Here is a 115,343-nt window from a genome sequence, read left to right on the forward strand (position 1 = left end):
TCACCCCAATCGGCTTATCGTGATAAAAAGCTAAATAAGGACTGCTTAATGGCAAATGATCCTCAATAGTTGGTGCGGAGGATTGAATCTGCCATGATTGATTTTCCACTTTGGCCACGATTCCTTTACCAGCATGTTGCACCACGCCCTTCATATTCCACAACATTCCAACTTCAATCACCAGGTGATGTTTGTACTGAGGTGTCCTTACAGGAGTTACAAGTATCACCATCCCATTCCCATCATGGGCCGTTTCCACTTTTGATTCTGCTCCTTCCCATAAAACAGTGCATTCTGTATAACTGCCATCATATGCATGATGACCGGGTACAATCTGTTCAGGTCTTGGATCTTTTTCTGAAATATAAGATTCCTGCAGGTATCTGTTACCCGATATTACATTGTTCTTAAATCCAATGTTAACAGCTAATCCCTCAGGCAACTTCACATGACTCAGGACACTTTTAGTATTCCAGGTATTCCATCCGGAAGCTAGTTGTGTCTGCAGTTGGCGATAGGGATGCAGAGAGTTTTGCTGCGCAAAAGCATCAGCGTAATCAATAAGGAATAATATCACCAGAATGCTAACAAATCTTGACAAAAAAAAGTGTTTACTTGTGATCTCATTCATAATTTGAACTTTGAAATGAAAGGAAAGGAAAGCCCTCCAGGAATGGAAGGCTCGGTAAGTATTAACTACTGCTCGCTAAATCAAATTTCTACTATTTAACAAGTTCTGAATTCCTGTATTTGAGCATCCTATTATACTATTCTGGCATTGCCATTGCTTTCGAAAACGCGATTAGTTTTTTTTATTTTTAAACAGTACAAGTGAGCTAAAAGGGTCAATAACCACTTTTTCCTGCAATGGCTCACCTTTAATAGAATAATGTTCCCCGGTAAGTAAAAATGATTTCGGATATCCCGAATCATTAACAAGAATTTTGGGTGCCATCCCTTTTGACCACTCTGTTCCAAAAGTAATTGCAGTACTTCCCTTATCGTTATCCATAATTGACTGCCACTGTTCGAATGAAAGATCTAGTCGTGTGGGTGCAGGAAATTGTTTAGTTGTGTAATAAAAACCCTGGGTGGATGTAAGGTTAACATATTGATTATTGCTGAATATTCCAGGCTTTAAATAAGGACCGATCCAGTTAGTTAAACTGAATAATTTCTGCTGAGGCGATAACCCCACTACCAGGTTATTATCTACCACCATACCATAGATCTTACCGAGGTTCGCCCACTCGGCCATTCCTAGTCCCTCCTTGCAATCGAATATGGTATTGTTGCGTATGGTATTATTGAAGGAAGCATCATTGTTAACGATACCGGAAGCGCCTGTTGCTATAACGGTATTGCCTTCCACCAGCATTTCAGATGAGTTGTTATCGAGGTAGATCCCAAATGCCAGGTTGGGATTATCAGGTGTAGCCTGGCTGTCACCAACACTGTACCGTACAATATTGTTCCTGAAAATACTATTATGGGTTACCCCCGGCCCTGCGGCAAAACAATAGAGGTTCGCTCCATCATTTAGGGTCAGGCTACAATGGTCTATGACATTGTATTCAACCAGGTTGTGGTGACCATCCACCCTTACCCCATTATAGCCACAACTATCTACACGATTATACCTTACTGTATTATGATGGGCAAAACTGGTATCGGTCTGGATCCTCCTCTCCACATTGTGAATGAGAATACCCGAAGCACCATTCACGCCAGTCCAGCCATGCCCCCGCGATAAACCGATCCTCGACAAGGTATTCCCTTCCACCTGAAGACCCATCGGTTCCAGCGCGGATATTCCCCGGCCAAGGATATCAACAAACTGATTCCTGCTGACTGAACAATTGGAAGAAGCACTATCCATCAATACCCCAACACCATGGATCTGATGAAAGCGATTGTCCTTTATTGTAACATGGGAAAGTTTCCAGGCCCCGCCAACGCCCGCTTTCTCATATTGCCTGAAATGGATCCCTTCTACTACCACATGCTTTACACCTTCATTTAACCATACACCGTAGGGATGTACCACTGCCTGAATATCCATACCAGCCGCAGTTAGACCCTCAGGGAACTGCACCAAAAGCTTTCCATCCTGCCAGCTCCATTCAAAAGCAGTATCCACCATGGAAGGTAATCCTTCGAGGAAGAAACCATACCCCTTCTGGAAATTATAGAGCGGTAACCGACCACCTTTCGTTCTATCCTGGAAACTCTTTTCGATCTGGTACCTGTTCTGCGGTCCTTGTATCAGCAAGCCTTTCTCATAGCGGGCAACCATCCTTGTCTCATATACCCAATCTATGGTTCTAATCCGAAGCAGCGCCCCATCCCAATACCCATCAGGCTCCTGAAGGGCAGCCGAAGCGATGGAGTCCTTACCATAACCTTTGTCAACTTTCAGGAATCCGCTATTGGGATAACGCGCATGGGTATACCTCAAGCCATTCACGAACAGGTCGAACACTTCCCTATCAAGCTTTGTTTCATAACGGTTATTACCAACCGTATTCAGGTTGGTTGCAGGTACCGACCCAGTAAAGACCGGGGCCTCACCGGTGCCATAAGCTGTGATGACGATTGGTTTTCCCATTTCTCCGGATTGATGCAGGTTAATGCCTCCTTCGAATACCGATCCCCTTTCAAAGAATAGGGTATCACCGGATTGCAGTCGTAAGCCTGTGAGCCGCTGCAAGCTTCGCCAGGCTGACCGGGGACTTTTTCCATTGGACCGGTCATTACCCGTTTCAGAAAAGTAAAAATTGCGAGCTAAAACAAAATGGTTGACCATTAATAGAAAAAACAAACAAGAAAATATTTTTCTCATATAAAACTTTTATTTGGAAGTAAGTAGATAAGTTTATCACCTCCTGCTAGAATGCCTTGATTATTCAGTGAACACTACTAAACAATCAATACATCGTTTACCATCAATTTTTTCTTTAGCATTCACGGAAAAACTGAAGTTTTCTAATACTCCATCACTATGCCAACATGCATGGAGAATGGAGACAGTTTTACCCTAATCAAATCTCCACTCCTCGAAAAAGATAATGGCTTATTATCTGGTATACTAAATACCTTCCGTATTTTCTCAGGAACCCTCACTTCAATAACAACATCACTGATCTTCGGAAAATCTTCAATAACGATCACTTCACCACGCTGTAATGGGGGACTATACAGCAAATGAGCTACATATCTATCCTGAATTGACTGCTTAAGGAAACTTACCCTTCCGGCACTTGGCAGATTCTTTATACTCAATGCAGGATGTTGATAGAGCAAGTCCAGAGCATTCTGGAAAAGTTGCCTGTGCACCCTGGCAGCATGGGAATAATACAACAGGTCAAGATCGTGGGAAAAATAGACCACATTTCCATGCCTTACCACCGCCGGATGATCAGACTCCACTAACCTATAGGGCGTTTCCCTATGACTGCTATAATGCGAATAGGTCCTACCGAAATAAGGTTCTACCACTCCTGCAAGCACATCAGCCTTTTCAGCCTTTATTTTTAACCCGGACTTATACGCCAAAAATGGAGAGCTTACCAAATGTTTGTTTACTCCCTTTTTTACTTTTATATAATCAAAAGAATAAGTCCCATCACTTACATATCTCACACCTGCATCAATAAGAAAAGAAGTCCGTGTAGAATCCATCAAACCCTTTCCGAAGGAAATCAATTTGCCGCCCTTGTTTACCCATTCATTGATCCTTTTTGCCTGATCATTCCCAAGCCTGGTTTGGCTCGGAATGACCAGCACTTCCAGGTCATCCAGATTTCCAGTATCGGCTACCACAAAATCATAATGCATCTCAAGCAACATATTCACAATTCCGCGATCAGCCTGTTCATTCATACTCAGCCAAAGGCCAAGCCTGGAATAGGGTTTCCCATTCAACCCATACTGTTCTATTTTCTCCACATACTTATACGCTTCACCAATATTGCGATAGGTATCCATATCCATTTTTCCTGAGGGATGCAGCTGGTCACCAAAATTGCAGGAAGCACCATTAGCGATCATTGCGGCGGCCTCGTACTTTATAGCATCCGGATGCTTAAATCCCCCGAACTCACCCCATGCCTTATGAAACTTCCCGCTCATAGCTACAACACTACTACCCTTTCCCAAGTGAAATTTCGCCTCCAATGGTAATTTATCGTAACCACCCCATGTGGTTGGGAGATCTTCTAACTCTTGTTGTGTATTCAGTTCATATAGCCTATTCGTGAATACCGCAGAGTTGTTCACATGAGGGGTTGCATTAAAAAAAACTGATGCATCAGGATGGTACTTTGCCACCAGGGACCTGATTTCAGCCATATGTTGCTTTGAAGCCCTGGCAACGCTTTGCTCAACAGCAGCGTGATTATTCATATCCACTCCTTCCATACTATACCTGTGTACACAGCTGTAGCAATAACAGCGAGGGAGGATATGATACATATCAAACCAGAATCCATCAACTTTATACCGTTGGCATAACTCTTCAACCTGCTTCAAGATGTGCTTATGATAATCGCCACCGGGCAACCAACACAAAGTGCGCCAGGAGTTAAATGGCTTGGAAGCCGAACCCGGGGCATTCATATCATAATTCTCCCCAATGAAGGAGCCATCCCTTTTTCGGGCGCACCATTCAGGGTGATCATTGGCATCATTGGTAGACCACCCTACAATGTAATAGATCGGTGCCTTTACACCTATCTCCTTACAAGCCTCCAACTGAGCCCCTAACAAATCAAATGATAGATTAGGATGCATTTTGCCAACCCTGGTCGGGTAATAGCTCCAACTATGGCAACACTTGGCAAATACATTGACCTGATTGACATTGGCCATCCTTAGAGCCTCCTGGAATTGTTTTTTATCAAATTGCTGACCTATGGCCGGGATATGTTCCGATGTATGAAAATCTAGATGTACCTGCCGGGATGGCGGATACGCATTACGCTCTTGAACAACTTGTGCGCCGACCATAGTCCAATCAAGAATAAGAAGGATGATCAGGTATCCCAATAACCTATTTCTCATTTTATCAATTGTTGGTTTTGCCCTGTAGATTGAATAATTCCAATGCAAACTGCCGGGCTACGGGGTTGTACTTTACCCTTCCATCCAACTGAACATGGTTGATCCTGAAAACGCCATTGCCAAGTTTCTTCTCGGCTGCAGCATTTGCATAATCATTGGCGCCGACCCACCCGGTTTGGCCAGTTGCAGCAAGGCTGGTCCAGCCCTTTATTACTGACATCTCACCCAGTATCGGGCTGAACACGCCCTTATTCCCATTGTACCAGAATTTGAAATCATCCGGCCTGAATCCTTTCATGGCAGCATGTTCAAGTGAAGGAGCAACAAAATAGTATTGCCCCATAGTAGTTTTGGAAACAGTAACACTATCACCGGCTATTTGAAAGCTGCCCGCCCCGGGCTGCAGCACCACGGCAGTCTTACCCTGTTTCACCAGGGAATCGATCTGGCCTTGAAGGTCATGATAAGCTGGAAGGTGATCAATCAACAACACGGATGCTTCCATCATATCTTCAGTTATGGATAGTTCCAGTTGTTCTGCAATGGAATGTGCCACCCCTTTCGCATTACCGGCGATCCATGCCTTTCCGGTCGGCTTTGAAGGTGCAGGAAAAACCTCTGCATCAAAATCTGTTTCATGAACGGGTAGTCCTTTATCGTACACCAACTGAAGCCTCAGCAATAGCGGCATGCGTTTACTGGTCTTTGGGGCAACCAACTGGATATAACCCTGGAAGCGGCTACGGTTAGCTAATATATTGGCAGGCGCCTGGCCAACGGACAGCACCTTTCCATTTTGCTCCCATTGGTAACGAAGGGTTGCCTGCTGCGGCACAGTATTCCTGTCGTTGGCGATCCAGGCTTCCACTGCAATGGTATCGCCACTGAAGAACTGGCGACGATCAGACCTGAGGCTAACAGCCAGCGGAGCTAACGCATGGGCATACTCGAAATAGGCAGGTTTTGGTTGCCGCTTCACATCCATGATGCTTTTCATCCATCCTGCAGGCCAGGCATCAATAAAAAGATGGATTGCAAAACTTACCAGGTCATTGTTCCGGCGAAAGGATTCGGTTGTCAGCCTGGTGATCTTTGCCTGGTGATCCTGGCTTACTCTAATCCAATCCTTAACACTATGCTGCCGGTTGAACCACATGTAATGGAACCTGTAGGATTGTGCCATACTGATCACATTGGGCGTCCAGTTTTTCTCCGCTTCCGCATTTTCAGGCAACCATTTTTTTGGGTAATACTCCCGCATAGTATTGTAAAAGTCAAGCCCTTCCGAACCAAACTCCCCACATGCATATAACCATCCTGGTTTCACCGGGAGCCAGTACCCTTTATACATTTCCCCCAATCCCAACCCATGGCCATTATACCATCCATTGTACACATGGTTATCCGGAAGTCCTGGCGATGGCGGATCATAATCACCATCCCCAGCCTTGATCACCCTGTCGGGATTAGCCAGTCGAACTGCCTCATCGGCAGCACGGAAGAATCCAGCGAACTCCTCGTATTCCGAAAAATGACGGTGGGGGTTACCTTCCCCATTTGGAAATCGTTCATTGATATAACTCACCATGATATTGGCCGGATGACTTCTTACCAGTCTTTCCAGTTCCTCCACCTGCCGGATACATTCAGCCCATTTATTTCTACGTAGCATACCAAACAAAGGCAGGTCCGACTGGGTCATCATGCCCAGCATATCACAGTAATCATACACTTCAGGCTGTACCGGGAACTGGGTCATCCTGATATAATTCATGTTGGCTATCTTGGCCAGCAGGATATCATCAACAAGTTGATCCCAGTCCTTTCTAATGACGCTCTGCATAAATGCACCCATGGTATTGGCTCCCCTGAGCCTGGTGAAAGCACCGTTGAGGTACATGGCACCCTTGGGATAGGAAACCGTATCCATGCGGAAGGAGCGAATTCCGAAATGCTGTTTCATGGCATCCACCACCCTGCCATTTAAATCAAGCAATTCTATCTGCAACTGATAGAGCCAGGGATGATCTGGATGCCATCGCTTACTACCGGGAATTATTATGCGAAATTTCAGGAAATTCATTCCCTTACCCATCTTCAATTCCTTTTTTTCCCAATCGGTAGGTTTCACAAGGTCACCTACACCCGGCACATGAACAGTAGCCGGTTTGTATAATGCCCCTGTGTAAATCGTGGCGGGAAAATTCTGGCCATAAAGGGAATGTCGGACAGTTAGTTCTTTGTTATCCAGCAATGTGTTGTTTATTTCCAGCCATATTTCCGCGGTATCAGAATCCGCAATGGGCCGAACAAAAATATCGTGTACATGGAGGGTAGCCCTTGCTTCAACTGCCACCTCCTGCCAAATGCCCATACCGGGCGGGCAATGGTGCCAACCCAGTTCAGGATCATCATAACCCAGGCCTGTTGCCGCATACACTTTGTCGCCATCCAGCTTACGCCCATCCTCACCAACATGCCCTAACATGGGATAATCATTTTCCACTTTCACCAGCAATGCATTCCTTCCAGCTTTGATATAGGCTGTCACCTCAAATTCAAAGGGCGCAAATGCACCTTCATGCGAACCAATATAGGCTCCATTCACAAAAACATGGGCCTTGTAATCCACCGCTTTAAAGGAAAGGAAAACGGCCCCTTTTTCAATCATGGAAGGGCTGACCACAAAATCAGTTTGGTAGTAGGTAGTGGCTTTACCCAAAGGTGGGCCATAATGGGGCACCTGAACCTTTTTCCACTCCCCTTTTCCTGACAGGACAGATGGAAAATCTTTTTGATCAGCAGGAGTCTCCTCCCGCCAGTTGAAATTTGTCAAAATAATTCTTTCCCTTTTCTCTTCCATAACAGGAGCTAGTTGGCGCAGGAAAGGTTCATATTGCTTACGAAAACTTTTCAACACCAATTTGAGTTCTTCAGGTGTATCCAACCGGTCCATTGGTGAAAATCCCTTTGCCCAGGCTTCTAAAATTGGCAGATGTATATCGGGTAATGGGCCAGGAATCCGTTCTTTTAATAACTGTGTTCGGGTTGCCGGAATCTTATTTCCAATTTCTGCAAAACGATCTGGTGATTGCGCATATAAACTAATGCCACTGAAAAAAGCAACTGCCAGTAACCAGCAATACTTTACCATTTCTATGAACTTGAATTAGAAAGGAGTTGTCTCAGAAAACATCCAAAGAGGTGAAATAAAGCCTTTCAATGGTTGAAAGGCTTTATAAGGAATTAGTTAACAATCAATATGTCCACCGGTTGGCGTGATAGCTCAGCTGCAACTGATGATTCGCCAATGTAGAGCCTGGTGCAGGAATTGTTCTGAGTCCTCGAGCCCAAACTGTGTAAACACTATTGGCATCAATGATTAGATCCCTTGCCGCACGGAGTACCGTACTGGTACCTGCTGCATTGATCTGGTAACGGTAATTACCAGGGTTTACTTCAACATAACCTCTTCTGTCTTTATACGAAATATTAGCAGCCACAACTTCGCCGGTTACCGCATTCACAATATCAATCGGACCCGCATCAATACTCAGATTCAGAAATAAAATCTTTGCTTTGCCGGAAGAAGGAAATGACAGATCATCCCTGATAAAGAAAGTATCTACCGCATAAATCGTTCCTACGGAAAACAAAGAGTAATAACTGTCCGCTTCAACTTGAAGGGACAAGTCTTTCACAGTTGCCCGGTCCAGCGATGGAGGGTTTGTTCCAGGTGAAAAACAGGTATCCAGTTTTAAATTCAATGTACCCGGATCAAAGGCCTTGTATCCATTCGTCCAGGGATATTGTATGGGGTGGTTATTAAAATTCAGTCCATTATAAACGGGATATATGCCCACTTCTCTTAGCGCTTCACCCGGAACAGTTGAGTTATTGACAGTTGCGTTGATAAAGACCAGCTTTGCCTTATCCCTCATCTCATCCATTCCAGCCGGATCATCTTTGGTGCAGGCGATAAAAAGCAACGAGAAAGACAATACCAATGACAATATTTTCAATGACTTTTTCATTCTTCTGATTTTTTGGATTAATACCCGGGGTTTTGTTCCAGTAGCGGATTATTGATCAGTTCGATCTGAGGGAAAGGGAACAACATTTTGCTTTGATTGAACTTTGTTCTCTTCTGATTGGTATTCAAAGCCTGGTTAGCGAAATCAAAACCATAGCGGCAAAGATCAAACCAGCGCTTGTTTTCCATAGCCAGTTCTTTTCTTCTTTCTGAACGAATGATTTCCCGGAAACTGTCCTGTGTCTGAACCGGGCTTATATCCTTGTCTGAAATCTCACTGAGTGGTAGTCCAAATGCTCTTCTCCTTAGCTGATTAATCAGTTCAACAGACAATGCATCAGGCCCTCCCAGTTCATTAGTAGCTTCAGCATAAATCAGGTATGCATCTGCCATTCTGTAGAGTACCACATTACCTGTAGAAGAGGAGGCTCTTCCAACCTCATAATACTTTCGCGTTAACCATCTTGAAACACCTCCATCACCAAGTACAAAATGAAAATTGTTAACTTTTCTGAGATCGCCTTCTTCATACATCTGGATAAGGCCTCCCGTAAATCCAGGTTCGTTGTCAGGTGATTCATTATCAGTTGGCCTGTACCTTCCCAGATTCACATTTCCACCCACTGCTTCTGAAAGTGGTCCCATGATATAACTGAGATTATGTCCCTGAGGAGCTGTTGAGTTGGCAGCAATGCCAGCATTACTGAATTGAATTTCAAAAAGAGATTCCGGGGTATTTTCATTTCCTCCGTTTATAGCGGGAAAACTCGCTGCATAACCGTTGTTGAGTCTAAACCCACCCGTATTTTGCAGCACCTGTTGTGCAGTTGCCTTCGCTTCTGTATATTTTTTCTGCGTGAGATATGCTTCCGCCAAAACTACCAGAGCTGTCCACCTGGTTACCCTGCCACGTTCATTTCCTGCACCACTTCCGTTATAGGATACAGGAAGTTTCTCCGCTGCTTCAAGCAGATCTGCCTCAATTTGCTGATATACTGCTTCTCTTGATGATCTGGGTAGATTAACTGCATCCGGACCTGTGATCGCTGTAATATGCAAAGGCACTCCTCCAAAAATCCTGACCAGGTTATAATAGGCAAATGCACGCATAAACAACGCCTCTCCAACAAATTGATCATTAAAGGAACTTCCCGTACCATTCCTTTGGAAAGCCAATGGAAAGTTGATTTCTGGTACCCGCTCAATGACCAGGTTAGAGCGATAGATAATCCGATAGAAATCATCCATGATCTGGAATGTAGTGGCATTATCAGGTACCAATTCAAAATAATCTATGAAATCATACAAACCTGCAGGTGCACTTACACTCATCACATCATCACTGGCCTGGTCAATACTCAACCAGGAATTGGAATTACGGATCAGGTTACCATTGCTCCATTGTGCATAGATACCATTCACCGCATTCATGGCACCATTAAAATCTGTAAATGTTGCATCAACGGTTTGCTGTCCGTAAGGTATGGGATTCAAAACTTTTTTGCACCCTGCAATCCCCATTGCTGTTACCAGAAAAAGGAAATATCCTATATTAGAAAACGTAGTTCTTTTCATGTCTCAATTTTTGGTATGATTAAAATGCAATGTTTGCACCGAAGATCACTGACCTTGCTTGTGGATAAGCGCCAACATCAAGACCATTGGTGGTAACATTTGAACCAAAACTGTTTACCTCAGGATCCCATCCTTTGTATTTTGTGAACACAAAGAAATTATTTGCCTGTGCGTACAATTTCATCCTGCTAAGCTTAACAAACTTGATTCTGCCAACAGGCAGCTCATAGCCAAGCGAGATGGTTCGGATTCGTAAAAAAGAACCATCCTGCAGATAAAACGGAATTGCCATAATGGGATTGTTATTCCTGGGAATTGGAACAGAAGTCTCCACGCCCGGATTGCTGGGCTGCCAGCGGTTATCATACACTTCTCTCCAAACATTACCCTCAAACGTAGTAGCATTCAGGAAAGGCTGGTTCCAGATTTTATTACCCACCTGGAATGGAGCAAATATTGCCATTGACCAGTTCCTGTAAGTAAAGGTATTGGTGATTCCGCCAAAATAATCCGGGAAAGGAGATCCTGACCAAACCCTGTCCTGGTCATCAATAACGCCATCCTTATTCTGATCAACCGGTATGAAATCACCAGGTCCAAACCAGGGTTGGTTGCTTATCCGGTAAGTCGGAGCAGTAGCAGCCTCTTGCCAGGTCTGGTATTGTCCTGCTGTTTGAACCAGGTAGAATGCACCAATTGGCTGACCAACTTCTGTGCGGTTGATGAATGAGTTGATACGCCATACAGAAACACCATTGATAAAGGGCTGACTACCCAGGCTGATCACTTCATTCTTATTCGTGGCGATATTGAAATCAAGGTTCCATGTAAAATTCTTTTTCTCAATGATATTAGTGTTCAATGCAAATTCAAATCCACTATTGCGGATCTCGCCAATATTCGTTATCAGAGAATTACCAACACCTGATATAACTGACATGGGAGCTGATGCCAATAAACCTTTTGTACGCTTATCGTAATAATCCATTGTAATATTGACTCTGCCATTGTACAGGCTCAGGTCTAAACCGATATCGAACTGGTTGTTACGTTCCCATTGGATGTCTTCATTCTGAAAACGGGTAGGAGCCAAACCAGGAGTATAAGAATTTCCAAATACAGCTGTAGTACCACCCATCAATGCGGCATAGAGGAAATTTCCAATTTCCTGATTACCGGTTGAACCATAACTTGCACGCAACTTCAGATCACTGATCACTTTACTATCCATCAGGAAATTTTCCTGAGATAATCTCCAGCCTAATGAGAAAGAGGGGAAGATTCCATACTGATTATTTGCACCAAATCTCGATGATCCATCTCTTCTGATGGTACCGGTGAACAGGTATTTTCCTTTATAAGCATAGTTAGTACGTACAAATTGGGAAACCAATCCCTGGTCCGACTGACCACCAGAAATCATTGAGAAAGTTGGGTTATTACTCAACTGGTCGAGAGAATTACTTACTGATCCGTTTGCAGCAGCTGCAAAAGTTTTCACCCGGATATTCTGAACAGAGAAACCTGCCACTGCATTTATGGTATGATCTCCCAGTCGCTTATCATAAGTAAGGGTTTGTTCAGTGATCCAGTTAAAAGTTTTAGGACTGCTTTCCAGTACCCTTAGGGGGGAATTGATATCAACACCTCTTACCCAGTAGGGATCAACCTGCCGAAGTTGCGTAAACAGGTAATCTACACCGAGTGATGTTCTGAATTTTAAACCACCGCCAAAATTATATTCACCAAACAGATTGGAGATGATGCGGTAGCGATCGGCTCTCCGGGTACGTTCTTTCAGGTTGGCAACAATGTTGGAGTTGCCAAAAAAACCGGCATTGATTACATTATTAGGACGACCGGCAAAATTACCCTGTGCATCATACACAGGCAGTAAAGGAGAGTTAACTGTCAGATAATTCAATTCACCCTGGAAGAACTCATCGGTTGCAACACCATTCTCCCACTGGTAACTCAGGTTGGTCCGGGTACCAAACTTTAATCTTTCGGTTGCCTTTACATCCAGGTTCACCCGCATGCCAGCCCTTTTGGAATAGGTATTCAGTACAATACCCTGCTGATCCATATAATCACCACCGATTGAATAGGTAATCTTATCGCTACCACCTGTTACACTAAGGTTGTAGTTAGCGATGGGAGCATTCCTGAATACTTCATCCTGCCAGTCGGTACCTTTTGGATACAGGTAGGGATTCACTGACCAGACATCAAATACTTCATTTCCCGCAGAACCCCGATTGCGACGATGCTCATAGAGGATTGCCGCCCTTTCTCTTGCATTGAGTACTGGTATCTTTTCGCGGAGCGATTGAATGCCATAGGAAACATTGAGACCTACTTGTGGCTTTCCTGACTTTCCTGACTTAGTAGTAATCAGTACCACCCCATTAGCAGCCCTTGAACCATAAATGGCAGTAGCTGATGCATCTTTCAGTACTTCAATAGATTCAATATCATTTGGACTGATTGTATTCAGGGGACTGGCACCATTGGAAGCAGCACCACCGCTTGAACCTTCATTTCCAACACTCAAACTGTTAATACCTTCTACAAAAAGCAAGGGCACTCCATCAACTACATACAGTGGCTGGTTCGCTCCACCACCTGCTGTAGAGTTTACACCACGTACACGAACCTGAACCGCTCCACCAGGGGCACCACTGGTTTGCATAACCTGAACACCGGCTACCCGTCCCTGAATCGCCTGGTCTGGACTATTTACAGGCGTGGAACGGATGGCTTCTCCACCGATTCTGCTTACTGAACCAGTTACATCCCGCTTGCGCTGGGTACCATAACCTACTACAAGCACATCCTGAAGGTCTCGTACATCAGCCTTTAGCACTACACTGACCACTGAGTTATTGGATGGAACAGACAGTTCATACAATTTGTATCCTACGGAAGTGATCAACAATACCACAGATTCTGATCCTGCATTAATACTGAAATTTCCATTTCCATCGGTAGCAACCGAAATACTTTCACCCTTTACTGTTACAGTTGCTCCGGATACCGGCTCACCTTTATCATTTATAACCCTTCCTGTAATGATTCTTTTGATCGTTTCCACCCCGCCAAATGCATCCGGGGATATTGCTGAATTAAATAAATTGATTGAAATCTCTTTCAATGGAAAAAGGATCACTTGCTCATTTACTATTTTGTAACCGATGCCATAACCGGAAAGGAATTCATTCAGGAATTCACCCACTTTTTTCTCAATGGCAGTATAACTAACCAAACGGTTACTTTTTATAGCACTGGAACTGTACGAAAATTTAATAGTGGTTTGCCTGCTCACAGAGCGAAGCAGATCTTCAATTTGTATTTTAGATGCCTTAACCGTAAACTTTTTATCCAACAGGCCCTGACTATTGGCTTCTTTTGCATAAAGCCCGCCAACAAACAATATTGTCAAAGCCATTTGGGCTATCGTTAGTCTCATAGCAATCGTTAAAAGCAATACAACGTGTTGCTTATATTTCATAACTTTAATTGATTTTGTTCTGAAATTGGAAGGACAAAAATTGCAGCTTCTTACCGGAAGCTGTTCCTGAGCCGGATAGTGCACCACCACTTACCGGCTCTTTTTTTATTTTATGGAGGTTTTAAGTACTTTCTCATATAGCAGCGTTTTTAATTATTGGTTTGATTGATACATCCATTCCCTTTGACCAGTACCCTTGTCCCAATTACCTCATAAGAGGCATTAATTGTCAGACAGATAATTTTCAAGCTGGTAAAAAAATCCTGATTGTTCAAATCCCCGGTAAACAGGCAATTGTTGAGGTTTTCATTTTCCACCAACACTTCAATGCCAAAAGTTTCAGCCAGTTTTACAAGTACCTGATCAATGCTACTCTGCTCAAATTGTAAACTGCCGGCTGCGATTTCCTTAAAATTTCCAGGTGCTACATGCTCTTTCAGTGCCAGGGGCAACTCAACCAGCGAAGTCTCAAATCGTCTTGAATTTTCCGAGTAAACTGCCTTTTGGTTGGGTGTTACTATAACCACGGCCAGTTTTGAGGAATCCATCGTAATAGAGGCATTTTCCATTACCTGAACCTTTCCGGTTTTCACAATCACTGAAACATTATTTTGATTGGGGTCTGAAATAATATCGAATGAAGTGCCCAGTACCTTTGTCACTACCTGCCTGTTATAGACGTAAAATGGTAGCAAAGGATTTTTAGTCACATCAAAGGAAGCATTACCTGTCAAATGGGTTTTTCTTCCTGATTTTCCAAAGGACTGATCATAACGGATGATTGCCCCCGGTTGTAAGGTAACAATTGAACCATCCGGCAAGGAAAGAGTCAATGGCTGCTGGCCGGTATTTTTCTTTGCCAGGTAATTTTGATTAAGTACACTGGAAATTGATTCCCCATCCGAATTTTTATTTATCAGACGGGTGAGAACGGGAACCATACCAATCAGTAAAATTATGGCTGCGGCGGCCACCCAAACCCAACGCTTCTGGTAAGATTTCTTGCCTGGCAGCAACTCAACTACTTTCTTTTCGGACTGAAGGATATTACGCATGATATCCTGTGCAATATGAGGAGGAAGATCTGTTCCTTTAAGCGGCTCAGCCTGCAAATCGGCCATAACTTTTGCAGCGAGTAAGGACTGTTCATCCTGTCCCGCCAGGTAATTCAGGAATTCGTCCAATTCCAAATCAGTTATCCTGTTGGACTTGTAGCGTTCCAATAAGAAAGCAAGTCGTTCGTTATTCATTCGTGATGAGTGTAAAGCAGGAAATAGAAATCCTACTATTATTTACACAATCGAACAACCAGAAAGGAGTACATCAGGGTTAAAAAAATAGAAAAAAAACTGAAATGCCTTTTGACTGCAGAGAAATCCTGATTTGGCGAAGTGCTCTTCCCATATGGGTTTTTATGGTTAAGGGTGAAATCCCAAGCTGCTCACCCGCTTGCGCATAAGATAAGCGCTGTACCCTAACTAACTGATAAACCTGCCGTTGTGTATCAGACAATTCATTCAGTACCTCTTGAAATACCTGCTGATAATACGATTTATCCAAATCCTGAAATACCTGGGGTTCAATTTCTTCTACCTCTTCTCCAGCTTTTCGCTGCAATGCTTTCCAATGGTTCGCTACCTTTTTCAACTGGTTGATAATCTGGTTACGGGCCACTGTAAACAACCAACCCTCCAAAGGCTGATTGTTTTTAATATTCTCCCGCTCAAACCAAAGTTTCATAAAAACATCCTGCACCACATCTTGTGCCAGTGCGGGACTCTTGAGGTATTCAATACCAACTCTGTATATCCTGCCCCGATACCGGTCAAACAATAATTGGAAAGCATATTCACTGCCTCCGTTGAGCAGGGCTATCAATTGATAGTCCTGGTATTTTTCAGCATCAAACAGCAAGCGTTCCATCGTTGGCGAGATTCAATTATGGTCAATTCAACAGTTTTCTAAGTATAAAGTTGAGATGATAAATGTATTCAACGTTTGCCAAACTAAGCATATCATTACACTATTTTGTCAAGCAATCAGGCATTAGCCATCGCCCTATCAAGGTGTACATAGCCCCCATCCACATGTATTAACTGGCCAGTGGTATGGCTGGATAAGGAAGATAACAGGAATACAACCATATTGGCTATCTCTTCAGCCGTAGTAAACCGGTGTTCAAAAGGAATCTTTGAAGTGATCTCCTTCAGTTTCTCTTCGGGATTGGGGAGGGCCCTGATCCAGTTCTCATACAACGGGGTATAACATTCTGCCACCACCACAGCATTTACCCGGATAGCATATTTAGCCAGTTCCACTGCCCATTCCCGCGTAAGCGCATTTCTTCCGCCATTGGAAGCCGCATATGCAGATGTGTTACCCTGACCGGTCTCTGCAGTTTTCGAAGTTATATTTACGATACTGCCTTTTGATTTTTTCAATTCCGGAAGCACATGATGAGCCATCAGGTAATAATGTACCAGATTTTTATGAAGGCTTTCTATAAAACGATTGTAATCACCTGATTCCAACCCCACTCCATCATTCACACCGGCATTATTTACCAGGCCATCAATTCGTCCGAATTGCCGGATAATCTTTTGTACAGCTACAGCGCAGGCCTCAGGCTCCGATAGCTCGGCTACCACTTGCCCAACTTTGCCCCCTTTTGCTACAATGATTTCTACTGCCTTCTGATTATCAACTTCATTTCGTCCGATAATAACGGGAATTGCACCTTCTTTTGCCAATACCTCCACAATCCCAAAGCCAATACCTTTTGCACCACCGGTTACAATAATAATTTTATCCTGTAAGTGAAAATTCATAACTGACTGTATTTATGACTGATTTTCGATTACAATGAAACACCCCGCTTCCAGGGAATGAAATCATCCTGGTTGAGCAGTACTGCTTTCGGCAGCACTTCACCACTGGCTGCCTTAATCACATATTCGAGAATCTCTTCGCCCACTTCTTCAATACTTTTTTCACCTTCAATGATAGAACCGGCATCAATGTCGATTATATCTGCCATTTTTCTAGCCAATTTGGTGTTGGTAGAAATTTTAATGATCGGGCAAACCGGATTACCAGTTGGTGTTCCTAGGCCTGTAGTAAATAAAATTAAGGTAGCCCCACTGGCGGCTTTTCCGGTAGTGGCCTCAACATCGTTACCAGGTGTGCATACCAGGCTGAGTCCGGGCCTGGTTGCAGGCTCCGTATAATCCAGTACATTCACGACGGGAGAAGTACCCCCTTTTTTACAGGCACCGGCACTCTTGATGGCATCGGTAATTAAGCCATCTTTAATATTTCCGGGGGAAGGATTCATGTGAAACCCCGAACCTGCACGTTGAGCCAGCTTGCTATAATCAGTCATTAAACTGATAAACTTATTTGCGGTAGGTTCATCTACAGATCGGTCGATCAGTTCCTGTTCGGCTCCGCACAACTCGGGAAACTCCGCGAGTAAAACACTGCCACCCAATGCCACCAGCAGATCCGAACAATGTCCCACTGCCGGGTTTGCAGAAATTCCACTGAAACCATCACTACCACCACATTTTACGCCTATACACAAGGCACTCAAAGGGGCCTCTTGCCGTTCGGTTTTATTGGCTTCTATCAAGTGCAGAAAAGTCTTTCTGATAGCTTCCCTAACCAGTTCCGGCTCACTTTTACTTTCCTGCTGTTCAAATATCAGTAATGGTTTGTCAAAGCCGGGGTTACGCTCATTCAGGTATTGTAGCATATCAGATACCTGCAAATTCTGGCAACCCAGGCTAAGAACAGTAATTCCGGCTACATTGGGATGATCACAATAGGCAGCCAGCAGCCTTCCCAGGGTTTCAGCATCCTGCCGTGTACCACCGCAACCTCCTGCATGATTCAGGAACTTAATCCCATCAATATTACTAAATAACCGGCTGCTTTTTGATGGTCCAAGATCAATAAAGTCCTCCCTTGAATCCAGCTCTTTTCCGCTCCGATAGGCATTTACAAGATGTCGTGTGAATGATTTATATTGTTCCGTTACTGAGTATCCCAACTCGTTGTGCAGCGCTTCACGAATTACATCAAGGTTACGGTTTTCGCAAAAAACTGTTGGAATAAATAACCAGTAATTAGCTGTTCCATATCGTCCGTCACTTCGCCTGTAACCTTTAAATGTTCTTCCCCTGTATTTGCTGACATCGGGCGGTGTCCATTGAAATTTTCTGTTTCGATACAGATAGGGATCAGCCGCATGTCTTGTATTTGATACAGTCATCAGGCTTCCAGCTGATAGATCCAATTGAACAGTTCCTACGGTAACACCATACATGATTACCTTTTCACCAATCTTCATAGATTTGGTAAATACTTTATGTTTGGCAGGAATAGTATCCAAAAGTTCTATTCGCTCGCCATCACAATGAATAGATTCGCCTTTATTTAAATTAACTAATGCAACTAAAACATTATCCGATTTATGAATTTTTATGACTTTCTGATGCATGATTAAGAAGCTGTTTTTTGTATATTTTATATCATGTTCAGTCAAAATTAAAATAGCTACTATCGAGATGTTTTTGTTTTTTTAGCCCATTGTTAAACTATTCTGGCAAATAATTATCAATCCCAGGTCACCTTAAACAACAGGTCAGATGAACCCCAAATTGCTGAAAGTAGTACCCAAAATCAATCATTCATTCAGTGTTAGAAGAGATGTAGTTCCCTACTTTTATAATCACTGGCATTTTCATCCTGAATTGGAATTGCTATTGGTCGAGAAAGGGTCTGGCATTCAATTTATTGGCGACAGTATACTTTCCTTTAAAAAAGGCGATCTGATTTTAGTTGGAAGTAATCTGCCGCACTACTGGCGTTGCGATGATGCACATTTCGAAGCCGGATCCAAATTAAAAGCTATTGCACTGGTTGCACATTTCAGGGAAGAGTTTTGGGGTCAGGATTTCCTGGAACTTCCGGAAAATAAAAAAATAAAAGATCTATTTCTAAGAGCCAAAAGAGGCCTACAGATAACCGGTAAAACAAAAACCAGCGTTTCATTCCTATTGAAAGAATTGCTGGATTCGGAAGGCTCTGAAAGAATTGTCCTATTGCTTCAGGTACTAAACGAAATCGCTAAATCGAAATCCGTTAAATTACTTTCGACCCAAGGCTTTCAACCTGCTCACCTTGAGGGAAAGGAAACAGAAAAAATCAATCAGATATTTAAATATTCACTTGATCACTTTAAAAACAAAATCACTTTAAATGATGTGGCCGCTAACGCGAATATTAGTCCCAATTCGTTTTGCCGCTATTTTAAGCAACACACAAGAAAGACTTATAACCGATTTTTGCAGGAATTAAGAGTTGGTCATGCCAGCAAACTATTGATTGAAAATAAATTGAATATTACCCAGATCTGCTACGAAAGTGGATTCAACAATATCACTAATTTTTACAAGGCATTCAAAAAGATAACAGGAAAAACACCCTTAAGTTTCCAAAAAGCATTCATTAGTTTTGATGAGCAAGAATGAAAAAAACTTATTCCTATTTTTATAATGGTTTAAATATTCCGTCCGGTTGAACAGAAATAAAGTACGCCTGTTTTTCAACATTGAAAGAATAGCACTGGAACAAGAATATCTTTCTAATAGCCTCCAGCCTTTCCATTGGAAATATTTTAGCTTCTATTCGCTTTATCTCCTCCTCTACCAGATAATCCTTCATGGTCTGCTTTATAGTAATCTTATAACCAAGGAATGGATTCTTATCTATCCACTGATTTACAATAGCTGTATTAATAACCTTCTTTAAGTTCTTGAGATATTTAGCGGTTGTATTGTGATTACAATTCCTGACAGTTTTCAGATAATGTTCAAAATCCTGTAAGAACTTAACAGACAGTTCAGATAATAAAAAATCTGTTCTCTGGTAATTATCAGAAAGAAACACAGTAAGAAGATTGGTAAGAGTTTGATAGCGGATTACAGTAGCTGGAGCATAATCTTTTCCTACCAGTGATTTCAGGTATTTGTTGTGGGAAACGATAGCTTCCATTAGTGTCCTTTGAGAAGCTTCTTGTTCACCCTGCATTCTTTTCTTGAAAGTTTCAGCAGTGTAGGATACTCTGGATTTTAAAAGGTCTCTATAAGTTTCATTGAATTTATCCCGGAGAATTTCTAGTGTTTCATTATAAATCTCAGAATCTGGATGTTTGGAAAGGACTTTTTGAGCCTGAGAGTTCCAAAACTTTTCAGGAATTTTTACTCCAGTATTAATTTCTGATCTGGAGTCTCCGACCTGAATTCTCATGAAAATTGGGGAGTTCCCTTTTTTGTCTGTCTTGGATCGGCAAATCCAAAGTAGGTAGGTGGTTTTCAGTACCATCTTTTTTAAGTTTTTGAGTTAAAAAATTTGGTCACCTGAAAGCGAAATTTGGTCACCTGATTTGGTCACCAAAAAAGAAAAAGGTAACCGTTTTGGTCACCTATTTTCTTGCATAAAACATTGATAATCAATTACTTAAGTGGAGCTGGGGGGAGTCGAACCCCCGTCCAAACATATTCGCCGAAAGCTTTCTACATGTTTAGTTGCTTATTAATTGTCGGGAAAGAGCAGGAAAACAACAAACCAATTCTCTCCTTAGCTGGATGGTCTTAAGTTCAACGCACAGCCTGGTTGAACAGCAACCTGTATTTAGTTTTGAGTCGGCGGCGGAGCTTGGTAACAGATCAACCTGCTCAACGCGGCCCTAATGACTACTTAATCACTGATTAGGCAGCCATGGCATACTGTGTATTGCCATTTGAAGTTCGGGTATTCAGATTTACGTGCTAATTATCCAACGCACGACATGCTTACACTCTCAAAGAACTACGCTGTCGAAACCAGTACAGCCCCAATGGAATTGAGAAGTATGAATTTTGAATTATGAATTGAGGAACTCCTACTTCTAACTTCTTACTTCTAACTTCACAATTTCAAAGATACAGATTTATCCTAGTTTCACGGTTATGTTACAGGATCCCAATAGTTTCTATTCCAGCTTTTACCAACAGCTTAACACGGAAAAACAGGCGCTTTCACAAAAAAGAAACCGCATCGCTGTTGCCAGGGTTCTCACCATTGGACTGACCGCCTTCCTGCTTTACCAGATCCGATCCGAATCGCTGCTGATGCTCGTCCTCGTATTTTCTGTGGCACTGGCTGTCTTTCTTTTCCTCGTGAAATTCAGCCTGCAACTAACCGATCGCATCAATCTGCTTTCCGAAATGATCCGGCTTACCGATGAAGAAAACCGCATCGCACAACACCAGTTCTTTCACCGGTTCCAGGGGGATGAACTGGCTCCATCCAAGCATCCTTATGCAGGCGATCTGGATCTCTTTGGCAAAGCATCCCTGTTTCAATTCCTGCACCGTACAACCAGCGAAGCAGGCCATCAAAAACTGGCCCAATGGTTACTGGAACCTGCTTCTACTGCTACCATTTTAGCCCGACAGGAAGCCACCAAAAACCTCGCATCCCTTCCAGCATGGAGCCTGCAATTCGAAGCGTACGGTCACCAACAACCGATCCCGAATGCAACCCGAAACCAGGTGCTGAATTGGTCTGCTACCCCTTCCGGCTATTTCCCAAAAGCAGCGTGGAAATTGCTCCGCTTCGCCTGGCCAACCCTTGCCATTGGATTGTTAGTCTTACATCTTTTAGATCAACTTCCCTCCGCTTCCTTTTACGGATTGATCCTTCTCCTGATGGCAATTGCTTTTTATATTTCAAAAAGCATTGTCCCCATTTATCGTAAACTTGATGCTGTTCTTCCCTCCCTTACTTCTCTTTCCAATTCGCTTCATTGGGTGGAAACTGCAAAATTTGAATCGGATCATTTGAAAACTTTGCAGTCAACGATCTTACATTTCTCAGGTACCATTAGCCCCGCAGTTCGTACTCATTCCGCTTCCCGGGCAATAAAAAGTCTCCACCAGATTCTCGACCGCTTCGACTACCGGCATAATCCACTGGTCTATATTCCGCTCAACACCTTCCTGCTTTGGGATATCCAACAGGTATGGGCCCTTGAAAAATGGAAACGCGATCACCAGTCGGCCCTGAATGCCTGGTTTCAATCCATCGCAGAATTGGAAGCGCTCAACAGCCTGGGCCGATTTGCATTTAATCATCCGAATTATTCCTTTCCTGAAGTGAGTGAAATCCCCGGCCATTGGACTGCCACCGGTCTCGGTCACCCACTGATCCCAGCAGGCAAATGTGTTACCAATGATTTCAGCACCAGCGGTCGCCCCGCCATCGCGCTCATCACCGGTTCCAATATGGCAGGAAAAAGCACTTTCCTGCGCTCTATCGGTGTTAACCAGGTACTCGCTATGTCCGGTGCACCGGTTTTTGCCGGCCATCTAACGACTAGCAATATGCGCATCATGAGCAGTATGCGCATCGCCGATAATCTCGAAGAAAACACCTCTACCTTTTACGCCGAACTCAGCAAACTCAAAGCCATCATCGATGCTGTGAATGCCGGGGAGCCCGTTTTTTTATTACTCGATGAAATCCTGCGCGGCACCAATTCACAGGATCGACAAACCGGTTCCAAGGCGCTGATCCGCCAACTGGTAAAACAAAATGCAACTGCCCTGCTTGCTACACACGACCTGGCCCTAACAGAGCTTGAAAAAGAATATCCAAACGCCCTCAGCAATTATCACTTTGATGTTAGTGTAGAGAAGGAGGAGCTTTTCTTCGACTATAAACTGAAAACAGGGATCTGCACCAGCATGAACGCCAGCATCCTCATGAAAAAAATAGGTATCGAGATTACTTAAACAATCGGAATATATCGAGCCCCAGCGCGTAGGCCATCAGACCCAGTAGCAGGATCATGCCCACCATCTGCGCGTACTCCATGAACTTGTCACTTGGCTTTCGGCCGGAGATGATTTCATAGATGGTAAATAAAGCATGACCTCCATCTAACCCTGGAATTGGCAGGATATTCATCAATGCCAGTACCAGGCTGAAAAAGGCCGTTAACGCCCAGAATTGCTGCCAGTCCCATACAGGTGCAAACATCTTTCCAATACTGATTACACTGCCAAGGGATTCATTCGTATTCACTTTTCCACTGAAGATGAGTTTCAACTGCAACCAGTAGGATGTAAGGGTTTCAATACTTTTCTTAAAGCCCGCCGGAATCGCTTCTAAAAATCCATATTTCACTTCCTTCACTTCAAACTTATCCGCCCAGGAGATCGGATACACCCCAAGCGTTCCGGTCTTGGGTATCGCTGCATTCAGTTGCAGAGTATCGGTACCCCGAAGCACCTGCATCGCGATGGTTTTTTCTTTGCTCTTTTGAATCAATTGCCGGAACGTGTGATAATAGGGTACCGGCTGATTGTTCACCGTCAATATCTGGTCTCCTTTGCGCAACCCGGCCTTCATCGCGGCACTGGTATCAGCTATTGAATCCAGGCCCAGGAAAGGCACGCGCATATCAATAAAAGAAATCGCTTTATAGTGTATCAGATCCGCCGCAAAACTTTCCGGAATTGTGATAGTTACAGGTTTTCCATCACGCTCAACTTCAAAAGTTTTCGCTCCGTTCAGAATAACACGAAGGGGAATTTTATTGAACCGGTCAATGTATTCACCGTCCACCGATACAATTTTATCACCATCCCGCAGGCCAATACTTTGTGCCAGGGAATCTGTTGCGATACCATACGTGAATTTATTGGTCGGAACATAGGATTCGCCCCAGTACCATAAAGTCATGGCATAGATCAGGAATCCAAGAATCAGGTTCACGACCACTCCTCCGACCATGATGATCAGTCGCTGCCAGGCCGGCTTGCTTCTGAATTCATAGGGCTTGGGCGGCTGATTCAACTGCTCCTTGTCCATGCTCTCATCAATCATGCCACTGATCTTGACATATCCACCAAAAGGAACCCAACCCAATCCATATTCTGTTTCTCCTATCTTCTTTTTGAATAAGGAAAACCATGGATTAAAAAACAGGTAAAACTTCTCCACCCGGCATTTAAACCAGCGTGCCGGCAAAAAATGCCCCAGCTCATGGAGAATGACAATGATGGAAAAAGAAAGAATAAACTGCCCGGCTTTAACTCCAACTTCCGCCCAATTAATTGCTAAAAATATCATATACTTCAGTCAGGTACAATGTATGAATGTTGACAAATATCAGGGAAAAAACCCTATTGGAACCATAAATTTTTTGTTCGTACAACGCTTGCAATCACAACTTTGTCATGATCCCTAAACATCGATACATGAAGAAATTAGTTTTTTCCGCTGCCGTGGTGCTGAGCCTGAGCGCCTGTTTGAAAACCAAAGACTTACCACCAGATCAGCGGGTCCTGGTTACGATTTCATTTGCCAATGTAAATACGCCCGATACTGCTAAAGTGGGTGATACGGTTAAAACCCAGCTGCGCGTAACTGCCCCTGACCAATGCTATAAATTTGAAGGGGTGGATGCGCGGAATTCAGGCCCCAACCAGTTTGATCTGCAGGCCATCGGCTCCAAGCCCAATCCTGCCTTGCCTCAGCCTTCCTGTTTGCCAAACTTATACGTGAAGGATACGATTTTCACGTTCCGTTTGATGACTCCGGGAAAATATGTAATGCGTTATTATAACGGCACCACTTTATTGCAGGCAGACACCCTGCACATTGTGACTAATTAAAAGATTACAAATGAATAAGCGTTGCGGCAAACTCACGGGCCGCCGCATCGGTTTCAAAATATTGTTCCAGGGTGGGTTCCGCAATAAACTCCAGTTTATTCATGGTCCGTTCGATCACATCGGTCATGTCCAGGAATCCCACCCTGTTTCTTAAAAAGGCATATACCGCAATTTCATTCGCGGCATTTAAGATACAGGGCAGATTACCTCCCTTATACAAGGCCTCTGTTGCCAGTGCCAGGTTTCTGAAGGTTTTTACATCCGGCTCTTCAAATGTTAGTGTATTCGGTTTACGGAAATCATAGCGCGGAAACTGGTTCACGATCCGCTGCGGAAAAGCCATCGCATATTGAATCGGTAATTTCATATCCGGCAACCCCATCTGCGCTTTGATTGATCCATCCTCAAACTGCACCATACTATGTATGATACTTTGCGGATGCACCATTACCTGCACCTGCTCCGGCTTCAGGTTGAATAACCATTTTGCTTCAATCATTTCCAGCCCCTTATTCATCAAAGTGGCCGAATCAATGGTGATCTTGGCTCCCATACTCCAGTTGGGATGCTGCAACGCATGATCCCGCTTCACATTAACCAGGAAATTAGGCTTCTTTCCAAGGAAAGGCCCTCCGGATGCCGTTAATATGATTTTATCAATGGGGTTCAGGTTCTCTCCCACCAGGCACTGAAAGATGGCGCTGTGTTCGCTGTCTACCGGGATGATGGGCACCCGCTTTTCAATCGCTTTCTGCATCACGATATCACCCGCCACCACCAGCGTTTCCTTGTTGGCCAGGGCTACCGGTTTTCCCTGCTCAACCGCCTGCAACGTAGGTTTTAATCCGGCAAATCCAACTATACCCGCCAGCATCAGGTCATAACAATCCAATGCCGCTACTTCCTCCAATGCCTTCTCCCCGGCAAACACCTTGATATCGGTGCCGGCCAGGGCCTGCTTCACTTTCTGGTAGCGGGATTCATCCCCGATCACCACAGTATTGGGCTGGAATTGAAGCGCCTGTTTGATCAGTAATTCATCGTTTTGCTGGGCAGTCAGAATTTCTGCCGTAAACAACTGAGGATTGGCCTCAATTACTGCCAATGCCTGGGTTCCAATGGAGCCGGTGGATCCGAATAAAGCGATACGTTTTTGCATGTATTGGTTCAATTAAGCACCTTTCCGGCGCAACGAATGGGCAAGTTAACGTAATAATTGCTCCACAGCGGCATTTACTGTGCTAAAATTGAACCGGCTCAGTACAGCTTCCATGGATTCTTTTATCTGATCCGTACATAGGTTGCCGATACTGCCTTCATGGGTATGCCGCAGCTCGGTTTGGTATTGATAATTGCCGCTTTCGATGGCCAGTCCTACCTGCCTGTAAGCATCCCGGAAAGGCACTCCCTCCAATACCAGCCTGTTTACTTCTTCCACACTGAACAAATATTTATATTTTTCATCATGTAAAAGATTGGGGCGGATTTCGATCTGCGAAAGCATCAGTCCCGCCATATTGAAACAGTCTTTCAGCGTACTGAATGCCGGAAACAGGTGTTCTTTCAGCAATTGAAGATCCCGGTGATACCCCGACGGCAGATTAGTGGTCATCAGCATTATCTCATTCGGCAGCGCCTTGATTCGGTTGCCGTGTGAGCGGATCAGCTCAAACACATCGGGATTCTTTTTATGCGGCATGATGCTGCTGCCCGTTGTCAGCTCCGGCGGGAAACTGATGAACCCGAAATTCTGGTTCAGGTAGAGGCATGCATCCATGGATAATTTCGCCAGGGTATCGGCCAGGTTGGCCAATGCCATAGCTACAATACGTTCCGCCTTACCTCTTCCCATTTGCGCATATACAACATTGTGATTCAATTGCGCAAATCCGAGCAGTTCGGTTGTCCGTTGACGCTTGATTGGAAATGATGATCCGTATCCCGCGGCGGATCCTAATGGATTTTTATTTACTACTTCATAGGCCGCCTGCAGCGTGGTCAGATCATCCACCATGCTTTCCGCATAGGCGCCGAACCAGAGCCCGAAAGAGGAAGGCATGGCCAGCTGTAGATGGGTATATCCAGGTAATAAATGATCCTTGTATTTTTCGCTCTGAGCCTGAAGTAATTCAAAAAACGGTTGTACTACTTCCACCAGCGCCTGAATTTCATCACGCAGAAACAATTTCAGGTCTACCAACACCTGGTCGTTCCTGCTTCGGGCACTGTGAATCTTTTTACCGGTATCGCCCAATGCCTGAGTGAGCAGGAACTCCACCTGGGAGTGAATATCTTCAATGCCTTCGCCGATGAGCAACTCGCCATTCGCGGCCACCGCATAAATTTGTTTCAACTCCGCCAGCAATTGCTCTTTTTCATCGGTTGTAAGCAAACCGATTTCCTCCAGCATGATGGCATGCGCCATATTTCCAAGCACATCCTGGCGAGCCATTTGCTGATCAAACTCACGATCACGGCCAACCGTAAATTGTTCTACTTCCTTCAGCGATGCTGTATTTTTTTGCCAGAGTTTCATGTTACAGTTTTAACTATTTGATGCTTCAAAAAAAGGAAACGCGGTTTCAATCAGTTCAATATAGGTTTTGATGCCATCACGAATTTCATCCAGGTAAATGAATTCATCCGCAGTGTGACTTCTCCCGCTAAAACCCGGACCGCATTTCAATGCCGGAAAAGGCAGCAAGGCTTTATCCGAACAGGTGGGAGAACCATAGGATTTCTTACCCAATTTGCTACCGGCCATCACCAGCGGGTGTGCATCACCAATAGCCGTAGCCCGCATCCGCATACTGCGCGGTTTAATTTCGGCGTCCACAGCATCCTGTACAATCTCCACAATTTCTTCGTGTGTATAAGCGTCCGTCACCCGGATATCCACCGTAAACTGGCAGGTTCCGGGAACCACATTATGTGCTTTATTTTCAGTTTGTATAACGGTCACGTTCATGTGCACCGGTCCGAGTGTTGGCGATACCCTGGGAAACTGATAGTTTCTGAACCAGTTGATCGCATCTACTGCTTTATACAACGCATTAATTCCTTCCTGCCTGGCTGCATGTCCGGTTTTTCCGGTTACCGTGCAATCCAGCACCAGTAAACCTTTCTCCGATACCGCCAGTTCCATTTCGGTCGGTTCTCCTACAATAGCCGACCAGTTCCGGAAAGCCGTTTCACCGGATTGTTTTATAGCAGTTAAGAAGCTGGCATCTTTCAATAAGGCCTCCACTCCATTTACACCAGACACTTCTTCCTCTGCCGTGGCCGCTAAAACCAGGTTGACCGGCAAATCGGTTTGTTCATAAAAATGAAGAAAACAGGCGATCAGAGATACCAGCGCCCCTCCCGCATCATTGCTGCCAAGGCCGTAAATTTTACCATCTTCAATGGCTGGCTCAAACGGGTCTCTTGTATACTGCGGATTCGGTTTCACTGTATCATGATGTGAGTTCAGCACTACCGTAGGTTTTCCTGGCTGGAAATAGCGGTTCAATGCCCATACATTATTCAATTGCTGCTGCACTTCCACTCCCCGGGTTTCAAGGAATGCACGAATCAGCTTCGCAGTACCCTGCTCCTCCCGGCTCAGGGACGGCGTTCTGATCAGCTGCTTCAACAGCTCCACTGCCTCCTCATATAATTGCTCCATACTTTTTCTTTTCCTATCCGCCAAAGGCAGAATACCATTCACCGCGGCGGATGAATCAAGCTGAAATTAACGTCCCTGTTGTTTCTGTGCCCGTATTCTGCACCAGATCGGCAGCATGTCCGATCAGTACCTGCTGCACCCCCTTTCCAATCGCATCAAAGGCATTGTCCAGTTTGGGTAAAATACCCGCAAATAATTTCTGCTCCGCTTTCAGTTGCGCATACAAATCCGGATTGATAAACCGGATCACGGATGATTCGTCCTCCACCTGCTCAAGAATCCCCTTCTTCTCAAAACAATAGATCAACCGCACGGGGTATTGTGCTGATAATGCAATTGCAATTGTTGCCGCCATGGTATCCGCGTTGGTATTCAGCATATGGCCAGCTCCATCATGTGTCAGTGGCGCCAGCACCGGAACCAGGCCATTATCCAGCAACAATTGCCAGCGATCCACTGGTAAGGTAGCTGCTTTCACATCCCCCACCCAGCCATAATCGATTGTTTTAACCGGACGTTTCACGGCCGGAAGCAGGTTTCCATCTGCTCCTGTTATCCCGATGGCATTACAACCCAGGGATTGCAATTGTGCCACCAGCTGTTTGTTTACGAGGCCACCATACACCATGGTTACCAGGTCAATGGTAGCATCATCTGTAATACGTCTGCCATCCACATACTTCGATTCAATCCCTAATTGATCTCCCAACCGTGTAGCAATCTTGCCACCTCCATGCACCAGGATCTTGGGTCCATTGATCAATGCGAAATCTTGCAGAAACTGTTGCAATGCCGCCGGATCATCCAGCACATTCCCACCTATCTTGATAACAAAAACCATATCTCTTATTTAGCACGAAGGATCGATGCCAGTACTGCCTGGGCCGCCCACACCCGGTTACCCGCCTGAGTGGTTACCAGGCTATTCGGTCCATCCAATATCTCATCACTTAATTCCACATTCCGACGCACCGGCAGGCAATGCATCACCCTGGCTTCATTGGTCAGCGCAAGTTTTTCGTTGGTGAGCATCCACTCCGGGTCGTTGTTATAAATCTTACCATAATCAGTAAACGTACTCCAGTTTTTCACATACACGAAATCAGCATCTTTCAATGCTTCTTCCTGGTTGTATTCGATACGTGCCCCTTTAGTGAATGCCTCCGATAATTCATAATCTTCGGGATGGGTGATTACAAAATCCGCTTCGCCCCAGGCATTCACCCATTGCGCGAAACTATTTGCTACACATTGAGGAAGTGGTTTCACGTGCGGTGCCCAGGTCAATACCACCTTGGGTTTTCGTCCTGAAAAGGCTGCCGCCTTCGAAGGCTGCCGCATGTATTCCTGCATAGTGATGATATCGGTCAGGCTCTGCAAGGGATGCAGGGTAGCACTCTCCAGGCTCACGATCGGAATGCCTGCATACTTCATAAACTGCCGGATATACAATTCGGAGTAATCATCCTCCTTGTTCTTTAACGAAGGAAACGTGCGAATGCAAAGAATATCAAAATACTTTCCCATAATCGGAGCTGCGTCTTTCACATGCTCCACTGTTGTTCCGCTCATGATGGCTTCTTCTTCAAATTCAAGCGCCCATCCCTCACTGCCCACATTGAATACCACCGCTTCCATTCCAAGTTGCTGGGCCGCCACCTGGGTACTCAAACGGGTACGCATACTCGGATTCAGGAATAACATCCCGATCCGTTTCCGTTTTCCAAGATTTTCATCCTTATAGGGATCCGCTTTATAGGCTAAAGCTGCATCCACGAGTTGCTGAAGATCCGGAACATCCTGAACAGAAGTAAAATGCATCATGAATTGTCAAAATTTATAGAGTTAACCCACGGGTACTGAAATCTCCTTGCGAACGGCCTCCAGGAACTCATCTGCTTCTTCTCTGGTTAAGGCCAGGGAAGGCAGCAGGCGAATCACATTCGGTTTGGCTTCGCCGGTGAAAATAAAATGATCAGTTAAGAGTTTCTTACGGAGATCTGTATGCGAATCAGGCATATCAAAGCCGATCATCAATCCTCGCCCCCGCACATTTTTCAATTCCGGAATTTCCCGAAGTGATTGCATTAGATAATCGCCGATGGTTGCCGCATTTGCGATCAGCCCCTCCTTTTCGATTACTTCCAGCACTGCAATTGCAGCTGCACAGGCCAGTTGATTGCCACCAAAGGTTGTTCCCAGCATACCGTGTTTGGGATGCAGGTGGGGCGCTATGGAAATCGCTCCAATTGGAAACCCATTGCCCATTCCTTTGGCCATAGAATAAATATCTGCGTTTACTCCCGCGAAATCGTGAGAATAAAACTTGCCTGATCTGCCATAGCCACACTGTACGGAATCCGCGATATAAACAGCTCCATAGGCATCACAGCATTCACGGATGGTTTGCAAAAACTCGTTCGTTGCCACATTAATTCCACCAACACCCTGAATGCCTTCTACAATTACTGCTGCGATGTCGTTACCCTGTGCGGTAAAAACTGCCTTGAGTGCATCCACATCATTGAAAGGAAGAAAAATCACAGCATCCGTTTGATTCACCGGCGATATAATAGCCGGATTATCCGTTGCTGCAACTGCCAGGGAAGTACGGCCATGAAACGCTTTTTTAAATGCGATAATTTTTCTGCGTCCTGTATGGAAAGAAGCCAGTTTCAATGCATTCTCGTTGGCTTCTGCACCTGAATTACAAAGGAACAACTGGTAATTCTCTTTGCCTGAAATACGACCCAGCAATTCCGCCAGCGCCTTCTGCTGCGGGATCACCACCGAATTGGAATAGAAGGCTATCATTTCCAATTGCTCTTCAATTCGCTCTACCCAATGCGGGTGGGTATGACCTATTGAAATAACGGCATGACCTCCATACATATCGAGATAAGACTTCCCCTGTTCATCCCATACCCGTGCACCCTTTGCCCGAGTTATAGTGATGTTGTTTAATGGATATACGTCAAATAGTTTCATGTTCGTTGTTTTGTTTTTTGTAGCTCGCCTCCTCCTTTCCTCCTTTCCTCCTTTCCTCCCTGCTTCAAAACCCCACTCCCTTCAGCTTCAGCCCCATACATTCATCCAATCCAAACACCAGGTTCATATTCTGAACTGCCTGTCCGCTTGCACCTTTCAGGAGGTTATCAATCGCACTGTGGATGACAAGTTTGCTGCCCACTTTCTCGATTTGCACGATTGCTTTGTTGGTATTTACAATTTGTTTCAGGTAGATTGGCTCGGTACTTACTACTGTAAAGGGATGATCAGCATAAAATACTTCGTAAAGCGCCAGCAGGTCTTCATAGGGCAATTCCATATGAATAGTTGAACTGATGAAGATGCCCCGGGTAAAATCGCCCCTCCACGGTACAAAACTCAGGTCGATATCACTATCCGGTTGTAACTGCAATAAGGACTCGCCGATCTCTCCCAGGTGCTGATGCGTCAGGGTTTTATAGGCCTGGATATTATTCGCTCTCCAACTGAAATGAGAAGTGGAACTCAACCCTTGACCGGCTCCGGTAGATCCCGTAATTCCGGTAGTATAAATTTCATCCAGCAATCCAGCCTTGGCAAGTGGCAATAACCCTACCTGAATAGCTGTTGCAAAACAACCCGGATTGGCAATGGCATTTGCCTTACGGATGGCTTCCCGGTTCAATTCCGGTAATCCATAAACGAAGTTCCAGTTGCCAAACGTGGATTGCTCCTTCAATCGGAAATCATTCGACAGATCAATGATTTTTGTTCCTGCTGCAGGCGGATGTGCTTCCAGGAATTTCCGCGCTTCACCATGCCCCGTGCACAAAAACAGGCAATCCACTTTTGTTTCCAGCGAATCCGTGAAAAGTAGTTCGGTATCTCCAATCAAATCAGCATGTACAGAATAGAGCGGTTTTCCTGCGCTACTCTTGCTGTGTACAAAACTCAGCTCCACACCCGGGTGATTGATCAGCAACCGGATCAATTCACCACCCGTATACCCCGCCCCACCGATAATGCCTGCTGTTATTTTTGCCATGTTCTTTTTTTTGATTTGTCTTCCTTCCCCTCTCCTCCATTCCTCCCTCTTCCCTTCTCACGTTTCACGTCTGACGTCTGACGTTTCACTCTCCGTGTACCGCTTTCCAAATCGCCGTCTGGTTTCCGAAAATCTTACTAAAGCCTCTCACATCCTGTCCGGTCCAGCCGCTGTTCATCTCACCATATCTTCCAAACTTGCTCGACATCAGATCGTATTTTGATTCAATTCCGATGATCTGGAACCGATACGGATGCAACTGCACAAATACATCACCTGTCACCGTCTCCTGTGAATGCTGCAAAAAGGCCTCAATATCCCGCATTACCGGATCCAGAATTTGTCCCTCATGCATCCAGTTCCCGTAAAACTGCGCCAGCTGGTCTTTCCAGCTCAACTGCCACTTGGTAAGCACGTGCTTCTCCAGTGCATGATGACTTTTTAATATTACCATCGGGGCGGCAGCTTCAAAGCCAACCCGTCCTTTGATACCGATGATGGTATCACCCACATGGATATCTCTTCCAATTCCAAACGGACCTGCAATCGCCTGCAATGCCTGGATGGCTTCCACCGGATGATCATAACTGCGGCCATTGATTCCCGTTAGGTGACCTTTTTCAAAATGCAGCACCACTTCTTCCGGCTGGGTTTTGCTTACTTGTGTAGGCCAGGCTTCTTCCGGCAACATGCCTTTGCTGTGCAGGGTTTCCTTTCCTCCCACACTGGTACCCCATAAACCCTTATTGATCGAGTATTGTGCCTTTTCAAAATTCATTTCTACATCACGTGCTTTGAGGTATTCGATTTCAGCCTCGCGACTCAGTTGCAGATCTCTAATCGGTGTCAGGATGGGCAAATCAGGAATCATGATATGAAATACCATATCAAACCGTACCTGGTCGTTACCCGCACCGGTACTTCCATGCGCCACCGCATCCGCTCCGATCTTTTTTGCATGTTCTGCAATATGAATCGCCTGGATCAGTCGCTCTGCTGATACACTCAGCGGATAGGTATTATTCTTCAATACATTTCCAAACACTAGATATTGAATGATCCGATCGTAATAGTTTTTTACTGCGTTCACACTGGTGTGTGATTTCACTCCCAAACGGTTGGCATGTGCTTCAATCTTTGACAGTTCTTCTTCTGTAAATCCGCCTGTATTTACAATAATGGAATGCACTTCGTATCCCAGATCTTCAAATAGGTACTTTGCGCAATAAGTAGTGTCCAGTCCGCCGCTAAATCCGAGTACAACTTTTTTCGATGTCATCTTCGTAGAATAGTTTAGAAATGAAAGAATGAAAAGAACCTTTTTTTGGCCGTTCCGCCTCCGCCGCCACCTTCCGGTTTGGATTCGGTTCCGGTGATTTTGCGGAATGCTTTCAGAAAACGGGATTTCTTCAACCGCAACAACCGCTCATACCCTTTGGAATGTTGTTTGAAATCCGCAGCTGTTTCCTCCGGTTTGTAATGATCTTTGGGGTCATAGAGCATCGCAGTACAGAAACAGTTCTTGCGATCCTTGCTCATCAATATATCGTAGTTCACGCAGCTCTTACAACCGGCCCAGAATGCCTCATCCTGCGTTAATTCCGAGTAAGTTACTGGTTCATACCCTAAATCGGAATTAATTTTCATTACAGCAAGGCCGGTAGTCAATCCAAAAATTTTGGCAGTGGGGTATAATTTACGGGATAGCTCAAAGATTTTTTCCTTGATACGTTTGGCTACACCACTCTTGCGAAACTCAGGAGATACGATCAATCCGGAATTCGCCACATATTCACCATGACTCCAGGTTTCGATATAACAAAAACCTACCCAGGTACCAGTTTCAGTAACTGCAATCACCGACTTTCCCTCTTTCATCTTTTGCTCGATATATTCAGGAGATCGTTTAGCGATACCCGTTCCTCTTGCCTTGGCAGAGGACTCCATTTCATCAGTGATGGTAACGGCGTAATGAATATCGTCGGGATTGGCTACCCTTACGATAATGGCGGAATTTTCCACTTGCAATAAATTAAAGGATCAGTAAACGTGCTGCGTACAACTCTGTTGTAAATAATAATACATTGGGGCTTTTTTCACTGATAGGGGCCGGTGCAAAGGGCTCGTCCTATCAGCATCCACGTCGCGGTCGGGGAAGAAAACAAAAGGCATGTAAAAGTACATCAACCTGGCTGTCCAGCTGAAGGGGAGCGCTATATGGTTGGAAACTATTCATTTTTCGTTTGATTGCCTATGTTTAAAATGCGAGCCAAAATTATACGTTTTTGATTGAATTTCCCCAAAATATTCTTTAAAATATTGTTAGGCTATCAAATAAAAAGCAGGATTTTGGAATGGTTTCCAAATATCCTGCTTCAATATTGAAAATTATCGAACGGTTGTTAGCTTTCAAGCCAGGGCTGTAATGCCTCTGCCAATTTGCGATCATTACTCAACCTGGGGACTTTATTTTGGCCACCTAACTTGCCAATACTCTTCATGTAATCAATGAATCCATTCTTTTTTACAGGAGTAATTTTTAGTGGCAATAAAATATTGCCGGTTATCAGGTCATCGTAGTAAATGTTTTTGGTTCGCAGGTTTTCATTTACCTGCTGCGCAAAGGCAGTCATATCTGCCGGGGCATTATCAAATTCGATGAACCATTCGTGATAGGACTTTCCTTTATCCTGCGAGATCATCGGCGCAACGGTAAACTCTGTGATATGCACTCCATTTTCGGTGGCTGCTTTCATCAGGCTGTATTCCACTTCCTCTCCAATTACGTGTTCACCAAATGCAGAGATAAAATGTTTGATTCGTCCGGATACAATCAACCGGTATGGCTCAGTTGAAACAAATTTTACGGTATCCCCTATATTATAACTCCACAAACCCGCATTGCTGTTGATGATGAGTGCATAGTTTTCTCCCACTTTCACATCTTTTAAACTCAGTCGCGTAGGGTTCTCATTAAACACTTCATTTACAGGAACAAATTCAAACCAGATCCCACTGTCGGTGTTCAGTAACAGTCCTTCTGCATGCTGACTGTCCTGGAAGGCAAAAAAGCCTTCCGATGCCGGGAAAGTTTCAATGGCTGCAACTTTTCTTCCGATGCTGTCAAACAGCTTTGATTTATAGGGCTCGAAATTCACCCCACCATGCACCAGCACTGAAAATTCCGGGAACAACTCTCCCACTTTCTTACCGCTTTTTTCCATCAACCGGTCGAAATACATCTGCATCCAGGGTGGAATCCCACTGATCAGAGTCATGTTTTTTCGGATGGTTTCCTCCACGATTTTATCCAGTTTGCTTTCCCATTCCTCAATACAATTGGTTTCATAAGAAGGTAACTGATTCTTTCTGAGATAACTGGGTATATGGTGATTGACGATTCCGCTGAGGCGACCTGTTGGGATGTCTGCGATCCGTTCCAATACCGGGGAGCCGGATAAAAAAATCATATTCCCATCTGCAAACCGGGAATTTCCCGACTCTGCCATATAACAGAGCAACGCATTTCGGGCAGTATTGATATGGTTAGGGATGGAATCCTTCGTAATTGGGATGTATTTCACCCCGCTGGTGGTGCCTGAGGTTTTGGCAAAATAGATGGGCTTGCCTTTCCATAATATATTATGCTTGCCTTCTTTGATTAATTCAATATAAGGTTTGAGCTGTTCGTAGTCGCGAATAGGTACCGCCTGGCGGAATTCCTCCATCGTTTTAACCTCCCCCAGGTGGTGATCCTTCCCAAACTGGGTTCCGGCTCCTGTCTTCAGCAGTTCCCGGAAGATCGCCTCCTGGTCTGGGACAGCCTGGTGCATAGACCGCTTTACCTGCTTATAAACGTAGGAAGCAAAGGGTTTGGCAAGAAAAGACTTGAATTTCATAGCGCTATGATGGATGAACGGCGACAAATTTAGGCTCTACACCCCAGTAAACTCCTTAAATTTGCGCTAATTATTTTGGAAAATCTATTTGGAGGTAAGGAAATTCCCCTTACCTTTGCACTCCTAATTTTGGTAAGTTATGTTAGCAGTTGTTAAAATAGCCGGTCAGCAATTCAAGGTTTCTAAAGACCAGACATTGTACGTTCCCCAGATTGCGGGCAACGCAGGCGACAAAGTAGAATTTGCAGATGTTCTGATGTTTGATAATAATGGCAGCCTGTCTGTAGGTGATGCTGTTAAAGCTGTGGTTAAAGCAGAAATCATCGACCACCTGCAGGGAGATAAAGTGATCGCCTTCAAAATGAAAAGAAGAAAAGGTTTCCGCAAGAAACTCGGTCACAGAACTCACTATACCAAAATCAGAATCAACGATATCGCATAATCTGGTAACGTAACAACTGTTATCATTTAAAATTCATACGTCATGGCACACAAAAAAGGTGAAGGTAGTGTTAAGAACGGTCGCGACTCTCAAAGCAAACGCCTGGGTGTAAAGATCTACGGTGGTCAGCCTGCTATTGCTGGTAACATCATCGTTCGTCAGCGTGGTACACAGTATCATCCTGGAAAGAATGTAAGTGTAGGAAGAGATTACACACTGTTTGCAACAGCTGATGGAGTGGTTGAATTCCGTAAAACCAGAGAGAACAAAACCATCGTTTCTGTATCTCCGGTAGAGGTAAGCGCTTAATCAATTCTGATTAAACAGCAAAAAAAATTTTGCAGTTTCGGATTAGTTTATATTTTTACTTCCGAAAACCCATTTTACTAATCATTAAATTCTAAAAAAATGGCAACTGCAAAAAAAGCTGCTCCTAAAAAAGCTGCTGCAAAGAAAGCCGCTCCGAAAAAAGCCGCTAAGAAAGCTGCTCCAAAGAAAGCCGCTAAAAAAGTAGCTAAGAAAGCTGCTCCTAAAAAAGCTGCAAAAAAAGCTGCTCCTAAAAAAGCCGCTAAGAAAGTAGCAAAGAAAGCCGCTCCGAAGAAAGCTGCTAAAAAAGCTGCTCCTAAAAAGGCCGCTAAGAAAGCTGCGAAATAAGTTTCGACTTTTTACAGCAAAAAATACAATCCCCGGTTTTCCGGGGATTTTTTTTTGACGTGAGATGTGAGACGTGAGACGTGAGATGTGAGACGTGAGACGTGAGACGTGAGACGTGAGACGTGAGACGTGAGATGTGAGACGTGAAAAGTGAAAGTTGTCAAAGGAAATTAGGTCAAAGAGATGATGCCCCTTCATTCCTCCCTCCCCCATCTTCCTTTCCCCCATCTCCCATTCCTCCCATCTTCCATTCCTCCCTCTTCCTTTCCTCCTTTCTTCCCTCTTCCATTCTTCCGTACCTTCGCTCCATGCTCGACAATTACGCTATCGCCGATCAGTTCAGCCTGCTGGCTAAACTCATGGATATCCACGGAGAAAATTCTTTCAAGGCCAAATCATATTCAAGCGCTGCCTTCTCAATTGAAAAATTACCTGTTCAACTCAGCGATACCCCAAGGGAAAAAATAGCCGGCCTAAAAGGAATCGGCGATAGTACCTCCAAAAAAATATCGGAGTTGCTCGACACTGGTAAACTCACCGTATTGGATGAACTCATTTCAAAAACGCCGCAGGGCATTTTGGAAATGATGCAAATCAAAGGATTGGGCCCCAAAAAGATTGCAACCATCTGGAAAGAAATGGGCATCGAATCGCTGGGTGAATTATTATACGCCTGCAACGAAAACAGACTCCTGATGTACAAAGGTTTTGGAGAAAAAACGCAGGAGAGCGTCAAACAATCCATCCAGTTCTACAATGCCAATAAGGGACAATTTTTGTATGCAGAAATTGAACCCTTTGCACAACAACTCGAAAACTTTTTCATCAACCGCTTTCCCGATCAACAAACCAGTTTATATGGTGATACACGCCGGCAGGCAATCATCATCACCAAAGTGGAACTGCTCACTACTACCAGTATGCCTGATATTCAATCGGCACTCGAAGCGCTTCAATTCCAATCCATACAAACTGAAAACGAATCTATCCATGCGCAGGCACCAGACGGTACCCAGGTAATTGTTCACCAATGCCTGCCGAATGAGTTTATTCAACAATTGTTTACCAGCAGTTGCAGCCAGCTTTTCCTGGATAGATTCCAACAACTTGCCATAACTGCGAAAGCAGGCAGTAGTGAAAGTAGTGCAACCGAAAGCAGCAATCGATTTAAAACGGAAGCAGCTCTTTTCCAATCTGCCGGCATACATTACCTTCCACCCAATCAACGCGAACTTCCGGAAGCCATTCAACCGCTCAGCAATTCCGAACCAGCCCCAGTTATCACTACAGCCGACATAAAGTCTGTCATCCACTCCCACAGCAACTGGAGCGATGGCCTCCACACGATTGAAACCATGGCCAAAGCCTGCATCGAAAAAGGATATGAATACCTGGTCATCAGTGATCACAGCAAATCTGCATTTTATGCCAACGGTCTTTCCGTGGATCGCATCCGTGAACAACACCAGTATATAGATGAACTAAACGCCAGCCTCAGCCCTTTCCATATTTTCAAAAGCATCGAATGCGATATCCTGAGTGATGGCTCACTTGACTACGATAACGATACACTTAACAGCTTTGACCTGGTAATTGCTTCTGTACACAGCAATCTGAAAATGACGCAAGAAAAAGCCATGCAGCGTTTACTTACAGCGATTCAACATCCGGCAACTGCCATACTCGGACATATGACCGGTCGTCTTCTGCTTAGCCGTCCGGGATACCCGATAGATCATAAAGCCATTATTGATGCCTGTGCCGACAATAACGTAGTTATCGAAATCAACGCGCACCCTCGCAGACTTGATCTCGACTGGAGCTGGATCCCCTATGCACTGGAAAAAAACTGCCTCCTCTCGATTGATCCGGACGCCCACAGCGTGGAAGGATTTGAAGATATCCGGTATGGTGTAATCGCTGCGCAAAAAGGCGGACTAACAGCCAGGCACAACCTAAGCAGTTTTACACTCGACCAATTCAGGAACTGGCTGACGGCAAGGAAACAAAGAAAGTAGTACCATCCGTTTCACTGGTCTCAAACCAGATCCTGCCACGAGCCTGTTCCACTATACCCTTGCTCATAGCCAATCCCAGGCCTGTGCCTGATGTTTTGGTAGTGAAATTCGGCGTAAAGATCCTGGACTGTGTAGCAGCCGGAATTCCCTGCCCGTTGTCGTGAACTGAAATAATGATCGTATCCTCACCCCATTCTTCCTTCACTTCCACGAGGCGCAACTCCCGGTTTTCGGTAGCCTCCATAGCATTCTGCAACAGATTGGTGAACAGGCGGTTCATTTGCGTTTTATCAGCAAATACCCAAACGGGGCCGTCCACCGGCTTCCAGGTAAACACTACCAGGTCGTTGGAATCATACAGGGAGGAGAGCGATTGTAAAATCTCATGCAGGTCGAACAACTCATTATGCGCATTGCTGATATTTGCGAACTGTGAAAATTCGGATGCGATCTTTGACAGGTGATCAATCTGCTCTACCAGGGTATTCGCCACATTGAAGGTAAGCTGCTTTACATCTCCATTATTACCCTGAATCGCTTTCTGCAGATACTGAATGCTAAGTTTCATCGGAGTTAGCGGATTCTTGATCTCATGCGCCACCTGACGGGCCATCTCTCTCCAGGCTCCTTCCCGCTCACTCTTAGCCAGGGCTGCCGCACTTTCTTCGAGTTTTAAGACCATCTTGTTGTACTCCTTCACCAACTCACCAATTTCATCGTTCCGGTTCCACTGTATCTCATCATTGTGCTGACCCAGGTTCACGGCCCGCATTTTCTCACTAATCAGGGAGAAGGATGCTGTAATCCGGTTGGTAATAAAGAGCGCAATCACACCTGCAATCAGGAAAATAAAGGCATTCAGGTTGATGATCGTTACAAGAAAATTTGAGATCTCCCGCTTCAACTCTTCCTGGGAGTCGAAGGAAGGCATGTTCAGATACGCATAAGGATTACCATTTTCATCTCGCACTGGAGAATATATACTTTGGTAACTGATTCCTCCTATTTGTTCTGTAGTAGTAAACTGCACCAACTTCTGCCGGTGGATCCGGTAATAAGCTTCGGGATTCATACGCGAGCTCAGTATCCCCTTATCATAAATGAAAGGGTTCGAAGACAAACGTAACTCGCCCTGGGTATCATAAATATTGATATCGGTTCCGTGAATTTCTGACACCTCCCGCACCAGTACTTCCAGGTACTCGTTGTATCCACTGTCGTACAGACGCAGCATATAATCAAAAAATGTCTGGCTGTCAATCTTATTCTCCACCTCATTGCTCATAATTTGGATAGCCCGGCTTAGCTGGTCCTGCTTATTTCGGTTGTACCGGTTAATAAAGAAAAAGATCGTGGCCGCCCCAATCACCAGGAAAGAAAAAAGGCTGATAAAAATGATCGTACCATGCACCTGTGTACGGAGGTTCAATTGCATTTCTTTTCGCAGGTTCGATAAGCGCAACCTGGATCGAACCAGGAGGGAGATTAATTGAAAAATTCCCAATAGAAGCAGAAAAGTGGAAAACAGGTAAGCGACGAGTGTTATGGATTCAAGCCAGAGATTATTCAGTTTGGCGATAATCACCACCTTATTGTTATCGCGGTACCACAATTCATCATATCCCTCATTTTTCCGGAAGGTGAAATTGTTGGGCGGCAACTGTTTATCGCTCAACCTGGTGGGAAAGGCGTAATCATTGAAATAATCTATCAGCTCCCGGTTATTGTAAATCGCATAACTGTAAATCGGAGAATACTCATCCGGTAAAAAATCCTTTCTACCCCGAAACAGTTCCGGAACCAGTGCGTCGTTCTTATATTTCTTCGGCTCAGATAAAATAAATACATAACCAATGGCTGTACCGGAGGTATCGGTTACCATCTTACGACTTATATACGCATACTTATCAAATGCCTTTTCGAAATAGCGCATATCCGGCACATTGGTCGGTTTGCCTTCCATCCGGTAAATGATATCGAGCGTATCGTAGGAAACCGGCGCATCATTGTAAAGCGGCCTTTCCTGCGAATCAAAGGTGTAAATCCGGGTATCGTATTTGTTCAGATAGGCACTGAAGTTCTTGTTGATCAGGCTGTCTTTCAGGTACTGATTGGAAGAAGCCAGCCGAAAGCGATTGAAATTCGCGTACAGGAAATCATTATCAAAATATGTAAGTGCAATACTCAGCAGTCGCTCGGATGTTGGATCCGCCTGTGTTGCTAACTTCTCGGCTGTTCGTTTCCGCTGCTCCAGTTCAATCCGGCTATTCTCGGCAATAATGATCAGCGAAATCGATCCGGAATAAAGGAAAATCCAAAGCAATAACACCGAAACCGACCAACGATGATCCTTTGTGATCAACAACGGCTGACGTAACAGCCAGGTATAACCGATCAGCCAGACCAGCACAAACAGGTTCAGCTCTACAATATTTCCACTCTGAATAAAAGTGATCAACAACAAACCAAAAGCGGCCAGGAAAGCGTACAGATAATATGCATTGGTACGCAGCAAAGGAGCCAGCACCCGTAGGATTACGGACGATGCCAGGAAATAACTCAGGGCCAGCGTTGCCAATACCACAAAGCCCCAGAAACTATACACATCCAGGCTAAAGAAGTTGGTCACATTAAAGGAAATTCTGGCTGCATCGGCGATCAGGCTACGAATGATAATGGCAAAAGAAAAGGTAATACTTACCAATAAAAAAGCACCAACAGCAACCAGAGGCCATTTCAGCCAATGTTGTTGAAATGCCTGCAGATTCATTCCCACGCTCTTCCGGTAGATAAATAACAGTATCCAGCAGAACAACAGGGAGTTGATAAGCAAATCCCCCAGCGATGGCAGGAGTAAACTTGAACTATAAATCCCCGGATCAAATAATTCAAACTCTGACCATGCAAGGGTGTCGGAAAACATATAAGTCAGCAGTCTTAATCCGATCACCGTACCAGCCAGGAATATCAGTCCCCGCACAAAACCATATGTTTCTGCAATACTGTTCGCAGCACTGTGTACAGCGATCAGTAATAATACAATGCCAATAATATCCAGTACGATCGCCCACTCATTGGCCGAAGAATCCGCAGACACTTTACGTGGCTGCAGATAAAATAACAGCTTACCACTTAAACTCCGAACCGGGTAGGCTGTTTCTGTATCGGTTATGGCCACCGAAGATTCCGCACTTGGAAATCCAGCAAACTGGGACGAGAGGTTGCTGTTTTGCACAAAATACTCTTTCCTGACCTCAATCATCGCAATTAGTAATAATTGCTCCCTGGCCAGTGGAATCAGCTTTCGGATGCATTCATATTGCCCGTTCTGCAAACCTACCAGTTGAATACTATCCTCACTGTAAATAATATCGGCTGCTGGTTCCGTTTGCTGATAACTCCAGAACTGCAGTTTCCAGTTATTGTATTGATCCGGACGATACAGAAATACCCCCAGGTTATTCCTGCTCAGTTTTTCCAGGTGATCCACATCATAAGTTCCTTCCGCCAGCACTTTTAACAAGGCAGTATCCCCAGACAATATTTCCACCTGCCGCTCCTGCACCTGGATCCTGTCTTCAATCGCTTTGCGCAGGTAAGGGGCCGATGAAGCTCCAACAAAATAATTATTGATGATAAATGCTATGGTGAACAACCAGGCGGCCGCCAGCAGGAAATAGGCATTCTTTTTTAATATTCCGATGACAAACTGGATCAACTGCTTGATTTTTTCGCTTTGATTTCATTCCACAAGGCATCCATCTCTTCCAGATTCATATCCTTGAGCTCCAGCCCCTTTTCACGGGCCAGTTCTTCCATCTGCGTAAAGCGGTTGATAAACTTCTGATTGGTCCGGGCCAGGGCATGTTCAGCATCCACCTGCAAAAACCGTGCATAATTAATCAGTGAAAAAACCACATCCCCAAACTCGTCTTCCACCTGGTCCTGGTTCCCGCCTGCTACCGCATCTTTTAATTCCTGCATTTCCTCTTCCACTTTCTCCCAAACCTGTTCCCGGTTATCCCATTCAAATCCAACCTGCTTCGCTTTTTCCTGCAGGCGCATAGCCTTAACCGTTGCAGGCAAAGACTTCGGCACTCCGCTCAATACCGACTTCTTCCCTTCCTGCAGTTTGATCTGCTCCCAATTGCGTTTGACGTCTTCCGCATTCTCCAGTTTTACTTCGCCATATACATGCGGGTGCCGGCGGATCAGCTTCTCATTGATCCCCTTTAAAACTTCATCAAGGCTGAATTGTCCCTGCTCCTGCCCGATTTTTGCATAGAATAACAGGTGCAGAAACAGATCACCCAATTCCTCTTTTATGCCTTTCCAGTCTTCATCCGAGATCGCATCCGCCAATTCATACAATTCCTCTATGGATTGCTGCCGTAAACTTTGAATGGTCTGCTTTTTATCCCAGGGGCATTTCTCCCTCAGGTCGTTCATAATATCGATCAATTGCCCAAATGCTTCCTGTGCTGCTGCTTTCATGGTGGTAGTTTTAATGGCCCGGATTAATGGCTTGTGCCGCACTGATGGCGGTAAAGATCACCAATAGCACCATCATCATAAAGAAAGAGAGGATATTTAACAGTATAAATTTAAGCAGGGTCTTTTTGCGGCTCTCACCGTAAAACCTCCGCATTCCCTTATACAGGTATAAATAAACTGCTATAGTAATGATTACCTGTAACAGGTTAATAATTCCCCACTCGGTATAATCCTGCAAGGCTCCCAATGCAAAACTGCCGAGCAGAAAGATAAAAGTGGCGCAATAGGTATGAATGGTAAATATGGCATGATCCGAGTAAAACAGATCCTTTCTGCGCCCATACAACAGTTGCAGGAACCAGGCAAACAGGGGAAGAGAGGCAAACAACATCTTGGGGAAGCTGTGAAACAGGTTGTTTAGAAAACTCTGTAAATAAGCCCGTTCCCCCTTGAGTTTTCCGGTTTCAGATGCTGCTATGATCTTGGTTACAAATATTTTTTTAATCCAGCTGTCTTTCTTGTCTTTTGGTAAAGCCTCCTGCATTCGACGATAAGCCTCCAGCGATTCATAATTGGATGAACTGAAGGCATCATTGCTGCTATCCGTGGACATATTGATATTTAATCCCTGATCCTCCTGATCAATCTTCAAATCACCCGGCACTTTGATACCTTCTTTTTCCAGGGTATCCAGAATCTCCTGGCCTTTTTCGGAGCGGATGGAGTCTGCTATTTTCTTATCGCTGATTTCTTTTTCAATGGTTTGAATGTCTTTTTCAAGTCCGGCCAATACACGCTGCGCCGTTTCCCTTTCTACTTCATTTGCAGACAGTAACGGTTTCTCCTGAACCACATCCCTTGCCAGCTTCAGGCTCTCCAGTTTTTCCTTTTTCTTGTCAGAATCCGATTTTCCAATATTTTCCGCGTTGTACATCGTGAAAAAAATGATGAAGAAAAAGGCGGAAGTGAACACATACATCCGGATGGGATTCAACTGGCTGTTTCTTTTTCCCTGAATGTATTCAAGGGATAATTTCCCCGGCTTCGTCAGCAACTGGCTCATTGTGCCAAAAAACTTGCTGTCGAAATGCGTTATATCATAAACAAAATGCGTAAGCAAACTCCAGAAGGATTCCCTGGCAATAATATTCTCCTGTCCACATTGCTGGCAATAATGGCCAGCTACTTCCGTTCCACAGTTCAGGCAATTCTTTTCCGTTCTTTCCTTATAATGCGACACTTGTTAAAATTTGAATAAAAATAAATACAATTAGTTAAGTTGCACTCATTCGCCAGTGTATAAACAATAGTCCAGATGAAAAACATCGCTTTTATTCTCATTTTAACCCTTAGTTCCTCCCCGCTTTGGTCACAATTCTATTATAACGACCTGTTGGCCAATCGCCAGACCAATCAACGTTACCAGCAATTGCTTGAAAAAGGAATCAAAAAAGTGACTATTACCAGTTACGACGGAAATACTCCTGAATCAGCTGGCTTCACCGCAGAACAAACCCTGGATTCGAAAAAAGGGCTGTTGGTTACCCGCACACAAACCAGTCAAACAGGTGATACGCGTATCGAAGCCCGCTACAATGAAAAGGGATGGCTGATCAGCAGCAAGGATACCGCCCAGAACGCTTCCAGCCAGTCTTCCTATTCCTATAACCCCAATGGCCAGTTGATCCGCCTGGAAAGCAGCAGCAGTTCTGATAATATCACCACAACAGAAATTCATAACTGGACTTACAACGAAGCCGGATTACCCCAATCCATGCAACGGATACGCAACCAGGTGGACACTACCACCGTTAGTTTTGTATATGACGAAAAAGGAAACCTCGTAGAAGAAAAGGCAATCCGTGCGAACCTGCCTGCGATCACCTATTATTATTACTACGATGCCAAAAACAGGCTGACCGATATCGTACGGTTCAATGTTAAAGCACAGCGGCTCCTGCCTGATTATATCTTCGAGTACAATGAAAATGACCAGCTAAAAAAAATGACCATGGTACCCGAAGGCACCAATGCCTACGAGCAATGGTTCTATCAATACCTGCCCAATGGCCTGCGCAGAATGGAGCTGGTTTACAACAAACAACAACAACTCATGGGTAAAGTGGAATACGAATATGAATAAACATCTCAGTTTGCTTTTATTATGCGTGGTTTTCAGTTCCTTTAGCAGCATTGTTTCCGCCCAGTCGCAGGAAAAACTAAAGGTGCTGGTTGTTGGCATGACACACGATCATGTGCATGGAATCCTTCAATTTCATAAACAGGGAAGAGTTATCATCACAGGAATTGTGGAAAGCAATCCCGAACTCATTGAACGCTATAAAAAGTCTTACCAACTGCCTGATGCTTTATTCTTCAATACCATCAGCTCGGCGTTAAAAGCGACCAAACCACAGGCTGCATTGGCTTTCAATGCCATCAATGAACACCTGGCCGTTGTAGAAGCCTGTCTTCCGCAGGGCATTCCCGTTATGGTGGAAAAACCACTTGCCACTACCCTGGAAGACGCAAAAAAGATAGAAGCGCTCTCGAAAAAATACAATACGGCCGTACTTACGAACTACGAAACAACCTGGTATAACAGTAACCACTATGCGAAAGACCAGGTTGATCAGGGCAACCTGGGCAAGATCCATAAAATAGTAGTGCATTCCGGTCATGAAGGTCCGAAGGAAATTGGCTGCAGTAAAGAATTCCTCGACTGGCTTACCGATCCGGTTAAAAACGGGGGTGGTGCATCCCGTGATTTCGGCTGTTATGGCGCCAACCTGATGACCTGGCTGATGCATGGGAAGGCCCCCAAATCCGTTACGGCCATCATCCAGCAATACAAGCCGGCCGTATATCCAAAAGTGGATGATGTGGCTACTATTTTGCTGGAATACGAAAATGCAACCGGGGTTATTGAAGCATCCTGGAACTGGCCCTACTCTATCAAGGATATGGAAATTTTTGGTTCTTCCGCTTACTTCCATGCGGTTGATGCACAAACTATTGTTCAGAAAAAGCAGCAATCCAAACCCATCAGCGGAATGGCACCTGCAGCTGTGTATGGCGATTTTATCAGTTACCTGGAAGCTTTTCTGACAGGAAAAATTACTGATACGAATGACCTTTCCTCGTTATCCAACAACCTGCTGGTGGTAAAAATCCTGGAAGCTGCTACCCGTTCTGCCAAAGAAGGCAAAAAAATCATGCTGGATTAAATAGTTACTTACGGGGAAGATGTTTTTTCCTGTATTCACTCGGCGAGCAGCCATGGATCTGCTTGAATTGCCGGGCTACATTGTTCGTCAGATTCAATCCGGCTTCGTGCGCAATCTCTGAAATCCGTTTATCCGTTTCCAGGAGCCGCTCAGAAAACTTCTGCATTCGCACCTTGCTGATGTATTTATAAACACTGGTGCCCGTTACCTCCTGGAATTTCTTTTCCAATGAGCGCCTGGAGATCGTTAATTGTCCCAATACATCCGACACATTTATATCATGATCCAGGTTTTTATGAATAAACTTCAGCGCTTTCGCAATATAGGCATCATCTACTGCAGCAATATCGGTTGACTGCCGGGTTACAATATAGGTAGGCATTACCATTACATTCCGCGGCTTTTTAACCTTACCCTGGATCATCAGATCCATTAGCCGGCCTGCTTCATATCCTCCTCTCTCCGTATCAAGGTTAATACTCGACAAGGGCGGATCTGATAAGTTACAGGTTAATTCATCGTTATCAACTCCCAGCACAATAACATCTTCCGGTATGCGAATATTTGCATGCTTGCAGGCTTCAGCAATGTGAAGGCCCCTGGCATCGTCGCAGGCCATGATTGCAATTGGCTTAGGCAGTTGCTGTAGCCATTCACTCAGATCAGAAGGTTTGTAATACCAAAGTTCCGAGTTACCAGTATCTTCTTTCTGGTTAAAATAATAAACATCAAATCCGCGTTCATTCAGATAATCTTCATATCCCATTGAACGTTCGCGCGACCAAACAATATTTTTAAACCCGTAAAAGGCGAAATTCTTAAACCCTTTCTTGACAAAATATTCTGCCCCCATCTGACCGGCTTCATAATATCCTCCGGTAATATTGGGAAACTCTTCAAAGCGCTCTTTATAATCCTCTACAATCAGGTGTATTCCTGATTCGGCAATCTTCCGTACATCTCTGGTATTATTCAGTTGTGCAATGATCCCCTGTGCACCCCACTCTTTGGCAAATTTCAGAATTCCTCTGATACCCAATGTTTCCCTGTAATAAATTGGCATATTACAAAACAGGGCATTGCTGTTTTCCTTAAAATACCGAACAATACCCATCATCAGACTCTGCCCGTATTTTTCAGAAATATCAAATAGTAAGATGATCTTATTCATTCAGAAAAGAGTTGCAACAGGTAAATTAAAGCAGTTTGAAGATTTTACAAAATCATACCAGCGCTTTGACAGGAACAAGTGCCGCTGCTCCCAATAACGCAATGTTCTCTGTTTTGGAATGAATCACTTTTACCTGTTTGAGCAGGGATGGATACATAAAGTCATCCATACTCAGATACATACTTTCTTCAAAGTATTTGTAGGCATTGGAAATCGAACCTCCAAGCAATACAGCCTGAGGAGCATATGCATACAAAACCACCTTTAAAACATTGCCCAGGTGATGACCGTATTCCTGCCAAACCTGAAGGGCTTTGGGTTTCCCTTCCTGTGCGTCATAAAAAAGTTCTTCCGCAGTTGTATCATGTATGTCAAAAAAACTGCTGCTGGAATAATATTCCAGATTTTTATCGAGATAAGGAAAATAGCCGATTTCTCCTGCCCCGCAATTCACTCCAAGATATAACTCCCGGTTAATTACAATAGCAGTTCCAAGTCCCGTCCCCACTGAAATTGCTACAAAGGAATCAAATGGCTGTGCAGCACCAAATTGGTGTTCCCCCAGAGCAAAACAATTCACATCATTATTTACAAACACCGGTTTATGAAACTGTTCTTCGAGTATTTTCTTCAACTCAACTTTCTTCCAGGAAGGAATATTCACCACATCAAACACCACTCCATTGTCCACATCCACAATGGAAGGAACTCCGATCCCTATGCCTTCAACCTCTTCACTTACCAATGGTTCTATAACTGCTATTATTTGCTCCAGCGTTGCATCCAGTGAATGTTTATTGGTTAGCTTATGACTGATCGATTGCAACACCTCACCTCCCTGAATTAATCCGGCCCTAATATTCGTCCCGCCTAAATCAACGCCTATGATCATAATAAATTAATTAAATGATAATACAGGAGTAATACCTGCCAACGGATGGTAACAAAACTACCCGCTGTATATCAGAATACTACCTATATATGCGTATCTATCACATCAAATTGCGTAGCATAGATCGTATTTTGATGATTACGCATTTTGATGATTAATATTCGCTTCATGTCCCAATGCAACTGAATAGCTAATCTAATTTTATAGAGCCTTTGTTTTAAACTGAATAACCAACTAGATTATGAAATTAAACTTACTGCTAAAGAGGCTTTTTGCTTTCATAGCAGCGATTGCACTCCATCAACTTGCATTCGCGCAAACATCGGTTACCGGGAAGGTAACAGATCAAAGCACCGGTGCTCCTCTCTCCAATGTAAATGTGACAATTAAAGGAACCAGCAGGGGTACCACTACCAACGACAACGGTGTTTTTTCCATCAACCTGCAGCAGGGTGATGCAGTACTTGTTTTTTCAAGCACTGGTTTTGCTGAAACAGAAATTGACATCAACGGACGCAGCACTATCGATGTTACACTCTCAACTTCCAGCACCAAACTTTCTGAAGTGGTGGTGGTAGGTTATGGTACCCAATCGCGCCGGGATCTTACCGGAGCTGTTGCTTCTGTAAAAGGCGATGCCATTCAAAACCTGCCGGTCTCCAGTGCCTCACAGGCGCTCCAGGGACGTGCAGCCGGTGTAAATGTGGTGCGCAGTGGCGGTAACCCCGGTAACCCCGGCAGTATTCGCATACGCGGTACAGGCACCATCAACAACGCAGACCCGCTGATCATCATTGATGGTATTCCCGCAGGTGATCTGAACGCTGTTAATCCCAATGACATTGCCTCCATCGAAGTACTTAAGGACGCTTCGGCTTCCGCTATCTATGGTACACGTGCTGCTAATGGGGTGGTAATCGTTACAACCAAACGCGGTGGTTTCGAACAACCAATGCGAATGAATGTGAACGCCTACACCGGTATGTCAAATGCTATTAAAACGCTTGACATGCTGGATGCAGCCACCCTGGTTGAATTGAAAAGAGAACGTTTTACCAATGACGGCCTCACAATTAACCCCGTATGGAATGATCCCTCCAACTCTACTCAAAGAACCAACTGGCAAGATGAATTATTCAGAACAGGTACTGTAAACAACATAGATGTGGCGCTTAGTGGCGGTTCTGCCAAATCCTCCTATATGTTATCAGCAGGCATGTACGATGAAAAGGGAATCATTACCAATTCCTTTTTCAAACGTTACAGCATGCGCTTAAATTCAGATCATCGTATCGGAAAGCGCCTGAAAGTGGGACAAAGCATTCAGCTCACCCGCTCCAATGACAACAGCCTTAATACCTTGTCTGCACAGGACGGTCTGATCTGGAGTGCCATCCGTTTCATGCCTTTTATTCCGGTTAAAAATGATGACGGATCCTGGGGTACCTCCAAAGCCTCCAATGAATTCGGCGATATTAACAACCCTATATTTACTGCCAATACAATTGATGCAGACAATATTAACACCCGACTCCTGGCGAATATCAATGCAGAATATGAAATCCTGAAAGGCCTCAAGTTCAAAGTGAACCTGGGTGTGGATGGAAACCATTATACAGGTCGTAATTTCAACATCATCATCAGTGATCAAACCCGCACGAGAAACAACAACTCACTCGGAAGATCATTCAGTGAATCTTATTCTCTGTTGGGTGAATACTTCCTTTCCTACAGCAATATTTTCGCCGGCAAACACAAACTGGATGCCGTGGCAGGTTATACTTCACAAACCTTTGACGGAGATAATTTCTCAGCGGCCAAACGCGATTTCCTCAATGAAGATCCCAACCAGCGCTTTCTTGATGTAGGTCAAACCTTACAAGGTATCGGTGGTAATCGCTATTACGATGCCCTTCAATCAGTTTTCGGAAGGATTAACTACGACTACGATCAACGTTATCTTTTCACGGCTACTTTCCGTGCGGATGGTTCTTCCAAATTCGCAGACGGAAATAAATGGGGATATTTCCCGGCCTTCTCTGCAGGCTGGAGAATTTCCAATGAAAAATTCTTCAATGTTTCATTTATTGATGAATTGAAACTTACCGCAGGCTGGGGACAACTGGGCAACCAAAATGTAAACCGTTTGCAGTACCTCGCATTGATTGGAAATGGCGGTCGCTATTCCTTCAACAACAACACCACGGTAGGCAATACGCAAACCAGACTTCCCAACCCGAATATTTCCTGGGAAACAGCAGAAATGTCCAACATTGGACTAAGTGCAGAGTTGTTCAATCGTAAACTGGCTGTGAACCTGAACTACTTTGATAAAAAGACACGCGATATGCTGCTGTCTCCTCCTACCATCGGAACAGTGGGCACACTCAGTATTCCTGATCAGAACGTAGGCGTATTGAAGAACAGCGGTTTTGAAATGGATCTTTCCTATTCGAATCGCGCCGGAGAATTTTCCTATCGGTTAGGTGCCAATGCCGCTTTCATCAAAAACAAAGTGATTGAATTGTATGATGGTAACTTCATCGGCTCCCGTACCTACGGTCGCCCTAATGAAGAGATCTCCCGTACCTACGAAGGATTACCTATAGGTATCTTCTACGGATGGAGAACCGACGGACTTTACCAGACTACAGACGATATCAGCAAGGATCCTAATATCGCAAATGATCCTCGCCGTACTGCAGGTTTAATTGAACCCGGAGATGTACGCTTCCTTGATATTAATGGTGACGGACTGATTGATGACCGAGATCGCGTTAACCTGGGCAGCCCACACCCGAAAATGGTATATGGTTTCAATGCTGATTTCAATTACAAAGGTTTTGACCTCGGCTTGTTCTTCCTTGGTAATGCAGGTGTGAAAATCTTTAATGCAGACCGCATGCAGGGCCTTGATCCTACTTATTCATTCAACATGTATGAAGAAGTTAAAGATCGCTGGACAGGCCCGGGTACCAGCAACAGCATTCCCCGTATGACCACGCGCAGGAACAATCGAAATTATCGCACATCCGATATGTTTATCGAGAAAGGAGATTTCCTTCGACTGAAGAATCTCAGCATCGGATATACGCTGAACGACAAACTGACGAACCGCCTTGGTATTGGCAAAACCAGGTTCTATATCACTGGTCAAAACGTATTCACCGTTACGGGTTATTCAGGCCTTGATCCTGAATTGGGATATACAGATGGTAACAGGCAGATCAATGTGGATTACGCACAGTATCCGCAATCCCGGACCTGGATTTTTGGACTCAATGTTACCTTTTAACTGAAAAAAGAATTGACTATGAAACATACGATAGTATACAAAGGATTTCTGTTGCTGCTGGCCGTTGGCGCAGTGAGCTGCAATAAAGACCTGCTGGATTCGCCTCCTTATGGGCAGTCCACCTCCGCGGATTTCTGGAGAAATGCCGATGACGCCGTCTCTGCATCCAATGCACTGTATTCTTTCCTGGGCGACGAATATACGTTTGCTCATACGGAACAAACCTGGGACATCTGTTCAGACGACCAATGGAGAGCCGGTGACCACCCGGAAGACCAGGCCATTGAAGATTTCACGGTTGAACCTTCCAACCCCCAATTGAACGACAGTTGGGCCAGGAAATATGAAATTGTATCTCGAGCCAATGCTGTCCTGATCAATGTACCAGAAATCAATATGGATAATGCCCTGAAAAATCGCATCCTGGGCGAAGCGCATTTTATTCGCGGACTCATCTACTGGCAGTTCTACAAGATCTACGGCGAAGTGCCTTTGATTCTGGAAGCCAATGTTCGGGAAAACAATTACAATGTTCCCAAAGCAAGCATGGCTGAAATGGAAGCGCAGATTGAATCCGATTTTCTTGCTGCCGCAGACCTACTGCTTACAACCAATGACAATGCGAATCTGGGTCGCGCTACCAAAGGTGCAGCCTGGGGTTACCTTGCCAAATTCTATATGTATAAAGAGAATTTCCCCAAGGTGATTGAATTCGGCAACAAAGTAATTACCGGCCCGTATGCGCTGGCTCCAAGTTTTGGCGACAACTTCACACCCGCTACCAAAAACAACCCGGAAGTTCTTTTCTCTATTCAGTGTACAGAAGGCTGGACAGAAAACGTAGCTTCAATTTATTACGGTCCTCGTCCCTGGGGCGGATGGGGCTTCCAGGAACCAATTGATGATCTGGCAGATGAATTTGAACCAGGCGATGAGCGCATGGGCTACACCATGGCAAAAGTGGGTGACATGATTGATGCTGGTGCCTCCAATGGCGGATTACAACCTGTTCCGGCCGGACTCACCAACACCGGTTATTTCTTCCGCAAATATGTAAGCTGGAGACCGGATGGCGGCCTGGACAACAATATGAACATTGTAATGCTCCGCGCTTCTGATATTTACCTGCTGGTTGCTGAAGCAAAGATTCGTTCCGGACAAAACGGAGACAACGAGATCAATGCCGTGCGCCGTCGCAATAATATACCAGATGTAAGCAATGCAACCATGCAGGATCTTATTCATGAAAGAAGAGTGGAACTGGCTGGTGAAAACGAACGTCATCTCGACCTGATGCGTTGGGATCGCGCCAATATCATCGATTTGCGCGCCCATTATGCAATCAACCGTGGTCAGTGGAAACCTGCCCGCACGTTCACTCGCCCTAAAAATTATAAATTCCCGATTCCCCAGCGCCAGATTGATCTGAGCAATGGAGTACTGATACAGAACCCAGACTACCAATAATTGGTTACGGCTTTTTGAGCAATCCCAAACCGGCTCCTATACTTTTGCAGTTTTGTATAGGGCCGGTTTTTTTATTTTTACATCTCCGCAGTTATATATGTTATGAATCAGAACGATTTAAAGGCTTCGCATAAAAATTTTAGTAGCGCAATTGCAGTACTGGTAATTGCCTGTAGCCTGAATGCCTGTACCACTGATTATGCTCCCAAACTGGTAGGCACCTGGGAGATTGATTCGGTATTTGATTACCATAACGGATTTACTTTTACAAATACGAACCCAAGTCCCAGGGAGACACATACCTATAATCCGGATGGCACCATGTTACGAGAAGGAATGGGAGAAAAAAAACAATACTATTATGAATTGAATGATAAACAGCTCATCATTCGAGATTTGCCCAATGCCAGTGTAGGAAATGAAATGGAAATTATTAATCTGGATAACACCCAACTGGTACTCAAAAAAAATAAACGCCCGCTCTTCGAAGGCAAAAAGGAAGTCCGTTATGAACTTCGATATTTCAGCCGAAAGCAATAATCACTTCTGACGTCTCACTTCTCACGTCTCACTTCTCACGTCTCACTTCTCACGTCTCACTTCCAAACAAATCACTGCTCCATTACTGATTCCTGCCAACACCAGATTAGTTCTCCCCGGCCGATCTAATTTAATCAGTGACCTTCCCTCTCCGGTTACACGAAAATTATCCCGCTTCTTGGTGAATTGACCATCGCCCATTCCATGCAGAGAGAGTCCATTTAAGGCATCCACTGGCCCATTGATCACTTCATAACTATAGTCGTTTCCGGTCAACAACAGATCCTGATTCCCATCCCCGTCCCAATCATTCACAAGGATAGCATGAACAGGAGCAAACTGTGCCTCCATAGGCAAAGGCTGAAATTTCCAGGCACTGTCACCACCAGTTAACAACACACCTGAACGCCATTCATTTAATTGCCTGAATTCGGCAGCATTCAAATCAACCTGGGGAAAGAGGTCCTGCATTCTTGCCTTTGCATAATCGTTATACAGCGGAAATTTCTTTCGTAAAAAAGGCAATTGCATCATCAGATCGTCTCTTGGATGAATAGGATATGCCTCTCCGTTAGTAGTATAACTTATCACGCCATGGCGGGTACCTGTTTTACTAAAATCATACCAGTAAACTCCCAGCGACTGATAATCAGACCTGGCATATCGACTGTTCAACCCATGGTTACCCAATACCAGGTCTGGTTGCCCATCCTTGTTACAATCTGCCACTTGCACCGTATTCCACCAGCCTACGGTTTTAGCTAATCCTAATTTTTCCGTGGTGTTTTCAAAACGGCCCTGCCGGTTCATAAATACTGTCACCGGTATCCATTCTCCAACTACCACCAGGTCCATCCAGCCATCCTTGTTCAGATCAACCCAAACAGCTCCGTTCACCATACCAATTGCTTCTAATCCGGGTGCTTTTTCAGCAGCTACCTGAATAAAACGTCCATTCCGGTTTTCCAATAATTGAGAAGTTCCTCCTTCCGGATAATGCTGTGGCCGGATTCTACCGCCAACGAACAGATCCATATCTCCATCCCGATCAAAATCCATTGCAACTGCAACAGATCCACTGGCTGGTATTGCAGGCAATAGATCCTTCGATAGCGTAAATCCTCCCCTGCCATTGTTGATATACAACCGATCCTGGTAATGAACCGATCCCTCAGGAAACTCATTACCACCACTTACTACGTAGAGGTCCTGGTCTCCATCTCCATCAGCATCCAAAAACGCAGCTCCCATATCCTCCGGCATTTTTTTCCCTTCATTAAGTAGCTGACTACGAAAAGCACCATTCGGTTGTTGCAGGTAGATTAAACCCGATTGATTATAGGCGCCACCTATGAAAAAATCATCCCGTTGGTCTCCATTCAGATCAGCTACAGCCATTGGCGGACCACCGGTTGAAAATTTATGTGGTATGAGTGGCTGAATATTAAAATCAGTATAAGGCGTTTCATGGTGGAAAAAATTGATACCCAACTGTTCTTTTTCCAGCTCAAAAAATCCATTTTGTAACATCGTATACGGAAAATAATAAGCCTCCCGGCTATCCTTATACGAAATAACCAGTTCCCTGTTTAAAGGAGGTGATTTGAGTGTCTGCTGCCGACCATCGGGCCAGTTGATAACAAGTGAATCCAGCTGGTTGATGGCACCCAAACCAATCAGCATCCTATTATCAACGGAAGACTGGTAACCTCTAACTACCTGTTGCTCTGAAAACCACATTTCAGTTCCTGCATACAGACGACAACTGGCTCCTATCCCATCCCGGTTTCCTGGTTTCCCTTCCAGCCGTATCCGTAAAAAACTATGTTTTGTTTTTTCAGCAGCAGTATTCCTGTACACAGAAGCCGGTTTTCCCGTATTCACTACAACCAGGTCCAGGTCGCCATCATTATCCAAATCAGCATAGGCAGCACCGGTAGAATACGCATCTGTACTGAATCCCCAATACTTTGACTGATCTGAAAATCGATAATCACCCTCATTACGAAACATGAAATTGTGCAGATAGGCACCCTCCAGTTTTTGCAGTACTGCAAACTGGTCCCTGGTAAGCGGTGCTTTCGGATCAGTTCGCGACAACCCCTGCGCCTGGTAGGTGATAAAATCCCGGTTCGTAATATCTCTTGGATAGCCATTGCTAATAAAAAGATCACGACGACCATCAAGGTCAAAATCAGCAAGGAGCGGGCTCCAGCTCCAGTCGGTAGCGGAGATACCTGCCAGTTGGCCAATTTCACTGAATTCGGGTACATCTCCTTTTATCAATCCTGTATTCAGGTGTAATGAATTCCGCATGAACTGAGGAGCATAACCCACCTGCAACTCGGAACGATAGCGGTCGTGATTGGTAAATCCCAGCATCAGTTTCTGCCGGTAATTATCCGGAGGCAACATATCCACTTCTACCAGATCAGGGAAACCATCGTTGTTGATATCACCTGCATCATTACCCATGGCAGAATAACTGGTATGCTTAAACGCAGAAGTAGCCTGGTCGGTAAATGTTCCATCCCGGTTGTTGATATACAACAAGTCGTTGGAGAGATAATCATTGGAAACGAAAATATCCGGCCAGCCATCCCGGTTTAAATCCGAAACAGCAACACCAAGGCCATATCCTTCCTTTAAAATTCCGGCTTCCCTCGATACATCTCTGAATTTTCCATTTCCCTCGTTCTTGTAAAGTCGGTCAGTATTGATCATTTCCCCATTCACCCGCTTGGGACGAATAATATTCGGCCCCATTTCATCTGTGATATTGGTCAGCAGGTAACAATCCAGGTCATCATCCAGGTCATAGTCAAAAAAAACAGCTTGTACAGTATGGCCGGTATCTGCTAATCCATAGGCTGCCGCCTGATCTGTAAAGCGTCCTTTTCCGTCGTTTACATAAAGCGCATTTGCCCGCTTGTCCGCGGCATGCGGACCAGCAAAACAGAGATAAATATCCGGGTAACCATCCTGGTTGATATCTACAATGGATACACCTGTAGCCCACTTCCCACGGGTATCAATACCCGAAGATTCCGTTTTGTCTTCAAATTGAAAATTACCCTTATTTACATAGAGTTTAGAAGCACCCATATTGGAAGAAAAGAAGAGATCCGGCAGAGAGTCCTGGTTAAAATCTGCTACCCCCACTCCCGCTCCATTATAGAAATACTCAAAACTCAGGATATTCAGTTGCTCATCTTCCCGGATTTCATTGGTGAAATCAATACCTGTTTGCTGCAACGACAGTTCCTCGAACAGAAAATTTTCAGGCGCTTCCGGTTTGCAGGACCAGCAATAAAAAAGAATAATACACAACCAGCTAATTCGTATCATAAAAATCAGATATACACTCAAGCTACAAGTTACAATTCCTGGCCGGCTAAGAGGGAGTACTACGTATTTTGAAGACTATTATTCGCAAAAAGTGAAATAGTTGACTAATAGCAAAGTTAACTTTAGCTTTACTCAAAACTGGTAGCATGGATTCGAGAAGAAAATTTTTACGCAACTCCTTTTTACTGGCTGGGTCTGCTGCATTACCGGCACCATCCCTGTTAGCAGGTGAAGGCCCCTCCTCTGCTCCCGATCAGGATATTGAACTGCAAAACGATTTCAAAAACACATACGTAAAAAACGTATTTGTAACAGAGAATGAATTTCGCAATGCGCAGCCCAACCTGGTACCGGCTCCTTCTTTCGCGCAAGCCAAAGAAATGTTACCCCTCCCCAACTGGAAAGGTAACCAGGCTGCCATCGACATGTACTGGAAAGCCTGGGAAATTGCGTTTAAAAATATCAAGGATCCTGCTCCGAAATCCGGCTTTATTGCTTCCTACATAGATACTGCCTACAATGGCAATATTTTCATGTGGGATTCAACCTTTATCACCATGTTTGCGCGATATGGCACACGGGCCTATCCTTTTCAGCAAACGTTGGATAATTTCTATGGAAAACAACATCCGGATGGATTTATTTGTCGCGAAATATGGGGGCTAACCGGCAAAGACTGTTTCCATCGCTACGATCCTACCAGCACAGGCCCCAATCTGATCCCCTGGAGTGAGTTGGAATATTACCGCCAATTCGGAGATATTCAGCGACTGCATAAAATCTTCCCGGTATTGTGCGCTTATTATCAATGGCTCCGGCTTAACCGCACCTGGAAAGATGGATCCTACTGGTCCAGTGGATGGGGTACCGGTATGGATAATCAACCCCGCGTGCATAAAGAATACAACCCGATCTTTTCACACGGCCATATGACCTGGCTGGATACCTGCCTGCAACAATTGTACATTGGAAAAATCCTGGTTGAATTTGGCTTTTATGTAGAACGCTGGCAGGAAATTGAAGACATTGAATCAGAAACCAAATTCCTGAAGAAATGGATCCGCGAAAATCTCTGGGATTCCAAAACTTCGTTTTTCTATGACCGTTATGCCGACGGTTCAATTGGCAATTTCAAATCAGTCGGTGCCTACTGGGCACTCTGGGCGGATATCCTGGAACCGGATGAATTAAAAAAATTTACTGCACATTTAACGGATACGCAAACTTTTGCACGCAAACATCCAATTCCATCCATGCCGGCCAACCATGAAAAATACCAGCCGGATGGGCGCTACTGGCAGGGAGGTGTATGGGCTCCGACTAATTATATGGTAATTGCCGGACTGAGACAAAACAACCTTCACACCCTGGCATTTGATCTCGCTAAAAAACACCACCAGCAGGTATTACAGGTGTTCAAAGACACAGGCACTTTCTGGGAATATTATGCTCCTGAAACAACTAGTCCCGGACTACTGGCAAGACCTGATTTTATTGGCTGGACCGGCCTCGTTCCCATCTCCATTTTATTTGAAGGAATTTTTGGAATTCGATCCAGCATTCAAACCAATACCATCAATTGGGATGTACGACTGACAGAAGAACATGGAATTGATCGGTATCCGATTGGAAAGGAAGGCATCTTATCATTACAGGCTGCTGCAAGAACCAGTGAAAAACAAAAGCCTTCCCTTACCATTCAATCAAACCTTCCACTCAAATTAAAACTTAGTTGGGCAGGTGGTTCGGATACAATTGATATTAAACCCGGAATGAATAAGATTTAATTAGTTTACTAAAAACTAACAATAAATTAAACTGTGTATCATGTAGAAGATACACAGTTTTTTTATGCGTTTATTGATTGCCGTTAGCTAGTTGATATCCGTCAAATTAAAATTTCATTTCTACGCATTTTGAAGTTTATTATACGCATATGCGTAGGATGCAGTACAACCAGGCCCATATCTTTATGTTTACTACTGCTAAACATTTGTTCATAAACCAAAATTTCTACTCCTCTACAATCAGCATTATTTAACCCTACATATTAATCAACGAAAGCCACTGGTATGAAAAAAATCACAGGTATTTTAGTATTCCTGTTCGGGCTTGCTATTTCCGCAAGCGCCCAACAAAAAATATCCGGAACGGTCAGTTCCGGTAAAGACGGTACGCCCATCGCAGGTGCCTCTGTGATGATTAAAGGCAGTTCGACAGGAACCGTAACAGAAAATGATGGCACTTACACCATCAATATCCCTGCAGGCACGAAAACACTTGTATTCTCTGCCGTTGGCATGAAAACAATCGAACGTTCGGTTGGAAATTCAATCACGGTTGATGTGGTATTGGAGCCAACAGGATCCAGTTTCGATGAAGTGGTTGTGATTGGTTATGCCAATGCCCGCAAACAGGATTTGCAGGGCGCTGTTTCTACAGTAAAAGTGACTGATAATTTTAAAGGACGGCCGGCATCACTGGGTAATATCATACAGGGACAAATGCCCGGTGTGAATGTTACTCAAAGTGGCGATCCTACTTCCTCTGGCTCCATCAGTATCAGAGGTAAAGGCAACAAAAATGGTGATGCCGTACTGATCGTTGTAGATGGTGTTCCAGGCGCTCCTTATAACCCTGCCGATATTGAAACCATCACGGTTTTAAAAGACGCATCCTCTGCTGCCATTTACGGAGCCTTCGCCGGATCAGGTGGTGTGGTACTCATTACCACCAAACAGGCAAAAGCCGGAAAAATGACTATCGAAGCCAATGTTTGGAATGGTACGCAGCAGGCCTGGCGCACGCCCAAAGTGCTCACTGCAGAACAGTTCAACATGGTTTGGAAAGACGCTTCCACTGCTGCCGGCAGAACTGTTCCGAAAACCTACGACCCCATCACCTTCCCTTACGGAAATGTTACCCGTACCGACTGGGTGGATGAGATTTTCCGTACAGGCCGCATGCAACACTATGACCTGACCATCCGTGGTGGTACCAATACGATCAAAGCGCTTGCTTCGGTTAGTTATGATGACGTACAGGGCACCCTGATTAATACCTACAATAAAAAACTGACCACCCGTTTGAATGTTGATTTCAACCTGGCAAAATGGATTGAAATCGGTCAGCATGTATTATATGATTTCAACAAGGGGCAAAGTGCTATCGGTGATGGGCACACGGGAACAATCTTCGGTGCAATGGCTTATCCCCGTTTCAGCACTGTTCGCGAATTCGGTCCGGATGGCGAACTGCTCTACGGCGGTACCGTTCCCCGTTGGGCGCTTGCTGAAGGTTTCAGTGTAGAAGCCGACTTACGTAACCCTGTTGCCATGCTGGAAAAAGTGAAGCATAACAATCCAGCCAATAAGATTTTCTCCAAAACCTCCTTACGTTTGAAACCCTTACCTGGCTTACAGTTCCGCTCTGAATTTTCTGCTGACGTAACCAGCTTCCGCAATGAATCTTTCCAGATGCGCTTCCTGGAACCTGGTCGTACGATCAACCAGAATTACCGTTCAATCTCTAACACCCTCGCGTCGGGATGGAACTGGGATAATATCCTCTCTTACAACAAGACCTTCAACAACGTGCACGATGTAGCCGCCATGGGAGGTTTCCTGATGAACAAACGCACATCCCGCTATAACTGGGCGGAAGTTCGGGGTTACGCGTTCGAAGATCCTTACCAGACTATCTTCAACAACGGTACCGACTGGTCAATCCGTCCGAGTGAAGATATTTGGGAAGAAACCTTCGTTTCTGTTCTGGGAAGAGTGTCCTACTCTTTTGACAACCGCTATTTTGTTTCAGGTAGCGTTCGCCGGGATGCCTCCTCCAAATTGAGCCCAACCAATAACTCGGATGTTTTCCCGGCGGTTTCTGCTTCCTGGAAAATTTCTTCCGAAAACTTCATGCAGCGCTTTCAACAAATCAACCTGTTGAAGATTCGTGCCAGCTGGGGACAGGTTGGAAATATCGCATCCGTGCGCCGATTCATTTATGCACCTCCCTACCAGGTTACTTCCTGGCCGCTTTTCCTCGGACCTAACGGTGAGGGACAGGCTTTTGGAATTTTCCAGCCCACTATTCCCAACCCTAACCTGAAATGGGAAAGAACTGAGCAGATCAATATTGGTCTTGACCTCAGCCTGTTTGACAATTCCCTAACTGCCACTGTCGATTATTTCTCTAAGAAGACCAAGGATCTGATAGAATCCATGCCCACTCCTTCTGTTGCAGGGGTAGCATCTCCTCCTGAATTCAACATTGGACAGGTGGAAAACAAAGGATGGGAATTCACACTGAACTATAACCGAAAAATCGGATCCGTTGATTTTAACATCGGCGGCAACCTGGGTACCTTCGATAACAAGGTGATCAGCATAGGTCAAACCGCGTTCATCGCACATGGCAACGGTGTAAACTCCATGAACCCGCTTCGCTCAACAGCAGGTATGCCCTGGCATTCTTTCTTCCTGATCGATGCTGTAGGTATCTTCCGCAACCAGAAAGATATTGATGATTATACCTGGACCGATCCTGTTAGTGGTACTACCAAAAAAATCCAGCCCAATGCACGTCCCGGTGATCTGCAGTTCCGAGATGTTAACAATGACGGAACCATCAACGACGGAGACCGCGTTTATATGGGCGCGTATGATATGCCGGATTTCAGCTATGGTTTTAACCTGGGAGCCAACTGGAAAGGATTCAGTCTCTCTCTGTTCATGCAGGGTATTTCCGGAGTGAATGTATTCAACGGTGTGAAAGCCATGACCTATACCGGTTCCAAAGGATGGAATATGAGCACCGATGTATTGAATTCCTATAACTACAATCCAAACTCAGATATTCCCAACCTGGCCGTAGTTGAAGATCCGAACGGAAACTTCAGCAAAGTATCTGACTATTTCCTGGATAAAGCAGATTACCTGCGGTTGAAAAACCTGCACCTCGCTTATACACTGCCAAGCAGTTTGATGCAGCAGGTATTAGCATTAAAAGACGCACGGGTACGTGTATACGCAAACGCAGAAAACCTGATCACCATCACCAAGTACAAAGGATTTGATCCGGAAGTAGGCAACCTGGGTATTGATGGCGGAAGATTTCCTGTGTCCCGGATGTTTAGTGTAGGTATGAATGTTTCATTTTAAAAAGTTCCATCATGAAGACGAAACTAATAGCAATCGCTTTAATTATAGCTGCAGGCAGTTTGAGCTCCTGCAAAAAATTCCTCGAATTACAGCCTTATGGGCAGCCATCTGAACTTAATAACCTGACGGATGCCCAGGCAATGCAGGCAGTATATTCCCTGTTTTACTGGCAATACCGGGAAGGCACACTGGGCCGTGGTTTCATGTGGTTTGAAAACTGCAGCGACAACTTCGTTACCGGTCGTACACAGGCCGAAGCACAGAACATTAAAAACTTTCTGGATGAAGGTTCCAGCAGCAGGGATGTGCGTGATAACTGGCCTCAAATGTACCAGACGATCAACTATTCCAACAACCTGATCCGTTCGGCACCCAATGCCACCAAACTTTCCAACCGGGTGCGCAACAGTGTATTGGCACATGCTTATTTCATGCGGGGGTTCTCCTATCTCTGGCTCGCGCCCTGGTATGGCGATAACGGCCCGAATGGCGGTATTCCCATCGTTACAGAAAACACACCAATCGATGAAATCGATGTGCCTCGTCCGACTTCTGTCCTGGAGAATTATGATATGATCATCGAAGACCTGCAAAAAGCAGCTGACCTGCTTCCCTGGTTTGATGAATTGCCGCAGGCAGAATGGGGACTAATGCACAAAACCGCTGCATGGTCGCTCATGGCAAGAGCTGCCCTATACGCTGCACAATACGATCCTTCTTATTACGAGAAAGTAATTGAGTATACTGATCGTGTGATCAGCAGTGGCAAACACGGATTGGTGCCACGTTATGCCGATGTATTTGAAATCGAAAACAACTGGAGTCCGGAATACATCATGAGTGCCACCAGCACGGAGATTGACGGATCCAAATTACCAGGTGTAATCTTCCAGAACGGCGGCTTTGGTATATACAATACCTGGGGCTATTTCCAGCCAACCGTTGAGCTTTGGAAAGCATTCGAAGAAGGTGATACCCGCAGGAAAGCAACCATTGGTTTCCCTGGAGACACCCTGCAATTTGTAGGCAATCAACTTATCTGGGCAGTGAATCCATCTTCGGTTTCCAGTCCAACCGCTATGACCATTGTTAAATACCTCGCACCTTTCCGTCCGGCTGAAGCCGTTGGAAATACGGTTAACCCTAACAGTGATAATGGTACCACAGATTTAAATATACCTATCGTACGCTATTCAGATGTATTATTAATGAAAGCAGAAGCGCTGATCTGGCTGGGCAGGAACGGGGATGAGCCACTGAATAAAGTAAGGGTGCGTGCCGGACTGGACCCCATCACCAACGCAACTAAGGAAGATCTTAAAAGAGAGCGTCGTTGCGAATTCGTGCTGGAATTTGGTGTATTCCGTCACCTCGACCTGGTACGCTGGGGTGATGCACAGGCAGCTTATGCAAAACCATTGCATGGTTATAAAGTGAATTTGTCGGGCAGTACCGTATCCTCGCTGGAAGAGATCGTAGTATGGCCAGCCAGAAACTTCAACCCATCTGTTCACCATGTGTTCCCGATCCCGAACAACGAGATCTCTAAAAGTGTGAACCTGAAACAAAATCTTGGTTACTAAAACCGAACGAACATGAAACAACTTATAACAAACCTGCTGCTGGGCATACTGGTATTCACTACCGGATGTACAAAAGAAGAAGCAGCAAAAGCAGATGGCCGCCTGCTTGGACTCGAATTGAGCTTTCAGCATAAGGATCCCAAAAGCGGTGAAACGCTTACAAATGTGTTCAGCAATTATTACCGCAAAACCGACCAGGTTGAAGTGAACCTGGAGTCTTCACTGGAAATTGAAAAAATTGACATTGTAAATTCAGTAACACAGAGCAAACTCACCACACTGGATGTAAATGGCACCACTGCTTCTTATTCCGTACCGGTGAATGATCTGGCAATTCCATTTGGTCAGCGTGCTTCCCTGTTTTTCCATGTCTATTTCAAGGATGCAGGCAAAGATGGATTCAGCTATCCTTCCATGAAATCCTACACATTCAATGTGATCAGTGAAATTCCTTCCATTGTGAATTTTAAAAGAGCGGATGGCAGCACCACTGAATTAAAGACTACTGATTTTAACATTCAGGGATTTTCGGAAGACCCCAAAAGAGGTGTAGTTGCCACTTTCAAACCAGGCACACCCTCTTACCTTTCTATTGAGGATTCCCCTCTCCTGCAATTTGGAGCGAATAGAAACTTCAGCGTAAGCTTTTGGATCCAATCCAACCACAATATCAGCGATCCGGCAATTCTGGGTACTATGGACTGGAACAGCTCCAATAACAAAGGTTGGGTTGTAGCCTGGCTGAATGGTCGCCTTCGTTTTGTTACAAGTGATGGTGCCGGTTTGAAAAACGATATCCGTCTACCCGAAGGAGAAACAATTCTCGGCGATGAATGGCATTTTGCAACCATCGTGTGCAATCGGAATTCCAGCCTTTCCATTTACGTAGATGGTGTTGAAAGAGTGTCCGGCGCTGCAGTTCCCATGGATATCAACAACGGAACTACGGTTAAAATAAATCAGGATGGAACCGGAAGTTATGGAGATCGTCTTGGTAGTAAATTCGGCAGTGTCGTATTTTATGATCAGGCACTTACAGCTGCTGAAATTCTGGACATTTACAACAGCACCAAATAAGCGGTTCAACTCAGATGATAAAACGTGTTTTAGTAGCAGCAGTCAGTTTATATCTTCCTGTCTTCGGGCTTGGTCAGACAGGACAGCAACCGATCAGGGACAACCTGCAGTACACACTGCAGGTCCCCTACCCGGTTGAAAAAATTCCCGCTCCTAAAAAAGGGAAAATCAAAAATGTGATATTGCTGATTGGTGATGGTATGGGCCTGACCCAGGTTTCAGCCGGATGGGTGGCCAACCGGGGACAACTTTACCTGGAACAATGCACACATACAGGTATGTCAAAAACCACTGCTGCCAATAAACTGATCACCGACTCCGGAGCTGGAGCTACAGCGATGGCAAGCGGACAAAAGACGATTTATCATGCCGTGGGTGTTGATACAGCAGGAACTGACCTCCATACACTAACGGATATTGCTAAACGAAACGGCCTGGCAACAGGTATCGCAGTAGCCTGCTCTATTACCGATGCCACACCAGCATCCTTCGCAGCAAATAATATAGACCGGGAGGAAGAAGAGGAAATCGCTACAGACTTTTTGAACAGTAATGTAGATGTACTCTTTGGTGGTGGTCGCAGGTACTTTAACAATCGTAAGGACCAACGTGATCTGTTACAGGAAATGAATGCCAAAGGTTACCAGGTCATCAACAGCACTGCCGAATTTCTTTCGACTCGCCAGGCGAAGGTGTTGGCCCTTGTAGAAGATGGTCAGTTGGATACTGCCCCCAAAAGAGGCACCGCATTTCAAAAGGCTGCCATCCATACCCTTGATCTGCTGAAGACGAATCGTACAGGATTTTTTGCCTTACTGGAAGGATCCCGCATCGATGATATGGGACACATGAACAATCTACCAGGTGTAGTTGAAGAAGTGCTGGATTTTGACCAGACCATCGGTAAGGTATTGCAATGGGCTGCGAAAGAGGGACAGACCCTGGTAATTATAACTGCTGACCATGAAACCGGTGGACTCACCCTACTCGACGGAGATAAAGGAACCGGTTATGTTAGCGGGAAATTTTCAACAGGCGGTCATTCAGGCGTAATGGTACCAGTTTATGCCTGGGGACCAGGCGCAGAACATTTCACCGGAATTTATGAGAACACGGAACTTTTCAGGAAGATACAGTCTTTACTTCGGCTTCGACAAAGGAACTAAGGATATACCCCATTTTATGCACAATCCATAACGGCAATAAAATCGATATCGATGGCTGCCTGCAGATGAATCTTCTCACCACCACTGGCACGCACCCGAACCAGTGCCTTTCTGAGTTCATTCTGGATATCCTTGATCCGACGCTCCGAATGTAAAACCTCTTCAACAGTAGGCTCTTTGGCAGCCAGCCTTTCCTCATGAAAAGCAACTTTTGCCTTAACTATTGCATTTAATAATTTTTCAGCCTCCGCTACAGTAAAATGCCCGTCGATTAAATGAATCTGCATGAACTAAATTTGAGCAAAAATCTGTCCGGCAATCCATATATTTTCATTTATATTTTAAATGGATTCTATAAATATTGTTCATACCAGTTAAATCGCTGCTCAATGATCTCTTTTTTTGTTTTCCTGACATATTCAAGATAGGCTTTTGCAATGGGCGAGAACATCTTTCCTTTTAGCCAAATCATACTCCATTTGGTAGAAATGGGTAGCCCTTTTACCGGAATGATTCGCAACACACCAGCGTTCAGTTCATTTTTAATACCAATCAATGGCATAATGGAATAGCCCAATCCTGCTATAACAGCCTGTTTGACGGCCTCATTGGAAGTGAGCTCCACCTTTTTTACTGCTGCAATCCGGTTGCGTTCAATGAATCGTTCCATGGTCATTCGTGTACCGGAGCCTTCCTCCCTGTAAATGAGCGGAAGCTCTTCAAATATGTTTTTGTCGTATGATTTTTTTTGAAACTGCGATACTGAGCTACCCACCAGGAATAATTTGTTCTGCATCAGCTCCAGCTTATCTACATTCAGGCTAGGTGGCAGGATCGATACCAGAGAAAAATCCACCTCATTATCCTGTAAGGATTCAATCACCCTGGATTTATTTGTCACGTCCATTTGCAACTGAACCCCAGGATGTTCCTTCATAAAGCCGGATAAAAAATAAGGCATCACGTATTTACCCGTTGATACAATGGAGATTTTGAGTCGCCCTACCAATTGCCCCTTGAATTCCATCGTTTTCATATTGATGGCCTGCACCTGGTTAAGTATCTCCTCGGCTGCAAGAGCGATTTCCTTGCCAAAATCCGTAATATAAATTTTTCGTCCAACGATCTCCGTAAGTGGAATATCAAACTGCTGCTGGAAATTCCGGAGCTGAATCGATACCGCCGGCTGTGTAAGATGCAATTCTTCCGCCGCCTGAGTAATGCTTTTGGTTTGCGTGATCTTCAAAAAGATCTGTAGCTGATGAAGTGTATAGTTCATAAACAGTATTTATGCTCCAAATAATTAATATAAATATCGTTTAAGTATAAAACTACTGAATTTTGCGACCGAAAAAAGCAAACCACCATCATGAATTTAACAGCAAGTCTGCTCTCCCCCATGGTTCTCGCCTTTTTGCTTGGTGTTATAGCTACCCGGCTGAAAAGCGACCTTAAATTTCCGGAGTCGTTGCACCAGTCGCTCACCATCTACCTGATGATTGCCATCGGGATGAAAGGTGGTTATAAATTATCCTCTGTCAACTTCAGTGAGATGATTGTACCCTTGCTGGCGGCTGTTTTGCTGAGCTGTTGCATTCCGGTCTGGACCTATTGGATCATGCGCAAATCAGGCAAATTTGATGTGTACAATGCAGGAGCCCTGGCAGCTCATTATGGATCGGTATCAGTAGCCACCTTCAGTGCAGCCATCGCTTTTCATGAAAGCAGCAGGATCGAATACGAAGGCTTTATGCCGGGCTTACTGGCCATTATGGAAATACCCGGTATCCTGATCGCGATCGCACTCGTTAGACTGTATACCCCCAACCGGCAGGATACAAAACCGGCATCCATAGACCAGATAGCCCGGGAGCTATTGGCAGGTAAAAGCACACTCTTATTGATTGGGTTTCTGATAATCGGCTGGCTGGTAGGTCAAACAGGCTGGGAACAGGTGGCACCCTTGCTGGATGTACCTTTCAAAGGATTGCTGACACTGTTTCTGCTGGAAGCGGGACTTGCAGCAGGCAAACGTTTGTCGGATTTTAAAAAGGGAGGCTGGGTGCTCACTTTTTTTGGAATTGTCTTCCCGGTACTGCATGCAATAGCAGGCATTGTGATTGGCCATTTGGCCGGACTTAGTGTAGGCGGCTCCACCATCCTGGGGATACTTGCAGCAAGCGCCTCCTATATTGCTGCTCCGGCAGCCTGCAGGGTGGCGTTGCCAGAAGCAAATCCTTCCTATTACCTCACAGCAGCTTTGGCCATTACCTTTCCCTTTAATATCATCATCGGGATACCTCTTTACCGCCAACTGGCACTCTATCTTTGCGGGTAAGAACAAGGCAGGCCAAATGCTGCAATCAATGTCTAAAAACGGTACTGAACAATGCTTCCACTGCTCTTACCGCCCCTTCCATATAACCACCAAACGCTGTAGCTGTTTCGGTGTTGCAGAAGAACAAGCGATCTTTCATATAACCTGCTTGTAATAAAGGATGACCGTTGTTTTGATGGGGCCTTTGCGCGATGGGATTACCGGAAACGAGCAGGTCATCCATCCAGATTTTATCCTGGTAACTCAACGCATCTCCAGCTTTTTCTCCGAGCAGGAGGACAAGTTGTTGCAAAACCAGTTCTTTTCGAACAACTGCAGAGTAATTAGCCGCTCCACCGTTTAGAAATCCGGTAAATCCGAATTTGGTTGCTTCGAAATTGGTATGATCATACATTTCCATCACGATACCGGCATGTGAGTAGAGCATGCCTGAGTACCCGGCCTCGCGCCAGAAGGGTGCTGCATATTCAATGGTGAATTTGATAGCGCCAGCCATCCAGGTTTGTACCGATGGCAATACAGCTGCGGGCGGCTCCGGTAAAGCTGGACTAAATTGAATGCTAACACCCGCTAACTGTGGAGGAATACAAAGGATTACTTTATCTGCTGAATAATGGTCACCTGTTCCGGTTACGATTTCCAATCCCTTTTCAGTTTCCTGAATTTCCTGCACCCGCTGTTTCAGTCGAATGACTTTTGCTGGTAATTGCGAAGCCAGCTTTGTGATAAGTGCACCGGTTCCACCGGCTATCCGGTACGAGGGCGCTTCAGATTCCGGAATATAAAATTTCTGCGGAGGTTCAAACGATTTTGTCTGAAACAGGGAAATGCCGGCAGAAAACTGTGGAAATTTATCCAGGTTCAATTTTCCGAGAAGGGCCAGCAAACGGGGATGCATATCCGAAAACCAGGTTGCCCCGAGTTCCATCGGGGTAGCTTCAACTCCCTGAATCGTATGGATCCTACCACCCAACCGGTCTGCGGCCTCCAGTACTACTACCTCTTTGCCGGCCTCCTGCAATAAATTCGCGAGATAGAGCCCGCTTAACCCCGCTCCAACAATTACTATTTTCTCCATCTTGAATATTTTCCAAAAACAATAAAAAAAGCCGACTCATTACTGAATCGGCTTTTTGTGCCCGGGACGGGAATCGAACCCGTACTCGCTTTTTCGGCGAACAGGATTTTAAGTCCTGCGTGTCTACCAGTTCCACCACCCGGGCAAAACATCCACCAAAAAAAAATTCCAAACGGTAGGTTTGGAATCTTTTGGAGCGGAAGACCGGGCTCGAACCGGCCACCCCAACCTTGGCAAGGTTGTGCTCTACCAAATGAGCTACTTCCGCAAAAAACTATCTGACCGGCTTCCAATTGAACCTAAAAAATAGTACCAGATAGTGTATCTAAAGAGCTGTTTTTCAATTGGGATGGCAAAGATAAGAACTCCGATCTTTCTGCCAAATTTTTCTCGAAAATTATTTGTACTTCGGCGTGTACATAGTGCTTTCAGGCACAGAAACTTTACCCTTACCCTTGTAACGGTTCGCATACAAACCAAAACATCCGCCTAAAACAAATGCCAGGATGCAAAACACCTGCAAATAAAACAGGAAACTGGAAGAATTCACCCAATTGTGTTTAAAGTCTTTCTCCAGCGGATTTTCTATTTCATGTGCCTGATTATGAGCCATATCTTTTATTTAAATGCTGTGCAAAAATAACGGTTCAGGCCAAAAAATCATTTTTTAAGTCGCACTATTTCTGAAAAATATCGACGACCCCGCACAAAATGATCCCACACCACACATCCCCTGTACCATCCCCGCAATTTTCCCTTTTTACTGATTGGAAAAACCGAGCGACGATGCCGGAATACAACCCATCCCATAAACCCTAAATGCGCTTCCAGGATTGCCTTGAAGTAGATGCCCTGGCCTTCAAACAAACTTTTCCAGGCTGAAATAGCATCCAGCAAGAAGCGGAATGGAATTTTCCACAACACCTGGTACCAGGGCAGGTTCTTCGCCAGCATGATCAGGTTATTGCGAAAATTCAAAAATACTTTCCACTCATTGCCCTTGGGCAGGGTTCCGCCACCTACATGGAATACCACGCTGGCCGGACAAACCATCACTTTATAGCCAGCCAGCTGCAGCCTCCAGCAAAAATCAATTTCCTCCTGGTGTGCAAAAAAGAATTCATCCAAGCCACCTAACCGGTGATATAAATCGGCCCGCACCAAAAGAGCAGCCCCACTTGCCCAGAAAACTTCCGCTGTATCATCATATTGGCCCAGGTCCTGCTCGCAAAAATCAAAAATACGTCCGCGTGCAAAGGGATAACCCAACGAATCCAGCCATCCCCCTGCGGCTCCCGCATACTCAAAGGAGGTCTTATCGTGATACATCTTAATCTTAGGCTGACAGGCACCGATACGTTCATCCGATTCAAGGAGTTTCAGCATCGGCTCCAGCCATCCAGCCGTAACTTCCACATCACTGTTCAGGAGAACGTAATAGTTCGCCTGCACCTGCTTCAGCGCTTCATTATACCCTTTTGCGAAACCGTAATTCTTCTCCAGCTGAATGATCCGTACATCCGGATGGTGCTCTCGCAGCCAACCTACTGAATCATCCGAGGAAGCATTATCAGCCACCACGAGTTCCATACCCGCACAGGCATGCGCCTTTACAGAGGGCAGAAAATTAGACAGGTGCTGTTGCCCGTTCCAATTTAAAATCACAACAGAAACCAGTGGTTGCAAGGGGAGCATCTTTGATTAGGGGGCAAAAATACAGGTATAAAACTATTCAGCTTATTTAGTTAGCTTTCAAGTATGCAAAGAAGAAATTTCCTACGCGATCTGTCCTGCTCGGCCCTCCTGTTGCTGGCCAATGGCGGGATCAAACCCCTTCAGGCAGCCGGACTCCTTTCAGCCCAGGCACCTGACAGGTTCCGCTTTGCCATTACTTCGGATGGGCACTATGGACAACCGAAAACTTCCTATGATGATTTTTACAGGGAAATCTGCAAGGCGATTAATGCTTTTCATCAGCGATCACCCCTGCAATTTACGGTAGCCAATGGGGATCTGTTCCATGACCAGCCGGCATTTCTCGAAGCAGCCGCCAATGCGCTGAAACCCATCGCTACACCACTATATGTTACCAAGGGCAATCATGACATGGTCAGTGATACACGCTGGAAAGAAGTCTGGAAACAGGATGTCAACCAGGCCGTGGAACTCGGAGACAATATCCTGCTGCTCGGCACCACTTCTGATGAAAAAGGAACTTATCTTTCACCCAATACCGACTGGTTTGCGGAGCAATTCAAAAAATACAGCAGCGCAAAAAACATATTCCTTTTCTTTCATATCACACCGATCAAATGGACCCAACATGCAGTGGATGCAACTGCCTTTCAAAAACTGCTGAAAGAACAAAAAAATGTCCGCGCTGCTTTCAACGGCCATGATCACCAGGAAGATGGCGTAAAGATGTTTGGATCCATCCCCTTTTTATTTGACGGACATTTTGGGGGCAGTTGGGGCGTGAACTATCGCGGCTTTCGGGTGGTGGAAATACTGCCTGATAACAGTCTGCTTACTTATATGATGAGCCCGGTTGAAAAAATGGCTGAACTTTCCATTTACAATTCGCTTTAATTCATGGTATCCATTCTTACAAACTGGCGCAGCTGGCTGGCTTTACTCGCACTCTCCATTGTAATCGGTACGATTTTTTATTCGCGGTATCTCGCCACTAAAATTGCCCAGGAAGAACGCGATAAAGTGGAACTCTGGGTAAATGCCAGCAAGGCAATTTTTGACAACCCGGACATGCCCCTTACGCTGCCGAATATGATCCGGAATGAACAGACCAATATTCCGATTATCGAAACCAATGAAAAAGACAGCATTGTCAATTATATCAACCTCGATAGTACCGAAGCAGCACTTGATCCAACCTATCTTCCGGATAAGCTGAGGGAGTTCAAACGCAATAATGAACCCTTTATCCTGGTGCTGAGTCAGCAGCCTTATATCGCGAACAAATATTATTATGGCAATACCCGATTATTAAGGGAAGTAAAATATTACCCCCTCATTCAACTGGTAATTGTGGGCTTGCTGATCACTTTATTGCTCCTGTTGCTGACAACCCAGCATCGGTCCAGCCAGAACCAGCTCTGGGCAGGCATGGCAAAGGAAACGGCGCACCAGTTGGGAACTCCTTTATCTTCCCTACAGGGCTGGGTTGAAATGTTGAAGGAATCCGGCGGGCAGGAAGCAATCACGCGGGAGCTGGAAAAAGATGTAAACCGATTGAAACTGGTAAGTGATCGTTTCAGCAAAATTGGCAGCATTCCCAACCTGGAACCCACAGATATTGTAGGACAGGTTGACGCCATGTTGGATTATATCAAACGCCGTGCATCCGGAAAGATCAGGTTTGAGTTTATGGCGCCACCAACCGGCAGCCTGATCATTCCCCTTTCCGCCACCTTGTTCGATTGGGTAATAGAAAATCTTCTGAAAAACGCGCTGGATGCCATGGAAGGCCAGGGACAAATAACGGTACAGATCCAGGAAAACGAGCGCGAAGTGCTTATTGATGTAACTGATACAGGTAAAGGCATACCTGCCACACATATCGGGCGGGTATTTGACCCCGGATTTACTACTAAAAAAAGGGGCTGGGGACTGGGACTTTCGCTTTCCAAACGGATAATTGAACAGTTTCACCGGGGGGAGCTGAATGTGAAGCAATCTGAGCCAGGCAAGGGTACCACCTTCCGGATTGTATTGCCGAAGCAGACCGGTCTTTCCAAATAAATTCAGCCGAATACTTGGCGGCAATTCGTTGAAATCCTTACATTTGCCACCGCTTTAAAGCGAGCCCAGGTGTTGAAACTGGTAGACAAGCCACCTTGAGGTGGTGGTGCTGGAAACGGCGTGCTGGTTCGAATCCAGTCCTGGGCACGGAATAAAAAGGGAAACCCTTGATAGCAGTAGCTTTCAAGGGTTTTTTATTTTTCAGGGGACAATTTAGGTTTACCTCCCTCCTTCAACCCCTTCTCCTTCATTTTCTTAAGGCCATAATTCCGGATTGCTTCAATTACCGGAATCACCTCCTTACCTTTTTTGGTAATTGAGTACTCCACCCGGGGAGGTACTTCAGCATACACTTTTCTTGTTATCAATTCATGCTTTTCCAGTTCCTTTAATTGGCTGGATAACATTTTATCCGTGATATGCGGCAGTGCTTTACGGATCTCCCCATACCGCATGGTGCGGTGGTTAAGCCGCCATAAGATGGGCATCTTCCAGGTACCACCAATAAAATGCATCGCAAATTCAACCGGATTATAATACACTTTGTGTTCGTAAATAAAGTCAGGCATAATCATTACTATCCAATTAGATAGTGACTATCAAATTAGATATAATATTCCGAATCACCGGTAAATGAACCAATTTTAAAACAAAAAAGCAGTATGAAAATTTCAATTATCGGAACCGGAAATGTAGGAGGAGCACTGGCAACCAAATGGGCAAAGGCCGGACATGAAATTTTTCTTGGAGTTCAGGACCTTAATACATTCAAAGGTCAGGACTTACTGAAGAATCCGAATACCTTGGCAATGCCCGTTCAGGAAGCAGTTGCAGCTGCGGAATGCATACTGCTTGCCACTCCAGCGCCTGCAGCGATAGATGTTGCCAAAAGCCTTGGCGATACCAACGGGAAAATAATCATTGATGCGATGAACATCATTATGAAAAAAGGTCCAGCCGGTTTTACCACTACCGCCGATGCAATTTTGGCCCATACATCCACTCGCGATATCGTAAAATGTTTTAACACTACAGGTTACAACAATATGGTCAATTCAATGTATGGTGATACAGCACTGGACCTCTTTGTTGCCGGAGATAGTACCAAAGGAAAGGAAGCTGCCAAACAGTTGGCAAAAGATGCTGGTTTTGCCAACTGCTATGATATTGGTGGAAACGACAAATTCGAATTGATGGAACAATTCGCCTGGTTCTGGATCAACCTGGCAATGTTCCAGGGACAGGGAAGGGAAATTGGTTTTAAATTATTGAAGCGATGAATGTTTACTAAAAAAACTCATCCAGCAATGTGTAAAAACGAAGTTTGTTTTCGTCCAGGTATGTTAACCCATAATTGTGTAAAAAAAGAGGAATTAGTTCTTCAAGACTTTCATGTTTTAGACTCCTTATCGCAAGCGATAAATCCTGGTAACGATCCGCTACCCCAGCCCTGCCCATATCAATAAAAGCAGCTACTACTCCATCGCGTACAATCAGATTATCCGGACAATAATCGCCGTGTGTAAATACGAGGTCTGCCATTATTGGTTTGTATCTAGTCAGCTCATCCCACAATTGCTCCGCTGTATAATTCCGGAACTCCTTTTCAAAATCTGTTGTATCCACGCAGCCATTCTCTATCCGAATCCGGACTTCCTTCAATCTGGTATCGATAGAATACACGGGTGCATCAGAGTCAAGAGTTACTTCATGTAGTGTTCTTAATGCCTTCGCATAAATCCGAACCCATTGTTCAGTTGCAGGAAGTTCAGCCAATGTATTACCATTTATCCATTCGACACAAAGCCATTCGGTAGTGTCATCCTCCTGGAAAAAATGAACAGCAGGTACAGGAACCTTTCCAGCCAACCATTCATACACAAGAAAATTATGCTGAAGCGTGTTAGCAGATTCTGTTTTAGCTGCCCCCTTAAGCACATACATTTCCTCCTGTTCATCTTTAACAAGAAATATACTGGCAGTACTACCTCCCTCCAACTGCTTAACCAGTTTCAATCCAGCAGGTAATCTGTTTGAATTCATACCATCAATATAAATATAACACTGCACAAAAATCAAATCTGCCAGTGGAGAGATCTGTATCAATTATAACCGATTAATTCCACACACAAAAAAAACAACTCAAAACTGTTTAAGTAAAATCAAAAAAAACAACAGTAAATATAATATTTTAAAAACCTTCAAACTATTTGAAACTACAATATGTTCAATAATGGTAGTTCAATAGTTCAACAGCTTTTCCGGATTAGCCCGTTACTACTTCCAACAAATTTTAAACTTATAACAAATGAATCCATTATTACTGGAGATCATGCCGATCGCCAACAACAATTATGTTGCCTTTACTTTCTTTATTGGTTGCATGGCTATGCTTGGGGCATCTGTCTTTTTCTTTTTTGAAATGTGGAATGTTGATAAGAAATGGAGAACTTCCATTCTTATATCCGGATTGATCACTTTCATTGCTGCCGTACATTATTATTACATGCGGGATTATAACCTCGCAACCGGTCAATCGCCTACATTTTTCCGTTATGTAGATTGGCTACTAACAGTACCGCTCATGTGCGTTGAGTTCTATCTCATTACCAAAAAATCAGGGGCAACTACCAGCCTTTTAACCAAACTCATTGCCGCATCTGTATTCATGCTGGTTACCGGATATATAGGCGAAGCCATTTATCCAACTGAAACTCAAAGCTGGATTTGGGGTTTTATCAGCAGTCTCGGTTATTTCTATATTGTATACCTGATCTGGTTTGGAGATGTTGCAAAATTAGCCAACAATACCAGCCCGGCTGTTGCAGCCGCCAATCGCACCCTGGCTTGGTTTGTATTGGTTGGATGGGCTATTTATCCTATTGGATATATTGCAGGGACTGAAGGTGGATTATTCGGCATGAAAGTGCTGGAAGGAGTTTCACTGGATGTCGTTTATAATATTGGTGATGCTATCAATAAAATTGGTTTTGGATTAACCATTTATGCACTCGCGCAACGTGAAATGGCAATGACCAGTAAATCAGTTTAACGCGTTTTTTTTTGTTTTTACAGGTAAAATACCTGGTAGGGTACAGTTTTACTGACTGTACCTTGCCGGGTTTAATTCTACTTAATGAAAAATAGTTTTATTGTATTGGGACTCCTGTTGTGTATGTTTCACCATTGGTGGATACCCATTCCCTTCCAGATACAGGCAGGAATGCTTCTTACCGGATTTATTTTGCTAGGCATTCCGCATGGCGCTGCAGATATTCTCGTAGCGAAATATCAATCATCCGCAACAAGAACCAACTTTTCCCTCAGAAATTTCCTGTTGCAATACCTGCTGCAAATTCTGCTATTTGGAATCCTGCTATGGCTGTTTCCTATTCCGGCGTTAGTTGTTTTCCTTTGCATAGCAGCCTACCATTTTGGCGAAACGGATCTTAAAAATATACCTGCGGATAACTGGATTGGAAAATTATTCATCAGCAGTTATGGATTATTGATTTTATTTTTTCTTCTGCTTACTCACACAGACGAAGTGGCCCCAATCGTTTCACTAATAGATGATACTGCAGTTATTAATAATTCGATTCCTGCTCTACAACAATATCAGCAACTACTACTAGGCATACTATTTATCTTTTTTCTAATAATCAGTTTTGTATTTTTTTTCCAACAAGCGAAAAAAAAGCAATACGGTTCTGGAAATTTTTTATTGCGGCTCTCTTTACTTTTACTAATCCTACACCAGCTTCCGCTTTTATTGGGATTCAGCTTCTATTTTATTATTTGGCATTCCAGTCTTTCACTTCAATCTATTATAACAGGTCTTAAGAATACCGGACACTTTTATCCCAAACTATTATTTAAACATCTATTGATTTGCAGTGGCATTGCACTTTCAGGAACAGCAATCTTTCTCTTAACCCTTGGTGATGTTAAAAACAACCACCAGGTTTTATGGTATTGTTTTGCTACCCTGGCACTACTTACCGCACCTCATATGCTGGTAATGCATCGACTGTACAAATGGATGAGATCGAATTAATTATCCCTAAGGTTTGGCATAAGGCAGCCGTATCACGCTGGTGGTAGCATGATAACTATCCAGTCCGCTACAGGTGAGTGTACCGGCTGATTCAAGGTCAATAAAACCATCCGGACCCACTAATGCATCCGGAACCATCATGTGAGTAATCTTTCCTATGATAAAATGTGTCTGGTTGAGTTCAATTGGGATATGCTGTACCAGTTCGCAAGCAAATTTAATAATGCTTTCTTTTACGAAAGGTGCAGCAACTCCTTCCACATAATCAGGAGTTAACCCAACTGCTTCGAATTCACTAACTCCTTCCGGGTATTTGGCACTGGTTTGGTGCGCTTTTTCTATAAATTCAGCATGCACCTGATTAATTGTGTACACACCGGTTCGCAGGATGTTCCCCAACGTATTCTGGCCTTCCGTATTCGGGCGGACAATCAATCCACATAAAGCAGGATCAGCACCAATATGCACCAGGCTGCTGAATAAGGATAAATTCTCCTTCCCTTCCCTGCTTTTTGTACCTACCAGCACCAGGCTCTTGAAGCCCCCAATAGAATTTATGAGATTGGCGCGGTATCTCCTTTCCAAACCTGATAATTCCCCCTTTGTCAATACCATTTCGGTCTGATTTTGAAAAGGATAACAGTTGAGTACTGAAATGGTTAACGACCCAATCTGTTCAAAACCTCAACCAGATTATCCGGCATCGAGAAAAATGGAGAATGACTGGCAGGCAATTCAATAATCTCCCTGCAGCTTACATTTTTCGACAAAGTGGATTTATCCATATCTTTTGCCTTCGTACAAAGAATATAATACTTAGGGATACTACCATAGTTTTGTTGGGTCAGGCGCACCGGTGTTGCCAGCACGGATAATGGCCCTGGACGCAATCTTGCAAGGGCATATTGAAGATCTTCCTCTGTGCAATCATTATAGAGCAGTTCCCGAACCATTGCAGGATTAAGTGAGATCGTTTTCTGATCCGTTGAAACGATTAGTGCTTTTTGTAAAGGCGGACCAGCGGGGCCTGCAAATTTCTCTGACAAACTGAAAACGGACTCGCCATCCCTGGGCAAAAAAGCATCCAGAAAAACCAATCCTTCTACCTTTTCCTTTCCTAAACGCTCAGCGGCCTGTGCGATCACGAGTCCGCTACTGGAATGACCAACCAGCCATACCATACCAGGTTGGGCCTGTACTTCTTTCACTACTTTTTCAACACACTCTTCGAAAGATACCTGCTCCGTAGGTGTTTGGTCTTGACCAAATCCTGGTATATCAAAGGAAATAGCCTGATGTCCGCCCCCCTGAAGTAAAGGGACAACCTTGTTCCAACACCAGGCCCCATGCCATTGTCCATGTACCAATACAAATGTTCTTTTTGTTGATTGAGAAAAACCGGAATGTGCCATAAGAAAACCGACTATTAGTAATAAAAATGGGTTCATAAACAGAAATTAACCCGGTAAAATTGGGTTGATTCCGCAGCAATTCACTGGTAAAAAAAGGACATCCTGTTTCGTTCAGAAAAAACTGACTGGTTTAAACCTTTCTTTGTAAACAGCATCAGCCAATCCCAATTTGCATTCCGGAGATTCCTGTTCCAATAAATGAAAAGAGGTAGGAGTTGTTCCTGTAAAGGTTCTGTAATCTCTTACCAGATGTTGGTAATCGTAATAATCAGCATCTACTGCCACTTTCAGCCAATCCCATCCAGGATTTGCATTCCTGGTATTATAAGCCCGGATAAAATGTAACAGCCTGGCATAAGTTTTAGGATTCACTCCCATCCGCTCATGAAAATTCCGTTTAAATTGCCTGGTACAAAGGCAGGCTTCTTTGGCCAACCAATCAAGCGAAACCAATCCATCTTTTTTAATCATCCACTTAATGGCCGCTTCAACAGGATCCATTTCCATTTTTCTTCGGCTAAGCAATGAGCGAACAAAACGATCACCAATGGTTAACATTCCAGCGTAATTGTCAGCATAAAGTAATTCTTCAAAAAAACACTTGATCCCAGGAAAAATGAGTTCCGCATTTACAATTTGATTCGCCAGGTCCGGTGCTGGAATACCGGTTAACCGAAACAGGGAAGAAGAATGAAACACTATCTGAAAATTGAGAAAATCACCCATTGTATATCTTGGCATCACGGATGTTTGCTGACCAATCAGGGCCATATGAAAAGGGAAGGGTATTTTATCCTGATCAGGTGTAGCAACATGCAAATCCCCCTTTACTATAAAATGCAAACAAAGCTCTGGCTTTGGAGGATATGCTTTAAACGAGAGGGAGTCAGCTACCTCAAAACTGAAATGAACAATCCTGTAACATTGAACAAGATCCCGCAAAGCAGGGTGAGGAGGATAATCCTTCAACAGCATATTAAAAAGTGGTTCAATAAATTTACACTAAAATTGACACCATTGCACTTTGTGATGCATGTCACCATAAAACTGCCATATACCTGATACTTTGCAGCCATTAATCAATTCAACATGGCAAAGGAATTCTGGGATCAGCGTTATGCAGCCAATGAATCCGTTTACGGTTCGGAACCCAATGCCTTTTTCAAACAGTTTATAGACAATCATAAACCCGGCACAGTACTCCTGCCAGCCGAAGGGGAAGGAAGAAATGCCCTCTATGCCGCAAAAAAAGGCTGGACAGTACACGCCTTCGATTACAGTGAGGTAGCGCGGGAAAAAGCATTGAAAGCAGCGGGGGAACAGGGATTAAAAATTGTCTACTGGAATCAATCCATTGAAGATTTCCGTGCCAACCAGCAATACGACCTGGTAGCCAGCATCTATGTACACCTGCCTGCTGCCCTGCGCAAACAATACCACCAGGAACTGATCAAATCCATACGCCCGGGCGGATACCTCTTATTGGAAGCTTTTGCGAAAGAGCAAATAGAATACAGCTCCGGCGGACCAAAAGATCCAGCCCTTTTATACGACGCCCCTACCCTATGCAATGACTTTGCGTTTCTCCATGTACTTAGCTGCCAGCAGAAGGACCTGCACCTCAACGAAGGCCCATTTCATTCAGGAGAAGCAGCTGTATTACGCTTAACTGTTCAAAAAATATAAATCAACAAATAATGGAACAAATTACCTTAATGCCCAGAATTGGCGATATGGCCCCTGATTTTGAAGCGGTAACTACTACCGGAAAAATTCAGTTTTCGGATTATAATAGAGGATCCTGGGTTATCCTGTTTTCACACCCAGCTGATTTTACACCTGTATGCACAACCGAAATGAGTGGTTTTGCATTGGAGAAGGAATTCTTTGCCCAGCACAACACCAAATTAATGGGTCTTAGTATCGACAGTATCCATGCCCATATTGCCTGGGTAAATGCAGTCTATGAAAAAACAGGAGTGCTTTTTGAATTTCCCATAGTAGCAGATATTGATATGTCAGTATCCAAACTTTATGGCATGCTTCAGCCAGGAGAAAGTGAAACAGCTGCCGTACGTGCGGTATTTATTATGGACCCAGAAGGGAAAGTACGATTGATCATGTATTATCCCTTAAATGTGGGCAGAAATATGGAAGAAATCAAACGGGCACTCCTGGCATTACAGACCTCCGATCAGCACAAATGCGCGATGCCGCTGAACTGGACCCCCGGAGAAAAAGTTATTGTACCTGCACCCAAAACTGTTGAAGCACTGCAGGAAAGAAAAAAGAGTGATCTGGAAATGGTGGACTGGTACCTCGCTAAACGTTCATTGAACTAAGGGCTATTTTCGACTACACACTCATGAGAAAGTCCCGGTGCTGCCGGGACTTTTAATTTTTCTAATACGTATCCATTAACTCAGACTAATCCCAATTTGAAATGGGACTTCCGTATATCGTCATCTTTCAACCTGATGAAATTTATCAAACAGCATCTTTTCCTATCTCTTCTATTTCCATAGCAAAATTACCATCCCCTTTTGGATTTAATCCATATTCATTCGGGCCGGGTATGCTATCCGCAAATAACATCCAGAAACCATAAAAAGGAATTAGTTGATACCAACCGGAATTCCCCCGGTCATGACATCTTTTGGCTCCTTGAGCTAACATGAACCACAAAAGTGGAATAACCGCTAAACCCAACCATCCCATGGATTCATCTGAACCAATAATGTACTCAAGGATTATAATAAAAACCAGATAAATTATAAAGGAAATGCCGTATTCCATTCTACGGATACGTCCATTAAATGAAAATGGATTTTGAAACATAAAAGAGGTAAATTAATAAGGATGAATTCTTTTAAAAATAGGAATTCAGAAATATACAAGACAACTTTGAATACTGCAAGAGAAAGGAACTGATATCTTGTCATAATTGCAGATTCAGATAACCTTTACTATTTTGTTTGCGGAATCAGTTTCTATTACACCTTTAAACGCAACATGAAACCTTATACCTATTGCATCCTGCTTCTGCTTTGTTTACCCTGGGTTGGCTACAGTCAATCGAAAGAAGAACTTTACGAAGCAGCCAGCACTGAATACGATCGCAAAAACATGGTCAAAGCCATTGATTTAATTACCAGGGCGCTTTATATAGAACCCAAAAACACCCGATTTTTATTACTAAAGGCGAGTGCATTGGACCATGCTGGCCAATACCAGGCAGCTTATGACACCTATACGACAATAATTCAGCTTGATCCCAAAGACATTATCGCCTATAACAATAGAGGGCTTTTATTAAGCAGGCTACAGGAATACGAATTAGCCCTTAAAGATTTTGATGATGCAATCAATTTAAACCCTCCGGATACTGGAATAGTGGGTTTGTATCTCAACAGGGGATCTGTAAAAACCAGCATCCGTGATTTCACCGGAGCTTATGAGGATTATACAAAGGCATTATCAATCGACTCCCTGAATATCGCTGTTCTAAATAATTTGGCGGGCGTATGTGACGAGATTGGCAAAGGAGATCTAACATTAAAATACCTGAATAAAATAATCACCATTGACTCCAGTTTTATTGGGGCCTATGCTAATATCGGATTCAAGTACCAGGAAATGGGAGATTACAAAACTGCTATTACCTATTACAACAAAGTATTGGAAATGGATCCCACGGAAGCGCTTGGATATAGTAACAGGAGTTATAACCGATACAAATTGGGTGAAAATGAAGCTGCGCTGAAAGACATCAACGAATCGATCCGGTTGTATCCGGGCAATTCGTATGCTTACCGGGTAAGAGGGTTAATTTACCTGGCTATGAAAGACCCCAACCGTGCCTGTAAAGACTTTACAAAGGCACTGGAACAAGGTTTTACGCGTATGTATGGTGAGGAGGTAGAAAACTTGAAGAAAAAGCATTGCACATTTGACAATTTATAATCGTCCTATTCCAGCAATACTCTGACACTTATTAGTATGACACTACACTGGAAGCAGATTGATTTTCTCCTTCGTCGGAGCCATACAGTTTCCGTGCCCTTTTTAAAATTTTCCGATAAGCGGGATTTAATGAGTACGCTTTGTATCTTGATACATAGTCTTCAGGCACTTCATATTCGAACAGGATTGCATGATACATTAACCGGGTAAGCAATAAATCTCTGGCCGGTCCTCTAAAAGTGTTTGCTAAGGTATCAAAACAGGTTTCAAACAAGTTTTGTCTAACCATCGAACTCACACCCATTGATGGATACATTGCGGTATTTACAGAGCCGATAAATCCCCCGGAATTAGCATCAAGCCGAACCTTTTTATTCAGGTTATTAATTGCAGGCAGGAATGCTCTCACTTTACTAAAAAAAACTTCCCTTTTCAGCAACGTATCACGATACAACCAGTACAAACTTAATACTTTATAATTGTAGGCATCTGTAAGATAATTTTTTGTTGCTCTTTTGAATTTTCGCCCAACCTTATAAGCTGCGGATAAAGAATCTAATAATTGCAGGGATGCGATCCTGGCAGGAATTATTTCTGTTTTTAACCTGGTTTCAAGATCCAGGATATCCTGATAGGAGTACTCAAGCAGGCGTACTAGTTCAGGACTTTTTTCCAATTGCTCAAATCTCTTTAAAACCTGTAATTCGGCATTTCTACGTTTGTCTTTTCTTTTGGAAAAGAAAGTAGCCTCCCAGTTTTTATCCGGATTAGTTACAACTTGGATACGGTCTCCGGGATACACCAGGAAAGGCACCTGATCCATTCGGAAAATGGTTGGTCCGGATATATACGCTTTTGCTTCGATTCCCTTTTGCAAATACACCGTATTCATACACGGATAATCGATCCAATATTTCCCATGAAATAGCATATGCGGCTTTTTATCCAGGGAGTCTGTAAATACAATATCATCTGCCGTAAAGTAAACCGGACGCTCACGCCCTTCTATGCCACGAATTCCACAGGAGCTGAAGAAAAGGGCAAAACAGACAGTACAAAATAAGTAACGATTCATGATATGTTAAATTGGTTATACTGAAACCCGGTGGCATGGTTTTAGAAAGAATGCTACTAAACAGAAAACATGAAAAACATTCTTAAGTTATTGAGCGTATTGCTGATAGGAAGTCTTGTATTTATTTCCTGCAGCAAAAAAGATGATCCAACAGACAATAATCTGTTTGTAGGGTCTTATGAAGGTAGTATCGGATATGTAAAAGAGGGAGAAAACAAGTCAACTGACAACGGAAAAGTTACTGTTGTTAAAGTTGGAAACAATTACAATTTTGTTTTTTCCGATGGCATTCCAGATCTGAAAGGAGTTCAGTTTAAAAGTGACGGTGCTACAGCTGTTATATCTGTAGATAATGATGAATCAAAAATGATTCGCATTACAGCCAATGAGCTAACGATTGCCTATACAAAAGACGGCGAAGCCTGGGTTGCGAATTGTACGAGATAAATATTACCCATGAATTATAAAAAGTACTCCTAAGGCAATAATTATTATAACTTAGAAGTGCTTTTATTTTTATTAATTACTTAACGGTAGGCCATATCCGTCTTTTTGTATTTTTACTCAAACTACTAAACGTTCCAATTCATCTTCCAAATTTTTACGCGCCGCCTCCTCGTATTTTTCATAAAAATGATTTGTTTTGAAAATTCGTGGCATGGCTAGAAAATGATTTATAACCTTTTTTCTCCCAGGAGTATATATAAAATCAGGATAAAACTTATACTCCTTCCTTATGGATGTTGCATAATACCGGTAAGCTTCAGTGGGCGCGCCTAAAATTGCTAGGTCTGCATCTGTAAAATAGTTAGTATCGATATCTTGAGAAACTGCATGTCCTTTTGTTGCAAGTATTTGTGTGGCGCATTTTTCCCTGATAGAAGTATTAACACCTAATTGTGTCAAACATGTAAGAGCGTATGCTGCACTCTTTTCTTCATTGTTTGATTTGAGGGTGCTATAAACCATATCATGATATGCAATAGAAAGAATTACAACCGGCCAGCTATGTATGCATTCTTTTATAGGTAGCAAGTCAGCTAATAAATTATCAAGATGAGTCAGGTTGTGATAGTAGCGATTATTGTTGGAATATTCACTCTGAATATCCTTCCAGCACTTATCCTGAATAGCAGGATCAATTTTCAAACCGGATAGCACTGCCTTATAATGTTCTTCAAACATAATTTTCTTTCGCCCTACTTTTTTGCACTCCGTATTTGTTTTTATTCAACCCTGTGACTGAAAAGTCAAGTTTCCATTCTGACAATTCTCAACGTAATAGCATTTCAAAAGCTTTAGTCAATGCTTCGCCACATGAGTCCCAGCAGATAGACTCAAAGGATAAGTACTAACAATTTAGGTACTATGGAATGATCCTGCAAGCAGTATGCAGTAAATCTTTGTGAATAAATCCCGTACGAATTATCCTTCTTCCGGATCTACCACCTCGGTTTCGGCTACACGGCCAATTTGGCCATCTGCAAGGCGGACTTTGATGCCGCGGGAATGAAAGGCAGCAGAGGTAAGAATATCTTTGACAATGCCGTACGTCAAACGGCCTGAACGCTGGTCTTTTTTCAGGATGATCGCTACTTCCTGACCGGGATAAATGTTTTTACGATACTGGCCGTCCATAGAAAATCACTGCTTAACATTCGGAATAATCAGATGAAAAGAGGCCATTGAGCGCGTAGATCTGATCGATGGGAATTTCTAAACCGCTATCGAGTTGAAGAAATTGGCGGTTGTCTTTTGAATATACCTTCGTAATCATTCCCCCGGCACGGGTTACGCCAGAGTCTTCATAAAGCAAGGAGGCTTTTTGTTGAGTCTGGTGCAGTTCAACAACCAACTTATAAAAGCTGCCTTTGGGTGGCAAAGTTTCACGAAGGTCCATATTGATAATTTTACCGGCCGGGAACTCACCCGACCGGTAAAATTAAAACTATTTACGGGCAATCACCTGCTTCACTTTCTCCACAATCGCAGCGGCATTCAGGCCATACTTTTCCATTAACTGCGCAGGTGTACCACTTTCACCAAAAGAATTGTCAACGCCGACCATTTCAACCGGCGTGGGTCGCTTGCGGCTCAGCAACTGACAAACCGCATCTCCCAAACCACCGTTCAACTGATGCTCTTCAGCAGTTACCACACAACCTGTTTTTTCCACTGATTTCAAAATTGCTTCTTCATCCAGCGGCTTGATGGTGTGAATATTGATGATTTCTGCATCGATTCCCTCCTGCTCCAGTAGTTCACCTGCCTGGATTGCTTCCCATACCAGGTGACCCGTTGCTACAATTGTAACATCCTTTCCTTCATTTACCATCCACGCTTTACCGATCACAAACTCCTGGTTGGGATCCGTAAATACAGGCACCACTGGTCTGCCAAAGCGCAGGTAAGCCGGTCCTACATGATCCGCCAGGGCAATGGTTGCCGCCTTGGTCTGGTTATAATCACAGGGATTGATCACAGTCATCTCCGGCATGGAACGCATCATTGCCAGGTCTTCCAGTATCTGGTGCGTGGCACCATCTTCTCCCAGTGTTAGTCCTGCATGCGATACTGCAATTTTTACATTCGCACTGGAATAAGCTACACTCTGACGAATCTGGTCATATACTCTTCCCGATCCAAAATTGGCAAATGTTGTGGCATACGGCACATAGCCCGCAATGGCGAGCCCTGCCGCTACTCCAATCATATTGGCCTCCGCAATGCCACACTGCACAAAGCGATCCGGGTTTTCTTTAATAAAGGCATCCAGTTTCAAAGAAGCCACCAGGTCAGCACAAAGCGCCATTACATTCGGGTGCGACTTGCCCAATTCAGCCATCCCGGCACCAAAGCCAGATCTTGTATCTTTCTTTTCCGTATAGGTATATTTCTTCATGATTTGCTGCTTGCTTGATTAATAATCCCCAAGGGTTTCCGGCAACTGCGCCAGGGCTGCTGCCAATTGTTCATCATTCGGCGCGGTTCCATGCCACTTGTGCGTGTACATCATAAAATCCACCCCGGCACCCATTTCGGTTTTCATCAGGATCACCACCGGCTGCCCCTTACCCAACAAGGCTTTAGCCGCGGCCAGTGCATCCAATACCTGCTGCATATCATTGCCATCCAGGAGATCCACCGTCAACCAGCCAAAGGCTTGGTATTTGGCTTTCAGATCGCGGTTGTCCATCACTTTATCCGTACTGCCATCAATCTGTTGTTTGTTCCAATCCACGATGGCCACCAGGTTATCCAGCTTATAATGCGGTGCAAACTGCGCTGCTTCCCATATCTGGCCCTCCTGTTGTTCACCATCACCCATCAGTACGTACACTACGTTGTCTTCCTTACGCAATTTCTTCGCATAGGCAGCCCCGTTAGCAACTGACAATCCCTGCCCTAAGGAGCCGGATGCCACTCTGATACCAGGCAAATGTTCATGCGTTGCAGGGTGGCCCTGTAAACGCGAATTGATCTTACGGAAGGTGGTCATCTCTTTTATGTCAAAATAACCACGTCTTGCCAACACCGAATAAAACAGCGGTGAGATATGGCCGTTAGACAGAAAAAACAGATCCTCTCCTTTTCCTTCCTTCGAAAAATTCAGGTAGCCATCTGCTCCTTTGCTATCATCAATTTTCATAGCATGGAAATACAGGGCTGTAACCAGATCGGTACAACCCAACGAGCCACCCGGGTGACCCGATTGACAACCATGCACCATGCGCACGATATCCCGTCGCACTTGTGCCGCTGTCGCCTTCAGTTCTTCTACTTTCATGTTTGGTTTGGTTTATGTCGTCATTGCCCGGTGAAGCGCGTATTCCACGCCTCTTATTTCCGCCAGCCCTTTTAAACGGCCTATTGCGGAATAACCCGGATACGTTTTTTTCTTCAGATCATCCAGCATCTGGTGGCCATGATCCGGCCGCATCGGTAGCGATAGCCCTCTGCGTTGCTGAATCATCAGTACCTCCTTGATCACTTCATACATATCGGTGTCACCACCCAGGTGATCGGCTTCATAAAAATTGCCTTCCTCATCCCGCTTGGTATTGCGGATATGTAAAAAATGTACTGAATCACCAAAGCGCTTGAGCATGGCCGGCACATTATTGTCCTTCCTTGCCCCAAAGGAACCCGTACAAAAACAGAGTCCGTTGGCCGGCGAAGGTACGGCTTCCAATAAATCTGCCGCATCCTGCTCTGTACTCATGATTCTTGGCAGTCCCAAAACAGGATAAGGAGGGTCATCCGGATGGATAGCCATCTTCACCCCTGCTTCGGCTGCAACCGGCACTACCTGCTTCAGAAAATAAAACAGGTGTTCCTTCAGCTTAGCAGCATCTATGCCTTTGTATTTCTCCAGCTCAGTCAACACCTGTGCAGCAGTAAAGGAATCATCACTGCCCGGCAGTCCCAGCATCATATTGCCAAACAGATGCTGGCGCTGATCTTCGCTCATGCTTTCATAACGCTGCTTTGCTCTGTCCACCTGCTCCGGGGTATATTCTTTTTCAGCACCCGGCCTTCCCAGTAAATACAGATCAAATACCAGGTAATCCAGCCGGTTGAAATACAACATGGTGCTGCCATCCCCTTTGGGATAGTACACATCGGTTCGGAGCCAGTCGAGTACCGGCATGAAATTGTAGGTTATTACTTTAATTCCTTCAGCAGCCAAATTGCGCAAACTTGCCTTGTAATTTTCGATATGGCGCAAGTAATCACCTGTCTGGCGTTTGATATCATCGCTTACAGGTAAACTCTCTACTACGGTCCATGTCATGCCAGCGGTTTCAATCAACTGTTTACGCTCAGCAATAGCCGAAACAGGCCATACTTCTCCTACTGGGATCTGGTGTAGAGCAGTAACAACGCCGGCACAGCCCGCCTGACGAATATCTGATAAACTCACTACGTCATTCGGACCATACCAGCGCATGGTTTGGTGCATCAGCATATTTCCTGAATTGGTTTCCGTTAAATATACTGATTGATGATGTTTTCGAGGAATTCCTGCTTGCCGCTCTTCGCTGCAGGCTCACCATTTTCAATAGCATAGGCCCTTAAGTCTTCCAGGGTCAGCTTGCCATCCTCAAACTCCTTACCCTTCCCGGCATCGAAAGATACATACCGATCCTTACGAATTTGCTTGTAGGCAGATTTTTGCAGCACTGCATCCGCAATCAGCAGCGCACGGGCAAACGTATCCATTCCACCGATATGCGCATGGAAGATATCTTCCACATCGGTACTGTTTCTTCTGATCTTGGCGTCGAAATTGATACCACCACCACCAAATCCACCGGCTTCCAGAATGATCAACATGGCTTCTGCCAGCTCATTCAGATTATTCGGGAACTGGTCAGTATCCCATCCATTCTGATAATCACCTCTGTTCGCATCGATGCTGCCCAGCAGCCCGGCATCCGCCGCCACCTGCAGTTCATGCGTGAAGGTATGTCCAGCCAGGGTAGCATGGTTCACTTCAATATTCAGGCTGAAATCATTCAGCAAATCGTGCTGGCGCAGGAAGCCGATCACGGTTTCACAATCGTAATCATACTGGTGCTTGCTGGGCTCACAAGGTTTGGGTTCGATAAAGAATTTGCCTTTAAAGCCATTCCGGCGTGCATAATCTTTTGCCGCATGCAGGAAGCGGGCCAGGTGCTCTTTCTCACGTTTCATATCGGTATTGAGCAGGCTCATATAACCTTCGCGACCGCCCCAGAATACATAATTCTGTCCGCCCAATGCGATGGTTGCATCCAGGGCTGCCTTCACTTGTGCGGCACCATGAGCCAAAACATGGAAATCCGGGTTGGTGGCGGCACCATTCATATAACGGCGACTACTAAACAGATTGGCCGTTCCCCACAGCAATTGAATGCCACTTGCTTTTTGTTTCTCTTTCAGGTATTCGGTAAGCGTTTGTAAACGACGATCATTTTCTGCAACATCAGTACCATAGTCTACTACATCCACATCATGGAAACAGTAGAAAGGAAGTCCGAGTTTGGTGAAGAATTCAAATGCAGCATCGGCTTTGTCTTTCGCGCGCTCAATTGCATCACTTTTTTCATTCCAGGGGAATAGATGGGTAGCTTCACCAAAAGGATCTGATCCGTTTCCACAGAAGCTATGCCAGTAAGCTCCTGCAAAACGCAAGTGCTCCTGCATGGTTTTTCCTGCCACTACTTTATTGGCATCGTACCACCGGAAAGCCAGCGGATTGTCCGATTCTCTTCCTTCGTATTTGATTTCCGGCACGCCTTTGAAATACTCTTTTTGTCCAAGTGTAATTGACATGGTTGCTTGTTGATTGGTTATTAATGTTGGCTGGCAAGCCGCTGATCCAACAGCGCCTTCCAGTCCTGGTATATGTTTTCGTATGTTTCCTGATTATCTGGCTCCATTACACCAATAGGTTTGCGCCTGCTGCCGGCTTCCTGTGCAGTCGCATAGTAACGGGCACCAATACCCGCACCAATAGCAGCCCCGAAGCTACCATCGCCTTCATAAAATTCTACACTAACCTGGTTGAGCGTGGCAAAAGCTTTTGTAAACACTTCACTCAGGAAGAGATTTGCTTTGCCTGCACGTACAACAGAAGGTTGAATGCCGTTTTCGCGCATAATATCCAGTCCATATCGGAAAGAACAGGCAATTCCTTCCTGCACGGCCCTTACCATATGCGCTGTTGTATGGATATTGAAGTCAAGATGTTGTATATGGCCGCCTATGATGCGATTGTTTAACATGCGTTCTGCCCCATTACCAAATGGAAGCGCCCTTAATCCATTGGCTCCAATAGTCACTCCTGCCGCCAGTTCATTGAGTGCCGCATAACTGAGCGAAGAGCCAGCCAGGTTTTTGATCCATCTATTAAAAATGCCGGTTCCATTAATGCAGAGCAAAACACCGATGCGCCTAAGTTCCTCACTGTAATTCACATGCGCAAAACTGTTGATGCGCGATTGGGGATCATAACTCAGTACATCACTTACGCCATAGATTACGCCCGAGGTTCCTGCGGTAGTGGCCACTTCACCCGGCTCCAGCACATTTAAGGATAGTGCATTGTTTGGCTGATCTCCTGCTTTATAAGTAACCGGTATTCCGGCTTTCAGTTGAAGCCTGTCTGCTACTACAGACTTTAATTGTCCGTGTGATGAAAATAGTGGCCGAAGCTCCGGTATATGAAGCTTATTGAACCCATAGGTTTTCATAACATCCCCGGACAACTGATTTTCTTTAAAATCCCAGAACACTCCTTCCGACAATGCTGATGCAGTGGTAGTTGTTTCACCAGTCATTTTCATTGCAATGAAATCTCCCGGCAACAAAACCTGATCAATTTTTTCATAGATCGCTGGCTCATTGGCTTTTACCCATGCGAGTTTGGAAGCGGTGAAATTTCCGGGTGAGTTGAGCAAATGAGCAAGGCTACGATCCGGACCTATTTGCTGAAATGCGTTTTCGCCGATGGCAACAGCTCTGCTATCACACCATATAATGGAGTTGCGCAAAACCTGTTGGTCTTTATCTACCAGTACGAGTCCATGCATTTGATAAGCGATACCGATGGCTCCAATAGCTGTTGGATCATACGACTTGCTGGCATGGCATTTTAAAATGGCCTGCTGCACATGATCCCACCACAACTCAGGCGACTGCTCAGCCCAGCCGGGTTGCACACTGATAATATCCGCTTCTGTTTCAGGATAACTGGCAGTGGCAAGAATCGATTGCGAATCGGCTTCTACAACAGAAACCTTTATGGAAGATGTACCCAGGTCGATGCCTACTAATAACATGTTTGTTGTTTGACAAATGGATTGGAAAGATACTGAAGCCCAATTAAAATGCAGCAGCGATGAAACGCAACCGGCAAGCAATCAGGACCTGAAGCAGGCTCTCCTAAAAGCGAAATTAGGGGAATTTAGAAAAAATGCAACTGATTGCATAAAAATATTGCAAAAAGCAATATTTTTGGAGAATGGGAGGATACAATGATAAGGTAAAACGGTAAATTCACCGGTAGAATAGAAGAGCAACTGATTGCAAAATGAAGACAAAAAAGGAAGTCACCATATATGATATAGCCCAGCAACTGGATATTTCCACTGCTACTGTGAGCAGAGCCTTGCAAAACAATCCGGTTATCAATAAAAATACCCGACGGAAAATCCAGGAAGCCGCGCGGGAACTGGGTTACAGGCAAAACACCTTCGCCAGTAACCTGCGCAAACAAAAGACCAATACTATCGGTATCATTGTTCATGAACTTAACAGTAACTTCATCACATCCGTGTTGGCGGGCATTGAGAAAGTCACGGCTGACGCGGGTTACGACCTTCTGATCGCTCACTCATCCGAATCTTTTAAAAAAGAAACTGCCAACGTGCTTAACCTGTTTCATAAAAGAGTAGATGGACTGATTGCTTCCCTGGCTTTTGACACCAGGGGGTTGGATCATTTTCAATCATTTTTTGATAAAAATATACCAGTAATTTTCTTCGACCGGGTGGAGGAAAAAGCTGATAATACCAAAGTGATCATCGACAACTTCAAGGCCGGGTACCAGGCAACCAAACACCTGATTGAGCAGGGATGCAAACGGATTGTAATAGTAACGGCCAGCCTTAGCCGAAACGTATACGCAGAGCGTTTGCGTGGTTACAAGGAAGCACTCAGGGAGCGCCAGATCAAATTCGATGAAAACCTGGTACTGATCAAAGACCTCAGTGAAAAATGCGGTCGTGAAGCAGCCCTCCAGATTCTCCAAATGAAACCCAGACCTGACGCTGCTTTTATCACAAACGATTTCTCTGCAGCTGTCTGCATGCAAACCCTCAAAGAAAAAGGTATCCGGATTCCGCAGGATATTGCCATTGTTGGATTTAACAACGATGCCATTTGCAAAATCATTGAACCACAACTAACCACCATTAATTATCCGGGTATGGATATCGGCGAAATGGCAGCCCGTAACCTGATTGCGCACCTCAAAGGCGATACAGATATCCGGCAAACCAATACCATCATTGCCAAATCCGAACTCATTATTCGGCAATCCTCCCTCAAAAAAGGAAAAAAATAACGATCACTGCCATGAAAGTAAATTTGCTTGCCCTGTTGTTATTGTTGTTTTCTTTCGCACAGGCGGAAGATGGTTACCGGCTTTGGTTACGCTATGATCAGTTGAAAAATGCATCCCTGCGAACCGGTTATGAGTCCCGGCTTGCCACTATTTCTCTTCCTGGCAACTCCCCCACGCTCCAGGTAGCCCGCAAAGAATTGGAAATGGCCCTTAGCGGATTATTGGGGAAAATGGTTCGCATTCCGGAAACCAGAAATCCTCAGGCCAGCTTGCAAATAGAAAAATCCTCAGCCAGAGTTAGTGCACAGGAATTAACCTCGCTTGGAGAGGAAGGATTTCTGATTCGGTCAACCGGTGGTAAAAGTCCGCTGCTGATCACTGCCAACTCAGAAGTTGGTTTGCTCTATGGGGTATTTCATTTCCTTCGTCTGCTGCAAACGGAACAATCCATTGAAAAACTGAATATCAAAGAAGTACCCAGGCTCGCACTACGTATGCTCAATCACTGGGATAACCTGGATCGTACCGTGGAGCGTGGATATGCGGGATTTTCCATCTGGAACTGGCATACCCTGCCAACCTATATGGATCAGCGTTATATTGATTATGCCCGGGCCAATGCTTCGATAGGCATCAATGCGGTATCGATCACCAATGTAAATGCAAACGCCACCATCCTTACCCAGCCCTATTTGCAGAAGGTAAAAGCACTGGCAGATTTGTTTCGTGCCTATGGTATCAAAGTATACCTGACGGCAAGATTCAGTGCACCGGTTGAGATAGGCGGACTAAAAACCGCTGATCCTCTTGAACCGGCTGTACAACAATGGTGGAAAGATAAAGCACGTGAGATCTATGCCATCATACCTGATTTTGGAGGTTTCCTCGTGAAGGCTAACAGTGAAGGACAACCCGGTCCTCAGGATTATAAACGCACCCATGCCGATGGCGCCAATATGCTGGCAGATGCGGTTGCTCCCTTCAAAGGAAAGGTGATCTGGAGGGCTTTTGTTTACAGTGCAGAAGTACCCGACGACCGGCACAAACAAGCTTACTCCGAATTCCTGCCACTGGATGGCAAATTTCGATCTAACGTACTCGTTCAGGTGAAAAACGGGGCTATTGATTTTATGCCCCGGGAACCATTCCATCCTTTATTTGGTGCGCTTCCCAAAACACCGGTAATGATGGAATTCCAAATAACACAGGAATATCTCGGACAGGGCACTCACCTGGTTTACCTCGCTCCTTTATTCAAGGAATGCCTGGAAAGTGATACCTATCAAAAAGGAAAGGGAACTACAGTAGCATCTACATTGAACGGAATGGCTGGGGTATCCAATATTGGAACGGATATCAACTGGACCGGCCATTTATTCGGACAGGCAAACTGGTACGCATTGGGCAGACTGGCATGGAATCACGAACTAAGTGCTGAAGACATTGCTAAAGAATGGATTCGTATGAGTTTTTCAACTGATCCTTCACTGGTGTCAGACCTCACCCAAATGATGCTTGCATCTAGGGAGATCCTGGTGAATTATATGAATCCTATCGGCCTGCACCATATCATGGCTACCGGACATCATTACGGACCTGGCCCCTGGGTTGCTGATCTGAATCGTCCCGAATGGAATCCAACTTATTACCACCGCGCCGACAGCATCGGTATTGGTTTCAACAGAACTGCAACCGGCTCAGATGCACTTTCACAATACCATCCCGATGCTGCTAAAAAATGGAGCGATCCTGCAACCTGTCCGGATATAGACCTGCTCTGGTTTCATCACCTGCCCTGGAATTTCACCATGAGAAGCGGCCGGACTTTATGGAATGAACTCTGCTATCGCTACAACCTGGGTGTAGACAGTGTAAGCTGGATGCAAACAGTCTGGAATCGCCAGCAATCCAAATTGGATGCACAGCGATTCGAGCAGGTGAAAATGCTGCTGAATATACAGCACCAGGAAGCGAAATGGTGGAGAGATGCCTGCCTCCTTTATTTCCAAAGCTTTTCCAGGTTACCTATACCAGCACCATATGAACAACCGGCGAAGAGCCTGGACTATTATAAATCCCTGCAGTTCCCCTATGCTCCGGGGCATTAAAGCAAGAACCATTACCATGCAAACAGAGAAGAAAACAGCGATTGTAACAGGTGGAGGATCCGGACTTGGATTCGCGATCGCGAAAGCCTTTACCCAAAATGGAATCACCACCATTATTGCCGGACGAGACCAGGCGAAACTAATAAAAGCGCAGGAACAATTAGGTCCGCTTTGCATTTTTAAAGTGTTGGATGTTACTGATTACAAGGCGATACCAGCCTTTGTAGAAGAAGTCGAATCCAAACACGGACCAATTGATATTCTCGTAAACAATGCCGGCATCAACCAGAAAAAAGAGTTTACGGAAGTAAGCGATATCGAATTCACCAACATGCTGAATACCAATGTAACAGCCGTTTTTGTATTAAGCAGAGAGGTGGCAAAAAAGATGCTTACGCGAAAAAAAGGATCCATCCTCAACATCAGTTCCATGGCGGCACAGTATGGCCTACCAAAAGTGATTGCCTATACCGCAAGCAAAACCGCTATTGAAGGCATGACCCGCGCGATGGCAGTAGAACTATCGCCAATGGGTATACGCGTAAATGCTATAGCACCCGGATTTATTTATAGTGATATGACCGCAAAAGCCCTGGATTCTGACCCGGATCGTAAGGCAAGAGTAATGGCTCGCACCCCTATGGGCCACATGGGACAACCGGAAGACATAGGTGCTGCTGCCCTGTATTTATCAGGTGAGGATGCCCGTTATATAACCGGAGTAGTGCTGCCTGTAGATGGCGGAAACAGTATCAGTTATTAATTAATTGCTATGTTCAGTAAACGATTGCTTGTTTTATTACTTCTCACGAATCCTACGGTCTCCAGGGCGCAACTGCCAGTATCAGTTGATGCCAATACCAATTATGATCTTGCCGGAGCTGCCATTCTGGTAGATTCAACAGACCATGAGGTAGTGAAAAAGGCTGCTTTTTTTTTAGCCTCCGATCTGCAATCGGTTACAACCAGGGAGAGTAATGTCATATTTATACCTGGAAAAGATTCGCAGGCAACTATTGTTATTGGGAGCCTTGATAAATCAGCCTTACTGAAAAAAATGATTCGGCAATACCGGATTTTAACTACTGATCTAAATGGCCAGTGGGAAGGTTATAAAATGCTCACAGTTCAAGATGCCGGTCAACACCTGCTGTTTATCATTGGCAGTGATCGTCGCGGTGCAGCCTATGGCGCCATGGAAATCAGCAGGCGCATTGGTGTATCGCCCTGGATCTGGTGGGCTGATGTTCCGGTGCGAAAAAAGATGCAGGTATTGATCGCCCGCGATTCTATCCTGCAGGATGCCCCAAAAGTGAAATACCGCGGCATTTTCATCAACGATGAAGCGCCTGCCTTAAGTAGTTGGAGCAAAGAAAAATTCGGCGGTTTCAATTCCGGATTTTATGAACGGGTATTTGAACTGATGCTGCGACTCCGGTCCAACTATATCTGGCCCGCCATGTGGGGAAATGCATTTTATGACGATGATTCACTCAACATAAAAGTAGCAGATGACTATGCGATTGTTATCGGCACCTCTCATCACGAACCGCTGATGCGCGCGCATGATGAATGGAGACGCTATGGCAAAAAACGGTTATGGAATTATGATAGCACTAAAGCAGGCTTGCAGGAATTCTGGACTTCCGGCATGAAGCGTGCATGGAATGAAAAAATTGTGACTGTGGGTATGCGCGGTGATGGCGATGAACCCATGAGTCGCGAAACCGCCACCGCACTACTGGAAAGAATCGTAAAAGATCAACGCAGCATCATTTCCAAAACTACCGGCAAACCTGCTTCCCAAACTCCGCAGCTCTGGGCTCTGTACAAAGAAGTTCAGGACTATTACCGAAAGGGAATGCGGGTACCCGATGACGTTACCCTGCTTCTTTGTGATGACAACTGGGGGAACCTGCGCATGTTACCTAAACCTGGCGAACCAACCCGAAAAGGAGGTTATGGTATCTATTATCACTTCGATTATGTAGGTGGGCCCCGTAATTACAAATGGATCAACACCAATCCCTTGCCCCGGATCTGGGAACAAATGAACCTCGCCTGGCAGCACGGTGTAAAGCAGATATGGATTGTAAACGTGGGTGATATCAAGCCCATGGAATTTCCCATTTCCTTTTTCCTCGATTATGCCTGGAATCCGGATCGTATTGGCGCAGATGATCTTTTCGAATATACCAGGCAGTGGGCTGCACAACAGTTTTGTAGTACCCATTCAGATGCCATCGCGCAGCTACTGGCAGCCTATGGAAAATTCAATAGTCGCCGTAAACCGGAACTACTGGATCAAAACACCTACAGCTTTAACTACAATGAATGGGAAACAGTAGTTGCTGACTTTACTGCCCTAAAAGAAAAAGCAGAACAGATCCAACTGGCCCTTGCGCCTGAATTCCAGGACGCTTATTTTCAACTGGTCTTGCATCCCATTGCGGCCAGTTCCAATCTTTATCAGCTTTATCAACAGGTAGCCCTAAACCACAAAGCTTTTGCAGAAAAGTCAGTCTCAACGAATTATCATGCTGAAAAAGCAAGGGAGTTTTATGAGCGCGATTCTCTTATCACATTGGCATATCATCGTATCAACAATGGTAAATGGAATCATATGATGAGCCAAACCCATATCGGTTATACCTATTGGCAACAGCCACCGGTGAATAAAATACCAAACTTAAAAACCCTTCCACCCGACACAGATTATCAAACCCTGTCAGACACCCTTATTCAGATTGCAAAAGCCCCTTTCCCAGAGAACCTCAACTACCCGGCCTTTTTTGAATTCAATGGCGTTGTATCAATGGAGGCTACCAACTTTTCCAGAAAACAGGAAACAGCTGAAATTCAGTGGAAAAAATTGCCGGATCATGGCAGAACAGGTGACGCGATTACATCTTTTCCTGTGACAGCAGCAGAAAGCAAACTAAATGAAAACACACCCTTTCTGGAATATGAATTTTATACCTACAGCCTGGACAGCATTACCCTCCATGCCTATTTCTCGCCCAGCCTGAATTTTTATGGCTCGGATAACGGTCTGCAGTATGCGATTTCAATTGATGAAGAGCAACCGCAGCTAATCAGCCTGAATAAGGAAGATAAAACCAGTATCAGCGGCATCTGGAACAAATGGGTAGCCGATAACTGTATCGTGAAAACGAGTCGCCATTTTCTTTCTCAGCCTGGCAAACACCGGGTTCGTTTCTGGAGAGTCAGCAACGGAGTGGTGTTGCAAAACCTGGTGCTGGACCTGGGCGGACTGAAACCATCTTACCTGGGCGCGCCAGAAACCCGTATACCATCTTCTCAACTACTAATTGCCAAATAAAAAAATCATGAAAAAATTCTTACTGAACAGCACAATAGCAGCGTTTGTAGTTCTGGGAATCGCCGGCTGTGGCACACAGAAATCAAACGCAGAGGCTGAACAAGGATTAAAAGACGCCTATCGATCCGACTTCCTGATCGGTGCTGCACTTAACAAACCTCAGATTGAAGAAACTGATGCCAAAAGCAACGCTTTGATCCTCCGGCAGTTCAATGCAGTGACACCTGAAAATTGTATGAAAGCAGAAAACATTCACCCCGAATGGGATCGCTACGATTTTGAGCTGGCTGATAAGTTAGTGGCCTACAGTCAGAAAAACAACCTGCAACTGAATGGTCACACCCTAATCTGGCATAGCCAGTTGCCTGCGTTTGCCAATCAGATTCAAAACCTGGATTCTTTTAAAACATTTTTTGAAAACCATATTAACACAGTGGCATCCCGATTCAGTGGTAAAATCTTCTCCTGGGATGTGGTGAATGAAGCACTCAATGAAGATGGCACACTACGCAATTCCATCTTTCTTCAAAAAATGGGACCGGATTATATCACAGAAGCATTTCGTTTGGCAGCAAAAGCTTCACCAAATACAGAATTGTATTACAATGATTATAACAACGAGCAACCTCAGAAAAGAGCTGGCTGTATCGAACTGATAAAAAAAGTGCAGGCCGCTGGAGTGCGTATTGATGGCGTTGGTATCCAGGGGCACTGGCATTTGGGTAAAGTCCCGTTCAAAGAAATTGAAGAAAGCATACTCGCCTACCATGAACTGGGTTTAAAAGTAATGATTACCGAACTGGATATTGAAGTATTACCACGTAATTTCCAGGGAGCTGATGTGGCACAGCGAATGGCAAGCGACCCTTCCCTGAATCCTTATGCCCAGGGAATTCCGGACAGCATACTCCAACAACAGGCTACCGATTATGAAAACCTGTTCAAACTTTTCCTGAAGCATAAAGACAAAATCACTCGCGTAACATTTTGGGGAGTGGATGATGGCCAAAGCTGGCTCAATGGCTGGCCGGTGCCGGGCAGAACCAATTACCCCCTGCTCTTCGATCGCCAGTTAGAACCTAAAGCCGCCTATCACAAACTGATGGGTTTAAAAAAATAAATCCCGCTCATGAACACAACCAATCAACGGTTATCTATAACCGAAAAGCTGGGATACAGCCTGGGCGACCTGGCCGCCAACCTGGTCTTTCAAACCCTCATGACCTATCTCGCCTATTTTTATACCGATATATACGGATTGGAAACGCAGCACGCTTCCGCTATCATCCTGGCCGTGGGATTGATTGCAGCTTTTGCCTTTAATCCAATTATTGGGGCCATTGCTGACCGTACGGTTTCCAGATGGGGCAAATTTCGTCCCTGGATCCTGTGGACAGCTATCCCTCTTGGTGTAGTGTCCTTACTGGCCTTCAGTACACCTGATTTTTCCTATAAAGGCAAACTGATTTATGCCGCCATCACCTATACCTTGCTGTTATTACTCTACGCGGCAAACAATCCGCCCTACTCAGCCCTGAGTGGTGTGATCACCGGTGATATGAAAGAGCGCAACAGTCTTTCTTCCTATAGGTTTGTAGCTGTGATGTTTGCACAGTTTTTTGTGCAGGTATTTATGTTACCCATTATTGAATCTGCAGGTAAAGGAGATAAGGCGGCAGGTATTGAAATTGTCATGACCTGGCTGGCCATTATTGGTACGCTATTGTTGCTTATAACGTTTATCAGTACCCGAGAACGAATTGTTCCCAAACCAGAACAAAAATCAAGTGTGGCGCAGGATCTGAAGGACCTATCCTCAAACAGGCCCTGGTTACTTATGTTAGTACTCACCACCCTGGTATTTATCACCCTGGCGATGAAAGGCGGCTCCTATGTCTACTATTTCAAAAACTATGTAAACAGTCAGGCACTTACGGAATTCATCCAACCGATCCTGAATGGTTTACAGTCCATGGGAATAAATTTCTTTGGAGAAGATTCCGTATCAGCAGGTTTTGGTTTGTTTAATGCTGGTGGCATTTTATTCATGATTGTGGGCATCATGCTCTCCAAAGGATTTGCAGATAAATATGGCAAGCGCGATGTATTTGGCTGGGCACTTTTTATATCAACTCTTTTTATCCTGTTCTTTTATTTTTATGCACCAGATGCCATCGGTTTGATATTTGGCTCGCAAATATTGCATGGATTCTTTTATGGCCTGACCATTCCCCTGCTCTGGGCCATGATTGCAGATGTGGCAGATTACAGTGAATGGAAAACCAATCGCCGTGCTACAGCGATTATTTTTTCGGCTATGATGGTTGGGTTAAAAGTAGGACTCAGTGTTGGCAGCGCACTGGTTACCTGGATTCTTGGTTTGTACCGGTACCAGGCCAACAGCGATGCCACGCAAACAGCTACCGCAGTGAATGGCACCAAACTATTAGTAAGCATTTATCCTTCCATTCCTTTTTTTATCGGGATTGGGCTGCTTTTTTTTTACGAGATCAATAAGTCTATGGAAAACCAGATTGAAAACGAACTTAAACAACGAAGAACAACCTAACCATATACTATGGATATTCAACAACTCAAGCGCAAAGCAATATCCCAACCGCTGGTGGAGCATATTTACACAGCTGATCCATCAGCGCATGTATTTAATGGAAAGATTTTTATCTATCCTTCCCATGATGTGGAATCCAATATCCCATTTGATGACCTGGGCAGTCATTTTGCGATGGAAGACTATCATGTATTGTCCATGGAAGATCCCGGTGCAAAGGCAGTGGATCATGGTTGTGCCTTACACCTGAGCGAGGTACCCTGGGCGTCTCAACAGTTGTGGGCACCCGATGCCGCAGAAAAAGATGGGAACTATTACCTGTTTTTTCCGGCGAAAGACAAAGAAGGTGTTTTTCGTATAGGGGTCGCAGTGAGTGAATCACCCGTGGGCCCTTTTACTGCACAACCGGAACCCATCAATAACAGTTTTTCCATCGACCCGGCTGTTTTTAAGGATAGCGATGGCAGCTATTATATGTATTTTGGCGGTATATGGGGCGGACAATTACAACGTTGGCGGACCGGGCAATTTAAGGCCGAAGGAGAAGGTCCCTTTGCGCACCTGCCCGCGGATATGGAGCCTGCTCTTTGTCCAAAAGTGGCTCGCCTGCGGGATGATCTGCTGGAGTTTACTGAGCTCCCACGCGATTTGCAGATCCTGGATGAAAAGGGTCGGCCTATACTGGAAGGAGATAAGGACCGGCGCTTCTTTGAAGCAAGCTGGATGCATACCTACAAAGGGAAATATTATTTCTCCTATTCCACCGGCGATACCCATTTCATTTGTTATGCCATCGGTGATTCACCTTACGGTCCTTTTACCTATACTGGCAGAATCCTGGAACCGGTGATTGGCTGGACATCCCATCACTCCATCTGTGAGTTTAATGGGAAATGGTATCTTTTCTATCACGATAGCAGTTTAAGTGAGGGTGTTACTCATTTAAGATCAGTAAAGGTTACAGAACTGAATCATGATGAAAACGGACGCATTCAAACTATAGACCCCTATTCAAAAAAAGCATTCCGGTTATGGTAAAACGATTAACAGTTGTATTGTTACTACTGGCGGCAAGTTGGCAAAGCCAGTCGCAAATACGGCTGCCGCAGCTACTTCGCGACAGTATGATATTGCAACGCGACCAGCCGGTCCGACTCTGGGGTTGGGCATCTCCGCAGGAAAAGATAACAGTATCGTTTAACCGAAAAAAAATTCGGACCCGTGCCGGATCAGATGGCAAATGGAAAGTGGAACTCCCTGCCACGAAAGCCGGCGGACCATATACCATTCAGTTCCAGGGAAAGAATAGCATTACACTCAATGACGTATTATTTGGTGACGTATGGTTTTGTAGTGGTCAAAGCAACATGGTTCACCAGCTGAATATTCACGATGTTACCTATGCAGATGAAATCGCTACGGCTAACTTTCCGCTGATCCGACAATTCTGGATACCGACAGCAACGAGCCCGGAGGCACAAAAAGATGATATAACTGCAGGGCATTGGGCGCCTGCGGTGGGTGAAGCAGTGCGGCCCTTTTCCGCAGTGGCTTATTTTATGGCGAAAAAACTGCACCAGCAATATGGTGTTCCAATTGGAATAATAAATGCAAGTGTAGGTGGAACACCTATAGAAGCCTGGACGGGCGGACTGCAATCACCGCAGACAAATGCAACTCCTGCCAGGCCTGACAATCCGGTTCAAAGACCAGCGCCACCTGTCGATAAAGGAATGAATGAACCGTTGAAATGGTATGAGCCAGCCTATGTTCCAAAAGGCTGGCGTTCCATTTTTGTTCCGGGATATTGGGAAGACCAGGGCATCAAAGAGTTGAATGGGGTGGTTTGGTATCGCAAAGAAATCATGGTACCGGAAACCATGATCGGAAAACCTGGAAGATTGTTTCTCGGCCGGATCGTGGATATGGATGAAGTTTACATCAATGGGAAAAAAATTGGTCAAACAACCTATCTGTACCCGCAACGCAGGTATGCTATCCCCCAGGATGTATTACAGCCCGGAAAAAATCTGATTGTGGTTCGGGTAACCAACCACAATGGTAAAGGGGGCTTTGTACCGGATAAACCCTATTGTCTTTTTTCGGGTAAGGATACGGTTGGGTTAACCGGTAAATGGGAGTATAAAGTTGGAGCTGCGTTTGAACCAGTAAGTTCTTTTTACAGTGGTGGCGGTAACGATCAAAACAAACCATCCGCCTTATACAATGCCATGGTAGCGCCGGTTACATCCTATACGATCAAAGGTTTTTGCTGGTACCAGGGGGAGTCCAATGCAGGTCGGCCTATGGAGTATGCTGCATTGTCCCGCCAATTAATCAACCAATGGCGAGGCGCCTGGAACCTCGGCACTCTTCCTTTTTTATACGTTCAGTTACCCGGGTTCATGGAATACAATTACTTGCCTTCTGAAAGCAACTGGGCAGTGCTACGGGAAGCACAGGCAAGTGTACTGGAGGTTCCCAATACAGCTATGGCGGTAGCAATTGACCTGGGTGAATGGAACGATGTGCATCCGGATAACAAAAAAGAGGTAGGAGATCGACTGGCTCTGGCAGCTATGAAATTGGCATATGGAGAGCAGATCGTTTACTCGGGACCGTTATATCGAAAAGCCCGTGTTGAAGGCAATAAAATCATTGTGGAATTTGATCACACAGGAGGCGGACTTATAACCAACGATGGTGAAGCACCCGGTAATTTCGCGATTGCAGGAGCTGACAAAAAATTCGTCTGGGCTGCTGCTCGCATTGAAGGTAATACCGTGGTGGTTTCAAGTGACAGGGTTTCCAATCCCATGTATGTGCGCTATTCCTGGGCCGATAACCCCACCCAGGCCAACCTTTACAACCGGGAAGGCCTCCCTGCCTCCCCCTTCCGCACTGACCGCTAGCCAAATTATTAGAGATAACAAACATTATTGCAATGAAAAAAATCGGTTTTGCTATTATAGTATTCTTAGTGTGTTTCAGTTCAAGAGCCCAAAAGGAGGTGAAAATTGCTCCCCTAGGTTTTGACAGGGAAAATACCAGCATTGCAAAAGGAAAAATTGACACAATCTCTTATGTATCCAAAACAGTTGGAACTACCAGAAAAGCGCTGATTTATACACCACCCGGCTATTCCGGCAAGCAGAACTATCCAGTTCTCTATTTATTACACGGTATTGGAGGCGATGAAAAAGAATGGCTTAATGGAGGTGTGCCTCATATCATTCTGGATAATTTATATGCAGAAGGAAAAATAAAACCTATGATTGTGGTAATGCCCAATGGAAGAGCCATGCCGGATGACCGGGCAGTTGGTAATATTATGGCACCGGATAAAGTCCAGGCTTTCGCCAATTTTGAAAAAGATCTGTTGAATGACCTCATCCCTTTTATTGAGAAAAATTTTCCAGTATTTACAGATAGGAATAACCGCGCAATCGCTGGTTTATCTATGGGTGGAGGACAATCCCTCAATTTTGGCCTGGGCAACCTGGACAAGTTTGCCTGGGTGGCAGGTTTTTCATCTGCTCCCAACACCAAAAAACCGGAAGAATTAATACCGGATCCGGCAAAAGCCAAACGCATGCTTAAGTTACTCTGGATTTCCTGTGGCGACAAAGACCGGCTGCTGAGTTTTAGCCAACGAACGCATGATTATCTCCAACAACATAAAGTACCGCACCAATTTCAAATAGAACCAGGTGATCACGATTTCAAAGTTTGGAAAAACGGGCTTTACCAATTTGCTCAATTAGTTTTCTAAGAAAATGATCAAACAGTCCAGCAAACTACTATTACTTTTACTATTGGTAATCTTTGCCAACTCTGCGCAAACACAGAAAACAGCAACCAATCCGATTGTTTACGCAGATGTTCCAGACATGTCCATGATAAGGGTTGGCAATGTCTATTACATGAGCAGTACAACCATGCATATGAGTCCAGGTGTTCCCATCATGAAATCGACTGACCTGGTTAACTGGCGTATTGTTAATTATGCTTATGACACCCTCGCAGAGGTGGATGCGTTAACACTTAAAAATGGTAAAAATGCCTATGGCGCAGGATCCTGGGCAAGCAGCCTACGCTATCACAAGGGAGTTTACTATGTTACTACATTTGCATCCACCACGGGGAAAACATACATCTTTACTACATCCGATATTGAAAAAGGATCCTGGAAAAGAATCCAGTTTCAACCAAGTTTGCATGATCATACACTATTCTTTGATGATGATGGCAAAGCCTATATGCTTTATGGCAATGGCAAACTCAGCCTGGTTGAACTAAAGCCCGATCTGTCCGGTATTGAACCCGCAGGTTTCCATCAGGTTGTGATTGAAAATGCAAGTCTTCCTGCTGGCACTAATATCGGTCTGGGAGCTGAGGGATCGCAACTATACAAGGTTAATGGATATTACTACCTGTTTAACATCACATGGCCCCGGGGTGGGATGCGTACAGTGATCGTTCATCGTTCAAAAAAAATCACGGGCCCTTATAAAGGTAAACTTGTTTTGCAGGATAGAGGAATAGCACAAGGCGGACTTATAAATAAGCCAAATGGCAACTGGTATGCCTACCTGTTTCAGGACCATGGTGCAGTTGGCAGGATTCCTTATCTGGTACCAGTAAAATGGGTAAACGACTGGCCAGTTTTAGGTGAAAACGGAAAGGTACCCATGACACTAAATCTGCCCCCGAATCAATCGCTGGTTCCTGGTATCGTTGCATCTGATAATTTCACCCGAAAACGCAAAGAACGGGATCTGCCACTGGTTTGGCAATGGAATCACAATCCTGATAATTCCTTGTGGTCAGTGAAATCACGGAAAGGTTTTCTTCGCTTAACCACAGGTAGAATTGACACCAGTTTGCTAACAGCTCGAAACACTTTAACCCAGCGAACGTTTGGTCCACAAGCTGAGGCCAGTATTGAAATCGATTGCTTGCACATGAACAATGGTGATATTGCCGGATTAGCCCTGCTGCAAAAAAACTATGGATGGGTCGGAATCAAAAAAATCAGGGAAACTTATCATCTCCAAATGCTCAATAGCTCAACCGGATCCCCGGAAGTGGTTGCTGACATTCCTATACAACAATCAACGATACATCTCCGTGCCAGTTGTGATTTTACCAACAAAACGGATACAGCGCATTTCTCTTACAGTCTTGATGGTCAGACCTGGAACCACATCGGCACCACACTGAAAATGAGCTATACCCTGCCACATTTTATGGGTTATCGCTTCGCCCTTTTCAATTTCTCCACTGTACAGCCCGGAGGATTTGTCGATTTTAATCATTTCAACCTTTCACCTGACCGGTGGCCCCGGTCGGGTGAATGAACTACCTTAGATGTCAAAACTATTAACCCATGCGCTGGAGCCCACTGATCTGTTTTGCTATTTTATTCACCACCTGCACCAATCCGGTCCATCAAAAGTTTCCAAGCGTAACGATTCTGAAACAGGAAAACATTGTTGACAGTCCGCTTTTTGCAAGTTGCCACGCTTCCACAATTGTGGATCTTCCGGGCAACCGACTGCTAGCCGCCTGGTTCGCAGGTCCGCATGAATCACATAAGGAAGTAATCATCTATACTGCTACCCTTGAAAATGGAATCTGGAGCCAGCCGCAGCCCGTTGCTGATGGCATTATCAATGACACGTTGCGTTATCCTACCTGGAATCCTGTGTTATTCCGCACCCAATCCGGTAAACTTGCGCTGTTTTATAAAGTAGGTCCCAACCCACGCGAATGGTGGGGCGAATACAAAATTTCCAATGATGAGGGCAAAACCTGGTCAGCAGCTATCAAACTACCCGAAGGCATCCTGGGACCAATTAAGAACAAACCCATTCAACTTAAAGATGGATCTATTCTGCACCCATCAAGTACCGAAAGCCTCGACGAAAAAATCTGGCATATCCATCTTGAAAAATCTGACAGCAATTTCCAGAACTGGAGCCGCATCAATATCAATAACGATAGTTTCGGTGTAATACAACCCAGTATACTTTCCTATCCTAACGGAGACCTGCAGTTGCTTTCCAGGAGCCGTCAGAATTACATCATACAAACCTGGTCTAAAGACAAGGGTGCTACCTGGGGGGGGCTTACCAAAACCAGTCTTCCTAATCCCAATGCAGGTTCAGATGCTGTAACGCTTCACAATGGCTGGCAATTACTCGTGTACAATCCGCTTCCAGCAGGTAAAGACTGGTGGAATGGCAGAAACCGTCTCAATGTGGCTGTGTCAAAAGACGGTAGCAGTTGGCAGGAAATTCTTGAACTGGAAAATCATCCGGAAGGCGAATATAGTTATCCGGCTGTTATACAAGACCGTGATAATATAATTCATATAACTTATACGCACGACCGAAAAAATATCCGGTACGTTTCCCTGCAGGTAAAATAAAAATACCCCCTTGCCTGGGCAAGAGGGCCGGGTCTCACCTTCTGGTATGTGGACCACTACTTATTTTACGAGGAAAGGAATAGCCTGCAATCCGCATTTCAATGTATACATGCCTTTGGAAAGTAGAGATAAATCCAGCCTGTTTAATCCTGCTTTTCCATCGGTCTGATAAACAGGAAAACCTGCCTGGTTATACACCTGGATTAATCCTGCTGTTTCCATTTGCACAGTTAACTGCCCTGATGTTACCGGGTTTGGATAAATACTAACTACTGCATCAGCATCCAGTTTAATTGCCAGCACTTTACTGAATCGGGTCCTTCCATTCTGATCACGTTGCATGATCCGGTAATGATTGACTCCGGCAACTGGTTTTACATGTTCAAACTGATAGCGTTGTATGGTTTGCGAATTGTTATTGGATAATACAGAACCAATGGTTGTCCATGCAGTTCCGGATACACTATGCTGCACCAGGTAATCCTGCGTATTGTATTCTGCAAAGGTTTCCCAGTTCAGCATAACTGATTTCTTCAATCGGCTGGCAGTAAAACTTTTCCAGTCTGCAGGTAATGAAATCATCGCATCGCCAATAGCAAAAGGTGAAAAACTTCCGGTATAACCAGAATAGGTTAAACTGTTTGTACCTGGTAATATTCCAGTTAAGGGCTGCTTATTCCAACTATTATTTTCAAAATGATACAAGGCCGGAGTAACAAGATTAATTGCTTCGTCTTCATTCCAGTAAAATGTAAAATCCAATCCATTCCCTCCATTTGCATTGGCTTTACTGATATCCCAGGTACGCTTTACTCTTGGCACATCAGACACCGTTCCATCTGAACCATTAAGGTATACTTCATCCACCACACGAACTGAAATCTCATCTACCAATCCCGTATTGTTGGTAATGCGAATCGGATTATAACTGCTGTTACCAACCGGGTAAACGGCGCTAACTCCGGGCGCTACTTTAATCATGAGTTTACCACTTCCATTGGTAATGATATGATTTTGGGCATTGCCTCCAACCACTCCATTAATTGTCAAATTATGATTACCCAAAACAATTTTACGATTGGAACCGGCAAAATCAATGGTACCCAAAACATAATCGGTATCCAACTCCATATCATTGGAGGCGGTTGAACTGATAAGCACATCCGACCCACGCATCGGCTTATTTCCGCAATCCCAGTTGGTTGACTGCTGTGCCTGTCGGTTCGATCCACCATGCCACTTAAACCGGTTCGTACCCAATATAGTTACAGTACCTTCCGATGAATAAGCCGTACCGCAGGCGCCATTTGTTAATACTGCCCGGTATTTTCGGGTAGATGACACTCCGTTATAGGTTAATGTAGAAGTGGTATTGGCTACATCTGTCCAGGTGATACCGCAATCCGTAGAAAACTGCCATTTCTGTATGGTTCCTGAATGCCCGGTTAACTGGAGACTTCCCGAATTCGAGCTTCCGCAATGCTCCCTGCCCGAAACCACTCCTCCTACTGGTGCTGTACCTGAACTAACGGTAATCGCATAAGCTGCACTGTTGGTTGTATTGCTGCATCCAATCGCCTTTACGGTAGCTCTGAAATAATAGGTTCCAATTGAAGCCAATACCTGGCTGATACTTGCTTCCTTACTCGAAATCGTAGTTACGCCACTTGAAAAATCGGAACTGGCAGAGCGTTGCCATTGCGTTATTTCACCGGTAAACCCATAGAGCGTAAGCTGGGCGGTACCACCCGGACAAATCGTATTATTTTGAGCAACAATATTTCCAGCTTCCAATCCTTTAACATAGATAGGAGTAGCAGCTGTTGCAAGACCGGTACAACCTGAATTGGAGTTTACGATTGCCCTGTAATAACGGGTCTGGGATATATTGGATACAGTAAGGGTAGCTGATGTACTAGACACAGAAGTTCCGGCTGTTAAAAAATTATCCAGGGAATATTCCCATCGAACCACAGAGCCACTTAGCCCGGTTAAAGTCAATACCGTACTATTGGTTCCGGAGCATACTGTAGTATTGCCTCCTGAAATGGTGCCCGATGGAGCATTATTGATGGTTATCTTTTTGGTAAACACAACCTGGGAGTGCGACTGATCACCTGGCATTCCACCATATTCAATAATGCTGGCAATAGACTGGCCATTGGCATAATCATTCCACCTTCCATTACTTCCGATTATATGTCCATAATCCTCTTCACCAGGATTGGAAGTTGTAAATCCAGGCCAGTCGTTGGGCTCATTGTTATCCCAGTTGTTGTATCGGTTGTTAACAGGGGAGACGCCACCGGATTGCCAGGCATTCTGACTGGTAAACATAGTTCCGCGCTCTGGACCTGTTACCCAGTGATATTTGCCATCTGCCGCAGTTTGATTCGCATATTTTGAATAACCTGCAGCAGAATTCACAGCGCTGAAATTATCCGAAGCACCTATCCAGGCATTCACGTTTACGATACGATAAATAAAACTGTTTTCCGCCTGTGATGTAATCGTTACCAGGTAACCTTGCCTCCCATAATAGGATTGTGTCTGCGCATAATCACGCGCACTCGTCCAGTTAGCCCCGGCAGACCGCAATTCATAAAAATGATCATTTAACGGATTATAGTAACGCTTTCCAACAGTAAAACTCACCCGACGACTTTCAGGATTACAAATTGCGGAAGTAGTTTTCAAAGTAACCCGTCTCAACAATTCCTGCCATACCTCAGCAGTGGCGATTCCTGTAAATTCGATGGAGCGGCTCGTAGCATTAAAACTACCCGCAGTAATACCAGATGGCAAAGAACCACTATAACTTAATGCATCACCTGATGTATAACTATCAGTGATGGACACAGTAAAATCTTTCAGGGTTCCATTTGAAATAATTTCAAGTTCGGGATCAATAACAGTTGCCACATTATTGGTGATTGATCTATCTGCCGGGTTACCGGTAACATTGACAGTACTGGCTGTTTGACTAAACATGAATTGATGCAGCAACAACGAGTAACAAAAGAGTACGGCTCTTTTCATACGGTGGATTTCATTTAGGGTGAGGTAAAAATAGAAGGCCGATTCTCCACCTACAATAATAGAAAACACTTAAAACGTGTTATTTTGACCTTTATCAAACTTATTTGTAAGTGCTTACCTTTACCAGCTATATAGTACCACTTAGAAAAAGAGCAAAAAAAATCCGGTTCATCACCGGATAAAAAACTGTTTTACTTCATCTCCTGCCTTGATCTGGTATAAACCTGTCGGAAGATCACTGACGTATAATTTAGATTTACCGGCTTTACACTGTTTTTGCATAACCGCTTTACCATGCCTTGTAAAAATCGTTACTTCTGAATCTGTACTCATCTGAAGATTCAGGATGCCATTGATAACCGGATTAGGATAAATTTTCAATGGAATGGTTTCTTCGAATTCGATTTGTACCACCCGGCTAAACTGTGCCCTGCCAGTTTCATTGACCAGCACCACACGATAATAATTAGTACCCGTAACCGGTTCATTGTGCAGGTATTTATACGTTTTAATCGTACCACTCTGACCACTTGCAGGCATAGAGCCTATCAGTGTCCAGGCTTGTCCGCCTACACTATGTTGTATCATAAACTCCTTGGAATTATACTCTGCAAATGTTTCCCAATTCAATGCAATCTGGTTCTTGTACTGATGGGCTGAAATCTGTTTCCAGTCATCAGGCACTTGAGCAAGGGAAACCTGCATCAGAAAAATGGCAGCGAAGGTTAGCCAGGTAAAGATCCGGGTTGGTTTAGTCATATGGGATTATTGAACAGTGTACTAAAATATACCCGGGACCAAATACCTGCAATAGTAGAAACCCCTTATTTGCTAAAACCTTCCAAAATTCGAATTATTTCGACAAGCTATCATATGGCCCAAAGACCGCTTTTACTTTTGCTTCTTCCCGCTGGTCATCCAATATGATTACATAATACTGGCTTCCCCCTGGCAATACCCGAACCAGTATATGACCTTGCTGGCTTTTATACGACCGGTCAATCAATGGGCCAATCACATACCGGTTAGCTTCCAGCATATTGGTGGCAAATAAATCCCGCGGACCATTGTACAAATGCGGACTCACCATACGCACCAAAACCTCATGCCCGGGATGATCTGCCGACCAGCTCTGCCCGATCCAGACCCTCGGTTGCAATGTCTTCACCTGAAATTCATTAACCGCATCCCGGTTCCCATGATGATCCAGCGTTGCCACATCCACTTTTCCGGTTACCCTTGCCATGGGTGTTTCAACATCGCGCCAGTGGTGATTTCCATAAAATAGATTACCTGGATTATCACCTCCGGTGTAATATCGAAACCCGCCATATTCTATAAGGATTGCGAGACTCATGCTGTTCTCATCTGGCCAGGTGGCCGGCAATTGTGGATGCGCGGGAGGAAAATGATCCACAGCCAGACTGTCCTGCCCGCTCCAGATCAACCCATTAGCTTTTAGATTTCGCACCCTGAATTGCGGATAAGCCTCTCTGTTATACTGCAGGCGAACCTGGTTAACCGAACCTGCTTTTAAAGTGGCAGCGCCCATCCCGTTTTTAACGCCAAACTCGATAAAGCGCCAGTAATTCTCCATGGTTCTGCGATAGGGAGTATCATTCTTACCCACCTGCTCCAGCCAGCGGTTTTTTGCTACCGGGTAATTATAATCCGGATAACCCCTGTCCAGCAACATTTTCACCGGAATCAGACTAGCCACACCGGTTATACCCGTGAGTCCGAATCCTCCCTTTTTATGAAAGGGCATTTCCGGATACCAGGCGCCAAAATGATCATCGTGAAAATGTGTGATCAATGCGTAATCCAATACTGGCTTTGACTTTGGATGAAAACGCTGTATATACGAAGCAATCCACTCATAGGGCTTTTTGCTGTCGTTTGGCACAATCACACTGTTCCTGGGTGTGAAAACCCGACCGTCGTGAATATCCATCTCTCCCGCATCCAGCAACATCGTGGTCCCATCCGGAAATACATAAAATGCGGTGCTCCCTCGCCCTGTATTGACATGATGCATATCCAGGTAACCTTCTTTCCAGGCAGGTAACTCAGCACCAGGTTGGGCAATCTGCGCAACCAAACCTTGCGTACAACACAACAAGCCTGATAACAAGCAATAAAACAACCGCATATAAGTAGTATTAAAGTTCAACGATCCTGCCCGTACGCACCGATTCGTCACACGCAAATGCAATGCGCAAACTATTCACTGCGTCTTCCATATGATCAGTCAAATCAAGTCCTTCCTGTATCGCTTTTAAGAAATAAGCCTGCTCGCGATTGCATAATTCCTGGTGATCCGGTTCATCTTCCAGGTCCACCCATTTATCTTCTTTCACAAAGCGGCCATCTGCAGTCAGATCTGCTGAATGTATACGGATGGATTCGGTTTTGGTATGCGAGGATACATCATCCGACTGACCTTCCGCACTGGCTTTTTTCGCCACAATTGATACGGATCCTTTGGGGCCGATCACATCTTTTACAAAAAAAGCAGTCTCACTGATCATCGGACCCCATCCTGCTTCATACCAGCCAACCGATCCATCTTCAAAACGGATTTGCAATTGACCGTAATTGTAATTGCTGTCCGGAATATCATTAGTCAAACGGGCACCTATAGCCGAAACCTGCACAGGTTTGGACCGCGACATCTGGCACATCACATCTATGTAATGAACACCGCAGTCCACAATCGGACTCAGGCTTTTCATCAGGTTGCGGTGTACCTGCCACATCAGTCCATGACTTTGCTGGTTGAGGTTCATGCGCATTACCAATGGTTTACCTAATTGCTGTGCCTGTTCAATAAAATAAATCCAACTGGGATGATGACGCAGTATATAACCCACTACAAGTTTTTTATTCAACTCTTTGGCCTTCGCTACCACTCGCTCCGCTCCAGCCACCGTATCCGCAACCGGTTTTTCCAGAAAAACATGTGCGCCGGCTTCCATTGCCTTAATAGCATATTCTTCATGTGTATCGGGATAGGTTGAGATACAGACGGCATCGGGTTTGGTTGCTGCCAGCGCCTCTGTATAGGAATCAAAAAGCGCATACTCCCCCCCAAGTTTTTCATTCAGTCGTTTTTTACTGTCGCCCCGCGATACAATTCCCGCTATCTCAAAACCATCCAGTAACTGGTACGCTAATGCATGGGATGCTCCCATGTTACCGCAACCCACTACCAATACCCTGACTGTTTTCCGTTCCATATTACAAATTCATTTTTTTCAATTCTTCAACCGCATAATTGGCAGCTCTTGCGGTCAATGCCATAAATGTGAGTGATGGATTCTGCGTACCGGTGGATGTCATGCAGGCGCCATCTGTTACAAACACATTTTTACAGGCATGCAGCTGATTCCATTTATTCAGCAGGGAGGTTTTGGGATCATGCCCCATTCTTACGCCTCCCATCTCGTGGATATCCAATCCCGGTGCCTGTTTGGTATCAGTTTTAGTAATCGATTTCACTCCTGCTTTTTCCAGCATTTCCTGCCCCTGTTCAAAAAAATCATTCAGGATCTTCAGATCATTCTCATCATAATCTACGTTTATGGATAGCTGTGGGATACCCCAGGCATCTACTTTATTTTTATCAAGGCTAACGCGATTGGATTCCTTTGGTATCGTTTCTCCCTGCATCATCATAAACACACTCCACCCGCCAGGATCCGTGAGTGATTCTTTTAATGCTGCACCTATTTCTTCTCCTCCTCTACCCCAACTCGGACGATAAGCACTATAGAACGTCATATATCCACGTTGGAAATCCATCTCCTGCTTGCGAACATTCCGGAAATTCGGCATCATCACAGCACAGGGTCTTCTACCTTTATAATACTTATCTTCATAACCTTCTACTTTTCCATTCAGTATGCCCCGGTAATTATGAAATGCCACATGGGTTCCCAGTAATCCATTATCATTTCCCAATCCGTTGGGAAAACGGGAGGAGATTGAATTCAGCAGGATCAGGTTCGTATTC

At 44.6% G+C, this 115,343-nt stretch carries 93 protein-coding genes, 3 tRNA genes and 1 other RNA gene (2 of these 97 running past the window's edge); 39 read left to right on the plus strand and 58 right to left on the minus strand.

Features of this window, described 5'->3' with window-relative positions; translation table 11 throughout:
- The 11 genes from L0U88_RS03575 to L0U88_RS03625 form a co-directional block, all read right to left on the minus strand.
- Positions 1–601, minus strand: partial view of an alpha,alpha-trehalase gene (locus tag L0U88_RS03575; protein ID WP_234864236.1) — the start only. It extends 1,286 nt beyond the left edge of the window; the window shows 601 of its 1,887 coding nt (coding positions 1–601); the start codon lies at positions 599–601; its stop codon lies off the left edge, out of view.
- Positions 602–802: 201 nt separating this feature from the next.
- Entirely contained in the window at positions 803–2,842 is a 2,040-nt protein-coding gene (locus tag L0U88_RS03580) for a right-handed parallel beta-helix repeat-containing protein (RefSeq protein ID WP_234864237.1), read from the minus strand.
- A 143-nt stretch (positions 2,843–2,985) separates the two neighbouring features.
- On the minus strand, positions 2,986–5,061 hold the full coding sequence (locus L0U88_RS03585; RefSeq protein ID WP_234864238.1) for an alpha-amylase family protein: 2,076 nt from the start codon (positions 5,059–5,061) through the stop codon (positions 2,986–2,988).
- A 4-nt stretch (positions 5,062–5,065) separates the two neighbouring features.
- A complete protein-coding gene (locus tag L0U88_RS03590; RefSeq protein WP_234864239.1) occupies positions 5,066–8,215 on the minus strand; it encodes a glycoside hydrolase family 2 protein in 3,150 nt (1,049 codons plus the stop codon).
- A 103-nt stretch (positions 8,216–8,318) separates the two neighbouring features.
- Positions 8,319–9,095, minus strand: coding sequence for a DUF4397 domain-containing protein (locus L0U88_RS03595; protein WP_234864240.1), 777 nt, complete (start codon positions 9,093–9,095; stop codon positions 8,319–8,321).
- A 17-nt stretch (positions 9,096–9,112) separates the two neighbouring features.
- Positions 9,113–10,669, minus strand: a complete 1,557-nt coding sequence (locus tag L0U88_RS03600; protein WP_234864241.1) for a RagB/SusD family nutrient uptake outer membrane protein — start codon at positions 10,667–10,669, stop codon at positions 9,113–9,115.
- A 19-nt stretch (positions 10,670–10,688) separates the two neighbouring features.
- Positions 10,689–14,117, minus strand: a complete 3,429-nt coding sequence (locus L0U88_RS03605; protein ID WP_234864242.1) for a SusC/RagA family TonB-linked outer membrane protein — start codon at positions 14,115–14,117, stop codon at positions 10,689–10,691.
- A gap of 212 nt (positions 14,118–14,329) precedes the next feature.
- Complete coding sequence (locus L0U88_RS03610; RefSeq protein WP_234864243.1) at positions 14,330–15,430, minus strand: FecR family protein; 1,101 nt, start codon at positions 15,428–15,430, stop codon at positions 14,330–14,332.
- 79 nt (positions 15,431–15,509) lie between these two features.
- Entirely contained in the window at positions 15,510–16,103 is a 594-nt protein-coding gene (locus L0U88_RS03615) for an RNA polymerase sigma factor (protein ID WP_234864244.1), read from the minus strand.
- Between the two features lie 116 nt (positions 16,104–16,219).
- Positions 16,220–17,008: an L-fucose dehydrogenase gene (locus L0U88_RS03620; protein WP_234864245.1), complete on the minus strand. Its 789-nt coding sequence runs from the start codon at positions 17,006–17,008 to the stop codon at positions 16,220–16,222.
- Between the two features lie 29 nt (positions 17,009–17,037).
- Positions 17,038–18,681: a UxaA family hydrolase gene (locus L0U88_RS03625; protein WP_234864246.1), complete on the minus strand. Its 1,644-nt coding sequence runs from the start codon at positions 18,679–18,681 to the stop codon at positions 17,038–17,040.
- 148 nt (positions 18,682–18,829) lie between these two features.
- Between L0U88_RS03625 and L0U88_RS03630 the strand changes: the two genes are divergently transcribed.
- Positions 18,830–19,714 carry an AraC family transcriptional regulator gene (locus L0U88_RS03630; protein WP_234864247.1) on the plus strand — a complete coding sequence of 295 codons (885 nt, stop codon included), beginning with the start codon at positions 18,830–18,832 and terminating at the stop codon, positions 19,712–19,714.
- A gap of 19 nt (positions 19,715–19,733) precedes the next feature.
- Here the strand turns inward: L0U88_RS03630 and L0U88_RS03635 are convergent, their stop codons facing one another.
- Positions 19,734–20,567 (minus strand): phage integrase SAM-like domain and Arm DNA-binding domain-containing protein, encoded by an 834-nt coding sequence (locus tag L0U88_RS03635; RefSeq protein ID WP_234864248.1) that lies wholly within the window; start codon positions 20,565–20,567, stop codon positions 19,734–19,736.
- 137 nt (positions 20,568–20,704) lie between these two features.
- Positions 20,705–21,080, minus strand: a transfer-messenger RNA (tmRNA) gene (gene ssrA, locus L0U88_RS03640).
- Between the two features lie 113 nt (positions 21,081–21,193).
- Between ssrA and L0U88_RS03645 the strand changes: the two genes are divergently transcribed.
- Complete coding sequence (locus L0U88_RS03645; protein ID WP_234864249.1) at positions 21,194–23,020, plus strand: MutS-related protein; 1,827 nt, start codon at positions 21,194–21,196, stop codon at positions 23,018–23,020.
- Here L0U88_RS03645 and rseP read toward each other — a convergent pair.
- Positions 23,013–24,362 carry an RIP metalloprotease RseP gene (rseP, locus tag L0U88_RS03650; RefSeq protein ID WP_234864250.1) on the minus strand — a complete coding sequence of 450 codons (1,350 nt, stop codon included), beginning with the start codon at positions 24,360–24,362 and terminating at the stop codon, positions 23,013–23,015. The two genes, L0U88_RS03645 and rseP, sit on opposite strands and share 8 nt — an antisense overlap.
- Positions 24,363–24,490: 128 nt before the next feature.
- On the opposite strand from rseP, the gene L0U88_RS03655 reads away from it, so the two are divergent.
- Positions 24,491–24,907, plus strand: coding sequence for a hypothetical protein (locus tag L0U88_RS03655; RefSeq protein WP_234864251.1), 417 nt, complete (start codon positions 24,491–24,493; stop codon positions 24,905–24,907).
- A 4-nt stretch (positions 24,908–24,911) separates the two neighbouring features.
- Here L0U88_RS03655 and L0U88_RS03660 read toward each other — a convergent pair whose 3' ends face one another.
- The 10 genes from L0U88_RS03660 to L0U88_RS03705 form a co-directional block, all read right to left on the minus strand.
- Positions 24,912–26,066, minus strand: a complete 1,155-nt coding sequence (locus L0U88_RS03660; protein ID WP_234864252.1) for a 1-deoxy-D-xylulose-5-phosphate reductoisomerase — start codon at positions 26,064–26,066, stop codon at positions 24,912–24,914.
- Between the two features lie 45 nt (positions 26,067–26,111).
- Positions 26,112–27,443: an argininosuccinate lyase gene (argH, locus tag L0U88_RS03665; protein WP_234864253.1), complete on the minus strand. Its 1,332-nt coding sequence runs from the start codon at positions 27,441–27,443 to the stop codon at positions 26,112–26,114.
- 9 nt (positions 27,444–27,452) lie between these two features.
- Positions 27,453–28,574: a M20 family metallo-hydrolase gene (locus tag L0U88_RS03670; protein ID WP_234864254.1), complete on the minus strand. Its 1,122-nt coding sequence runs from the start codon at positions 28,572–28,574 to the stop codon at positions 27,453–27,455.
- A gap of 55 nt (positions 28,575–28,629) precedes the next feature.
- The gene (gene argB, locus L0U88_RS03675; RefSeq protein ID WP_234864255.1) at positions 28,630–29,415 is read right to left on the minus strand and encodes an acetylglutamate kinase; all 786 of its coding nucleotides are present in this window, start codon (positions 29,413–29,415) and stop codon (positions 28,630–28,632) included.
- Between the two features lie 5 nt (positions 29,416–29,420).
- Positions 29,421–30,398, minus strand: coding sequence for a Rossmann-fold NAD(P)-binding domain-containing protein (locus L0U88_RS03680; protein ID WP_234864256.1), 978 nt, complete (start codon positions 30,396–30,398; stop codon positions 29,421–29,423).
- Between the two features lie 21 nt (positions 30,399–30,419).
- The gene (locus L0U88_RS03685) at positions 30,420–31,562 is read right to left on the minus strand and encodes an aspartate aminotransferase family protein (protein WP_234864257.1); all 1,143 of its coding nucleotides are present in this window, start codon (positions 31,560–31,562) and stop codon (positions 30,420–30,422) included.
- Positions 31,563–31,626: 64 nt separating this feature from the next.
- A complete protein-coding gene (gene argC, locus L0U88_RS03690) occupies positions 31,627–32,607 on the minus strand; it encodes an N-acetyl-gamma-glutamyl-phosphate reductase (RefSeq protein ID WP_234864258.1) in 981 nt (326 codons plus the stop codon).
- A gap of 85 nt (positions 32,608–32,692) precedes the next feature.
- Complete coding sequence (argG, locus tag L0U88_RS03695) at positions 32,693–33,886, minus strand: argininosuccinate synthase (protein WP_234864259.1); 1,194 nt, start codon at positions 33,884–33,886, stop codon at positions 32,693–32,695.
- 14 nt (positions 33,887–33,900) lie between these two features.
- Complete coding sequence (locus tag L0U88_RS03700; protein ID WP_234864260.1) at positions 33,901–34,629, minus strand: GNAT family N-acetyltransferase; 729 nt, start codon at positions 34,627–34,629, stop codon at positions 33,901–33,903.
- Between the two features lie 380 nt (positions 34,630–35,009).
- Positions 35,010–36,506 carry a GH3 auxin-responsive promoter family protein gene (locus L0U88_RS03705; RefSeq protein ID WP_234864261.1) on the minus strand — a complete coding sequence of 499 codons (1,497 nt, stop codon included), beginning with the start codon at positions 36,504–36,506 and terminating at the stop codon, positions 35,010–35,012.
- 139 nt (positions 36,507–36,645) lie between these two features.
- Here L0U88_RS03705 and rplU point away from each other — a divergent pair, with 139 nt between their 5' ends.
- The 3 genes from rplU (at position 36,646) to L0U88_RS03720 (ending at position 37,602) form a co-directional block, all read left to right on the plus strand.
- Positions 36,646–36,948, plus strand: coding sequence for a 50S ribosomal protein L21 (rplU, locus tag L0U88_RS03710; RefSeq protein WP_234864262.1), 303 nt, complete (start codon positions 36,646–36,648; stop codon positions 36,946–36,948).
- A gap of 42 nt (positions 36,949–36,990) precedes the next feature.
- Positions 36,991–37,257: a 50S ribosomal protein L27 gene (gene rpmA / locus L0U88_RS03715; protein WP_234864263.1), complete on the plus strand. Its 267-nt coding sequence runs from the start codon at positions 36,991–36,993 to the stop codon at positions 37,255–37,257.
- A gap of 99 nt (positions 37,258–37,356) precedes the next feature.
- The gene (locus L0U88_RS03720; RefSeq protein WP_234864264.1) at positions 37,357–37,602 is read left to right on the plus strand and encodes a hypothetical protein; all 246 of its coding nucleotides are present in this window, start codon (positions 37,357–37,359) and stop codon (positions 37,600–37,602) included.
- Between the two features lie 175 nt (positions 37,603–37,777).
- On the opposite strand, the gene L0U88_RS20860 is transcribed toward L0U88_RS03720, so the two are convergent.
- A complete protein-coding gene (locus tag L0U88_RS20860; protein WP_255722959.1) occupies positions 37,778–37,912 on the minus strand; it encodes a hypothetical protein in 135 nt (44 codons plus the stop codon).
- Here L0U88_RS20860 and L0U88_RS03725 point away from each other — a divergent pair.
- Positions 37,911–39,620 carry a DNA polymerase/3'-5' exonuclease PolX gene (locus L0U88_RS03725; protein ID WP_234864265.1) on the plus strand — a complete coding sequence of 570 codons (1,710 nt, stop codon included), beginning with the start codon at positions 37,911–37,913 and terminating at the stop codon, positions 39,618–39,620. The genes L0U88_RS20860 and L0U88_RS03725 overlap by 2 nt on opposite strands.
- On the opposite strand, the gene L0U88_RS03730 is transcribed toward L0U88_RS03725, so the two are convergent.
- Genes L0U88_RS03730 through L0U88_RS03740 form a run of 3 tightly spaced genes read right to left on the minus strand, consistent with a single transcriptional unit; the run spans position 39,583 to position 45,354 of the window.
- Positions 39,583–43,338: a sensor histidine kinase gene (locus tag L0U88_RS03730; protein WP_234864266.1), complete on the minus strand. Its 3,756-nt coding sequence runs from the start codon at positions 43,336–43,338 to the stop codon at positions 39,583–39,585. The genes L0U88_RS03725 and L0U88_RS03730 overlap by 38 nt on opposite strands.
- Complete coding sequence (mazG, locus tag L0U88_RS03735; protein ID WP_234864267.1) at positions 43,335–44,114, minus strand: nucleoside triphosphate pyrophosphohydrolase; 780 nt, start codon at positions 44,112–44,114, stop codon at positions 43,335–43,337. The genes L0U88_RS03730 and mazG overlap by 4 nt, the downstream gene beginning before the upstream one ends.
- A 10-nt stretch (positions 44,115–44,124) precedes the next feature.
- A complete protein-coding gene (locus tag L0U88_RS03740; RefSeq protein WP_234864268.1) occupies positions 44,125–45,354 on the minus strand; it encodes a DUF3667 domain-containing protein in 1,230 nt (409 codons plus the stop codon).
- A 75-nt stretch (positions 45,355–45,429) separates the two neighbouring features.
- On the opposite strand from L0U88_RS03740, the gene L0U88_RS03745 reads away from it, so the two are divergent.
- Both L0U88_RS03745 and L0U88_RS03750 read left to right on the plus strand, forming a co-directional pair.
- Entirely contained in the window at positions 45,430–46,257 is an 828-nt protein-coding gene (locus tag L0U88_RS03745; protein ID WP_234864269.1) for an RHS repeat domain-containing protein, read from the plus strand.
- A gap of 10 nt (positions 46,258–46,267) precedes the next feature.
- The gene (locus tag L0U88_RS03750; protein ID WP_234864270.1) at positions 46,268–47,341 is read left to right on the plus strand and encodes a Gfo/Idh/MocA family protein; all 1,074 of its coding nucleotides are present in this window, start codon (positions 46,268–46,270) and stop codon (positions 47,339–47,341) included.
- A 4-nt stretch (positions 47,342–47,345) separates the two neighbouring features.
- Here the strand turns inward: L0U88_RS03750 and L0U88_RS03755 are convergent, their stop codons facing one another.
- Together L0U88_RS03755 and L0U88_RS03760 are read right to left on the minus strand one after the other, a co-directional pair.
- A complete protein-coding gene (locus L0U88_RS03755; protein ID WP_234864271.1) occupies positions 47,346–48,512 on the minus strand; it encodes a DNA-binding transcriptional regulator in 1,167 nt (388 codons plus the stop codon).
- Between the two features lie 52 nt (positions 48,513–48,564).
- Positions 48,565–49,404: an ROK family protein gene (locus L0U88_RS03760; protein ID WP_234864272.1), complete on the minus strand. Its 840-nt coding sequence runs from the start codon at positions 49,402–49,404 to the stop codon at positions 48,565–48,567.
- A 241-nt stretch (positions 49,405–49,645) separates the two neighbouring features.
- Here L0U88_RS03760 and L0U88_RS03765 point away from each other — a divergent pair, with 241 nt between their 5' ends.
- From L0U88_RS03765 to L0U88_RS03775, 3 genes are all read left to right on the plus strand, one after another.
- Entirely contained in the window at positions 49,646–52,699 is a 3,054-nt protein-coding gene (locus L0U88_RS03765) for a SusC/RagA family TonB-linked outer membrane protein (protein WP_234864273.1), read from the plus strand.
- 18 nt (positions 52,700–52,717) lie between these two features.
- A complete protein-coding gene (locus L0U88_RS03770) occupies positions 52,718–54,166 on the plus strand; it encodes a RagB/SusD family nutrient uptake outer membrane protein (RefSeq protein ID WP_234864274.1) in 1,449 nt (482 codons plus the stop codon).
- Between the two features lie 102 nt (positions 54,167–54,268).
- Positions 54,269–54,706, plus strand: coding sequence for a hypothetical protein (locus tag L0U88_RS03775; protein ID WP_234864275.1), 438 nt, complete (start codon positions 54,269–54,271; stop codon positions 54,704–54,706).
- A 42-nt stretch (positions 54,707–54,748) separates the two neighbouring features.
- Here the strand turns inward: L0U88_RS03775 and L0U88_RS03780 are convergent, their stop codons facing one another.
- A complete protein-coding gene (locus L0U88_RS03780; RefSeq protein WP_234864276.1) occupies positions 54,749–58,054 on the minus strand; it encodes a VCBS repeat-containing protein in 3,306 nt (1,101 codons plus the stop codon).
- Between the two features lie 146 nt (positions 58,055–58,200).
- Here L0U88_RS03780 and L0U88_RS03785 point away from each other — a divergent pair, with 146 nt between their 5' ends.
- The 5 genes from L0U88_RS03785 to L0U88_RS03805 all read left to right on the plus strand — a co-directional run bounded on the left by L0U88_RS03785 (position 58,201) and on the right by L0U88_RS03805 (position 67,042).
- Positions 58,201–59,841: an alpha,alpha-trehalase gene (locus tag L0U88_RS03785; RefSeq protein WP_234864277.1), complete on the plus strand. Its 1,641-nt coding sequence runs from the start codon at positions 58,201–58,203 to the stop codon at positions 59,839–59,841.
- A 285-nt stretch (positions 59,842–60,126) separates the two neighbouring features.
- Positions 60,127–63,216: a SusC/RagA family TonB-linked outer membrane protein gene (locus L0U88_RS03790; protein WP_234864278.1), complete on the plus strand. Its 3,090-nt coding sequence runs from the start codon at positions 60,127–60,129 to the stop codon at positions 63,214–63,216.
- 11 nt (positions 63,217–63,227) lie between these two features.
- Positions 63,228–64,799, plus strand: a complete 1,572-nt coding sequence (locus L0U88_RS03795) for a RagB/SusD family nutrient uptake outer membrane protein (protein WP_234864279.1) — start codon at positions 63,228–63,230, stop codon at positions 64,797–64,799.
- A gap of 12 nt (positions 64,800–64,811) precedes the next feature.
- Entirely contained in the window at positions 64,812–65,876 is a 1,065-nt protein-coding gene (locus L0U88_RS03800) for a LamG domain-containing protein (RefSeq protein WP_234864280.1), read from the plus strand.
- A 14-nt stretch (positions 65,877–65,890) separates the two neighbouring features.
- Complete coding sequence (locus L0U88_RS03805) at positions 65,891–67,042, plus strand: alkaline phosphatase (RefSeq protein WP_234864281.1); 1,152 nt, start codon at positions 65,891–65,893, stop codon at positions 67,040–67,042.
- A gap of 14 nt (positions 67,043–67,056) precedes the next feature.
- Here the strand turns inward: L0U88_RS03805 and L0U88_RS03810 are convergent, their stop codons facing one another.
- Entirely contained in the window at positions 67,057–67,329 is a 273-nt protein-coding gene (locus tag L0U88_RS03810; protein ID WP_234864282.1) for a hypothetical protein, read from the minus strand.
- A 65-nt stretch (positions 67,330–67,394) separates the two neighbouring features.
- The gene (locus L0U88_RS03815; protein ID WP_234864283.1) at positions 67,395–68,321 is read right to left on the minus strand and encodes a LysR family transcriptional regulator; all 927 of its coding nucleotides are present in this window, start codon (positions 68,319–68,321) and stop codon (positions 67,395–67,397) included.
- Positions 68,322–68,411: 90 nt separating this feature from the next.
- On the opposite strand from L0U88_RS03815, the gene L0U88_RS03820 reads away from it, so the two are divergent.
- Entirely contained in the window at positions 68,412–69,380 is a 969-nt protein-coding gene (locus L0U88_RS03820; protein WP_234864284.1) for a sodium-dependent bicarbonate transport family permease, read from the plus strand.
- A 25-nt stretch (positions 69,381–69,405) separates the two neighbouring features.
- On the opposite strand, the gene L0U88_RS03825 is transcribed toward L0U88_RS03820, so the two are convergent.
- The 5 genes from L0U88_RS03825 to L0U88_RS03845 form a co-directional block, all read right to left on the minus strand.
- On the minus strand, positions 69,406–70,458 hold the full coding sequence (locus L0U88_RS03825; protein WP_234864285.1) for a flavin monoamine oxidase family protein: 1,053 nt from the start codon (positions 70,456–70,458) through the stop codon (positions 69,406–69,408).
- Between the two features lie 58 nt (positions 70,459–70,516).
- Positions 70,517–70,603: transfer RNA gene (locus tag L0U88_RS03830), tRNA-Leu, on the minus strand.
- 47 nt (positions 70,604–70,650) lie between these two features.
- Positions 70,651–70,726 (minus strand) — tRNA-Gly (locus tag L0U88_RS03835).
- A gap of 129 nt (positions 70,727–70,855) precedes the next feature.
- Positions 70,856–71,071 carry a hypothetical protein gene (locus tag L0U88_RS03840; RefSeq protein WP_234864286.1) on the minus strand — a complete coding sequence of 72 codons (216 nt, stop codon included), beginning with the start codon at positions 71,069–71,071 and terminating at the stop codon, positions 70,856–70,858.
- A 47-nt stretch (positions 71,072–71,118) separates the two neighbouring features.
- Positions 71,119–72,144: a glycosyltransferase family 2 protein gene (locus L0U88_RS03845; protein WP_434801957.1), complete on the minus strand. Its 1,026-nt coding sequence runs from the start codon at positions 72,142–72,144 to the stop codon at positions 71,119–71,121.
- Between the two features lie 72 nt (positions 72,145–72,216).
- Between L0U88_RS03845 and L0U88_RS03850 the strand changes: the two genes are divergently transcribed.
- From L0U88_RS03850 to L0U88_RS03860, 3 genes are all read left to right on the plus strand, one after another.
- Positions 72,217–73,047, plus strand: a complete 831-nt coding sequence (locus L0U88_RS03850; protein WP_234864288.1) for a metallophosphoesterase family protein — start codon at positions 72,217–72,219, stop codon at positions 73,045–73,047.
- Between the two features lie 3 nt (positions 73,048–73,050).
- Positions 73,051–74,217: a sensor histidine kinase gene (locus tag L0U88_RS03855; protein ID WP_234864289.1), complete on the plus strand. Its 1,167-nt coding sequence runs from the start codon at positions 73,051–73,053 to the stop codon at positions 74,215–74,217.
- Positions 74,218–74,280: 63 nt separating this feature from the next.
- Positions 74,281–74,364, plus strand: a tRNA-Leu gene (locus L0U88_RS03860).
- A 47-nt stretch (positions 74,365–74,411) separates the two neighbouring features.
- Here the strand turns inward: L0U88_RS03860 and L0U88_RS03865 are convergent.
- A complete protein-coding gene (locus L0U88_RS03865) occupies positions 74,412–74,786 on the minus strand; it encodes a winged helix-turn-helix transcriptional regulator (RefSeq protein ID WP_234864290.1) in 375 nt (124 codons plus the stop codon).
- A gap of 93 nt (positions 74,787–74,879) precedes the next feature.
- On the opposite strand from L0U88_RS03865, the gene L0U88_RS03870 reads away from it, so the two are divergent.
- Positions 74,880–75,497: an NADPH-dependent F420 reductase gene (locus tag L0U88_RS03870; protein WP_234864291.1), complete on the plus strand. Its 618-nt coding sequence runs from the start codon at positions 74,880–74,882 to the stop codon at positions 75,495–75,497.
- Between the two features lie 7 nt (positions 75,498–75,504).
- Here L0U88_RS03870 and L0U88_RS03875 read toward each other — a convergent pair whose 3' ends face one another.
- A complete protein-coding gene (locus L0U88_RS03875) occupies positions 75,505–76,260 on the minus strand; it encodes an APH(3') family aminoglycoside O-phosphotransferase (protein WP_234864292.1) in 756 nt (251 codons plus the stop codon).
- A gap of 265 nt (positions 76,261–76,525) precedes the next feature.
- On the opposite strand from L0U88_RS03875, the gene L0U88_RS03880 reads away from it, so the two are divergent.
- A complete protein-coding gene (locus L0U88_RS03880) occupies positions 76,526–77,269 on the plus strand; it encodes a bacteriorhodopsin-like (protein ID WP_234864293.1) in 744 nt (247 codons plus the stop codon).
- Between the two features lie 84 nt (positions 77,270–77,353).
- Positions 77,354–78,274 (plus strand): Brp/Blh family beta-carotene 15,15'-dioxygenase, encoded by a 921-nt coding sequence (locus L0U88_RS03885; protein WP_234864294.1) that lies wholly within the window; start codon positions 77,354–77,356, stop codon positions 78,272–78,274.
- A gap of 6 nt (positions 78,275–78,280) precedes the next feature.
- Here the strand turns inward: L0U88_RS03885 and L0U88_RS03890 are convergent, their stop codons facing one another.
- From L0U88_RS03890 to L0U88_RS03900, 3 genes are all read right to left on the minus strand, one after another.
- Entirely contained in the window at positions 78,281–78,889 is a 609-nt protein-coding gene (locus L0U88_RS03890) for a flavin reductase family protein (protein ID WP_234864295.1), read from the minus strand.
- Between the two features lie 44 nt (positions 78,890–78,933).
- Positions 78,934–79,722, minus strand: coding sequence for an alpha/beta fold hydrolase (locus tag L0U88_RS03895; RefSeq protein ID WP_234864296.1), 789 nt, complete (start codon positions 79,720–79,722; stop codon positions 78,934–78,936).
- Positions 79,723–79,797: 75 nt separating this feature from the next.
- Positions 79,798–80,661, minus strand: coding sequence for a helix-turn-helix domain-containing protein (locus L0U88_RS03900; protein WP_234864297.1), 864 nt, complete (start codon positions 80,659–80,661; stop codon positions 79,798–79,800).
- A 114-nt stretch (positions 80,662–80,775) separates the two neighbouring features.
- Between L0U88_RS03900 and L0U88_RS03905 the strand changes: the two genes are divergently transcribed.
- Together L0U88_RS03905 and L0U88_RS03910 are read left to right on the plus strand one after the other, a co-directional pair.
- Positions 80,776–81,372 (plus strand): class I SAM-dependent methyltransferase, encoded by a 597-nt coding sequence (locus L0U88_RS03905; RefSeq protein ID WP_234864298.1) that lies wholly within the window; start codon positions 80,776–80,778, stop codon positions 81,370–81,372.
- A gap of 11 nt (positions 81,373–81,383) precedes the next feature.
- On the plus strand, positions 81,384–82,028 hold the full coding sequence (locus tag L0U88_RS03910; protein WP_234864299.1) for a peroxiredoxin: 645 nt from the start codon (positions 81,384–81,386) through the stop codon (positions 82,026–82,028).
- A gap of 145 nt (positions 82,029–82,173) precedes the next feature.
- On the opposite strand, the gene L0U88_RS03915 is transcribed toward L0U88_RS03910, so the two are convergent.
- On the minus strand, positions 82,174–82,524 hold the full coding sequence (locus L0U88_RS03915) for a DUF805 domain-containing protein (protein WP_234864300.1): 351 nt from the start codon (positions 82,522–82,524) through the stop codon (positions 82,174–82,176).
- 174 nt (positions 82,525–82,698) lie between these two features.
- Between L0U88_RS03915 and L0U88_RS03920 the strand changes: the two genes are divergently transcribed.
- Positions 82,699–83,649, plus strand: coding sequence for a tetratricopeptide repeat protein (locus tag L0U88_RS03920; protein ID WP_234864301.1), 951 nt, complete (start codon positions 82,699–82,701; stop codon positions 83,647–83,649).
- A 31-nt stretch (positions 83,650–83,680) separates the two neighbouring features.
- Here L0U88_RS03920 and L0U88_RS03925 read toward each other — a convergent pair whose 3' ends face one another.
- Positions 83,681–84,724, minus strand: a complete 1,044-nt coding sequence (locus tag L0U88_RS03925) for a hypothetical protein (protein ID WP_234864302.1) — start codon at positions 84,722–84,724, stop codon at positions 83,681–83,683.
- A gap of 69 nt (positions 84,725–84,793) precedes the next feature.
- Here L0U88_RS03925 and L0U88_RS03930 point away from each other — a divergent pair, with 69 nt between their 5' ends.
- On the plus strand, positions 84,794–85,171 hold the full coding sequence (locus L0U88_RS03930; RefSeq protein WP_234864303.1) for a hypothetical protein: 378 nt from the start codon (positions 84,794–84,796) through the stop codon (positions 85,169–85,171).
- A 117-nt stretch (positions 85,172–85,288) separates the two neighbouring features.
- Here the strand turns inward: L0U88_RS03930 and L0U88_RS03935 are convergent, their stop codons facing one another.
- From L0U88_RS03935 to L0U88_RS03970, 8 genes are all read right to left on the minus strand, one after another.
- Positions 85,289–85,909 (minus strand): HD domain-containing protein, encoded by a 621-nt coding sequence (locus L0U88_RS03935; RefSeq protein WP_234864304.1) that lies wholly within the window; start codon positions 85,907–85,909, stop codon positions 85,289–85,291.
- Positions 85,910–86,149: 240 nt separating this feature from the next.
- Entirely contained in the window at positions 86,150–86,362 is a 213-nt protein-coding gene (locus tag L0U88_RS03940; RefSeq protein ID WP_234864305.1) for a YwbE family protein, read from the minus strand.
- Positions 86,363–86,375: 13 nt separating this feature from the next.
- Positions 86,376–86,624 carry a hypothetical protein gene (locus tag L0U88_RS03945; protein WP_234864306.1) on the minus strand — a complete coding sequence of 83 codons (249 nt, stop codon included), beginning with the start codon at positions 86,622–86,624 and terminating at the stop codon, positions 86,376–86,378.
- 48 nt (positions 86,625–86,672) lie between these two features.
- Entirely contained in the window at positions 86,673–87,626 is a 954-nt protein-coding gene (locus tag L0U88_RS03950; RefSeq protein WP_234864307.1) for a transketolase family protein, read from the minus strand.
- A gap of 18 nt (positions 87,627–87,644) precedes the next feature.
- On the minus strand, positions 87,645–88,511 hold the full coding sequence (locus tag L0U88_RS03955) for a transketolase (protein ID WP_234864308.1): 867 nt from the start codon (positions 88,509–88,511) through the stop codon (positions 87,645–87,647).
- A gap of 12 nt (positions 88,512–88,523) precedes the next feature.
- Positions 88,524–89,693: a mannonate dehydratase gene (gene uxuA / locus L0U88_RS03960; protein ID WP_353620631.1), complete on the minus strand. Its 1,170-nt coding sequence runs from the start codon at positions 89,691–89,693 to the stop codon at positions 88,524–88,526.
- A gap of 20 nt (positions 89,694–89,713) precedes the next feature.
- A complete protein-coding gene (gene xylA, locus L0U88_RS03965) occupies positions 89,714–91,042 on the minus strand; it encodes a xylose isomerase (RefSeq protein WP_234864309.1) in 1,329 nt (442 codons plus the stop codon).
- A 20-nt stretch (positions 91,043–91,062) separates the two neighbouring features.
- The gene (locus L0U88_RS03970; protein ID WP_234864310.1) at positions 91,063–92,550 is read right to left on the minus strand and encodes a xylulokinase; all 1,488 of its coding nucleotides are present in this window, start codon (positions 92,548–92,550) and stop codon (positions 91,063–91,065) included.
- A 251-nt stretch (positions 92,551–92,801) separates the two neighbouring features.
- On the opposite strand from L0U88_RS03970, the gene L0U88_RS03975 reads away from it, so the two are divergent.
- The 11 genes from L0U88_RS03975 to L0U88_RS04025 are packed head-to-tail and all read left to right on the plus strand — an operon-like array spanning position 92,802 to position 108,289.
- Positions 92,802–93,836, plus strand: a complete 1,035-nt coding sequence (locus L0U88_RS03975; protein WP_234864311.1) for a LacI family DNA-binding transcriptional regulator — start codon at positions 92,802–92,804, stop codon at positions 93,834–93,836.
- Positions 93,837–93,847: 11 nt separating this feature from the next.
- Positions 93,848–95,944 (plus strand): alpha-glucuronidase family glycosyl hydrolase, encoded by a 2,097-nt coding sequence (locus L0U88_RS03980; RefSeq protein ID WP_234864312.1) that lies wholly within the window; start codon positions 93,848–93,850, stop codon positions 95,942–95,944.
- On the plus strand, positions 95,928–96,707 hold the full coding sequence (locus tag L0U88_RS03985) for an SDR family NAD(P)-dependent oxidoreductase (RefSeq protein WP_234864313.1): 780 nt from the start codon (positions 95,928–95,930) through the stop codon (positions 96,705–96,707). The genes L0U88_RS03980 and L0U88_RS03985 overlap by 17 nt, the downstream gene beginning before the upstream one ends.
- Before the next feature lie 9 nt (positions 96,708–96,716).
- Positions 96,717–99,287 (plus strand): glycosyl hydrolase 115 family protein, encoded by a 2,571-nt coding sequence (locus L0U88_RS03990; protein ID WP_234864314.1) that lies wholly within the window; start codon positions 96,717–96,719, stop codon positions 99,285–99,287.
- A gap of 7 nt (positions 99,288–99,294) precedes the next feature.
- Positions 99,295–100,407, plus strand: a complete 1,113-nt coding sequence (locus tag L0U88_RS03995) for an endo-1,4-beta-xylanase (protein ID WP_234864315.1) — start codon at positions 99,295–99,297, stop codon at positions 100,405–100,407.
- A gap of 9 nt (positions 100,408–100,416) precedes the next feature.
- Positions 100,417–101,856 (plus strand): MFS transporter, encoded by a 1,440-nt coding sequence (locus L0U88_RS04000; RefSeq protein WP_234864316.1) that lies wholly within the window; start codon positions 100,417–100,419, stop codon positions 101,854–101,856.
- Positions 101,857–101,865: 9 nt separating this feature from the next.
- Positions 101,866–102,894: a glycoside hydrolase family 43 protein gene (locus L0U88_RS04005; RefSeq protein ID WP_234864317.1), complete on the plus strand. Its 1,029-nt coding sequence runs from the start codon at positions 101,866–101,868 to the stop codon at positions 102,892–102,894.
- Entirely contained in the window at positions 102,888–104,768 is a 1,881-nt protein-coding gene (locus tag L0U88_RS04010; RefSeq protein ID WP_234864318.1) for a sialate O-acetylesterase, read from the plus strand. Before L0U88_RS04005 ends, L0U88_RS04010 begins: the two co-directional genes overlap by 7 nt.
- A gap of 32 nt (positions 104,769–104,800) precedes the next feature.
- A complete protein-coding gene (locus tag L0U88_RS04015; RefSeq protein WP_234864319.1) occupies positions 104,801–105,628 on the plus strand; it encodes an alpha/beta hydrolase in 828 nt (275 codons plus the stop codon).
- 4 nt (positions 105,629–105,632) lie between these two features.
- On the plus strand, positions 105,633–107,216 hold the full coding sequence (locus tag L0U88_RS04020; protein WP_234864320.1) for a glycoside hydrolase family 43 protein: 1,584 nt from the start codon (positions 105,633–105,635) through the stop codon (positions 107,214–107,216).
- A 29-nt stretch (positions 107,217–107,245) separates the two neighbouring features.
- Positions 107,246–108,289: a sialidase family protein gene (locus L0U88_RS04025; RefSeq protein WP_234864321.1), complete on the plus strand. Its 1,044-nt coding sequence runs from the start codon at positions 107,246–107,248 to the stop codon at positions 108,287–108,289.
- 60 nt (positions 108,290–108,349) lie between these two features.
- Here the strand turns inward: L0U88_RS04025 and L0U88_RS04030 are convergent, their stop codons facing one another.
- From L0U88_RS04030 to L0U88_RS04050, 5 genes are all read right to left on the minus strand, one after another.
- Positions 108,350–111,328, minus strand: a complete 2,979-nt coding sequence (locus tag L0U88_RS04030) for a DUF8696 domain-containing protein (protein ID WP_234864322.1) — start codon at positions 111,326–111,328, stop codon at positions 108,350–108,352.
- Positions 111,329–111,499: 171 nt separating this feature from the next.
- Positions 111,500–112,087 (minus strand): T9SS type A sorting domain-containing protein, encoded by a 588-nt coding sequence (locus L0U88_RS04035; protein ID WP_234864323.1) that lies wholly within the window; start codon positions 112,085–112,087, stop codon positions 111,500–111,502.
- A gap of 94 nt (positions 112,088–112,181) precedes the next feature.
- Positions 112,182–113,480, minus strand: a complete 1,299-nt coding sequence (locus tag L0U88_RS04040) for a ComEC/Rec2 family competence protein (protein WP_234864324.1) — start codon at positions 113,478–113,480, stop codon at positions 112,182–112,184.
- Between the two features lie 10 nt (positions 113,481–113,490).
- Complete coding sequence (locus tag L0U88_RS04045; protein ID WP_234864325.1) at positions 113,491–114,567, minus strand: Gfo/Idh/MocA family protein; 1,077 nt, start codon at positions 114,565–114,567, stop codon at positions 113,491–113,493.
- A gap of 1 nt (position 114,568) precedes the next feature.
- A protein-coding gene (locus L0U88_RS04050; protein ID WP_234864326.1) for a GMC oxidoreductase crosses the window boundary here: on the minus strand, positions 114,569–115,343 show its final stretch. The gene runs 908 nt beyond the window's last position; the window shows 775 of its 1,683 coding nt (coding positions 909–1,683); the start codon falls outside the window, past its right edge; the stop codon is at positions 114,569–114,571.

Source organism: Flavihumibacter fluminis (assembly GCF_021491375.1).
Taxonomy (GTDB): Bacteria; Bacteroidota; Bacteroidia; order Chitinophagales; family Chitinophagaceae; genus Flavihumibacter; species Flavihumibacter fluminis.

What these genes read in the sequence shown, in the direction of transcription:
- L0U88_RS03580 (WP_234864237.1), bottom strand. Translation starts at nt 2,842, where the DNA reads ATGAGAAAAATATTTTCTTGTTTGTTTTTTCTATTAATGGTCAACCAT.
- L0U88_RS03585 (WP_234864238.1), bottom strand. Translation starts at nt 5,061, where the DNA reads ATGAGAAATAGGTTATTGGGATACCTGATCATCCTTCTTATTCTTGAT.
- L0U88_RS03590 (WP_234864239.1), bottom strand. Translation starts at nt 8,215, where the DNA reads ATGGTAAAGTATTGCTGGTTACTGGCAGTTGCTTTTTTCAGTGGCATT.
- L0U88_RS03595 (WP_234864240.1), bottom strand. Translation starts at nt 9,095, where the DNA reads ATGAAAAAGTCATTGAAAATATTGTCATTGGTATTGTCTTTCTCGTTG.
- L0U88_RS03600 (WP_234864241.1), bottom strand. Translation starts at nt 10,669, where the DNA reads ATGAAAAGAACTACGTTTTCTAATATAGGATATTTCCTTTTTCTGGTA.
- L0U88_RS03605 (WP_234864242.1), bottom strand. Translation starts at nt 14,117, where the DNA reads ATGGCTTTGACAATATTGTTTGTTGGCGGGCTTTATGCAAAAGAAGCC.
- L0U88_RS03610 (WP_234864243.1), bottom strand. Translation starts at nt 15,430, where the DNA reads ATGAATAACGAACGACTTGCTTTCTTATTGGAACGCTACAAGTCCAAC.
- L0U88_RS03615 (WP_234864244.1), bottom strand. Translation starts at nt 16,103, where the DNA reads ATGGAACGCTTGCTGTTTGATGCTGAAAAATACCAGGACTATCAATTG.
- L0U88_RS03620 (WP_234864245.1), bottom strand. Translation starts at nt 17,008, where the DNA reads ATGAATTTTCACTTACAGGATAAAATTATTATTGTAACCGGTGGTGCA.
- L0U88_RS03625 (WP_234864246.1), bottom strand. Translation starts at nt 18,681, where the DNA reads ATGCATCAGAAAGTCATAAAAATTCATAAATCGGATAATGTTTTAGTT.
- L0U88_RS03630 (WP_234864247.1), top strand. Translation starts at nt 18,830, where the DNA reads ATGAACCCCAAATTGCTGAAAGTAGTACCCAAAATCAATCATTCATTC.
- L0U88_RS03635 (WP_234864248.1), bottom strand. Translation starts at nt 20,567, where the DNA reads ATGGTACTGAAAACCACCTACCTACTTTGGATTTGCCGATCCAAGACA.
- L0U88_RS03645 (WP_234864249.1), top strand. Translation starts at nt 21,194, where the DNA reads ATGTTACAGGATCCCAATAGTTTCTATTCCAGCTTTTACCAACAGCTT.
- rseP (WP_234864250.1), bottom strand. Translation starts at nt 24,362, where the DNA reads ATGATATTTTTAGCAATTAATTGGGCGGAAGTTGGAGTTAAAGCCGGG.
- L0U88_RS03655 (WP_234864251.1), top strand. Translation starts at nt 24,491, where the DNA reads ATGAAGAAATTAGTTTTTTCCGCTGCCGTGGTGCTGAGCCTGAGCGCC.
- L0U88_RS03660 (WP_234864252.1), bottom strand. Translation starts at nt 26,066, where the DNA reads ATGCAAAAACGTATCGCTTTATTCGGATCCACCGGCTCCATTGGAACC.
- argH (WP_234864253.1), bottom strand. Translation starts at nt 27,443, where the DNA reads ATGAAACTCTGGCAAAAAAATACAGCATCGCTGAAGGAAGTAGAACAA.
- L0U88_RS03670 (WP_234864254.1), bottom strand. Translation starts at nt 28,574, where the DNA reads ATGGAGCAATTATATGAGGAGGCAGTGGAGCTGTTGAAGCAGCTGATC.
- argB (WP_234864255.1), bottom strand. Translation starts at nt 29,415, where the DNA reads ATGGTTTTTGTTATCAAGATAGGTGGGAATGTGCTGGATGATCCGGCG.
- L0U88_RS03680 (WP_234864256.1), bottom strand. Translation starts at nt 30,398, where the DNA reads ATGATGCATTTTACTTCTGTTCAGGATGTTCCGGATCTTCAGCAACTC.
- L0U88_RS03685 (WP_234864257.1), bottom strand. Translation starts at nt 31,562, where the DNA reads ATGAAACTATTTGACGTATATCCATTAAACAACATCACTATAACTCGG.
- argC (WP_234864258.1), bottom strand. Translation starts at nt 32,607, where the DNA reads ATGGCAAAAATAACAGCAGGCATTATCGGTGGGGCGGGGTATACGGGT.
- argG (WP_234864259.1), bottom strand. Translation starts at nt 33,886, where the DNA reads ATGACATCGAAAAAAGTTGTACTCGGATTTAGCGGCGGACTGGACACT.
- L0U88_RS03705 (WP_234864261.1), bottom strand. Translation starts at nt 36,506, where the DNA reads ATGAAATTCAAGTCTTTTCTTGCCAAACCCTTTGCTTCCTACGTTTAT.
- rplU (WP_234864262.1), top strand. Translation starts at nt 36,646, where the DNA reads ATGTTAGCAGTTGTTAAAATAGCCGGTCAGCAATTCAAGGTTTCTAAA.
- rpmA (WP_234864263.1), top strand. Translation starts at nt 36,991, where the DNA reads ATGGCACACAAAAAAGGTGAAGGTAGTGTTAAGAACGGTCGCGACTCT.
- L0U88_RS03720 (WP_234864264.1), top strand. Translation starts at nt 37,357, where the DNA reads ATGGCAACTGCAAAAAAAGCTGCTCCTAAAAAAGCTGCTGCAAAGAAA.
- L0U88_RS03725 (WP_234864265.1), top strand. Translation starts at nt 37,911, where the DNA reads ATGCTCGACAATTACGCTATCGCCGATCAGTTCAGCCTGCTGGCTAAA.
- L0U88_RS20860 (WP_255722959.1), bottom strand. Translation starts at nt 37,912, where the DNA reads ATGGAGCGAAGGTACGGAAGAATGGAAGAGGGAAGAAAGGAGGAAAGG.
- mazG (WP_234864267.1), bottom strand. Translation starts at nt 44,114, where the DNA reads ATGAAAGCAGCAGCACAGGAAGCATTTGGGCAATTGATCGATATTATG.
- L0U88_RS03745 (WP_234864269.1), top strand. Translation starts at nt 45,430, where the DNA reads ATGAAAAACATCGCTTTTATTCTCATTTTAACCCTTAGTTCCTCCCCG.
- L0U88_RS03755 (WP_234864271.1), bottom strand. Translation starts at nt 48,512, where the DNA reads ATGAATAAGATCATCTTACTATTTGATATTTCTGAAAAATACGGGCAG.
- L0U88_RS03760 (WP_234864272.1), bottom strand. Translation starts at nt 49,404, where the DNA reads ATGATCATAGGCGTTGATTTAGGCGGGACGAATATTAGGGCCGGATTA.
- L0U88_RS03765 (WP_234864273.1), top strand. Translation starts at nt 49,646, where the DNA reads ATGAAATTAAACTTACTGCTAAAGAGGCTTTTTGCTTTCATAGCAGCG.
- L0U88_RS03770 (WP_234864274.1), top strand. Translation starts at nt 52,718, where the DNA reads ATGAAACATACGATAGTATACAAAGGATTTCTGTTGCTGCTGGCCGTT.
- L0U88_RS03775 (WP_234864275.1), top strand. Translation starts at nt 54,269, where the DNA reads ATGAATCAGAACGATTTAAAGGCTTCGCATAAAAATTTTAGTAGCGCA.
- L0U88_RS03780 (WP_234864276.1), bottom strand. Translation starts at nt 58,054, where the DNA reads ATGATACGAATTAGCTGGTTGTGTATTATTCTTTTTTATTGCTGGTCC.
- L0U88_RS03785 (WP_234864277.1), top strand. Translation starts at nt 58,201, where the DNA reads ATGGATTCGAGAAGAAAATTTTTACGCAACTCCTTTTTACTGGCTGGG.
- L0U88_RS03790 (WP_234864278.1), top strand. Translation starts at nt 60,127, where the DNA reads ATGAAAAAAATCACAGGTATTTTAGTATTCCTGTTCGGGCTTGCTATT.
- L0U88_RS03795 (WP_234864279.1), top strand. Translation starts at nt 63,228, where the DNA reads ATGAAGACGAAACTAATAGCAATCGCTTTAATTATAGCTGCAGGCAGT.
- L0U88_RS03800 (WP_234864280.1), top strand. Translation starts at nt 64,812, where the DNA reads ATGAAACAACTTATAACAAACCTGCTGCTGGGCATACTGGTATTCACT.
- L0U88_RS03805 (WP_234864281.1), top strand. Translation starts at nt 65,891, where the DNA reads ATGATAAAACGTGTTTTAGTAGCAGCAGTCAGTTTATATCTTCCTGTC.
- L0U88_RS03810 (WP_234864282.1), bottom strand. Translation starts at nt 67,329, where the DNA reads ATGCAGATTCATTTAATCGACGGGCATTTTACTGTAGCGGAGGCTGAA.
- L0U88_RS03815 (WP_234864283.1), bottom strand. Translation starts at nt 68,321, where the DNA reads ATGAACTATACACTTCATCAGCTACAGATCTTTTTGAAGATCACGCAA.
- L0U88_RS03820 (WP_234864284.1), top strand. Translation starts at nt 68,412, where the DNA reads ATGAATTTAACAGCAAGTCTGCTCTCCCCCATGGTTCTCGCCTTTTTG.
- L0U88_RS03825 (WP_234864285.1), bottom strand. Translation starts at nt 70,458, where the DNA reads ATGGAGAAAATAGTAATTGTTGGAGCGGGGTTAAGCGGGCTCTATCTC.
- L0U88_RS03840 (WP_234864286.1), bottom strand. Translation starts at nt 71,071, where the DNA reads ATGGCTCATAATCAGGCACATGAAATAGAAAATCCGCTGGAGAAAGAC.
- L0U88_RS03850 (WP_234864288.1), top strand. Translation starts at nt 72,217, where the DNA reads ATGCAAAGAAGAAATTTCCTACGCGATCTGTCCTGCTCGGCCCTCCTG.
- L0U88_RS03855 (WP_234864289.1), top strand. Translation starts at nt 73,051, where the DNA reads ATGGTATCCATTCTTACAAACTGGCGCAGCTGGCTGGCTTTACTCGCA.
- L0U88_RS03865 (WP_234864290.1), bottom strand. Translation starts at nt 74,786, where the DNA reads ATGCCTGACTTTATTTACGAACACAAAGTGTATTATAATCCGGTTGAA.
- L0U88_RS03870 (WP_234864291.1), top strand. Translation starts at nt 74,880, where the DNA reads ATGAAAATTTCAATTATCGGAACCGGAAATGTAGGAGGAGCACTGGCA.
- L0U88_RS03875 (WP_234864292.1), bottom strand. Translation starts at nt 76,260, where the DNA reads ATGAATTCAAACAGATTACCTGCTGGATTGAAACTGGTTAAGCAGTTG.
- L0U88_RS03880 (WP_234864293.1), top strand. Translation starts at nt 76,526, where the DNA reads ATGAATCCATTATTACTGGAGATCATGCCGATCGCCAACAACAATTAT.
- L0U88_RS03885 (WP_234864294.1), top strand. Translation starts at nt 77,354, where the DNA reads ATGAAAAATAGTTTTATTGTATTGGGACTCCTGTTGTGTATGTTTCAC.
- L0U88_RS03890 (WP_234864295.1), bottom strand. Translation starts at nt 78,889, where the DNA reads ATGGTATTGACAAAGGGGGAATTATCAGGTTTGGAAAGGAGATACCGC.
- L0U88_RS03895 (WP_234864296.1), bottom strand. Translation starts at nt 79,722, where the DNA reads ATGAACCCATTTTTATTACTAATAGTCGGTTTTCTTATGGCACATTCC.
- L0U88_RS03900 (WP_234864297.1), bottom strand. Translation starts at nt 80,661, where the DNA reads ATGCTGTTGAAGGATTATCCTCCTCACCCTGCTTTGCGGGATCTTGTT.
- L0U88_RS03905 (WP_234864298.1), top strand. Translation starts at nt 80,776, where the DNA reads ATGGCAAAGGAATTCTGGGATCAGCGTTATGCAGCCAATGAATCCGTT.
- L0U88_RS03910 (WP_234864299.1), top strand. Translation starts at nt 81,384, where the DNA reads ATGGAACAAATTACCTTAATGCCCAGAATTGGCGATATGGCCCCTGAT.
- L0U88_RS03915 (WP_234864300.1), bottom strand. Translation starts at nt 82,524, where the DNA reads ATGTTTCAAAATCCATTTTCATTTAATGGACGTATCCGTAGAATGGAA.
- L0U88_RS03920 (WP_234864301.1), top strand. Translation starts at nt 82,699, where the DNA reads ATGAAACCTTATACCTATTGCATCCTGCTTCTGCTTTGTTTACCCTGG.
- L0U88_RS03925 (WP_234864302.1), bottom strand. Translation starts at nt 84,724, where the DNA reads ATGAATCGTTACTTATTTTGTACTGTCTGTTTTGCCCTTTTCTTCAGC.
- L0U88_RS03930 (WP_234864303.1), top strand. Translation starts at nt 84,794, where the DNA reads ATGAAAAACATTCTTAAGTTATTGAGCGTATTGCTGATAGGAAGTCTT.
- L0U88_RS03935 (WP_234864304.1), bottom strand. Translation starts at nt 85,909, where the DNA reads ATGTTTGAAGAACATTATAAGGCAGTGCTATCCGGTTTGAAAATTGAT.
- L0U88_RS03940 (WP_234864305.1), bottom strand. Translation starts at nt 86,362, where the DNA reads ATGGACGGCCAGTATCGTAAAAACATTTATCCCGGTCAGGAAGTAGCG.
- L0U88_RS03945 (WP_234864306.1), bottom strand. Translation starts at nt 86,624, where the DNA reads ATGGACCTTCGTGAAACTTTGCCACCCAAAGGCAGCTTTTATAAGTTG.
- L0U88_RS03950 (WP_234864307.1), bottom strand. Translation starts at nt 87,626, where the DNA reads ATGAAGAAATATACCTATACGGAAAAGAAAGATACAAGATCTGGCTTT.
- L0U88_RS03955 (WP_234864308.1), bottom strand. Translation starts at nt 88,511, where the DNA reads ATGAAAGTAGAAGAACTGAAGGCGACAGCGGCACAAGTGCGACGGGAT.
- uxuA (WP_353620631.1), bottom strand. Translation starts at nt 89,693, where the DNA reads ATGCTGATGCACCAAACCATGCGCTGGTATGGTCCGAATGACGTAGTG.
- xylA (WP_234864309.1), bottom strand. Translation starts at nt 91,042, where the DNA reads ATGTCAATTACACTTGGACAAAAAGAGTATTTCAAAGGCGTGCCGGAA.
- L0U88_RS03970 (WP_234864310.1), bottom strand. Translation starts at nt 92,550, where the DNA reads ATGTTATTAGTAGGCATCGACCTGGGTACATCTTCCATAAAGGTTTCT.
- L0U88_RS03975 (WP_234864311.1), top strand. Translation starts at nt 92,802, where the DNA reads ATGAAGACAAAAAAGGAAGTCACCATATATGATATAGCCCAGCAACTG.
- L0U88_RS03980 (WP_234864312.1), top strand. Translation starts at nt 93,848, where the DNA reads ATGAAAGTAAATTTGCTTGCCCTGTTGTTATTGTTGTTTTCTTTCGCA.
- L0U88_RS03985 (WP_234864313.1), top strand. Translation starts at nt 95,928, where the DNA reads ATGCTCCGGGGCATTAAAGCAAGAACCATTACCATGCAAACAGAGAAG.
- L0U88_RS03990 (WP_234864314.1), top strand. Translation starts at nt 96,717, where the DNA reads ATGTTCAGTAAACGATTGCTTGTTTTATTACTTCTCACGAATCCTACG.
- L0U88_RS03995 (WP_234864315.1), top strand. Translation starts at nt 99,295, where the DNA reads ATGAAAAAATTCTTACTGAACAGCACAATAGCAGCGTTTGTAGTTCTG.
- L0U88_RS04000 (WP_234864316.1), top strand. Translation starts at nt 100,417, where the DNA reads ATGAACACAACCAATCAACGGTTATCTATAACCGAAAAGCTGGGATAC.
- L0U88_RS04005 (WP_234864317.1), top strand. Translation starts at nt 101,866, where the DNA reads ATGGATATTCAACAACTCAAGCGCAAAGCAATATCCCAACCGCTGGTG.
- L0U88_RS04010 (WP_234864318.1), top strand. Translation starts at nt 102,888, where the DNA reads ATGGTAAAACGATTAACAGTTGTATTGTTACTACTGGCGGCAAGTTGG.
- L0U88_RS04015 (WP_234864319.1), top strand. Translation starts at nt 104,801, where the DNA reads ATGAAAAAAATCGGTTTTGCTATTATAGTATTCTTAGTGTGTTTCAGT.
- L0U88_RS04020 (WP_234864320.1), top strand. Translation starts at nt 105,633, where the DNA reads ATGATCAAACAGTCCAGCAAACTACTATTACTTTTACTATTGGTAATC.
- L0U88_RS04025 (WP_234864321.1), top strand. Translation starts at nt 107,246, where the DNA reads ATGCGCTGGAGCCCACTGATCTGTTTTGCTATTTTATTCACCACCTGC.
- L0U88_RS04030 (WP_234864322.1), bottom strand. Translation starts at nt 111,328, where the DNA reads ATGAAAAGAGCCGTACTCTTTTGTTACTCGTTGTTGCTGCATCAATTC.
- L0U88_RS04035 (WP_234864323.1), bottom strand. Translation starts at nt 112,087, where the DNA reads ATGACTAAACCAACCCGGATCTTTACCTGGCTAACCTTCGCTGCCATT.
- L0U88_RS04040 (WP_234864324.1), bottom strand. Translation starts at nt 113,480, where the DNA reads ATGCGGTTGTTTTATTGCTTGTTATCAGGCTTGTTGTGTTGTACGCAA.
- L0U88_RS04045 (WP_234864325.1), bottom strand. Translation starts at nt 114,567, where the DNA reads ATGGAACGGAAAACAGTCAGGGTATTGGTAGTGGGTTGCGGTAACATG.